Source organism: Cohnella sp. GCM10012308 (genome assembly GCF_042649185.1).
Taxonomy (GTDB): domain Bacteria; phylum Bacillota; class Bacilli; order Paenibacillales; family Paenibacillaceae; genus Cohnella.
On sequence record NZ_JBHRYU010000037.1, the window covers coordinates 1 to 90,890 of the forward strand.

Annotated in this window: 59 protein-coding genes, 1 pseudogene and 2 riboswitches; of the genes and pseudogenes, 55 read left to right on the forward strand and 5 right to left on the reverse strand. The window is 61.0% G+C overall.

The features are described 5' to 3' along the window. Positions 1-196 precede the first annotated feature (196 nt). The 12 genes from ACFOTD_RS28785 (at position 197) to ACFOTD_RS28840 (ending at position 20,488) form a co-directional block, all read left to right on the forward strand. The gene (locus ACFOTD_RS28785) at positions 197-1,507 is read left to right on the forward strand and encodes a sugar ABC transporter substrate-binding protein (RefSeq protein WP_378123406.1); all 1,311 of its coding nucleotides are present in this window, start codon (positions 197-199) and stop codon (positions 1,505-1,507) included. Next, positions 1,504-2,892, forward strand: coding sequence for a carbohydrate ABC transporter permease (locus ACFOTD_RS28790; protein ID WP_378123407.1), 1,389 nt, complete (start codon positions 1,504-1,506; stop codon positions 2,890-2,892). The genes ACFOTD_RS28785 and ACFOTD_RS28790 overlap by 4 nt, the downstream gene beginning before the upstream one ends. 6 nt (positions 2,893-2,898) lie before the next feature. Then, entirely contained in the window at positions 2,899-3,732 is an 834-nt protein-coding gene (locus ACFOTD_RS28795) for a sugar ABC transporter permease (protein ID WP_378123408.1), read from the forward strand. 37 nt (positions 3,733-3,769) lie between these two features. Then, on the forward strand, positions 3,770-5,143 hold the full coding sequence (locus ACFOTD_RS28800) for an alpha/beta hydrolase (protein WP_378123409.1): 1,374 nt from the start codon (positions 3,770-3,772) through the stop codon (positions 5,141-5,143). A 5-nt stretch (positions 5,144-5,148) separates the two neighbouring features. Continuing rightward, on the forward strand, positions 5,149-6,198 hold the full coding sequence (locus ACFOTD_RS28805; protein ID WP_378123457.1) for an alpha/beta hydrolase: 1,050 nt from the start codon (positions 5,149-5,151) through the stop codon (positions 6,196-6,198). 508 nt (positions 6,199-6,706) lie between these two features. Further along, positions 6,707-8,497: an alpha-glycosidase gene (locus ACFOTD_RS28810; RefSeq protein ID WP_378123410.1), complete on the forward strand. Its 1,791-nt coding sequence runs from the start codon at positions 6,707-6,709 to the stop codon at positions 8,495-8,497. Then, positions 8,494-9,558, forward strand: a complete 1,065-nt coding sequence (locus ACFOTD_RS28815; RefSeq protein WP_378123411.1) for a zinc-dependent alcohol dehydrogenase — start codon at positions 8,494-8,496, stop codon at positions 9,556-9,558. The genes ACFOTD_RS28810 and ACFOTD_RS28815 overlap by 4 nt, the downstream gene beginning before the upstream one ends. Positions 9,559-10,094: 536 nt before the next feature. Next, positions 10,095-11,273, forward strand: coding sequence for a sugar ABC transporter substrate-binding protein (locus ACFOTD_RS28820; protein ID WP_378123412.1), 1,179 nt, complete (start codon positions 10,095-10,097; stop codon positions 11,271-11,273). Further along, the gene (locus ACFOTD_RS28825; protein ID WP_378123413.1) at positions 11,270-11,959 is read left to right on the forward strand and encodes a RibD family protein; all 690 of its coding nucleotides are present in this window, start codon (positions 11,270-11,272) and stop codon (positions 11,957-11,959) included. Before ACFOTD_RS28820 ends, ACFOTD_RS28825 begins: the two co-directional genes overlap by 4 nt. Then, complete coding sequence (locus ACFOTD_RS28830) at positions 11,952-13,310, forward strand: MATE family efflux transporter (RefSeq protein ID WP_378123414.1); 1,359 nt, start codon at positions 11,952-11,954, stop codon at positions 13,308-13,310. Before ACFOTD_RS28825 ends, ACFOTD_RS28830 begins: the two co-directional genes overlap by 8 nt. A 13-nt stretch (positions 13,311-13,323) precedes the next feature. Next, entirely contained in the window at positions 13,324-18,480 is a 5,157-nt protein-coding gene (locus tag ACFOTD_RS28835; protein WP_378123415.1) for an amino acid adenylation domain-containing protein, read from the forward strand. Continuing rightward, positions 18,467-20,488, forward strand: coding sequence for an alpha-amylase family protein (locus tag ACFOTD_RS28840; RefSeq protein WP_378123416.1), 2,022 nt, complete (start codon positions 18,467-18,469; stop codon positions 20,486-20,488). The genes ACFOTD_RS28835 and ACFOTD_RS28840 overlap by 14 nt, the downstream gene beginning before the upstream one ends. A 1,253-nt stretch (positions 20,489-21,741) precedes the next feature. Here the strand turns inward: ACFOTD_RS28840 and ACFOTD_RS28845 are convergent. Next, the gene (locus ACFOTD_RS28845; protein WP_378123417.1) at positions 21,742-23,544 is read right to left on the reverse strand and encodes an alpha-glycosidase; all 1,803 of its coding nucleotides are present in this window, start codon (positions 23,542-23,544) and stop codon (positions 21,742-21,744) included. Positions 23,545-24,475: 931 nt separating this feature from the next. Between ACFOTD_RS28845 and ACFOTD_RS28850 the strand changes: the two genes are divergently transcribed. From ACFOTD_RS28850 to ACFOTD_RS29000, 31 genes are all read left to right on the forward strand, one after another. Continuing rightward, entirely contained in the window at positions 24,476-25,492 is a 1,017-nt protein-coding gene (locus ACFOTD_RS28850) for a LacI family DNA-binding transcriptional regulator (RefSeq protein ID WP_378123418.1), read from the forward strand. 20 nt (positions 25,493-25,512) lie between these two features. Next, positions 25,513-26,385, forward strand: a complete 873-nt coding sequence (locus ACFOTD_RS28855; RefSeq protein ID WP_378123419.1) for a carbohydrate ABC transporter permease — start codon at positions 25,513-25,515, stop codon at positions 26,383-26,385. Positions 26,386-26,399: 14 nt separating this feature from the next. Then, a complete protein-coding gene (locus tag ACFOTD_RS28860; protein WP_378123420.1) occupies positions 26,400-27,227 on the forward strand; it encodes a carbohydrate ABC transporter permease in 828 nt (275 codons plus the stop codon). A 165-nt stretch (positions 27,228-27,392) separates the two neighbouring features. Further along, entirely contained in the window at positions 27,393-28,754 is a 1,362-nt protein-coding gene (locus ACFOTD_RS28865; RefSeq protein ID WP_378123421.1) for an ABC transporter substrate-binding protein, read from the forward strand. A gap of 186 nt (positions 28,755-28,940) precedes the next feature. After that, positions 28,941-30,200, forward strand: coding sequence for an amidohydrolase family protein (locus ACFOTD_RS28870; RefSeq protein WP_378123422.1), 1,260 nt, complete (start codon positions 28,941-28,943; stop codon positions 30,198-30,200). A gap of 134 nt (positions 30,201-30,334) precedes the next feature. Further along, positions 30,335-31,846, forward strand: a complete 1,512-nt coding sequence (locus tag ACFOTD_RS28875) for a sedoheptulokinase (RefSeq protein ID WP_378123423.1) — start codon at positions 30,335-30,337, stop codon at positions 31,844-31,846. Then, entirely contained in the window at positions 31,847-34,282 is a 2,436-nt protein-coding gene (locus ACFOTD_RS28880; protein ID WP_378123424.1) for an alpha-mannosidase, read from the forward strand. A gap of 857 nt (positions 34,283-35,139) precedes the next feature. Further along, complete coding sequence (locus tag ACFOTD_RS28885) at positions 35,140-35,769, forward strand: D-sedoheptulose-7-phosphate isomerase (RefSeq protein WP_378123425.1); 630 nt, start codon at positions 35,140-35,142, stop codon at positions 35,767-35,769. Further along, entirely contained in the window at positions 35,766-36,812 is a 1,047-nt protein-coding gene (locus tag ACFOTD_RS28890) for an ROK family protein (protein WP_378123426.1), read from the forward strand. Before ACFOTD_RS28885 ends, ACFOTD_RS28890 begins: the two co-directional genes overlap by 4 nt. Positions 36,813-36,940: 128 nt before the next feature. After that, positions 36,941-39,106 carry a Sip1-related alpha-galactosidase gene (locus ACFOTD_RS28895; RefSeq protein WP_378123427.1) on the forward strand — a complete coding sequence of 722 codons (2,166 nt, stop codon included), beginning with the start codon at positions 36,941-36,943 and terminating at the stop codon, positions 39,104-39,106. Positions 39,107-39,283: 177 nt separating this feature from the next. Beyond that, entirely contained in the window at positions 39,284-39,757 is a 474-nt protein-coding gene (gene bcp / locus ACFOTD_RS28900) for a thioredoxin-dependent thiol peroxidase (RefSeq protein WP_378123428.1), read from the forward strand. A 325-nt stretch (positions 39,758-40,082) separates the two neighbouring features. After that, positions 40,083-41,603: a glutamine-hydrolyzing GMP synthase gene (gene guaA / locus ACFOTD_RS28905; protein WP_378123458.1), complete on the forward strand. Its 1,521-nt coding sequence runs from the start codon at positions 40,083-40,085 to the stop codon at positions 41,601-41,603. A 200-nt stretch (positions 41,604-41,803) separates the two neighbouring features. Next, complete coding sequence (locus ACFOTD_RS28910) at positions 41,804-46,204, forward strand: S-layer homology domain-containing protein (protein WP_378123429.1); 4,401 nt, start codon at positions 41,804-41,806, stop codon at positions 46,202-46,204. A 128-nt stretch (positions 46,205-46,332) separates the two neighbouring features. Continuing rightward, the gene (locus ACFOTD_RS28915; RefSeq protein ID WP_378123459.1) at positions 46,333-47,085 is read left to right on the forward strand and encodes a YdcF family protein; all 753 of its coding nucleotides are present in this window, start codon (positions 46,333-46,335) and stop codon (positions 47,083-47,085) included. Positions 47,086-47,275: 190 nt separating this feature from the next. Next, positions 47,276-47,376: riboswitch (purine riboswitch) on the forward strand. Positions 47,377-47,502: 126 nt separating this feature from the next. After that, positions 47,503-48,894: an NCS2 family permease gene (locus tag ACFOTD_RS28920; protein ID WP_378123430.1), complete on the forward strand. Its 1,392-nt coding sequence runs from the start codon at positions 47,503-47,505 to the stop codon at positions 48,892-48,894. A 526-nt stretch (positions 48,895-49,420) separates the two neighbouring features. Next, entirely contained in the window at positions 49,421-51,550 is a 2,130-nt protein-coding gene (locus ACFOTD_RS28925; RefSeq protein ID WP_378123431.1) for an ABC transporter transmembrane domain-containing protein, read from the forward strand. Positions 51,551-51,579: 29 nt separating this feature from the next. Continuing rightward, positions 51,580-52,095, forward strand: a complete 516-nt coding sequence (locus ACFOTD_RS28930) for a hypothetical protein (RefSeq protein WP_378123432.1) — start codon at positions 51,580-51,582, stop codon at positions 52,093-52,095. Between the two features lie 227 nt (positions 52,096-52,322). Further along, complete coding sequence (locus ACFOTD_RS28935; protein WP_378123433.1) at positions 52,323-52,892, forward strand: hypothetical protein; 570 nt, start codon at positions 52,323-52,325, stop codon at positions 52,890-52,892. Positions 52,893-53,133: 241 nt separating this feature from the next. Next, positions 53,134-53,235, forward strand: a riboswitch (purine riboswitch). Between the two features lie 264 nt (positions 53,236-53,499). Continuing rightward, entirely contained in the window at positions 53,500-53,985 is a 486-nt protein-coding gene (gene purE, locus ACFOTD_RS28940; RefSeq protein WP_090108935.1) for a 5-(carboxyamino)imidazole ribonucleotide mutase, read from the forward strand. 5 nt (positions 53,986-53,990) lie between these two features. Then, complete coding sequence (gene purK, locus ACFOTD_RS28945; protein WP_378123460.1) at positions 53,991-55,265, forward strand: 5-(carboxyamino)imidazole ribonucleotide synthase; 1,275 nt, start codon at positions 53,991-53,993, stop codon at positions 55,263-55,265. Positions 55,266-55,271: 6 nt separating this feature from the next. Beyond that, on the forward strand, positions 55,272-56,567 hold the full coding sequence (gene purB / locus ACFOTD_RS28950; protein ID WP_378123434.1) for an adenylosuccinate lyase: 1,296 nt from the start codon (positions 55,272-55,274) through the stop codon (positions 56,565-56,567). 32 nt (positions 56,568-56,599) lie between these two features. Next, positions 56,600-57,523, forward strand: a complete 924-nt coding sequence (locus ACFOTD_RS28955) for a phosphoribosylaminoimidazolesuccinocarboxamide synthase (RefSeq protein ID WP_378123435.1) — start codon at positions 56,600-56,602, stop codon at positions 57,521-57,523. Between the two features lie 431 nt (positions 57,524-57,954). Beyond that, positions 57,955-58,197: a phosphoribosylformylglycinamidine synthase subunit PurS gene (gene purS, locus ACFOTD_RS28960; RefSeq protein WP_277531880.1), complete on the forward strand. Its 243-nt coding sequence runs from the start codon at positions 57,955-57,957 to the stop codon at positions 58,195-58,197. Positions 58,198-58,203: 6 nt separating this feature from the next. Beyond that, complete coding sequence (gene purQ, locus ACFOTD_RS28965) at positions 58,204-58,896, forward strand: phosphoribosylformylglycinamidine synthase subunit PurQ (RefSeq protein ID WP_378123436.1); 693 nt, start codon at positions 58,204-58,206, stop codon at positions 58,894-58,896. Continuing rightward, a complete protein-coding gene (purL, locus tag ACFOTD_RS28970) occupies positions 58,874-61,117 on the forward strand; it encodes a phosphoribosylformylglycinamidine synthase subunit PurL (protein ID WP_378123437.1) in 2,244 nt (747 codons plus the stop codon). Before purQ ends, purL begins: the two co-directional genes overlap by 23 nt. Then, on the forward strand, positions 61,102-62,739 hold the full coding sequence (gene purF, locus ACFOTD_RS28975; protein WP_378123438.1) for an amidophosphoribosyltransferase: 1,638 nt from the start codon (positions 61,102-61,104) through the stop codon (positions 62,737-62,739). Before purL ends, purF begins: the two co-directional genes overlap by 16 nt. A 338-nt stretch (positions 62,740-63,077) precedes the next feature. Then, positions 63,078-64,124, forward strand: a complete 1,047-nt coding sequence (purM, locus tag ACFOTD_RS28980) for a phosphoribosylformylglycinamidine cyclo-ligase (RefSeq protein ID WP_378123439.1) — start codon at positions 63,078-63,080, stop codon at positions 64,122-64,124. Continuing rightward, positions 64,121-64,741 (forward strand): phosphoribosylglycinamide formyltransferase, encoded by a 621-nt coding sequence (purN, locus tag ACFOTD_RS28985; protein ID WP_378123440.1) that lies wholly within the window; start codon positions 64,121-64,123, stop codon positions 64,739-64,741. The genes purM and purN overlap by 4 nt, the downstream gene beginning before the upstream one ends. A 434-nt stretch (positions 64,742-65,175) precedes the next feature. Then, positions 65,176-66,735 (forward strand): bifunctional phosphoribosylaminoimidazolecarboxamide formyltransferase/IMP cyclohydrolase, encoded by a 1,560-nt coding sequence (gene purH / locus ACFOTD_RS28990; protein ID WP_378123441.1) that lies wholly within the window; start codon positions 65,176-65,178, stop codon positions 66,733-66,735. Positions 66,736-66,757: 22 nt separating this feature from the next. Then, complete coding sequence (purD, locus tag ACFOTD_RS28995) at positions 66,758-68,017, forward strand: phosphoribosylamine--glycine ligase (RefSeq protein ID WP_378123442.1); 1,260 nt, start codon at positions 66,758-66,760, stop codon at positions 68,015-68,017. A 343-nt stretch (positions 68,018-68,360) separates the two neighbouring features. Continuing rightward, positions 68,361-69,182, forward strand: coding sequence for an alpha/beta hydrolase family protein (locus ACFOTD_RS29000; RefSeq protein ID WP_378123443.1), 822 nt, complete (start codon positions 68,361-68,363; stop codon positions 69,180-69,182). Between the two features lie 235 nt (positions 69,183-69,417). On the opposite strand, the gene ACFOTD_RS29005 is transcribed toward ACFOTD_RS29000, so the two are convergent. Beyond that, the gene (locus ACFOTD_RS29005) at positions 69,418-70,131 is read right to left on the reverse strand and encodes a hypothetical protein (protein WP_378123444.1); all 714 of its coding nucleotides are present in this window, start codon (positions 70,129-70,131) and stop codon (positions 69,418-69,420) included. Between the two features lie 80 nt (positions 70,132-70,211). On the opposite strand from ACFOTD_RS29005, the gene ACFOTD_RS29010 reads away from it, so the two are divergent. From ACFOTD_RS29010 to ACFOTD_RS29040, 7 genes and pseudogenes are all read left to right on the forward strand, one after another. Then, entirely contained in the window at positions 70,212-71,231 is a 1,020-nt protein-coding gene (locus tag ACFOTD_RS29010) for an ABC transporter substrate-binding protein (RefSeq protein WP_378123445.1), read from the forward strand. A gap of 83 nt (positions 71,232-71,314) precedes the next feature. Continuing rightward, positions 71,315-72,970 (forward strand): helix-turn-helix domain-containing protein, encoded by a 1,656-nt coding sequence (locus ACFOTD_RS29015; protein WP_378123446.1) that lies wholly within the window; start codon positions 71,315-71,317, stop codon positions 72,968-72,970. Positions 72,971-72,981: 11 nt separating this feature from the next. Beyond that, positions 72,982-74,967: a helix-turn-helix domain-containing protein gene (locus tag ACFOTD_RS29020; RefSeq protein WP_378123447.1), complete on the forward strand. Its 1,986-nt coding sequence runs from the start codon at positions 72,982-72,984 to the stop codon at positions 74,965-74,967. 90 nt (positions 74,968-75,057) lie between these two features. Further along, complete coding sequence (locus ACFOTD_RS29025; RefSeq protein ID WP_378123461.1) at positions 75,058-76,104, forward strand: FecCD family ABC transporter permease; 1,047 nt, start codon at positions 75,058-75,060, stop codon at positions 76,102-76,104. A 63-nt stretch (positions 76,105-76,167) separates the two neighbouring features. Then, positions 76,168-77,142 (forward strand): FecCD family ABC transporter permease, encoded by a 975-nt coding sequence (locus ACFOTD_RS29030; RefSeq protein WP_378123462.1) that lies wholly within the window; start codon positions 76,168-76,170, stop codon positions 77,140-77,142. A gap of 56 nt (positions 77,143-77,198) precedes the next feature. Further along, positions 77,199-78,923, forward strand: coding sequence for an ABC transporter ATP-binding protein (locus tag ACFOTD_RS29035; protein ID WP_378123448.1), 1,725 nt, complete (start codon positions 77,199-77,201; stop codon positions 78,921-78,923). An 8-nt stretch (positions 78,924-78,931) separates the two neighbouring features. Next, positions 78,932-79,318 (forward strand): annotated as a pseudogene (locus ACFOTD_RS29040) (LD-carboxypeptidase); the annotation flags it as partial. On the opposite strand, the gene ACFOTD_RS29045 reads toward ACFOTD_RS29040, so the two are convergent. The 3 genes from ACFOTD_RS29045 to ACFOTD_RS29055 are packed head-to-tail and all read right to left on the reverse strand — an operon-like array spanning position 79,315 to position 82,638. Continuing rightward, on the reverse strand, positions 79,315-79,644 hold the full coding sequence (locus ACFOTD_RS29045; RefSeq protein ID WP_378123449.1) for a hypothetical protein: 330 nt from the start codon (positions 79,642-79,644) through the stop codon (positions 79,315-79,317). The pseudogene ACFOTD_RS29040 and the gene ACFOTD_RS29045 sit on opposite strands and share 4 nt — an antisense overlap. Further along, the gene (locus tag ACFOTD_RS29050; protein WP_378123450.1) at positions 79,634-81,604 is read right to left on the reverse strand and encodes a glycoside hydrolase family 15 protein; all 1,971 of its coding nucleotides are present in this window, start codon (positions 81,602-81,604) and stop codon (positions 79,634-79,636) included. The genes ACFOTD_RS29045 and ACFOTD_RS29050 overlap by 11 nt, the downstream gene beginning before the upstream one ends. 5 nt (positions 81,605-81,609) lie before the next feature. After that, positions 81,610-82,638 carry a LacI family DNA-binding transcriptional regulator gene (locus ACFOTD_RS29055; protein WP_378123451.1) on the reverse strand — a complete coding sequence of 343 codons (1,029 nt, stop codon included), beginning with the start codon at positions 82,636-82,638 and terminating at the stop codon, positions 81,610-81,612. 450 nt (positions 82,639-83,088) lie between these two features. Here ACFOTD_RS29055 and ACFOTD_RS29060 point away from each other — a divergent pair, with 450 nt between their 5' ends. From ACFOTD_RS29060 to ACFOTD_RS29080, 5 genes are all read left to right on the forward strand, one after another. After that, entirely contained in the window at positions 83,089-84,429 is a 1,341-nt protein-coding gene (locus tag ACFOTD_RS29060) for a sugar ABC transporter substrate-binding protein (protein ID WP_378123452.1), read from the forward strand. Positions 84,430-84,517: 88 nt separating this feature from the next. Next, positions 84,518-85,828, forward strand: coding sequence for a carbohydrate ABC transporter permease (locus ACFOTD_RS29065; RefSeq protein WP_378123453.1), 1,311 nt, complete (start codon positions 84,518-84,520; stop codon positions 85,826-85,828). Continuing rightward, positions 85,825-86,661 carry a sugar ABC transporter permease gene (locus tag ACFOTD_RS29070; RefSeq protein WP_378123454.1) on the forward strand — a complete coding sequence of 279 codons (837 nt, stop codon included), beginning with the start codon at positions 85,825-85,827 and terminating at the stop codon, positions 86,659-86,661. Before ACFOTD_RS29065 ends, ACFOTD_RS29070 begins: the two co-directional genes overlap by 4 nt. Beyond that, on the forward strand, positions 86,658-88,370 hold the full coding sequence (locus ACFOTD_RS29075) for an alpha-amylase family glycosyl hydrolase (protein WP_378123455.1): 1,713 nt from the start codon (positions 86,658-86,660) through the stop codon (positions 88,368-88,370). The genes ACFOTD_RS29070 and ACFOTD_RS29075 overlap by 4 nt, the downstream gene beginning before the upstream one ends. 73 nt (positions 88,371-88,443) lie before the next feature. Beyond that, on the forward strand, positions 88,444-90,471 hold the full coding sequence (locus ACFOTD_RS29080) for a methyl-accepting chemotaxis protein (protein WP_378123456.1): 2,028 nt from the start codon (positions 88,444-88,446) through the stop codon (positions 90,469-90,471). The last annotated feature ends 419 nt before the right edge of the window (positions 90,472-90,890 follow it).

Here is a 90,890-nt window from a genome sequence, read left to right on the forward strand (position 1 = left end):
AGGAGAGGAGAGGAGAGGAGAGGAGAGGAGAGGAGAGGAGAGGAGCGCCTAAAAACCACCAAAAAACAAAAATCGACGCAAAGCGACAAAACTTGAAGAAAGTTCAAGTTTTGAGTTGACATGGACAATCTGTTTGTGATAATTTGATAAGGCAGTCAACTTAAACGATTAAGTAAACGAGAAGGAGTGGGATCGCTTGTCCAAAAACAAAATAAAAAAATCGCTCGTGCTGGCGTTGGCCCTGGTTGCGGCAGCGGGATGCGCGAATGCGAAGACGGAGTCCGACCGTCAGGAAAATGGCGGGACGGCCGCGAGCAACGGCACTTCGCCTGCTCAAACTGAAAGCGCTGACATCGCGCCGGAAAAGGGAGCCTCCTTGCTCGTCTGGGAGTCCGACGGCAATGAGCGCGCCTTTCTGCAGGAGGTTGGGAAGCAATTTGAAAGCGCCTACGGCGTCAAGGTGAAGGTGGAGGTCGTCCCGTCCATCGACACGGTCGGCAAGCTGATGACGGACGGTCCAGCGGGCCTTGGCGCGGACGTCTTCTCGTCGCCGCACGACGCGATCGGCAAGGCGGTCAGCGCCGGCCTGCTCCTGCCGAACGACCGCACGCAAAAAGACATGGCGGACAATGTCATGCCCTCGGTCGCGCAGGCTATCACGTACAAGGATGTGCTCTACGGCTACCCGATGTCCGCAGATACTTACGCGCTCTACTACAACAGGAAGCTGATGCCCAAGGAGCCGACGACGTTCGACGAGCTGCTCGCATTCGGCCGCGAGTTCACCGACCCCGCCGCCAAGAAGTACGGTCTCGCATGGGATGTCGCCCAGATTTATCAGGCGCACGCGTTCATCGCCGGCTATGGCGGCTACATATTCGGCGACGGCGGCACGAATCCGGACGATATCGGCCTGAACGGCGAAGGTGCGGTCGAGGGAATAAAGTTTGCGCGGAGCTTGAAAGCACTGTTCCCGCTGAATACCGCGGACATCAATAACAACGTTATCTCCGGTCTGTTCCAGGAAGGACGCGCCGCGATGATGATCGACGGCACATGGCAGATGGCCAACCTGCGAAAAGCAGGCGTCGACTTCGGCGTCGTCCAGCTGCCGCTGCTGCCGAACGGCAAGCACCCGCAGAGCCTGATCAGCGTGCGGTCGCTGTTCGTCAATTCCTACACCAAGTATCCCAACGCCGCCAAGCTGTTCGCAGAGCTCGCGACCAGCCGAGACAACGCCAAGCTCCGCTATGAAATGACCGCGCAGCTGCCGACGCGGCGGGATCTGGTAAGCGATCCGTCGATCATGTCCGACCCGAACGTCTCTTCGTTCCTGGCCCAGCTGCAGAATGCGACGCCGCTGCCGGTCATCCCCGAGACCTCGACGCTGTGGGTGCCGTCGTTCGCGGCATTGTCCGTAATCTGGAACGACGACCGCGCCGACATCAAGAAGACGCTGGACAACATGGTGAGCCAGATGCGCACCGCCATGAAGACAAGCGGATGAGCCGGGGAGATCGCGCGATCGCATATCGTGCCGGTCCGGCGAGCCCCGCCACGGCGGGACTGCTGTCCGCGGTCTGTGCGGGAGGCGGGCAGCTGCTGAACCGTCAATATGCCAAAGGCGCGCTGTTCATGGGCACCTACGCGGCTGCGTTAATCGTTGTTGTACCGCGCATCGCCCGCGCGCTCGAGGGGCTGATCACGCTCGGCGAGACGCCGACGCGGATCGTGGACGGCGTGCTCGTGCGGGGAGATCACTCGATTTTTCTGCTGATCAACGGTCTGCTCGCGTTGTTCGCAGGCGCGGCGCTCCTGCTGCTCCATGCGCTGAACGTGTCCGACGCCTACCGGAACCGCGCCGCCGCGATCGCTGACGGAGGCAGCGTTCATCGGCCACGCCAATCCGCCGGCGGGGCGGCGGCGACCTCGGCCCAGACCAGGCTGAGGCATCCAGTCTTGACCGATCGCCGCTCCCGCGAAGGGCGGGTGGCGCTCCTGCTGCTCACGCCCGCGCTGCTCTTCGTCCTTTTCGTATCCGTCGTGCCCATGCTCTTCAACGTGCTGATCGCCTTTACGAACTATTCGTCGCCGAATCATATTCCCGACCGCTCCCTCGTGAGCTGGACCGGCCTGCAGACATTCTCGCGCCTGCTGTCCGACCGGGCTTGGACATCCACCTTCGGCGGCATCTTCGCCTGGAATATCGTCTGGGCAGTGCTGTCGACGCTTGTCGCCTACTTCGGCGGACTTGGGGTTGCGCTGCTGATCGAGCATCGCAGGGTCCGGTTCAAAAAGCTGTGGCGGACGGCGTTCGTGCTGCCCTGGGCGTTCCCGTCGTTCATTGCGATTCTCGTCTTCCGCGTGCTCTTCAACGGCGCGCTCGGTCCGGTCAACGGCCTGCTGGAGCGCATGGGACTGCCCGGCGTGCCCTGGCTCTCCGATCCGACGGTCGCCAAGCTGACGGTGCTGCTCGTGCATTTCTGGATGTCGATGCCGTTCCTTATGGCGCTATTGTCCGGCATCCTGACGACCATCCCGCGCGACCTGTACGAGGCGGCCGAAGTCGACGGCGCGGGCGGCGCGGCGAAGTTCAGGCGGATCACGATCCCGCACGTGCTGATGGCCACGTCGCCGATTCTGATCATGCAGTTCGCTTCGAACTTCAACAATTTCAACCTGATCTACCTGCTGACCGACGGCGGGCCGCCGAACCCCGACTACTACTTCGCGGGCTCGACCGACATTCTGCTGTCCTGGATCTACAAAATAACGCTCGAGCAAAACCAGTTCAACATGGCTTCGGCCGTTTCCATCGTCATGTTCGTCGTCATCGCGCTCGTCTCCGTGCTGAATTACAGCCGCACCCATTCGTTTCGAGAAAAGGACTGAGCGAATATGAACCGTATCCGAGACCATCTCGTCGCTGCGGGGCTCTACGCGCTGCTGGCCGCCATCTTCGCCGCGACGGTCTATCCGCTCGTCTGGGTCGCAGGGACGGCGCTGAATCCGGGCGATACGCTGCTCATCAGCAGCATGCTGCCCGAGCACCCGACGCTCCGCCACTTCGGACGACTGCTGCGGGAGACGGACTTCGCGCTATGGTACCGCAACACGATGTTCATCTCCGTTTCCAACATGCTGCTGTCTACGCTGCTCGTAACCGTGACGGCGTACGCCTTCTCCCGCCTGCGCTTCAAGGGCCGGCAAACCGGGCTCATGACGCTGCTGGTGCTGCAGATGTTCCCCGGCTTCCTGTCGATCATGGCGATCTTCGTGCTGCTGCTCCAGACGGGGCTACTCAACACGCATCTGGGGCTGATTCTGATCTATGCAGGCGGCTCCGTCTCGTTCGGGGTGTGGGTGATGAAGGGTTATTTCGACACGATACCCCGCAGCCTTGAAGAAGCGGCAATAATCGACGGCGCCGGGCGGGCGGATGTTTTCTTCCGCATCCTGCTGCCGCTGTCCGTGCCCGCGCTCACCTTCGTCATGCTGACGGCGTTCATCGGTCCGGTCATGGACTTCATCCTGCCGCAGATCGTGCTCCGCTCCTCCGACAAGATGACCTTGGCGCAGGGTCTGTACGGCATGGTGTCCGACAAAATGAACTCCAGCTTCAGCCTGTTCGCCGCCGGCTCCGTGCTGACCGCGCTGCCGATCACGGCACTGTATATGTTTTTTCAGAAATACCTGATTCACGGCCTGGCCGCGGGAGCGGACAAGGGCTGACCATGCTGCGCGTCATGAGCGCACAAAGGAGGACGTCATGCCGTCGAAGATCGTCACGCTGGCCGGATTCCGGTCCGCATTTCTGAACAATGAGAGAGAGCTGTACGTCTACCTGCCCGACGGTTACGGAGATGCGTCCAACGAGGACGCGCGATACCCCGTACTGTACATGCAGGACGGACAGCATGTATTTGCCGCGGACACCAGAGGGGGCTCCTGGGAAGCCCACAAGATCGCGGACCGCTTGATCGCCGAAGGGCGGATCCGCCCGATCATCATCGTCGGCGTGGCTCACGTGACCGGCGCGCGGGTGGCCGAATACATGCATCCTGTGCCTTGGCTCGAGGAAGTGTTCGGCGAAGGCGCGCAGGGCGACCTGTACGAGCGCTTTCTGGCGGAGGAGGTCAAGCCTTATATCGACCGCAAATACCGGACGCTGCCGGATGCCGCGCATACCGGCGTGCTCGGGTCGTCGGCCGGCGGGCTGCTGGCTTACAATCTGGGATTCCGCCGTCCGGAGACGTTTGGACTCGTCGGCGCGCTGTGCCCGTTTTTTGTGCGGCCGGACCAGAGCCAGGAGCAGGAATTGTGGCTTAGCCAAATTCATCGCTTCAAGCCGCCGATCCGCATCTGGATGGATGTCGGCGGCGCAGAAGGCTTCACCGTGATGGAAAAGCATGTGCGGACCGTGGTCCGCGCCATGATCGAAGCGGGTTTCCGTCCGGGAGTCGATCTGATGTACCACTTCATCGAGGAGTCCGGCCATTACCAGAAGGACTGGGCAGCCCGGCTTCACGAGCCGCTGATCTTCCTGTTCGGGCAGCCCGGACGCGTTATTCGTTCGCAGCTGCGAGGACCGGATGCGGTCGGACTGGCAGGGACGCCCGCATACTTTAATGCGGTCGACGAGTATGACAGCGGCTTCGCCGCAACCAATCTGGACGGGGCGTATGGCGTATCCGAACCGTCGGTGCTCTCGGTGCTGCCGGACGGGGCGATAGTGCCTCGGCAGGAAGGTGTCGCGGAGGTGACGTACATGAATGCGGAGCAACAGACGTTCACGAAGGCGGTGGCAGTCGTCGCCGATCTCCCGCAGACGGTGCAGGTCAGCTTCCGCGTCGAGGTTCCGGCGGATACGCCGGATGCCGACCGGATCTATGCGGGTATCGAGCTGCCGAAGATTGGTCCGCGGCTGTACGGCGGCACGTTCGCGCTGCCCCGCGGGTTCGCCGTCGAATTCCGCATCTCCCGCGGCATGGGCTGCGAAGAATCCGACGAGCGGGGACGGAAGGCGCCTTATCGGCTGCTCCGGGCGGATGAGGGGCTGCTCGTCGAATACAAGGTGAAGGGCTGGATCGACAGGCAGCCGCGCCGGACGGGCGAAGACGAAGAAGAGGGGGAGACCGCGTGACGCTGATGCGCATCGACAAGTTTCGTTCAGAGCTGTTGGACAACGAGCGGGACATCTACATTTATCTGCCGCCAAGCTATGGACAGAGCGGTGAACGCCGCTATCCCGTACTCTATCTGCACGACGGGCAAAACGTGTTCCACCCCGCCTACAACGGGCAATCGTGGAACCTGCACCGCGTTGCGGAACGATTGATCGCGGAGGGGCGAATCGAAGAGATCGTCATGGTCGGGGCGGCCAACATGGAGGCGGCCCGCGCCGACGAATATACGCATGCGCTCGATGGCGTCGATTACGCTCGCGACAAAATGGACATCACGCCGAAAGGCGAGCTGTACGAGCGCTTTCTTATCGAGGAGCTTAAACCGTATATCGACGCCGTGCTGCGGACGAAGAATGGTCCGGCGCATACGGGCCTGCTGGGATCTTCGCGCGGCGGCCAGGTCACCTACCATATCGGGATGCGGCGGCCCGACGTATACGGCATGATCGGCATCATGTCTCCGTATCTGTATTACGTGAATCCGGAGAATCTCGCGGAGACGCGCGTATACGCCAGGTTCGCAGGCAGGCCGCCGCTTAACAAGATCTGGATCGACACGGGCGGCCGCGAGGGAACGCTTATTCTGGAAAAGCATGTTCGCGGTCTCGTCGACGAGTTGCTCGCGGCCGGCTACGAGCCGAATCGGCAGCTGGCGTATTATTTCGATCCGGAGGCCGCGCACATGGAAGCGGATTGGGAGGCTCGCGCCGCGCTGCCGCTGCTGCACTTTTTCGGGCAGCCGGGCGAGTTGGCGGACGTCAGCCTCAAGCTTGCGCCTGCGACGGCATTGCACGGTGCGAACGCGATCGGCCGCTTCGTGCCGTCGGCTTCGTACGCCGGCGGATTGCGACTGACGCCGCTCGGCGGGGGCTTTGAAGCTTGCGGGCCGGCGGGAAGCGTCGCGAGCGTCGATGCCGGCGGCATCGTTCGCGGCGCTGAAGCGGATTCGGTACAGGCGGCCTATTCTTTTGAAGGCCTAGAGGCGCGGGCGGTATGGCCGCCGGTAGATTAAAGCTGTCGCATAGCGGCGGCGGTGGGGAGCGAAGCGCTTCCGCACCGCCGCCGTTTTTTTAACATTATAGAAATATTAAGGAAACCGGTTTTCCTGTAAGCGAATTATGGATCGTCGAATAGGCTTGATACTTGTTTAGATAGCAAACTTTAGATTCCAATAACTTTCAATTAATGGAATTGATTTTTAGCCGGCATAAAGGCCGTTGTTCGACAGCTGCGAGTTAGGTCTTGCGTCGAGGCATGCTTCAAAATCCGCATCGCTATGCGATTTGCAGCTTTTGTCGTATTTTTCCGAATGGCGAATGATGACAAAATAGGATATTGAAAAAGCAAAAATATAGTGCTACAATCTGGAAAAATTGAAGGCCATGTTACCGAAAGGTACAACCTCGAACGCTTGTCGGGGTTGTGCCTTTTTTTCGTTTTCGGCCAGGGAGGGATCTCGCTCGGCAGGATCGCATGCATAACTGGTATTCGATGCCCATGAATCAAGGAGGAGGACGGAGATGAACCGAGGAGCGCTCTATCATCGCCACAAGCAGAATTGGGCTTTTATGTACGACGACGCGCATGTGCGAGTGAGGCTGCGGACGGCCCGCGGCGATATCGACGAAGCCGCCGTCTGCTATGGAGACAAATACGACTGGCACGGCACCGAATGCCGTACGCCCATGAACATAAGAATTTCCGATGCGCTGTACGACTATTGGGAGGCCGATGTCGCGGTCGGTACGCGCAGGCTCAGCTATCGTTTTCTGCTGGCATCCGGTCGGGAACGAATCTACTTCGGCGAACGCTGGTTGGGAGAGCAGCCGCCGGAGGAGTCGTTCGGCAATTTCGAATACCCGTACATGAACCCGGACGACGCCATTCGCCCGCCTGAATGGGTGAGGGATGCCGTGTTCTATCAGATCTTCCCGGATCGCTTCGCCAAGGTCGGCGAGACGGCACAGGGCGGGACATTCGAGCCTTGGGGAGCGACGCCGACCAAACAGAACGCGTTCGGCGGCAATCTGCCCGGCGTGCTGGACAAGCTCGATCATCTGACGGCGCTCGGCGTGAACGCGATTTACTTTACGCCGTTGTTCCAGGCCCCGTCGAGCCACAAGTACGATACGGAAAACTTCTATGCGGTCGACCCGCAGTTCGGGACGGTCGAGACGCTCAAGACGCTGGTGGAAGCCTGCCATGCGCGAGGCATCCGCGTGCTGCTCGACTTCGTGTTCAACCATACAGGCAATCGGTTCCCGCCTTTCCTGGACGTGCTGGAGCATGGCGAGTCCTCGCAGTATGCCGGCTGGTTCCGCGTGCTGCGATGGCCGGATTTCGGGACGGGAGGCACCCTCGTCTACGAGACGTTCGGCTATGAGGCCGACCTGCCCAAGCTGAACGTATCCCATCCCGCGACGGCCGACTATCTGCTGCAAGTGGCGGCTTACTGGCTGCGCGAGGCCGATATCGACGGCTTCCGGCTCGACGTCGCCAACGAGGTCGATCACCGCTTTTGGCGCAGGCTGCGCGAGACGGTCAAGGCGGCGAAGCCCGACGCCTATCTGCTCGGCGAGATTTTCCACGACGCCATGGCTTGGCTCGGGGGCGACCAGCTCGACGCGGTGATGGATTATCCGGTGCGGGATCTGGCGATCAAGTTTTTCGCATCCCGCACGATCGACGCGGAGACGTTCGCGAACATCGTCTCGCAGCAGCTCGCCATGTATCCGCAGCAGGTGTGCGAGGCTTCTTTTCAACTGCTCGGCAGCCACGATACGGCGCGCCTGCTGACGCTGTGCGGAGGCGACGAGGCGCGGATGAAGCTTGCGGCGCTGTTCCAATTCACGTATATCGGCGCGCCCTGCATCTACTACGGGGACGAGATCGGGATGAGCGGGGAAAACGATCCCGACAACCGGCGCTGCATGGTCTGGGAGCCGGAGAGGCAAAATCGGGAGCTGTTCGCGTTCTACAGGGACATGATCGCGCTGCGCCGGACGCACGGTGCTCTGCGCGGTGGCGGCATCCGCTTCCTGCATGCGCCGGCCGGCGGAAGCACCTTGGCCTACGAGCGCTATGCCGAGGGCGAGCGGATCGTCGTGGCCTTTAACGTGGGCGACCGCCCGCAGACGATTCGTGTCGGGACCGGGCAGCCTGTCGCGGGGGATGAAGCCGGCTTCGAGGTCTGGGAGGAGCTGCGCACCGGCGAAGTCAGTCTGCCCCTCGATGGGGGACTTGAGCTGCCGCTCGGACCCTACGGCAGCGCGGTGCTGAGGCGCCATGTCCGGAAGGGGGCGCCGGCATGAACGCGCTCCAGTGGACGTCTGCAGGCAAGCTTGCGCTGACGGCGGTTGCAGAGCCTGCCGTCAACGCGCCGACGCAGGTCAAAGTCCGAATCGAACTGACGGGCATATGCGGCACGGACTTGGCCGTCATCGCCGGCAGGGAGGAAGGCGTGCCGAACGTGACACGCGGGCACGAGGCGGTCGGCACGATCGTCGAGGCCGGGGGATCGGTCAGCCGGCTGCGGATCGGCGACCGCGTCGTTATCGACCCGAACTGGAGCTGCGGGAGCTGCGAATACTGCAAGCGGGAGATGCCGCATCTCTGCGTCGGCCATGGCGGCGGCATGGCGATCGCCGGACTCAACGCCCCGGGCACGTTCGCCCGCTACTACGTGTCCGAGGAGCGGTTCGTACATCGCTTACCGCAAGCCATGTCCTGGGAGCGCGGCGTGCTCGTGGAGCCGCTGGCCTGCGTGCTCCACAATCTCCAGGAGGCGCAGGTCAAGCGCGACGACGCGGTGCTGGTCATCGGCTCGGGACCGATGGGGCTGCTCTGCCAGATGGCGAGCCGGGCGACCGCGCGCCTGACGGTCGCGACCGAGCTGAACCCGGCGCGGCTGCAGGCTGCGCGGCGGATCGCGGACGCGGCCTGCCGTCCGGACGAGCTCGAAGCCGTCGTGGAGCGGATCGCCGGAGGCCGGCGGTTCGACGTCGTCATCGACGCGGTCGGCAACCAGCTGGAGACCGCGGAGCGCTGGATCGGACGGGGCGGGCGGATCGTGCCCTTCGGCATCGACGCCACGTACCGTTATTCGATCTCGCCGGTCCGGCTTGTCCAGAACGGCATCAGCATCGTGGGCGCAGGCGAGTATCGCTGCACGTTTCCGCTTGCCTTGCAGCTCGCGGAGACGATGCCGGAGCTCGATATGCTGGTGACGGGCCGGTATGGCCTCGAGCAGCACGAACAGGCCGTGCGCGAGCTGCTCGGCTACGATCCGGCGACGGGAGAGCGGGTCGCCTCGGACGCGATCAAGACGGTGTTCGCGCCGTGGAGCGGAGGGGCTGCGGAAGAGGCGGGATGAGGCGCGGGCGGGCGATGAGAGGGTAGGGCAAGGGCAAGGGCAAGGGCAAGGGCAAGGGCAAGGGCGGGATCGAGATCGGGAGCAAGAGCAAGAGCAAGAGCAAGAGCAAGAGCAAGAGCAAGAGCAAGAGCAAGAGCAAGAGCAAGAGCAAGAGCAAGAGCAAGAGCAAGAGCAAGAGCAAGAGCAAGAGCAAGAGCAAGAGCAAGACCCGGGGCCAGGGCGATTACTGCAAAAGTGCATCTAATTGCGCACCAAAGCTTCATATAGGAGCAGATAGATGCAAAAGTGCAGTTAAATGGCTTGGTCGGGCGAAAATTCGTGCATGGAGCGGGAATTAACTGCGTTTTTGCACCTATCCGGCGCGAAGGACCGATTTGGACCGAAACAACTGCAGAAATGCACTTATTTTTCTCTGGTTAGCGGGCTCAGCAAGGCGAAAACGCAGATTTTTTCGCTTGGGAGAAACCGCGTGTATCAGAAATGCGAAGCATCGGGCGCATGGTCGGCAAAACGAACCAACAAGGGGGACGAGGCGCATGAGCGCAGGCAGAACGGTTGACGAGCTGGTGATGTGGCACGAATTCGACGGACCCGGAGACACTTCGGTCGAGGTGCTGGAGGAAATCGGGCGGATGTACGAGGAACGGTACGGGATTCGGGTGCGCGCCGAGGCCATGAGCATCGCGGACCTCGGCCGGCGGCTGACGCGGCTGCCGGAGGGCGGCACGGGACCGGACATGGCGATGGTCCCCTCGGATATGGCGAATTACTGGGAGGCGGCGCGCCTGTCCGAGGTGGACGGCGCCATGCTGCAAGGCGTCGTCGCGCCGTCCGCGCTCGACACGATGCGGATCGGCGGGCGACTGTACGGCGTCCCCGTGCTGACGGGCAATCATCTCGTCCTCTACGTCAACAAGGCGCATTATCCCGAAGCGCCGCGGACGTGGGAGGAGCTGGAGAATGGCGCGGTCCGACTGCGGGAAGCCGGGATCATTCCGCTGGGGATCGATCTCGGACAAGCGTACAGCTTCATCCCGTTCCTCACCGCCTTCGGCGGCTGGCCGATGGCGGACGGCCGGATCTCTCTGGATACGGATGCCGCAGAGCAGGCGCTGGCTTTTCTGAGGCGCGGATTGGCATCGGGCAAAATCGCCAGCCTGGACGGCGCGACGACGCTGCTCGAGCGGTTCGCCGAGGGCCGGATCGGAGCGATCGTGACGGGCGAGTGGATCTATAACTATTTGAGCCGCCGGCTTGGGGACGAGCTGGCGGTAGGCGCCATTCCGGCCATCGGGGGACGGCCTGCCGTATCGATGTGTTCTTCGATCGGGCTCATCTTTCCGAGCAGATCGCTGTCGTCTCCGCGCAGCGCGGCTCTGCGCGCCTATGCGGCCTTCATGCTGAGCGACGAATGCCAGCGGCTGTGGGCCGACCGCGTACAGCGGATTCCCGCCGCAAGCGCCGCGCTGACACGAATCGAATCGGGGGGCTCCGCCAACAAGCGGCAGCTGATCGCCCAGCTCAGGGGCAGCCGGCCGATGCCGGTCAGTCCTTATATGATCGCCGGCTGGGTCGGCATGGAGGAGGGGCTGCGGCGGCTGCCGGAGGATGGAGCGCATAAGGCGCGTACCGCCATGCACGACCGGGCGAGCGCCGTCATGGCTGAAGTGGACGATTATCTGGAACAACTTAAAAAAGGAGCGAGTATCGGATGAGAGTGACCGTGTTCAGCCAAATCTCGATCGACGGCAAGCTGACTTTTGGCGAAGGGCAGTCGAGCAAGGAGCTTTTCCAGCTGTTCGACGAGGACGACATGACCTACATCCACCGGTTCCGCGGACAAGTCGACGGGATTATGGTCGGCAAAAATACGATTTGCACGGACAATCCGTTTCTGACCAACCGCTACGAGAAAAACCGCAATCCCGTTCGGATCGTGCCCACCCGCACGCTCGACATTCCGCCCGCGAGCAACATCCTGTCGGACGGCGAACGCACGCTGATCGTCACGACCGAGCGCGGCATGAACGAGGACAAGCGGCGGCAGATCGAGGATAAGGGCAAGGAAGTTATCGTGTGCGGCGAGGAGCTGGTCGATTTCGCCGCGCTATTCGACCGGCTCGAGACCGAGTACGGCTTCAACCGGCTGATGGTCGAGGGGGGCGGGATGCTCAACTGGCACGTGTTCGACCGCAACCTGGTGGACGAAATTATCCTGATGCAGCTCCCGATCATCATCGGCGGCGGCACCAACATCACGCTGGTGGACGGGCAGGGCTACGACCGGATGTCGTTCACCAAACGGTTCAGCGTCGTCGACGTGCAGCCCCGCAAAAATTACACGCTGATGCGTTACGCCAAATACCGCGATGCCGGGGAGGATGCGCTGCTTCATGGATGACACCAAGGCGGGCTTCTACAAAAGCCTGTATAAAATCGCCGTGCCTATCGCGCTGCAGAGCCTGATCATGGCCGCCCTGTATATGACCGACCAGCTGATGGTGGGCCAGCTCGGCGACGTGGCGATCGCTTCGGTGGGCATGGCGAGCAAGATCTACAGCATTATCTCCGTCGTCCTCGCGGGCCTCGCGACCGGACTGTCGGTGTACGCCGCCCAGTACTGGGGCAGCAGAGACGTGCGCAGCATCACGGATTTGCTCGGTATGACGCTGCTTATCGGCCTGATCATGTCCGCGGCGTTCTCGGCGTTCGTCTTTTTCGAGCCGCAGTTTTGTCTGGGGCTGTTCACGACCGACGCGCGGGTGACGGGAGAAGGCTATGTGTTCCTGAAAATCGTGGCGCTCAGCTACGTGCCGACGATGCTGACGATGGTCTACTCCGCCATTATGCGCAGCACGGGTCACGTCAAGTATCCGATGTACGTCAGCCTGGCGGTCGTTATCGTCAACATTGCGCTGAATTATCTGCTCATCTTCGGCAACTGGGGATTTCCGGAGCTGGGATTGGCCGGCGCAGCGTACGCGACATTGACGGCGCGCATCATCGAGTGCCTGCTGATTATCGGCGCGGTGTACCGGTTCAAGCTGCCCGGTGCCGCCGGATTCCGGCATTTGCTGCGGTTTCGCGGAGATCTGGCGCGCAAGTTTTGGCTCACGACGTACCCGATCGTGCTGACCGAGCTCATATGGGTGCTCGGCGAGGCGGCCTATGCCGTCATTTACAGCCGGATGGGCACGACCGAGATGACGGCAATGACGGTCACGTTCCCGTTGCAGGGACTCAGCATCGGGCTGCTGTCGGGTCTTGCGGGCGCGGCGGGCGTGCTAGTGGGCAACAGGCTCGGCGCCGACGAGCACGTGCTCGCGCTCGACTATGCCCGCCGGCTGATCCGCGCGGGCATCGGCTTGTCGCTGGCGCTCGGCCTAGGCATCGCGGCGCTGGCGCCGCTGTATGCGTCGGCGTTCTCGATCACGGGGGAGGCGCGCGACTTGTCCGTCCACGTCCTGTGGGTGTTCGCGGCGTTCATGTGGGTCAAGGTCGCGAATATGATCATTGCGGGCGGCATCCTGCAGAGCGGCGGAGATAGCAAGTTCGTGTTCAAAATGGAATCGGCAGCCACCTGGCTGATCGGCGTCCCGCTCGGGCTGCTGCTCTCGTTCGTCTGGAAGCAGCCGCTGTTCTGGGTGTATTTTTTCCTGTCGCTCGAGGAACTCGTCCGCTTGGGGGCGGGGCTGCTCCGGTTCCGTTCGCGCAAATGGATCAAAAATCTGACCGGCCAAATCTCGGCTTGAGGAGGAGGAAAAGATGCGAGACACCGAGACTGGGCGTGCAGCCAATATGTATCGCACGGCGAATGTCCCCCTGTCGCACCCGCAAAAGCGGATCGGCTACGTCGAGCAGCGCTACCCTGACACGTCCCTTCACGTAGTCGGCTGCACCTCCGTCATTCGCGGTGATGTCGACTTCGACCGGCTCGCGCGCGCGATACGCCTGTTCGTAGACGAGCGCGATGCGTTCCGGCTCGCGTTCGTCGAGACGCCGGACGGCTTGATGCAAGGGCTGCGGACAGCCGTGCCGCCGTTCGAGATTCCGCTTGTCGACCTGTCGGGCGAAACGGATCCGGACGCCGAGCTGGAACGATTCGTTCGCCGGGGGGCCGCCGAGCCGATGCAGCTCGCGGACGAGGCGCTGTTTCGATTCACGATGTTCCGGCTGGACGGCGGGCGTACGGGGTATACCTACAGGTTCCATCACGCCATTGCGGACGGCTGGTCGGTGCAGCTGCTGTCGGAGCGGATTGGGGACCTGTACGAAGCGGACCGGACGGACAGGTCGGGAAGTGCGGGCGAATCGGGAAATTCCGGATATTTTGCGCTGCTGGAGCGCGAGCGGCAGTATGCCGCTTCGCCGCGCTTCGAGCGGGACCGGCGCTTCTGGCAGGCACGATTCGCCGCCCTGCCCGAGCCGCCGTACCCGCTCGCCGAAGGCAGTCTTGCCGGAGAGCGGCATTCGTTTCGCATCGATCCGGAACTGGGCGCTGCAGCCCGCCGTCACGTCGAAGCGCAGGGGCTGTCCGTCCACGCGATGTTTACGGCGCTGGTGCTGATCCTGCTGCACCGCGATACGGGCGCTCGCGATCTTATCGTAGGCATGCCCGTCTACAACCGGACGACACGGGAGGAGAAGCGGCTGTTCGGCATGTTCGCGAGCACGATGCCGCTGCGAATCCGAGTGGAGGGGGACGATAGAGCGAACGATTTCGTCATGCGGGTGCACGAGGGGCTTAGGACCTGCTTGCCGCATCAGAAATACCCCTACGACCTGCTGGCGCAAGATCTGGAGCTGCGCAGGCAAGGGATGGACGGGCTGTTCCAGGTGACGGTCAACGTTTACAACACAAGGCCTCGCGACACGCTTGACGGATATGCCGTGGAAACGCAGGAGCTGTACGCCGGCTGCCAGACGAACCCGCTGGACGTCGTCGTTCACGAATGGGCGCCGGACGGCGGGTTTACGGTGGATCTCAAGTACCGCAAATCCTGCTTTGACGCGCAGCGCATCGAGGCGATGGCGGAGTCGCTGCAGGCGCTGCTCGGCGGGATGATCGCGGACGGCGGGCGTTGGATAGCCGATATGCCGCTGGCTGCCGGGCGGACGCTTCGCCTGCTAGAGGCGTTTAACGATACGTATCGGCCTTACCCGGAGGAACGTACGCTGCATGGATCGTTCGAACGCCAGGCGGCGGCGACGCCCAAGCGGATTGCCGTCGAGTGCACCGGACGCACTGTGAGCTATGAGCAGTTGAACGAAGGCGCGAACCGAATCGCGTCGCGGCTGCGGGCGGCCGGAGCGGGGCCGGGCGCGATCGTCGGGCTCCTGTCGGAGCGGTCGCCGGCGCTGCTCGCCGGCCTATACGGCATCCTCAAGGCAGGCGCCGCCTACTTGCCGCTCGATCCCTCGCATCCGGAGGAGCGGATCGCATACAGCCTGGCGGACAGCGGGGCGCGATTGCTGCTGGTGTCGCCGGGCATGCGGGAACGGGCTGCCGGGTGGAAAAGCGCGACGGAAGGCGGGCTTGCGTTCGTCGAGTTGGATGCCTGGGCGATTGCCGGGCGGGCGGACGTTGAACGGGATGTTGGACCGGAGGCCGAACCGGGTGCAGCGGGACTAGCCCTATCTAGAGTTGAGGTCTCGGCCGGCGAAAGGGTAGCGACGTCCGACGATCTTGCTTATCTCATCTACACCTCGGGCTCCACCGGCAAGCCGAAAGGCGTCATGATCGAGCACGGCGCGGCTGTCAACTTTGTCGAAGCGATGGCTGAGGCGTTGCCTCTGCCAGACGCGCCGGTGGTGCTCGGCGTGACGACGGTGTCCTTCGACATCTTCGTCACCGAAACGCTGCTGCCGCTGTCCAAAGGGATGCGAGTCGTGCTCGCCACGGAGGCCGAGCTTCGGGACGGGGACGACCTGCGCTCGGTAATCGCGCGCAGCGGGGTGAACGTCGTGCAGATGACGCCTTCCCGCATGCAGCTGCTGCTTGAGGGCGACGATTCTGAAGCGCCGTTCCTTGGCGGCGTGCAGGTCGCGATGATGGGCGGGGAGCCGCTGCCGCCCTTGCTGCTGTCGCAGCTCCGCCAGCGGACGGAAGCCCGGATTTTTAATATGTACGGGCCAACGGAGACGACCGTATGGTCGACGCTGCAAGAAGTGACCGCCGGACGGCGCATCACGGTAGGCCGTCCGATCGCCAACACGCAGGTGCTTATTCTGGATCGGCGGGGCGAATTGCTTCCGGTCGGCATGGCGGGTGAGCTGTGCATCGCCGGCGCGGGGCTCGCGCGGGGCTATCATAACCGGGACGAGCTGACGGATCGCGCGTTCGCGGCCCATCCGCACGCAGGCGGCAAGCTCTACCGGACCGGCGACCTTGCCCGCTGGCTGCCGGATGGCGAGATCGAGCACCTGGGCAGGATCGACCGCCAGGTCAAGATCCGCGGCTACCGGATCGAGCCGGGCGAGATCGAGAGCTGCTTGCTGTCGCACGATGCGGTCCGGATGGCGGCGGTCGTCGACCGCGAGGACGCGCATGGCATCCGCGAGCTGCACGCGTACTATACGGCATCGCGGCCGGTGACGCCGGCGGAGCTGAGAGCCTTCGCGGCGCGCTGGCTGCCGGCGTACATGATTCCGGCGGCGTTCGCGGAGCTCGCCGGGCTGCCGCTCACGCCAAGCGGCAAGCTCGACCGGCGCGCGCTGGCTGATCTGCCGCCGAGCCCAGCGGACCCGGCTGCCGCCGCTATTTCTACCGCGGCCGCTCCCGCAGTCGCCCTCGCTGCTTCGTCTGCCATTTCAGCGGCAGCCTCCGCCCTCGCTTCCGCAGACCCTGGCGCCCGATCGCCCGGCTTCGTCCGCGCACCCGACGCCGCGTCCGAAGCCGCAGCCGCATCTGCGCGGCCAGCTTCGGACGCGACCGAACCGGACAACGCCGGCCCGCTCCTGTTCAGCGACGCCGAGGACGACCGCGCGCTGTCGCATACGATCGCGGCCTGCCTTTCGTCGCTGCTGCCCGGCGAACCGCTTGTGCCGGACGACGATTTTTTCGCTTGCGGCGGCCATTCGCTCCACGTGCTTCGCGCCGTCGCGCTGCTCAAGGCACGCAGCATTCCCGCCAAAGCATCGGACTTGTACGCCGAGCCGACGCCGGCAGGACTCGCATCGCTGCTTCGGCTGCGCGAGGGGCGATTTGCCTACCGTGCCGTCAACGAGACGAGCGCTACGCGGCTGCATGCGCCATCGCCGATCCGCGTGCTCGGCAGCGTCGTGCCGAACCGGGACGCTTTTACCTGGGAACAAATCAACTGCTTCACCAAGCCGATGGCCATCCTGTTCGATTCGCTCGCGCCCGGGAGCTTCGAGCCGTTTTTGTTCCATGTCCAATTCGGGCTTACCTTTTTTCCGGACGGCTGGAAGGCGGATCTGTTCGAACGCGGCAGCGAGCCGCATGCCGACTTCTTCGAATTGTACGAGAAGATGCTGAAACCAATTTTCGGCATCGACCTTGGCCGCCGCTCTTACGCTAGCGAAGCGGAAATGCGGGAGCTTCTGATCGAAGCGCTGGACCGGGGACAGCCGTCGCTCGTGCCGGGCGACCTGTACGGCCTGTATTTTTCGCATCATTATCGCAGCGAACCGCACACGCACTATTTTATCGTCAAAGGTTACGACGCCAAGCGCGACCTGCTGTTCGTGCTGGACAATATGCATATCGACGACGGCTCGCGCCCCGTCTACCGGGACTTCGTCGTTCCCTTTGCCGATCTGTTCGAGATGAACAGGCTTTACGCCGCCAATTGGTGCGAGGACGGAACCGCGCCTCACCTGTGGTCGCTCAGCCGCGCGACGGACGAGCCCGTCTCACCGGCGTCGTCGCTCGCCTATCATCGGGACCAACTGGCGCGTTGGCAGCGCGGGGAATCGGCGCTTCGCTTCCTGGAGCGCGAGATCGCGATCGAGGTGGAAACGCGGCAGGATGCGGGGAGGTTCGCCAAGGCGATCCCGCTCTCGAACTACAAATCCGTCTACTACGAGCTGCTCTTCAAGCTGCTCGAGGCTTCCGGGGGCGAGGTTGCCGCCGTCGGGTCGTTGCGGGCGCGCAGCGCGCAGATAGCCGCGGCTTGGGAGCCGCTCCGGCTCGCGCTGTTCGACCGGATCGGCGAGCGGACATACCGCTTTGGAGACCTGATGCCGGAGATAGAGCGGATCGTGGCAGAGGAGCATCTCTTTTTCGAAGGGGCGTTGCAGCTGTTGAACCAGGCGGTGTCCGTCACAGCCGAAGGGCGCGAATACGGGGATGCGATCGAGCTGCGAGAAGCCGGAAGACTGCACGTCTCTAATCCGAACGGAACCGCGATCGAGCGGACGGACGAACAGGTGCGCATCGTGCATACGTCAGACCGCATCGACGATACGTGGATCGTGAAGGACGAAGCGCCGCAGCTGCTGCTGGTGCCCGCGAAGTCCGACTTCGTCTTCGAGACGACAACGGTTAACGACGTGAAGTTCGGCGGGTGCTTCCATAACGGCATCGTCGTGAAATTTAAGAGCAAGGGCAAGATTATGTTCGGCTGCGCGCGGCGCAAGCTGCTCGGCGTGTTCTACCCGGAGCGCACGGACAATTACGAGCTGTATTCGAGACCGGAGGTGGATGCCGTTCATGGACTCCGAGTCGAGGCGGAGGAAGCGGGCAAATTGCGCTTTTTGGCCCGGCACGCGGCAGGGGAAGCATGGGAGCTGCTGCTTGAGCTCGACGCACCGGACGAGATCGCCCGGATCGGGCTGTTCTCGAAGACTTGGGAGCCGACCGACCATACGACGGTATTTTCAAACGTGAGGTATATGACAGGCGCGCGGGCCATGCGGCCTGCGGACGCGAGGAGAGGGGACGGCTATGACGCGAATTGAGGCGCCGCTGCGAAGGATTGCGGAATTTATGGCGGAACAAGGGGAAGGCAGGACAAAAATCTGGGTACCGGAAATATGGAATACGTGCGGATACGGCAGCATCGCGGAGCGCCGGGAGGGCGAGATTCTAGTCGATGCCTATCCGTTTTTGTCGGCGCATCTGAACAGGTTAACGGAGGTCAGTCGTCTCGGTGCCGCCGCCGAAGTCGCTTCTGCGCGCGAGCCGGCGGAAGACGGGGCGACTGCATTAGCAACCGCAGCCACGGCAGCGACAGCGCCCGAGGCCGATCTCGATAATAGCATCATCTACAGCACGCTTGTCCGTTACTCGACGGCTTGGGACTACGATCGCGACGGCAGGATCGAGTCGGGCACCTTTCTGCGATTCATGCTCCTGCTCCCGCTGCTGAAAAGGATGGGCGTCAACATCGTCTACATGCTGCCGGTGACGCGCTACAGCACGCTGCATTTGAAGGGTAATATCGGTTCTCCCTACGCGGTGCAGTCGCTCTTCGAGCTCGACCCGAATCTGCACGATCCGCTGCTGGACGGCATGCCGGAGCTGACTGTGCACGACGAACTGTCCGCCTTGGTCGAAGCTTGCCATACGCTGGGCATGCGAGTCGTCGTCGATTTCATTCCGCGGGTGACCGCGCGCAATAGCGACCTGCTGGCCGCGCATCCGGATTGGGTGTATTGGATCCGCAAGGAAGCGCTGGACGGGTTCCGGCTGCCGCATATTCCGGAGCTCGGCTTCTTCGAGGAGTGCACGCCGGACAAGCTGGAGACGGTATACCGCAGCGCGGAGACCGCGGAGTTCCTGGCCAAATTTTCCGAGCCGCCGAACGTACTGGACGAAGCGCTGTGGAAAAAGCTCAAGCGGCGTTCGGCGGAGACCGGCGAGGAGCTGCTGGCGCTTGTCGAGGAAGAGATGGGCATTACGACGTCTCCCGCCCACTCGGACTGGATCAACGACGTGCAGCCGATCTGGACGGACATCACGTTCTGGCGATTGTACAGAGATACGGCGCCTGCGGCTCGGCCTTACATTCGCGAGGATCAGCCGCCCTACGTGCTGTTCGACACGATCAAATGCAACTATTACCCTGGCGAGGAGCCGAATCGGGAGCTGTGGGACCTGTTGGTGGCCGCCGCGAGATTTAATCTCGAGCGTTACGGCATCGACGGTTTTCGCATCGACATCGGCCACGTGCTCCCGGTTCCGCTGCTGGAGGAGATCTTCGACGCCATCCGTTCGATCCGGCCGGACGCGCTGCTCATCAGCGAGGATCTATTCAACCGCAATCACCGCAAGGCGGCGGCCGTCGGCTACAATATTATGCTCGGCAGCGGCTGGAACGTGATGACCGACATCCGCAAGGACAATCTGCTCGCCTACATCCGGGAGCTGCCGGAGCTGGACATTCACGTGTTCGCCTGCGCCGAGACGGCCGACACGCCACGCATCACGAGCAGGGGCGGGACGGCGCTCGCGCGGATGATCGCGGTGTTCAACCACCTTTTGCCGCGGGCCATCCCGTTCCTCGCGACCGGCTTCGAGCTGAACGAGGAGCGGCCGATGAACTGCGGCCTCGGGGACAATACGGACGGCGCCGATATCCCGCGCGCTTTTTTCCACGAGATGACGATGGACTGGACGAATCCGCGGCCGATGATCGGACTGCTAGAGCGGCTGTCCGAGACTCGCCGGAGCTTGCTGCCGCTTATGCGGCCGGAGCGTTTTTTCACGGCGGAGACGCCGGACGACATTGTGGCTTATGGTTACCGCTCCGAGGCGGGGATGGTGCTCGCCGTGTTCAATCTGGGCACGGAAGCATCGGTCTCTCTTTCGGTAAGCGAGCTATTGGGGGACGAGGCTTCTGGAGCGGGAAAGCGCGGCGAACTCTTGGTGTGTGTCGACAGTGCGGAGGATTCGAAAATGGATGGACGCCGCGTGAGTCGCTTCGAGCTGAGGCCGCGCCAAGCGATCGTGCTGTCGACGGACTAGTCGGCGCAGGGATTCTCACATAGGAGAGGGGGGCGGATCGGGGTATTTAACTGTATTTTATGCAGTTATCACAACAGCTTTAACTCGTTTGAGGAAAATTAACTGCATAAACGTGCTTATCGTTTACGACGTTAAAAAGCGGTACGAGCCGGCAATGGCTGTACCGCTTTTTTAACACTAGCACATTCGCTCGACAGCACATCGCCCGCGCAGTCCCGCCGCCGCGTCAAAGTGCTTCCGCTCGGCAGCACATCGCCCGCGCAGTCCCGCCGCTGCGTCAAAGTACCTTCGCTCGAAAGCACATCCCCACGAAGTCCCGCCAACTCGTCAAAGTACTTTCGCTCGAAAGCACATCGCCCACGAAGTCCCGCGGACTCGTTAAAGTACTTTCGCTCGGCAGCACATCCCCACGAAGTCCCGCCAACTCGTCAAAGTACTTTCGCTCGAAAGCACATCGCCCGCGCAGTCCCGCCGCCGCGTCAAAGTGCTTCCGCTCGGCAGCACATCGCCCGCGCAGTCCCGCCGCTGCGTCAAAGTACTTTCGCTCGAAAGCACATCGCCCACGAAGTCCCGCGGACTCGTTAAAGTACTTTCGCTCGGCAGCACATCCCCACGAAGTCCCGCCAACTCGTCAAAGTACTTTCGCTCGAAAGCACATCGCCCGCGCAGTCCCGCGGACTCGTTAAAGTACTTTCGCTCGAAAGCACATCGCCCGCGAAGTCCCGCGGACTCGTTAAAGTACTTTCGCTCGAAAGCACATCGCCCGCGAAGTCTCGCGGACTCGTTAAAGTACTTCCGCTCGGCAGCACATCGCCCGCGCAGTCCCGCCGCTGCGTCAAAGTACTTTCGCTCGACAGCACATCGCCCGCGCAGTCCCGCCGATACATCAAAGTACCTTCGCTCGAAAGCACATCGCCCACGAAGTCCCGCCGATACATCAAAGTACTTTCGCTCGAAAGCACATCGCCCACGAAGTCCCGCCAACTCGTCAAAGTACTTTCGCTCGAAAGCACATCGCCCACGAAGTCCCGCCGCTGCGTCAAAGTGCTTCCGCTCGGCAGCACATCGCCCGGGCAGTCCCGCCGCTGCGTCAAAGTACTTTCGCTCGAAAGCACATCGCCCGCGAAGTCCCGCGGACTCGTCAAAGTACTTTCGCTCGGCAGCACATCGCCCGCGCAGTCCCGCCGCTGCGTCAAAGTACTTTCGCTTGGCAGCACCTCGCCCAGTCCGCTGCCCCGGCGGTGCAGACCGCTTTACTCGGCCGCGCTCGCTTCGACTGCCAAGGCTGCGCGCGCGCTCGCCGGCGCCAGCCATATCGCGTGGCCGTAGGCAGGCAGCTCCACGCGCAGCGTTCCCGCCGCGCCTGAGGTGCCCGTTACGCCCGTTACCGCGTCGCGCCACTCGCCATCCTGCTGCGAGACCGGCACATCGATCGCGACCGGCAGCTCCTGATTGTTCAAGACGATCAGGAAACGTTCATCCGCGTCCCAGCGCTCGTAAGCGAGCACCTGGGGCTGCGTCTCGATCGGCACGAACGCAAGCCCGCTGCCGCGCAGCGCGGGGTGCGCTTTACGAAGGGCGATAAGACTGCGGAAGAAGTCGAAAAGTTCGCGGTCCTGCTTGGCCGCATCCCATTCCATGCACCGGCGGTTAAGCGGATCGTGCGCGCCGTCCATGCCGATCTCGTCGCCGTAGTAGACGCACGGCGTGCCCTGGAAGGTCATCTGGAACAGCGTTGCCAGCTTCAAACGGCGTTTGTCGCCTTCGCACAGCGTCAGCAGGCGATCCGTATCGTGGCTGCCAAGCAGGTTGAACGCAGCTTCCATGATTTGCTGCGGGTAGCTTGCCAGCTGCGCGCCGATCGCCTGCGCGAACCGCGGCGCATCGGTCGTGCGGTGCGCGAAGAAGTTCAGCAATATGTTCGTGAACGGATAGTTCATGACGGCGTCGAACTGGTCGCCTTGCAGCCAAGGCATCGCATCGTGCATGATCTCGCCCAGGATGTAAGCGGACGGGTTAGCCTGCTTGACGACCCGGCGGAATTCCCGCCAGAACTCGTGATCGACTTCGTTGGCTACGTCGAGGCGCCAGCCGTCGAGACCGACCTCTTCGATCCAGTAGCGTCCGACGTTAAGCAGATAGTCCTTGACCTCGGGGTTCGCGGTGTTGAGCTTGGGCATGATCGGCTCGAAGCTGAAGGTCTCGTACGTCGGTACGCCGTCCACCACGCCGAGCGGCCATTGACGCACGCGGAACCAATCCACGTATCTCGAATTCGGGCCGTTCGCTAGCAAGTCCTGGAAGGGGGCAAAGTTGCGTCCGCAGTGATTGAACACGCCGTCCAGCAGCACGCGGATCCCTCTCGCATGGCAGGCGTCGACGAGCTCCTTCAGCTTCTCGTTGGTGCCGAACTGCGGATCGACGCGCATGTAATCGGACGTATCGTATTTGTGGTTGGTCGTCGCGGCGAACAGCGGGTTGAAGTAGACGGCGTTGACGCCGAGCTCGCTCAGGTGGTCCAGATGGTCGATGACGCCTTGCAGATCGCCGCCGAAAAAGTTGGCGGGCGTCGGTACGCCACCCCACGGAAGCGCGTTTTCCGGACTGATCGAAGGATCGCCGTTCGCGAACCGTTCCGGGAAAATCTGATAAAATACGGCTTCCTTGGCCCATGCCGGCGGCGTATGCACATCCAGCGGATTGAGATAGGGGAAGTCGAACAGGCCTTCGTACATCACGGTCGGGGGCTGCTCGAAAAAGCCCTTTTCCAGATAGTACACGGTCTCATCGCCGTCGTGAAGCGCAAAGTAGTAGACCAGCCTGCGGTACTTGGGCCGCACTGCTGCCTGCCAGTAGTCGAACAACGCGTCTGAACACCAACGCTCCATAACGACCGTACCGTTCGCCTTGCTCCAATCGTACTTGTCTCCGCAGACCAGGTCGACGGTGGCGACGTTGCCGCGCTTGGTCCGCAAGCGGATGTGAAGCGTGGCGTCGTCGTAGGCGTAAGACCAGTTCTGTCCCATGCGGTGGTACACGGCTTCGAGTTGAATCATGGATAAGGGCCTCCTTAATCGGCAAGTAAACGCAAAAAGGGCACAACCTCAGATGAAGACGAGGTTGAACCCGAAAGTTTCATTGCCTTTAAATTTCCTACATCATATCATAGCGCTTGCAAGAGTTCAATAACCATTCGTGGATATATCTGGATGTACCTGTCGCCGGTGGATTCTGTCGAAGTGAGTGCGGGAATTCGCCAAGCAAAGCCGTATGAATGCCGCAATAAAAAGGAGGATGGTACCCGAATGGCGCTGCTGCGGGCTGACGATCGCGTTTGGGCTCCGATTGGACGGGGATTTATCCATTCAGGTTCGATGGAACGAGTGGGGCGGAGGAGATCTTACTTTTAAAAAGTTTTTAAAGAGGAGTTGACAAAGAAGGTGCCGCTCTACTAAGATGAATACATAAATGATCGCTTCACTTTTTGGGAACGTTCCCATTAATGAATCATTTGCAAGAGACGACTGCCTTGGAGTCAGCGCTTTCCGATCGGAAGTCGGAGGAACGTTTTTAACGTTTACCGGTAGCATGCAACCAGAGGGATGTCGAATTCGAGCGAGTGATTGTTTTACAGAAATTTTGGGAACGTTCCCAAAATTGCCGATCAAAAAGTAAGCGCTTCAGCGTGCGCGCAAAACTCGATCTCGGTGAGTGCAAAATTGCGTGCTGTCGTGCAGAGATGTCTAACGGCGGTAAAGAGACGTCAAGCCAATCGTCTACAGCCTGTTCATTAAGGGATTCATGGTTGCGTTTACAACTGGTTGATGCGGTTGAAAGTTAGGCGGGTAAAGAAGATAGCCAACGCTTCGCGAATCTGATAATCTCATGTTATCGTTTCTTTTGGGAACGTTCCCGAAATTCGGGAGTCGGTATAATGACGCAGCTGCCGAACCTTGCGGGAATTACTTATAGAAAGCAGGACGAAACATGGGACCGACCATTCACGACGTAGCCAGACTAGCCAACACTTCCAAAAGCACGGTATCTCGTTATCTCAACGGACAAAAGGTCAAACGCGCCACCCAGGAGGCGCTGGACCGGGCGATTAACGAGCTTAATTTTCACCGCAATGCCAATGCCCGAAGGCTTGTCATGGATAAGACGAACACGATCGGCGTCGTCGTCGACAATATCTCGAACGTGTTCTACTCCGGCATTATCGGGGGAATCGAGAGCGTCGCCGGCCGCAGGGGCTTCAATTGCATCTTCTACAGCTGGACGTCCAACTATGGCAGCGAGCGGGAGTTTCTGTCGCTGCTGTACGAAGGACAGGTCGACGGGCTTATTCTCGTCAGCTTCCAGAAGCGGTCCGAGGAAGACTTGGCCGAGTTCAGAGACTCCGCGTATCCGATCGCGCTCGTCGGAGACCATGGCGAGATGGAGGGTCTCATGTCGGTCGACGTCGACAACGCTGCAGGACTTGAAGAGATCGTAAGTTACCTGCACGGGCTCGGCCACCGGGAGATCGCCTACATCGCGGGTCCGCCGCATGCCGGCGCAAGCAAGTACCGGCTCAAGGGCTTCCGTCAGTCGATGGAGTCGCTTGGCCTGGCCGCGAATCCGGCCTGGATCGCGGAGTCGGACTGGAGCAATCAGGGAGGCTACGAGGCGATGCGCCAGCTCCTCAAGGCAGGCGGCTTCACGGCCGTCGTCGCCTCGAACGACGAGACGGCGATCGGCGCGCTGCGGGCCATTCAGGAGCAGGGGCTCAGCGTGCCCTCGCGGCTGTCGCTCGTCGGATTTGACGACATCTCGATCTCGGAGTGGGTGTTCCCGTCGCTTACGACCGTAAGGCAGCCGTTCCAGGAGATCGGCATGCTGGCGGCCGAAGGATTATTCCGTCGCATCGAAGGGGAGTATGAGAAGGTTGACAGCCGTTCCTACAGCCTGCTCAAGCCCCGCTTGATCATCCGCGATTCCTGCGACAGACCGGCTTCTATTTAAATAAAAGAGGGTTGGTGCGCATGAACACGAAAATCAACAAATCCCACTACGGATACATTTTCATTGCGCCGTTTTTTATCGGATTTCTGCTGATCGGCCTGGCGCCGATCCTGTATACCTTCTACCTTAGCTTGACCAAGTGGGACGGCTTCAGCGATCCGGTATACGTCGGCGCCGCCAACTATACCCGCTTGCTTCACGACAGCTTCTTCTTCCAGACGATCGGCAGCACGCTGATCATCTGGATCATGTCGATCGTCCCGCAGATTATCCTGGCGCTTGGACTCGCGCTCATCCTGAACGAGCGCTTCATCCGAGGCAAGCACTTTTTCCGTGCCGTATTCTACTTCCCTCATATCGTCACGCCGGTCACGCTCGGCGTCCTGTTCAGTCTCATGTTCGACTGGCAGACGGGCAGCATCAACAAAGCGCTTATGAACGTCGGGCTGGTCAACGATCCGGTCAACTGGTTCAACAATCCTTGGTGGGCGCGGATCATCGTGGCGGGCGTCATTTGCTGGCAGTATTTCGGGTTCAATCTCATTATCTTTATCGCCGGCCTTCAAGGCATTTCGAAGGAAGTATACGAGGCCGCAGAGGTGGACGGCGCGACAAAGCCCGTCATTATCCGCCAGATCATTTTGCCGCTGCTGCGTCCGGTCATGCTGTTCACCTTTATTACCTCCGTTATCGGCGGCCTGCAGCTGTTCGACGCGCCGCTCATGCTGGGGGACGGTCCCGGCAACTCGACGCGGACGATGATTATGTACCTGTATGAGACCGCATTCAAAAACTTCGATTACAGCTACGGCTCGGCCGTCGCCTACGGCATCTTTATCGTCGTCATGTTCTTCACCGCGATCACGACGCTGGCGACGAGAACAAAGGAATAGGAGGCGCCTCGCTTATGAGATCCGGATATACCCACACCAAAGCCGTGCTGTATCTCTTGCTGGCGGCCGTCGCGTTCGTTTGTCTCATCCCCTTCTACAGCATGCTGATCACGTCAACCCATGCGAACTCCGATATCGCGAGCAAGCTGCTGCTCTGGCCCGGCACCGAGCTGGCCAATAACTACGAGCGACTCGTCGGCTCCGTCAACATATGGCGCGGCTTCGCGAACACGGTGTTCATCTCGGTTACGGCGACGGCGCTTAACGTCTACTTTGCGGCGCTGGCGGGCTTCGGCTTTTCCAAGTACAGCTTCCGCTATCGCGGCTTCCTGTTCCTGTTCGTGCTCGGCACGATGATGATTCCGGGTCAACTGGGTATTATCGGATTTTATAAAGTCATGAGCATGCTTCAGCTCACCGACACTTACTGGCCGCTGCTGCTCCAATCGCTGTACAACGCGTTCGGCATTTTCCTGATGCGCCAGTTCGCGGACGCCTCGATCCCGGACGAAATCATCGAGTCCTCGAGGATCGACGGCTGCGGAGAATTCCGCATCTTCCACCGTATCGTATTCCCCCTTATGGGGCCGGCCATCGCGACGCTCGCCATCTTCTCCTTCATCGGCAAGTGGAACGACTTCCTGACCCCGATGATCATCTTGTTCGACAACGACAAGCAGACGCTCCCCGTTATGATCGCCAGCGTCAAGTCGGCGTTCTCCTCCGACTTCGGCGCCCAGTACGTCGGCATCGCGATCTCCGTCATTCCGCTGCTCGTATTCTTCGCCCTCATGTCCAAGCAGATCATCAGCGGCGTAGCGGCTGGCGCGGTTAAGGGCTAATCCGCAATTGAACCGAATGGACGGCACCGACAGTCACGACACGCCATGAAAGAGGTGATGCGGGTCCCGACGGACTGAAGAGGTTATGAAAGCGCAGTCAACCGCAAGGAACCCGGAATACCACTAGCTTAGATTCTCACTAAACGATCTAAAGGGGCGATTGCTTTGAAAAGAAAATCATGGCTTCCCGTATCGCTGGCGCTCATCCTTATCCTCACGCTGCTGTCCGCTTGCGGCGGCAACAACAACGGAAACAACGCATCCCCGTCATCTTCCGCATCGGCATCCCCGTCGGCTTCCGAACCGGCGGCATCTCCGTCCGCTTCGGCGTCGTCTTCTGAACCGGCTGCGCCTAGCGCGTTGTCCGGCAAGCTCGTCATCTGGACGTTCTTCGACCAGGTGAACGACATGGCGGCGAAGTTCATGGAAAAGAACCCGGGCGTACAAGTCGAAGTCAAGATGTTCCCGGGCGACCAATATCAGACGAAGCTGCTGACGGCGCTGCAAAGCGGCAAGGACCTGCCGGACATCTTCGATCTGGAGCGCGGTTATATCGGCAAGTTCATCGATTCGAAGTTCCTGGCGGACCTGTCCGCGATGGGCGCCGAAGACCTCGTCAAGGACTACGTGCCTTACGTACAGGGCCTTGGACGTTCCTCCGACGGCAAGCTGAAGGCGATCTCCGACCATTCCTCTCCCGGCGGCTTCTGGTACCTGAAGGAAACGGCAAAGCAATACCTGGGCACGGACGATGCTGCAGAGATCGGCGCCATGGTAAGCGACTGGGATAAGCTGGTCGAGACCGGCAAAAAGGTCTATGAGCAAAGCGGCGGCAAGGTTCACCTGATCGAGAGCGCGAACGATCTGTTCGATATCATGGCGTATAACACGGATGCGTGGGTCAAGGACGGCGCGCTGAACATCGATCCGAAGTGGAAGGACACTTATGCGGTCCAACAAAAGATCCGCGAGAACAACGTCGACGCCAAGCTCGACTTTATGTCGGCCGGCTGGGGCACGGCGCTGAACAGCGGCACGGTCGTGCTGACCTCGATGCCCGCATGGGCCGGATTTATGATCGACAACAAGGACGACAAGGCTGTCGGCAAGTTCGGCGTCGCACCGGCGCCGCTCGGCTTCTACACCGGCGGCACGTACCGCGGCATCTACGACAAGTCGCCGAACAAGGAACTGGCTTACGAATTCGTCAAGTATATCGCAAGCTCCGAATGGCAGACGTACAATCTCGGCAAGACGGGCAATATGCCGGGCCTCGCTACGGTATATCAAGACAACATGGATTCGTTCAAGTCGACCTTCTTCGGCGACCAGAACATCCTGAAGCCTTACTACGACACCGTCACGAAGCTGCCGGCGCTGTCCGCCGACAAGTACGGCGAAGAGATCCTGAGCCTGTGGCGCAAGACGGCGGGCCAAGGCATCACGAACAAGACGGATTACGACAAGGTCGTCGCAAGCTTCAAGAAAGAAGTGAAAAACGCCTTCCCGGAGCTGAAAGTCGACTAAGACTGTAAACTGCAACTGTTATTTATAGAAGAAACGGCATGGGCAGGACCGGCAGCGGCCGCAGGCACGGATCTGCGGCTTGGCACCGGACCGGCGATGAACGGGAACGTTACCGCGCGTCGTCGGCTCCGCTGTCGGCCGGCCCTCCACATTCCGCACGGGCTAGCGGAAGGAGAGACATAAGAGATGCAAACCATACACGATCACATCCGGCAGCTCCGCATTATCGACGCGCACGAGCATCTGGCGACGCCCGAGATTCGCCGCAGGGAGAATCACGACCTGTTCTCGCTGCTTCACTACCTGGAATCAGACCTCATTACGGCCGGCATGAAGCGCGGCGCGCTCGACCGGGATCTCGGCTTGTCCGACGAAGAACGGGCATCTATTTTTCTGAAATATTGGCAGCGCACGTCCAACACGACCTACGCCCGCATGTTCAAGCAGGCGATGGAAGAACTGCACGGTCTTCGCGAATGGAACGCGGCGGGCATCCTGCAAGCCAATGCGAGCGTGCTCGCGGCCAGCGCCAATCCGGGCTGGTACGACGACGTGCTCGGCAAGCAGTCGGGCATCGACCTGGCCTTTACGCTCATCCAGACGACGGATCTCGGCTACGACCGGTTCCGGCCGATCATGTTCCTCGATTTTACTTTCCGATTGAATACGACGGAGGACCTCCTCGATGTCTGGCGGATGATGGACAAGGACGCAATCGTGCGTTCGTTCCGCGCCTACCTCGACGCGACGGACGGCCTGCTGCAACGATACAAGCAAGAAGGCATGGTCGCCACCAAGCTGGGCCACGCCTATTGGAGAACGCTGGCCTGCGGCAATCCGACGCTTGGCGACGCGGAGCGGATATACGATCGGCTGCTCGGCGGGACCGAGATGACGGAAAGCGAGCTTCGGCCGCTGCAAGATTACATTATCCGGCACATCATCGAACGATCGACCGCGATCGACTTGCCCGTACAGATTCATACCGGCCACCACGAGACAAGCGTCTCGGGCGACGGCAACATCATCGGACGCTCCAACGCCGAGCATCTCGTGCCGCTGCTGCTGGATTACCCGGATGCGCGCTTCGTGCTGCTGCACGTCGGCTTTCCTTATCACCAAGTCTACCTCAGCATGGTCAAAAATTTCCCGAACGCCTATATGGACTTCACCTGGGTCTACATCATCACGCCGACCGCCGCCAAGCAGACGCTGCATCAGGCGATCGAGATGGTGCCGGCGAACAAGATCCAGGGCTTCGGCGGGGACTACAATCATATCGAAGGCACTTATGCGCATTTGAAATTGGCGAGGCGGATCGTGGCCGAGACGCTCAGCGAGAAGGTGGAAGCCGGCGCGCTGGGCGAGGCGGAGGCAATCGACTTCGCGAATCGCATTTTCCGCGGCAATATCATCGAGCTTTACGGGCTGGAAGGCTTGGATTGAGGAATGAGGAATGCGGTGCCGGTTGGCGTTGGAGTCGCGGGGACGCTTCTGAATGGTGAAGGATGGCGAAAGGCGTTGTACACCATCTGTAGCGCGACCTGGATTTCTGCATGCGATTGGAAAGGAGGACGGTGATGTCTGATTTCATGGAGAATGCCATGCGGGGTGCGAACGGGGCGGACAAAAGGTATGCGATCGGCCTCGATATCGGCACGACCTCGCTCTGCGCGACGGCGGTCGATACGCGTGACGGCAGCGCGGTGCGCACGCTCGTCCGGATGAATGCGGCGACGCTGCCCGCCTTGGCGACGGACGAGCGGCTTCAGGACCCGGACCGGATCGCGGACGAGCTGCTCGCGATGCTCGAGGAATGGCGGGACCTGCTGCCCGAGACGGCGGCGATCGGCATCTCCGCGCAGATGCACGGCATCCTCTATGTCGACGATCGCGGCAGCGCCGTTAGCCCGCTTTATACATGGCAGGACGGACGGGGCGAACGGCAGCTGCCAAGCGGAGAGGCCGCGGCAGTCGAAAAAGGCGCGGCGGATGCCGAGCGGACGTCCTCCGGCGTGCCGACCTACCGGCAGCAGTTCGAGGCGTTGAGCGGGTATCCCGTTCCGTCAGGCTACGGCCTGCTGACGCACGACGTGCTGCGCAGGACCGGCGGCGTGCCTGCGGCGGCCGCTAAGCTATGCACGGTCGGCGACTATGTCGCGATGCGGCTGACGGGCAGGCCGGCACCGCTCATCGACGCCACGCAGGCTGCAGGTCTGGGCCTGTTCGACTTGCGGAGCCGGTCGTTCGATACGGGAGCGGCAGTGCGCGCCGGCATCGACGCGGCCATGCTGCCGGAGTTAGCGCGCGAAGCTGGCGCGCTAGTCGGCGCGACGCCGGCCGGCATCCCTGTCCCCGTCGCCATCGGCGATAACCAGGCGAGCTATCTTGGCACGGTGCCGTCGCTCGCGGGCAGCCTGCTCCTTAATGTAGGGACGGGCGCGCAGTTGTCGCTGTACGCGCCGGAGCCGGCCTTGCCTGCTGCGGGCCTGGAGCTGCGGCCGTTTCCGGGCGGCGGATGGCTGCTTGCCGGCGCCTCGCTCGGCGGCGGCAAGTCCTACGCGCTGCTCGCCGGCTTTTACCGCGAGATCGCAGAGTCGCTCGGCGGCGAAGGCAGTGTGCCAAGCGATCGCTTGTATGACGCGATGAACCGCTGGGCGCTGTCGGCGCTCGACGAGGGGCATCCGCTCCCGAGCGTCGACGCCGCGTTCTTCGGGACGCGGACCGACCCGGAACGCACGGCCCGGATCGCGGCGCTGACGCCGGCGACGCTGACGCCGCAGGCGCTGACAGCGGGCCTGCTGGCGGGCGTCGCGGACGAGCTGGCCGCGTTCGCCGCGCAATTGCCGGCAGAGCTGCTCGCCGGCGTGCGGCGCCGCGTCGGCGCGGGCAACGGCCTTCGCCGCAACCCGGCGCTGCGCCGGCTGTTGGAGGAACGGATCGGCGGACCGCTGGAGCTCGCCGGAGAACGCGAGGAAGCCGCTTTTGGCGCGGCCGTGCATGCGGCGGTATGCGCGGGCATTTTCACAGATTACGACGAGGCGCTGACCTGCATGGGCGGCGCCCGCCTGACGGAAGGGGATATCGTTTAAATGAAGCACAGAAAGCTCTATATGATCGGCAACGCGCATCTCGACCCGGTATGGCTCTGGCAATGGCAGGAGGGCTTCCAGGAAGCCAAGGCGACATTCCGCTCGGCGCTCGACCGTATGAAGGAGTACGAGGACTTCGTGTTCACGTCCAGCTCCGCGGCGATGTACGAATGGGTGGAAGTGAACGCGCCGGACATGTTCGAGGAGATCCGGCAGCGAATCGCCGAGGGGCGCTGGAATATCGTCGGCGGCTGGTGGATTCAACCGGACTGCAACATTCCGAACGGCGAGTCGTTCGTGCGGCAGGGACTTTACGGTCAGCGTTATTTTATGGAGAAGTTCGGCGTGACGGCGAAGATCGGCTACAACGTCGACAGCTTCGGCCACAATGCCATGCTTCCGCAGATTCTGAAGAAGAGCGGCATGGACTATTACGTCATGATGCGGCCGATGCCGAACGAGAAAGGCTTGCCGAGCCGGCTGTTCTGGTGGCAGTCGGACGACGGCTCGAAGGTGCTGACGTTCCGCATCATGTTCGAGTACCTGTCGTGGGGCAAGGAGCTCGGCGGCCATGTGCGCCGCGCGTTGGGCGAGTTCAAGGAACCGCTGAACGACCTGCTGTTCTTCTACGGCGTCGGCAACCACGGCGGCGGTCCGACCAAGGAGAACATCGAGAGCATCCACGCGCTGAACGACGATCCCGACCTGCCGAAGCTCGTATTCGCGACCCCTGACCAATACTTCGCGGATATGGAGGCGTCCGGACTGTCGTTTCCGGTCGTCCACGACGATCTTCAGCACCATGCGAGCGGCTGCTACAGCGCGCACTCGGGCATCAAGCAGTGGAACCGCCAGGCCGAGAACCGTCTCGCCGCGGCGGAGAAGTATTCGGCGTTCGCCTCCTGGATCACGGGGCAGCCGTATCCGCTTGAAGCGTTCGGGCGCGCCTGGAAAAACGTATTGTTTAACCAGTTCCACGACATTCAGGCGGGCACGAGTCTGGAGTCGGCCTACGAGGATGCGCGCTACCTGTTCGGCGAGGCGATGGCGATCGCGGACCGCGCGCTGAACGATGCGGTGCAATCGATCTCCTGGCGCGTGGCTATCCGCCAGGACGAGGGCATGAAGCCGATCGTCGTCTTCAATCCGCATGCCTGGGCGAGCACGGTTAACGTGGAACTGGAGGTCGGCGGCATCGGTCCGAAAACCGTGCTGACGGACGAAAACGACGCGCCGGTGCCGTTTCAAACGGTACAGTCGCATGCGACCTCGGGCGGACGCTATCGCCTGAGCTTCATGGCGGAGCTGCCGCCGCTCGGTTACCGGACCTACAAGCTGGTGGCGGCGTCCGAATCGCTGAGGCCCGTCGGCGCGCCGATCGCGGCTAGCGACCTGGTGCTGGAGAACGAGCGCTTCCGCCTCGAGTTCGATCGCGACAGCGGCACGATCAAGAGTCTGCGCGACAAGAAGGCGGAGCATGACGTGTTTGCCGGTCCTGCGGCCCGTGCGGTCGTGATCGACGACAAGTCGGATACGTGGAGCCACGACGTGCTTCATTTCAATAAAGTGGCAGGCGAATTTAAGGCGGTTAAAGTATCGCGCATCGAGCACGGACCGGTCAAGTCGGTCATCCGCGTCGTTAGCCGGTACGGCGATTCGAAGCTGGTGCAGGACTTTGCGTTGTACCCGGACCGCGAGCTGATCGATGTCAGCGTGACGGTGGACTGGCGAGAAAAGTTTAAGATGCTTAAGCTCGTTTTCCCGATCAACGTCATCTTCAGCAAGCATACGTACGAAACGCCTTACGGCACGATCCAGCGCGAGCACAACGGCGAAGAGGAGCCGGGCCAGAGTTGGGTCGACTATACGGGCTTGACGCGCCAGACGAACAAAATCTACGGCGTGAGCCTGCTGAACGACGCCAAGTACAGCTACAGCATCTCGGGCAAGGAACTGGCGCTGACTGTTTTGCGCAGCCCGATCTATGCGCATCACGATCCGCTCGTACCGGAGCCGGACGGGGAATATTCGTTTATCGATCAGGGCATCCAGCGGTTCAACTACTCGCTGCTGCCGCACGAAGGCGGCTGGGAGCAGGCCGGCACGGCACACCGCGCGGCCGAGCTGAACTGCCGGCCTACGGCGGTCATCGAGACGTACCATGAAGGCGACCTGCCGCTGAGCGATTCGTATGCGGCTTCGTCCGCGGACAATGTCGTCGTGAGCGCGGTGAAGATTGCGGAGGACGGCAGCGGGGACCTGATCGTCCGCGCATATGAGACCGAAGGGCGCCGCACGCTGGCGGAGATCGCGCTGCCGCGCTTCGAGCGGACGATCCGCGCCGAGTTCGGGCAGAGCGAGATCAAGACGTTCCGCGTGCCGCGGGCCGCGGCGCAGCCGGTGGTGGAGACGGATTTGTTGGAGCGGGGCGTTTAAGCGACGATTGTTCCGCTAAGGGCATGCTGGCGCGGCCGGCGGGATGCGATAGCGGCACGGAATGCCGCTAAGGGTGCGCTGGCGTGGCCGACGGGTGCGATAGCGGCACGGAATGCCGCTAAGGTGTGCGCTGGCGTGGCCGACGGGCGCGATAGCGGCACGGAATGCCGCTAAGGTGTGCGCTGGCTTGGCCGGAGGGTGCGATAGCGGCACAGAATGCCGCTAAGGGTGCGCTGGCTTGGCCGGAGGGTGCGATAGCGGCACGGAATGCCGCTAAGGTGTGCGCTGGCGTGGCCGACGGGCGCGATAGCGGCACGGAATGCCGCTAAGGTGTGCGCTGGCGTGGCCGGAGGGTGCGATAGCGGCACGGAATGCCGCTAAGGGTGCGCTGGCTTGGCCGACGGGCGCGATAGCGGCACGGAATGCCGCTAAGGGCATGCTGGCGTGGCCGACGGGCGATAGCGGCACGGAAAGCCGCTAAGGGTGCACTGGTGCGGGCCGATGGGTGAGATAGCGGCATGGAATGCCGCTAAGGGTGGGCTGGCGTGGCCGACGGGTGCGATAGCGGCACGGAAAGCCGCTAAGGTGTGCGTGGGCGAGATTGGCCGGCGCGGTAGCGGCAGGAAGTGCCGCTAAGGTGTGTGCGAGCGCGGTTGGCTGGTGCGATAACGGAAATAAGTTCCGCTAAGGTGTATGCGAGCGCGGTTGGCTGGTGCGATAGCGGAATTAAGTTCCGCTAAGGTGCGTGCGGTCGCGGTTGGCCGGTGCGATAACGGAATTAGGTTCCGCTAAGATGCAGCCCCCCTGCCCGCCGAAACCATTTAACGATATGAAGCAACGGAACGGAGGTGCCGCGCATGAGCCGGACATTGGATGAGCTGATCGCGAAGTACCCGGAGCTGGCGGTCTGCCGCGCGGATATCGAGGCGGCGTTTGAGGCATCGCGCGAATCGTTCGCGCGGGGCGGCAAGATGCTGCTGGCGGGCAACGGCGGCAGCGCCGCGGATTGCGAGCATGTGGTGGGCGAACTGATGAAGGGCTTCATGTCGCCGCGCCGGCTGGGCGAGACTTCGCGGGAGAAGTTCGCCGTTTGGGGCGAAGAAGGCGCGTATATGGCGGATAGGCTGCAAGGTGCGCTGCCGGCGATCTCGCTTGTCAGCCAGTCGGCGCTGGCGACGGCCTATATCAACGACGTGGCGGCCGACATGGTTTTCGCGCAGCAGGTGTACGGATACGGGAAGCCGGAGGACACGCTCGTCGTGTTCAGCACGTCCGGCAACTCGGTTAATGTTGTGCGCGCGGTCCAGGTCGCCAAGTCGCTTGGCCTCGCGACGATCGCTTTTACCGGCAGCGGAGGCGGGAAGCTCGTATCCTTGTGCGACGTCACCATCCGCGTGCCCTGCGAGCGGACGCCGGACATCCAGGAGCGGCATCTGCCGATTTATCACGCGTTGTGCATCATGCTCGAGGAGGCGTTTTTCCCATGAGACGGCTGCTCGGGGGGCTGGATATCGGCGGCACGAAGTGCGCGGCGGTCATCGGGGAGGCATCGGAGGACGGGATCGATATCGTTGGGAAAACGAGTTTTCCGACGCCAGGAACGCCCGAGGAGACGATGGAGGCACTGATGGCCGCCCTCGAAGCGCTGCTCGCGGAGCACGGCGGCAGCGTAAAAGCGACAGTTGGGGATGCGTCGGCTGTAGCGGCGGCAGCTGCGGCGAGCTCGTCGGATCAGACCCGAGGCGGTCTGGCCGCAATCGGCATCAGCTGCGGCGGCCCGCTGGACAGCGAGGCCGGGCTGGTGCTGTCGCCGCCCAATCTGCCGGGCTGGGACCGCATCGACGTGCTCGCGCCGCTTCGCGAGCGGTTTGGCGTGCCGGTCGCCCTGCAAAACGACGCCAACGCCTGCGCGCTGGCGGAATGGCGCTGGGGCGCGGGGAGAGGCACTCGCCATATGGCGTTCCTCACCTTCGGCACCGGCATGGGCGCGGGATTGATTTTAAACGGCAGGCTGTACACCGGAGCGAACGACATGGCGGGCGAAGTCGGCCATATGCGCATGCAAGACGAGGGGCCGGTCGGCTACGGCAAAGCAGGATCCTTCGAAGGCTTCTGCAGCGGCGGGGGCATGGCGAGGCTGGGGATCGGCATGATCGAGGAATGGATGCAAGCGGGCAAAAAAACGCTGCTTCCATCCGGCGCCGACGCCGAGCAATCGCTTACGGCCCGGCTGATCTTCGATGCGGCCCGGCAAGGCGACGAGCTCGCCGCGCTGATCGTGCGCGTCACCGGCATCGAACTGGGGCGCGGTCTCGCGATATTGGTCGACCTGCTTAACCCGGAAGCGATCGTCATCGGCAGCATTTACGCGCGGCAGGAGCCGTTGCTCGCGCCGGTCGTGCTCGAGACGCTGCGCCGGGAGGCGCTGCCGCGCTCGCTCGAGGCTTGCCGGATCTTGCCGTCGCAGCTGCGGGAGAATGTCGGCGACGCGGCGAGCCTGTCGGTCGCGCTTCACGCGCTTGAAGCGTGAGCGATCGGGGCTTAAGGCGTGAGCGATCGGGGCTTAAGGCGTGAGCGATCGGGGCTTAAGGCGTGAGCGATCGGCGCTTAAGGCTTGAGCGGACTGGGTGGAGAATTATGGCGAAGGAGGGACGAACGATGTTCGATTGGCTGCTCGCTTCGGGAGATAAAGAAGGGCATGGCGGTGAAGCGCCCTGGGCGCGCTGTACGGTCCGACTGACCGAGTCCGGCGGCATGTCGGCGGAGCTGCGCTTGCCGTCGGTCCCCGAAGCGTCGACGAATAGCGACCAAAATACATTAAACGAAACCCGATACGAATTCGCGGACGAGACGGGTGGCATACGCGTCACGTTGATCGTCAGGCGGAAGGGCGATTGCGTGACGGGACATGTGCAGGCGGAGCTTGCGAACGAAAATGTGTTCGGGAGCCAGCGAACGTTCGCCCCGGCGAATGCGATCGAGCTTCGGCTGGCTGCGGGTGCTGCGCCGGGACGCTGGATGGCTGTCTACCAGCACAAGGACTGGTGGACGCGTCCTGCGTTCGGCGCAGATTGGAAGACCGTCCCCGAGCGGACCCAGTCTCTTCTTTGCGGGGGCGTCGGCGGACGCTATCTGCAGGTGCTGCCGGTTAGCGGCGGTGCGACACGTGCAGATATATCAGGCGGCGAAGAGGGAATCGTTGCGCGGGTGACGCCGGGAGGAACCGGTCTGGCCCAAATCGACACGCTCGCTTTTGTGATGGGATCCGGCGTGGATCCGTACGCGATGATCGAACGGCATGCGGCCGTTGCCGCGGAGGCGCTCGGCAGAACCGGCCTGCTTCGCTTGAACAAAACGTATCCGCCGCTGCTCGATCGTCTGGGCTGGTGCAGTTGGGACGCCTTTTACCATAAGGTGAGCGAGGATGGTCTGCTGCAAAAAGCAGAGGAGCTGCAGCGCCTTGGCGTGCCTGCCGGGTGGTTCATGATCGACGACGGCTGGTCGGACGTTCGCGATGGCAAACTGGCGCGGTTCGAGGCGGCTCGGGCGAAGTTCCCGCTCGGGCTCGGTCATACGGTCGGCCAGCTTAAAAACCGATTCGACATTCGCCATGTCGGCGTATGGCACACGATCGCGGGCTACTGGGGCGGCATTGATCCGCAGAGCGAGGAAGCACGCGGATACGGCCGGTTTTTGCGCTCCAATGCGCGCGGGCAGCTGCTGCCGTCGCCCGAGCCTGGCGAAGCGTTCGGCTTCTGGCACGGCTGGCATGATTGGCTTTCTCGACAAGGCGTCGACTTCGTCAAGGTCGACAGCCAGAGCGCCGTGTCGAATTTCTGGGCGGGCACTCACGCGGTCGGCGACGCCGTGTCGGCATCGCATGCGTCGCTGGAAGCGTCGGTGGCGCTTCACTTTGACTCGACTGTAATCAACTGCATGGGGATGGCCGCCGAAAATGTCTGGCACCGCCCGAAATCGGCGGTCTCGCGCAGCAGCGACGACTTCGTGCCGCAGGATTTGCGGGGGTTCGCGGAGCATGCGCTGCAGAACGCCTATAATTCGTATTGGCACGGCGCTTTCTACTGGGGCGACTGGGACATGTTCTGGACCCGGCACCAGGATGCGCGGGCCGGGGCGCTGCTCCGCGCGATCAGCGGCGGACCGGTCTACGTGAGCGATCCGCCCGAGCAGACCGATCCGGCGCTGCTGCAGCCGCTAGTTTACCGCGACGGCTCGCTGCTTCGCTGCGACAGGGTCGCCAATCCCGCGCCGGACTGCCTGCTGCGGGATCCGATGCGGGAGGCTCTGCCGCTGAAGCTGTGGAATACGGCGGGCGGCGCGGGAGTTGTCGCGGTCTTTCGGATCGACGGGGAGCGGGGCCGGATTGAGGCCTCCATCGGGCCAAGCGACGTGCCGGGCTTCGGCGGCGAACGCTTCGCCCTGCACGAGCACGGTTCGGACAAAGCGGAGATCGTGGGACGCGGGGAGGCGATTGCGCTGGACCTCGCCCCAAGCGACAGCGCGATCTGGACAATAGCGCCGCTCGCGGACGGCTTCGCGCCTCTAGGCAGGCTCGACAAGTTTGCCGGCTCGCACGCGGTGATCTCCTGCGCGGCGGACAGCCGCGGCGGGATGCGCATTCGCGTCCGGGAAGGCGGCGGACCGTTCGGCTTCGTTTCCGACAGACTGCCGAGATCCGCGCGGGTAAACGGCGAGGATGTCGAAGTCAGAAGCACCTGCGCGCGCTTTTACACCGTCGAATTGCCGGATAGCAGGGGAGAATGCTGCCTCGAGCTAGAGTACGCTAAAGCCGAGAACCCATGAGCCGAGCGGGCTGCCGCTCCATGACCGGATTCGCCAGACCCCGCGAGGGGTAGCGAATCCGGTTGTTCTTTTCCCGGGAAATAACGTCAATTGCCGCGACGCCGCCGACACGCTTTTACTCCGTCCCCGACATCTGCTACGCTATGGGGAGACCTGTAGATTAAAGGAGAGAAGCAAGTGGAAGCAGCGCTTCAAATCGGCTCGCCTGCGCCGGAATTCGAGCTGCAGAGCGCGGATGGGCCGGTCAGTCTCAGCCAATATCGCGGCCGCAAGGTCGTGATTTACTTTTATCCGAAGGACAACACGCCGACGTGCACGCAGGAGACATGCGATTTCCGCGACGCGCATCCGGCGTTCGACGATTCGGGCGCCGTCGTGCTAGGCGTGAGCCCGGACGATCTTAAGGCGCACCGCAAGTTTGCCGACAAGTTCGGCCTGCCATTTCTGCTGCTGTCGGACCCCGATCACCAGGTTGCGGAGCAGTACGGCGTTTGGCAGCTTAAGAAGCTGTATGGCAGAGAATACATGGGCATCGTCCGCTCGACGTTCCTGATCGACGAGGACGGCATATTGCGCCAGGAATGGCGAAACGTGCGGGTAAAAGGCCACGCCGAAGCGGTGCTCGCCGCAGCACGCGGAGAAAGCGTGTAGAAGCGGCTTATTTCCCGCCAGATCGCGCCGCACCGGACAAATAAGACTGCGCCATCGTCTTATTCCCGCCGAATCGTGCCGCGCAGACGAATAACACTCCGTCATCGTCTTATTTCCCGGCCAATTCTCTTCTCGCTCCGGCTTGCCTTCGACCGCTGCCGCAAGGCCGAATCGCCTTGACGCTGTCGAAGCGGCGAAGCTATAATTACAACAATCGATTTGTGTGTATCCGGCACAGGCGCGCCCGGCGATTCGTTCGTCCGAGGCGGCGCTTGAAGACCTATTAGGAGGCTCTGTTCATCCAGTGACTAAACATGAGCATGAAATGATCGTGGTTCTCGACTTCGGCGGCCAGTACAACCAGCTTATCGCCAGGCGGATCCGCGATCTCGGCGTATACAGCGAGCTGCTTCCTCACAACACCCCGGCGGACAAGCTCCGCGCGCTTAATCCCAAAGGCATCGTTTTCTCGGGCGGTCCGGCCAGCGTCTACGCGGAAGGCGCGCCTTCCGTCGACCCGGGCGTTTACGAGCTCGGCGTTCCGATTCTCGGCATCTGCTACGGCATGCAGTTGATCACCCATCAGCAAGGCGGCAAGGTCGAACCGGCCGCCAAGCGCGAATACGGCAAGTCCGACGTCGACTTCGTGGCCGACGCGCATCTGGTCCGCGATCTCGAGACGCGCCAGACCGTCTGGATGAGCCACGGCGACCATGTTACCGAGCTGCCTGCAGGCTTCCGCGTCGACGCAAGCACGCCGCATGCGCCTGTCGCTGCCATGAGCCATGCGGAGCGCCGCCTGTACGCGGTGCAGTTCCACCCGGAGGTGCGCCATTCCGTTTACGGTAACGAGATGATTCGCAACTTCCTTTATAATATCTGCGATTGCAAAGGCGACTGGAGCATGGAGTCGTTCATCGAGGATATGATCGAGGAGATCAAGCGCGAAGTCGGCGATCAAAAAGTGCTCTGCGCGCTGTCCGGCGGCGTAGACTCGTCCGTCGTAGCCGCTTTGATTCACCGCGCGATCGGCGATCAACTGACGTGCATGTTCATCGACCACGGTCTGCTGCGCAAGGGCGAAGCCGAGAGCGTCATGGACACGTTCGTCGGCAAGTTCGAGATGAACGTCGTTAAGATCGACGCGAGCGAGCGCTTCCTGGGCAACCTGAAGGGCGTCAGCGATCCCGAAAAGAAGCGGAAGATCATCGGCGGCGACTTCATTCGCGTATTTGAGGAAGAGTCGGCGAAATTCGACGATTTCGCGTTCCTGGCGCAAGGCACGCTGTACACGGATATCGTCGAGAGCGGCACCGCGACGGCGCAGACGATCAAGTCGCACCACAACGTCGGCGGCCTGCCGGAAGACATGAAGTTCAAGCTCGTCGAGCCGCTGAAGGCGCTGTTCAAGGACGAGGTGCGCAAGGTCGGCGCCGAGCTCGGCTTGCCGGACGCGATCGTCATGCGCCAGCCGTTCCCGGGTCCGGGCCTCGCGATCCGCGTACTGGGCGAAGTGACCGAGGACAAGCTCGAGATCGTCCGCGAGTCCGATGCGATCCTGCGCGACGAGATTGCCAAGGCAGGCCTCGACCGCGAGATCTGGCAGTACTTCACGGCGCTGCCGGGCATGAAGAGCGTCGGCGTCATGGGCGACGGACGCACTTACTCGTACACCGTCGGCATCCGTGCCGTCACCTCGATCGACGGCATGACCGCCGACTGGGCGCGCATTCCGTGGGACGTGCTGGAGAAAATCTCAGTGCGTATCGTTAACGAAGTAAAGGACGTCAACCGCATCGTTTACGACATTACGTCGAAGCCGCCGGCGACGATCGAGTGGGAATAGTGCAACTATAAAGCGTTAAAAAAGTGTTTAAAATGACTCTCTTTTATTTGCGTCGTTCAGCAAATAGAAGGGGGTTTTTTTATTGAATAGTTCCCGGCTTCTGCGGCCCGCCTGCTCTCATGACGATTCTTTCATTATTCTTTCAGAGCTATGGTATATAGTTCGAAGAACTACGCTGGGTTATAGAGAGGGAGATCGTATTGAGAAAGTCATTGGTCGCACTATTAGTACTTCTTTTGTTAGTTGGTCCGCTATTCGTGCCTCCTAAGGCTCACGCTGCAACGGGATTGACGTTCAAGAGCGTGTCTTCGGGAACTTTTGCGACGCTCGCGCTCGACGATACCGGGCATATTTGGGCTTGGGGCAGCAACGCTGGTACGTTTGGCGACGGAACGACCCAAGGCTCCGACACGCCCAAGCGCATCGATGTGATGGACGGTTCAACGCCCGTAACGTTCCGGGATGTTCAGACGCAGCGGTTGACCTCGATGGCGCTCGATACTACCGGTCACTTGTGGATGACAGGGGAAGACGCTAACGGCGCCCAAGGTAACGGGACTGGACGAGTCGATGCGACGGCTTGGACCAAGCTTCCCGTATCGGACGGGGGAGGGGATGTCACATTTACAGTGATCGCCAAGGGGTTCTGGAACGGGTTCGCCATTGACAGTCACGGTTCGATCTGGAGCTGGGGGGCCTATATCAGCGAGACGCCGGTGAAACAGATTATTACGGACGGAGGTAGCTCCGTCTCCTTCAAGGGGCTAGCGGCCGGTAACCAGGCCGCGATCGCGCTTGACACATCCAACCGGATCTGGAATCTCCTAGCTATCTTGATGAATGTGGCGAAGTTCGATCTGGCGGACGGCAGCTCGGTGCCGTATCAGTTCCAGGCTATCTCTACCGGCAACGGTGGAGAAGCCGGCAACACCTCCACCAATTACATTCTACATACCGCACTGGATACGGATGGCCATATCTGGACATGGGGCAATAACAACTCCGGTCAATTGGGAGATGGGGGTGACTCGGGAGCGGCGGGCACGGCCACACCAACGCTTCGCGATCTGAAGGAAGGTGGCGTGTCCGCAAAATTCAAATCGCTGTCCGCCGGCAACCAGCATGTGCTAACTGTGGATATGGCAGGCGATATCTGGAGTTGGGGAGATAATGCCAATGGGCAATTGGGAGACGGCACGACCAATAACGGATCGCCGCAGAAGCTGACCGTAAAGGACGACAACGACAATCCGGTCGACTTCATGTCTGTCTTCGCCGGCTACGGCAGGTCGTTCGCGATCGATACTGACGGCCGAGTCTGGGGATGGGGCAACAACGCATCAAATGTGCCGACCCGATTAAAGTTCGCGCCTGCGGCAACGCTTAGCGTATCGCCGGCGTCTTCTACGACCAAGCTGCAGTCGGTCACGCTGACGGCGACGGTAACCGGCGATTTAGAGACGCCGACCGGTACGGTTCAATTCATGAACGGCACTACCGTGCTGGGGAGCGCTTCGCTTACCGGAGGGACCGCGACTTACACGACAGCTTCCTTGGCTTTAGGAGCCCATACATTGTCGGTTAGCTACCCGGGAGATAGTCACTATGCGGCGGCAAATTCCTCCGGCGTCTCCCACCAAGTCAACATGCCGGCAGCGCCCGGGCTGACATTAACCCCTTCGCCGACGAGCGATACGTTCGAGCCGGTGACCGTTACCGTGACACCTTCAATCAATGGCAGCGGCAACTCGCTCAGTCTCTTGAAGTGGCTGGCCGGTAGCAATACCGTGTTCAACTTCGCAAGCGCGGGGACTGATATTACGGCAACCAAGAAGTTTGATGCGGCAAGCAACGGAACTTATACGGTCTATGCGAAGGATGCGGCAGGCAGCGAGGTTGTTAAGACGATTAATATAACCAACATTCTGATAGCCGGCAACCCGGCGACGCTCGCTGCTGCGATCTTGACGGCAGGGCAGGCGTTGACGGTTCATTCGGAGGGAACGAATGTCGGACAAGCGTCTGCGAGCGCGCGGAACGCGCTGCAATCGGCGATCGACGCGGCGCAACTGGATAAAGATGATGCGGGGCATCGAACGCAGGCGCAACTGAACGCGGCAACGTCAACGCTGAACGGAGCGATCGCGACGTTTAACGAAGCGGTGATCGTAGCGGGCGATCCGGCGGCGTTGGACACTGCGATCGCGGCAGCGGAGCAGGCGCTGACGAATCATCCGGAGGGGACGAGCGTCGGACAAGCTTCCGAGAGCGCGCGGGACGCGCTGCAGACGGCGATTGACGCTGCGCAGGACGTCTCGGATGACGCAACGAATCAAACGCAGGCGCAGTTGTACGCGGCAACGACAACGCTGAACGGAGCGATTGCGACGTTTAACGAAGCGGTGATCGCAGCGGGCGATGCCGCGGGGCTGGGCGCTGCGATCGTGACGGCAGGGCAGGCGCTGACGGATCATCCGGAAGGGACGGGATTCGGGCAAGCTTCCGAGAGCGCGCGGGACGCGCTGCAAGTTGCGATCGATGCGGCGCAGGGCGTCTTCGGTGACGCCGCAAATCAAACGCAGGCGCAATTGAATGAAGCAGCGGCGACGCTGAACGACGCGATCTCAGCGTTCGGGCTAACGGTCGTCGGCGTCGTCCTGAACGTGCCGGACGCAGCCTTGTATGGCATAGGAGACACGCTCGCCTTCACGCTGACGTATCGCGACGAGGTGATCGTCACCGGCCTACCGCGGCTGGCGCTTGCGCTCGGAGCCGATTCCGTCGCTGACACCGTATATGCCGAGTATACGGGGGCACCGGGCGTAACGACGACAAGCTTGACGTTCGAGTACACAGTGCCTGAAGGCATGGTGGATGAAGACGGCATCGCGATCGAAGGCCGGCTTGATCTTCCGGCTGGTGCGGCCGTTACACTCGTCTCGGGCGGCGTGGATGCCCTGGCGAGCTTCGCCGTCCCCGAGACGAGCGGCATTCGGATGATCGGGCAGGCGCCGGCGCTTGAGCTGAGCGCGACTGACACGCCGCGCACGTCGGCCGATGTGACGGTGACGGCGGCGGTATACGGCGAAGCGACAGCGGGGAATTCGCTCGTGCGGCTGAACTGGCTGACGGGTGCGCATGACGTCTCCGACTTCGAGGGAGGAGCAGCCGGCGCGTCGATTGTCGTGCCGAAGGCGTTCACGGTGCAGACGAACGGAGACTATACCGTATATGCTCAGGATGCCGGGGGCAACGAGTCCGTAGCGGTCATTACGATCTCTTCCATCACGTATCCAGTCAGCGCGCCGTCAAAAGGCACGACGGTTGAATTGTCGCCGGACGGCGGTGTAGTGGTCCGTGTCGCCGATTCTGATATCGTAAAGGAGACCCAGCCGGACGGAACCGTGATGGAGAGGGTCGAGATGACAGACGCGTTGATGGACCAGATCTTTGGGCAGTTGAAAAACGCCGGCATACCGACCGTGACGTTGGTGATCGACGACTCGGAACGGGCGGTGAATGTACGCTTCCCGGCCGAACGACTCGGGGCGCAGCTTGCCGCTTATCCGAACTTGCAGTACGAGGTGCGGCTGAACGACTCCAGCTTCCTGCTGCAGGTTAACGTACTGGATCTGGCCGACCTGGCATCCCGGCTAGGCGTCGATTTGAAGGATTTAAAGGTGAGCATGCAGACATCGCAAGTTGTCGGATCCGCCAAGGCCGAACTGGAGCGGCTGGCCGGCACGAAGGGAATGAAGCTTGTCGGCCAAGCGGTCGATTTTCGCATCGTGGTGACGGGTGGCGGCCGCTCGATCGAAGTGACGGATTTTGGCGGCACATACATGGCCCGGGCTATCGTCATGGAATCGATCGGGCCTGGCAAGAGCTATACCGCCGTCGTATATGACCCAAGCGTTCAGTCGTTTTCCTTCGTTCCTGCCGTATTGGGGACGAGAAGCGACGATAAGCGGCAAATGTCCATGAGGACCCCGCATAACAGCATCTATGTCATCATGGAAACGACAAAGCGTTCGTTTGACGACCTGAACGGTCACTGGGCGAAGGAAGATGTGGAGCTGCTGGCGTCGAAGCTGATTGTGCAGGGCGTATCCGATACGAGGTTCTCGCCTGGGGGCACCGTCACGCGCGCAGAATTCCTCACGCTGCTCGTGCGGGCGCTGGGCATCAGAACGGATGCGGATGCGACAGCTTTGAGCTTCGCAGATGTGCCGTCGTCCGCCTGGTACGCGTCGGAGGTAGCTGCTGGCGTGAAGGCCGGATTGGTGAAGGGGCTGGATTCAGACCGCTTCGACCCGAACGGCACGGTGACACGGGAACAGATGGCCGTCATGTTGGATAATGCGCTGACACTGGCAGGGGAGCAGAATAGCGAGTCTGCCGCCGTGTCCGGGATTGTCGGCTTCGCTGATGAGAACCGCATCTCGCCATGGGCGCGCGCAGCGACCCGGCGGGTCGCAGAAGCCGGCATCGTGCAAGGTACGGCGGACGGACGCTTCGAGCCGCAAGCGAACGCGACCCGGGCCGAAGCGGCTGCGATGCTTAAGCGCTTCTTATTGACGGTACAGTTTATCGATGGGTGATCATGAATTTACAAATCCTTTTTATTTGCGCATTGCGCGGATAAAGAGGATTTTTTTATGCCTCGGTTAGTTGATATGATATAGACAACCGATTTAAACGCGCAGACTTGGGCAAAGGGGGCATTAAGCTGATTTATCTCATTAAATTCGTCTACAGCTTCGTGCTGCCGCCGGGGATCTTCGTCCTGCTGCTGCTGGCCGCCTCCGTCTGGCTGTGGAGGAAATCTCGCAAACAAGCATGGCTGATCGCCGGCATCGCGCTGCTTTTCTATATCTCCGTCATACCGCTCACGAGCCAGACGCTGATCCGGTCGCTCGAGAGGCAATACGATCAGCCTGGCACTATCCAAGGAGACGTCATCGTCGTGCTTGGAGGCGGGGCGACACGCGCGACGCCCGATCTCGGCGGCGAGGGCAATCTGGGCGGCGGCGCGGCCAACAGGCTTTTAACGGCGGTGCGGCTTCACCGGACGACCGGACTGCCGATTTTGTTTTCGGGCGGACAAGTGTTCTCCGACAGCGGCAACGAAGCGGATATCGCGAAGCGGCAGCTGATCGGTCTGGGCGTGCCGGAGAGCGACATCCTTGTGGAAAACCGTTCGCTGAATACGGAACAGAATGCGGTGTATACGGCGGCGCTGCTTAAGTCGTCCGGATTGACGCATCCCATTCTCGTAACGTCCGCTTTCCATCTGCCGCGGGCGGTACGGGAGTTTCGTCTGGCCGGCGTCGATTCCGAGCCTTTCCCGACGGACTATCTCTCGAGCGGCGGACGCTTTTCCTTTTATCCCGGCCTGCTCGCGCCCAATAGCTCGTCTGCCGGCACGACGGGAACGGCCCTCAAGGAGTATCTCGGCTTGCTGGCGCTTAAGCTCCGATAAGGCGAAGACAGCGAAGATATCGTTCAACCGTCCAATGTTCACTTTGATTCCGCTTTCAACATACATTTACAGACGATTCTTTGATAATATTGCTAATTCATTAACGTAGACAATCGTTTCGTGCATTAATATTCATGTTTTTGTTGACATCCGACAAATTTCGGCCCTAGAATATGCATGGGACCATAATTAAAACAATTGCATATCGATTCGTATATTTCCGGGGATTGGCCCGGATGTCTCTACAAGGTCACCGCAAAGGACCTGGCTACGAAAAACGCGCTAGGCGGAGTCTCGATCTACGGATCGGCTCCGCGCATGAGAACGCGTTTTTATGCGGAACCTAGGAGAAGCATCTTCTGGGTTTTTTGGTTGTGGCGCCAACTTTTAAGGGGCGAAAGGGGAGCTTTGGAGACGATGGAACGTTTCTTTAAGCTGAAGGAATTCGGTTCAAACGTACGCACGGAGATCATGGCGGGCATTACGACGTTCATGACGATGGCGTACATCCTGGCGGTCAATCCGCTGGTGCTCGGAGGATCGGGGCTCGACACGTACGGCATCTTCCTCGCAACGGCGCTCGGCGCCGGTATTTTCACGCTTGCGATGGGCTTGTTCGTCAACTTCCCGGTCGCGCTGGCGCCTGGCATGGGGCTCAACGCCTACTTCGCGACGACAGTCGTAGCGTCCAAAGCGACAGGCCACGCAATAACGCCTTCGATGGCGCTGGCCGCGGTATTCATTTCGGGGATTATCTTTATTATCCTGACCGTCACCAAGATCCGTCAGATGCTGATCGTTGCGATCCCGGACAGCATCAAGTACGCGATCACGGTCGGCATCGGCCTGTTCATCACGATCATCGGCCTCAAAGGCAGCGGCCTGCTGACGATCTCGCTGAGCCCGTTCGCGGACTATGCGGCCGGCTCCTACAGCAACCTGAACAGCAACGAGACGATTTTTCACCTCGGCGACATCACGGAGCCGTCCGTATGGCTGACCGTGCTCGGACTGCTGATCATCAGCGCGCTGATGGTGCTCCGCGTTCGCGGCGCCATTCTGTACGGGATCCTGCTCACGACGCTCATCGGCGCCATCCCGGGCGTGGACGTCGTCAGCTTCGACTCGCTGAAGTCCGCGGACTGGGTGCCGAATTTCAGCAAACTGAACTTCTGGGACTTCAACTTCGGCGACCTCCTGACCACCGGTCTTCTCTCGGCGATCGCGACGTTCACGTTCGTCGAGCTGTTCGATACGTTCGGCACCATGGTCGGTACGGCCAACCGGGCCGGTTTCTTCAAGGATAAGGAGAAGGGGCGCAAGCTCGTCGGCAAAGCGATGCTGGTCGATGCCGTAGCCGTAAGCGGCGGCGCCATGCTCGGCACGAGCACGATGACCGCGTTCGTCGAGAGCTCCGCCGGCATCGCCGAAGGCGGCCGTACGGGTCTGACCTCGTCGACGACGGGCGTACTGTTCCTCCTGTCGCTGTTCCTCGCGCCGATCGCGCTGCTCGTGCCGTCTCCGGCGACGAGCGCGGCGCTGATCATCGTAGGCGTGCTCATGATGCAGTCCGTCAAGGAGATCGACTTCGAGGATCTCGTCGTCGGCATTCCGGCGTTCCTGACGATCGCAATGATGCCGTTTACCTACAACATCGCCAACGGCATTTCATTCGGCATCATCTCGTATGTGGTGCTGGCCGTCATCGCCAACCTGGCAGGCAAGAAGAAATACCAGGTTCACTGGCTGATGTGGGTGCTGTTCGTGCTCGTCATCGCGCGTTACGTGTTCATCGGCGCGGAAGGCTGATCTGTATACTCCCGCACGCGATCTCCGCTTCCTTCTATAAAGAAGGAGCGGAGATTTTTTTGTGGAAGATCAGACTTACATGCCGCGTAAGCAGGTAAGCGCACAATCGGCATATCGGAGCTGGTTTTATGGCTTGCGACCCCCTAAACCTGCATTTGTACAGGTATTTTTCGCCGACGTACGATACTTGATGAAATACCTGCGAATGTGCAGGTAAATTCAAAGCGCGAGCCGGAAATTCGGCTGATGGCGTAAAATAACTGCACTTTTGCAGCTATCCTCTTTAAACAGACCGACATCGGCGGAAATACATGTATTTTTGCAGGCGATTAAGCCGTTAACAGATTCTCCGCGCGACGCCAGTTTTGGATATCCGTCAAATTTTAAATGATCGTTAGGGCGAGCATCCCTGAGGGGATTCTTGTTTTACCGTCGCATTGTCCGACAAGGATTGACACTTTTTGAAAAGGTAAGCTATGGTTGATCTATCAAGCTGCCAATCGCTCGCGTCGGCAAGGGAGACCATATGCTGAAATATTTCACCGTCTACAGAGGGCTGCTCGTCCTGCTCTTGCTCTGCCTGCTGATCGAAGCCGCGTACGCGGTCGCCGCGCCGCTCAGCCTAAAGTATTTGGTCGACGAAGCATTCGTCCCCAAGGACGGCGGCATGTTCGCGCTCATTCTGGGACTGTTGATCGGGGCGGGCGTGCTGTCGATCGCGGCCTCTTTATCAGGCGACTACGCGCTGGGAAAATTAGTCGGCCAAGGCATCGCGAAGCTTCGTCTCGACCTGTTCGAGCGCCTTCAGCGTCAATCGATCTCCTTTTATGGGGAGTATGGCACGGGCGATCTGGTCGCGCGCTTCACGACGGACACCGCTTCGGTCGAGCGCTCCATCGGGGCGACGGCGCCTTTGCTGTTCGCGCAGACGCTCAGCGCATGCCTAGGGATCGTCATGCTGTTCGCGCTCGACTGGAGACTGACGCTGATCATGCTCGCGGGCTCGGCGCTCATGATCGCGGGACCCAAGCTGCTGCAGCGCAGAGCCGAAGCCGGCCAGCAGCAGCTCAAGTCGTCGCAGGAACGCTTTATGAACGCGATCGACGAGACGGTGAAGGGACACAAGACGATCCGCAGCCTACACCAGCAGGAGCGAGTGCGCCAGCTGTCCGCTCGTCTTATCGGAGAGATGCTGAAAAATGGGTTGCGGCTCCGCCTCGTCACTTCTTGGATGGAGCGTCTGCCGCTGGTGTCGCTCATGGTCCTGAACGGCGCGATGATCGGCTTCGGCGGCTACCTAATATTCCATGACCAGCTGACGATCGGCGGTTTCATGGCATTCTTTACGCTGTTCATGACCGTCGGGCAGTCCGCTACCAATCTGACCTACCTCATTCCCGGCATCATCGAGGCGCGGGTCAGCTTCGCCAGAATCGGCGAGCTGATGGGGCGCGAGCCGGAAGTGCCGGAGCCTGCGGAACCTCGTTCGCCCGCTGCCCCGATCAAGGAGATCGCAATGGCCGGCGTTACCTTCGGCTACGAAAAGGGAACGGATCAGCTTCGCGGCGTATCGCTCGGCATCGCGGGCGGCAGCTACACGGCGTTCGTCGGCGCCAGCGGTTCGGGCAAGAGCACGGCATTGCAGCTGCTCGCGCGGCTTTACGATCCGAGGCAGGGGAATATCGCGATGGACGGCATCGACCTGCGCGAGATCGGAGAGCGGCGGCTTCGCGAACTGGCGCTGCTTGTGGGGCAGGACACGTTTTTGTTCAATGCGTCGGTCCGGGACAATCTGCTGCTGGACAAGCAAGGCTTGAGCGAGGCCGATATAAATGAATCGGTGCGCAAAAGCGGGCTGCAAGAGGCGGTCGCGCGCTGGTCGAATGGACTCGATACGCTCGTCCGGCAGGAGGGCGGCAGCTTCTCCGGCGGGGAGCGTCAGCGCATCGCTTTGGCCCGGGCGCTGCTTCGCGATCCCGACGTGCTGCTGCTCGACGAAGTGACTTCGGCGCTCGATCCGGCGTCGGAGACTGCGGTGAACGAGCTGGTGCTGTCGCTGCGCGGCCGCAAGACGGTCGTATCGGTGACGCACCGGCTGTCCGCGGTCGTGGAAGCCGATCGTATCTATGTGTTCGACAAGGGCGAAGTCGTCGAAAGCGGCACGCATGAGCAGCTCCTGGTCAGAGGCGGCGCTTACGCGCGATTGTGGGAAAAGCAGCAAGGCTTCCGGCTGTCCGAGGACGGCCTGCATGCGGACGTGAACACGGATTGGCTGGCGCGGCTGCCGTTTCTGGCTGGAATCGACGCCGCTCTGCTGGGCAGTCTGTCCGCCGCATTCTCGACGCAGACTTGCCGGGAAGGCGAGGTTATTGTCCGGGAAGGCGAGGAAGGACATACCTTCTATATTATCGTGCGCGGTAAATTTGAAGTGACCAAGCAGACGGAGGATGCGGGCGAATGCCGCGTCGCGACGCTCCAGGACGGCGATTATTTCGGAGAGATCGCGCTTATGAAGGAGGTGCCGCGGACCGCCACCGTTCGCGCGCTGGGTCCTTCCGTGCTGCTGTCGATGCGCAGAGAGACGTTTCAACGGCTGCTCAGCGGTTCGATGCAGATCCGCGACGAATTAAACCGCGCGCTGGAACGGAGAGCCTGAGCGGCAAGCTGCGGAGAGGAGAGGTTAAAATGACGGCGCTTCAATGCGCGGTATGCGAGACGGACGACGATTTTGCGCAAGCGAGCTTGTTTCTGCTCGAACATATGCGCGACGTGCATCCTTCGTTTTCCGTGCTCGATACGGTTACGCTCATTTACCATTACCTTACGGAAGGGTCCGTCGTACTGGTAAGAGAAGGCGGAGAAGCGGTGGGACTGGGCGCTTACTACCAGGGGACGAGGGAAGAGGCGTTTGCCGACAAAGAAATCGCATTGATCGACCTGGCGCTCGCCGCCCGCCCGCATCGGGGGACCCGCGTATTTCTGGACGGCTTCGGCTTCATGGTTCGAACGATCTCTGAGCGGCATCCCGAGGTGCGGGAGGTGCGGCTGACCGCGCAGTCCGACAACAAATACCTGAACAGGCTGTACGCAAAGTTCGTGCGGCCCTACGGCGTAAGGGACGGCGCTTTGGGCGAAGAGACGCTTTACGCAGGCCCGATCGAACACATTCTGTCTATGCTCGGCAAATGGAATCGTGTATAGTTGAAATGGATGCTTATCCAATTTTTGTCGAAGGAGGTCGAGAACATGTTCCCGGTTCCCCCAACGGTCGACAAGGGTTCGAATAAGGGCAGCGGTTTCGGAAAAATTGTCATTGCGAATGACAATCTTCGCGTAAAGCCGCAGCAGTAAGATGCTCGGCCGCTCTGCGCAGGCGATGCCGGAGCGGCTCCGCTGCACGATACAAAGGAATCCGGGAGGTAGAGACCGTGACTGGCGGAACGTTCATCCATGCGAACTGCATATTCAGGCACTGCGAGCTTGAAATGGACCACGCCTCCTACCTCCGTTATTTAATATCGCGTCATGGCAGTCTTGAGCTCCCTTATTCATTCGCAACCAAGCTCAGCTTCCTCGCGAGCCCGCTCGTGCTCGGCAAGGCGATGCTGATTCATTGCGAGGATACGTACGAAAACGTTGGCGCCTTCGGCTTCGCATACGGTACCGGACCGGGCGGATACGAGGACAGGGAGAATTGTCAGCTTGAAGTGTTTTATATTGAAGAGAAGCGACGGACGCCGGATCTGATGCTGGCCGCGGCAAGCGAGCTTATGGACGACATTCGCGAAGGTCATGCTGATGTCCGGTACGTCCAGTTTTGGGTGCCGTCGTCGCCCGAAGCGGACAGAGGGCGGCTGCTTCGAAGGATCTCGTCTCTCCCCGGGGCATCGATTACCGACAACGGGGCGCTTGCGTTGTACAAGCTGCCGCTCGACGAGCTTGAGCGATGGATCCGAGGACTGGCGTCGAAACGTGCGGAAAGACGGAAGGTTCGATAATCGCGAGATTCGGGATGCCGAAGGCCCTATGGCCGGAGGTATCCTTTTTTCATGATGGCCCATGTGAGCGGTTTCCGTTTTTGTTTAACCTCCATAATATTAAATTTACTGAAAATTTCTTAATCTAACCTCCGACCTCGGAATTGTATGACCCAAATCCGAACATTCGTTTTTTCTGCAATCGCTAGCGTTCGCCTTTTCGTTTGACAGAGATGTAAGGTTTGGGTTAAACTAAAAACCGGCAAACAGAATCGGAATCGCTCGTATATTATCGGGAATAAGGCCCGATCGTCTCTACCCGGAGACCTTAAATTTCCGGACTACGAGCTCTCGGACGGACGATAGGCGGAATGCGGGACGATCCCTCGCGGGAAGGAACGCGTTGCGCCTTTGCGGCGCCTGGGAGCGAAGCCGGGAATATAGGGAGAGAGACGGGGTTAGACGGAGGGCCGACAACGGCCGGAAGTCGCCCTTTTTTGCGCTTTTAACCGGACCCGTGCCTGGGGATCGCCGCAGCGCGCGGACGGATTCGCGGGCCGGACAAGTTCCGACGGAATTTGTGCAATAATGACAATGAGGAAAAGCTAACGGGGGAAAGGGTGGAACCATGTCGGCAATCGTCGGGGTCATCATGGGCAGCACGTCCGATTGGGAGACGATGAAGAAGGCGTGCGAGGTGCTGGACGAACTGAACGTCCCCTATGAGAAAAAAGTCGTATCGGCGCATCGTACGCCGGATCTGATGTTCGAATATGCGGAATCCGCGGCGCAGCGCGGGCTCAAGGTCATCGTGGCCGGAGCCGGCGGCGCGGCGCATCTGCCCGGCATGGTCGCCGCGAAGACCGTCCTGCCCGTCATCGGCGTGCCCGTGAAGTCCGCCGCCCTGAACGGGCTGGACTCGTTGCTGTCGATCGTCCAGATGCCGGGGGGCATCCCGGTGGCGACGGTCGCGATCGGCGCGGCCGGCGCCACGAACGCGGGCCTGCTGGCGGCGCAGATCGTCGGCGCGTTCGACGCGGACGTGCAGGCGCGCGTCGCCGCGCGGCGCGAGCGGATCACGCAGGACGTGCTGGACAATGCGGTGCTGCCATGAGCGGCCTGAATCGCGAGCTTGAGGGACTGCTGAGCGGCGAAGGCGAGGCTTGCGGCGCAGACGGCTGCGGGCCGGTCGGCGGCGATCAGGGCGCGGCGGCAGACGCTGCGGGCGCAGAGGCGGCGAAGCCGGCGCGTCCGATCCTGCCCGGCGCCACGATCGGCGTTCTGGGTGGCGGGCAACTGGGCCGGATGCTGGCGCACGCGGGCAGCCGGATGGGCTACCGCTTCGTGGCGCTCGATCCGACGCCCGACGCGCCTTGCGGCCAGACGGCCGAGCAGATCGTGGCCGGCTACGCCGACCGCGACGCGGCGCGCGAGCTGGCGCGCCGCAGCGACGTCATCACGTACGAGTTCGAGAACGTGGACGCGGACGTCGCGGCGATGCTGGAAGCGGAATCGTACGTGCCGCAGGGCAGCGCCCTGCTGCATACGACGCAGCATCGGCTGCGCGAGAAGCGCGCCATCGAGGCGGCGGGCGCGCGGGTCGCACCTTATGCCGAGATCGCGAGCCTCGCCGACCTGCAGGAGGCGGCCGAGCGTCTCGGGCTTCCCGCCGTGCTGAAGACGGCGACCGGCGGCTACGACGGCAAGGGCCAATGGGTGCTTCGCGGCACGGACGAGCTGGCTCCCGCCTGGGACGAGGCGAGCCGCGCCGGCACCGAGCTCGTGCTCGAGAAGTTTATCGACTTCGAGAGGGAGATCTCGGTTATCGCCGCACGCAGGCCGTCGGGAGAGATCCGAACGTTCCCCCCTGCCGAGAATATACACGTTCGCAATATATTGCATTTATCCATCGTGCCAGCGCGGGTGCCGGACACCGTGATCGCCGAGGCGGAGCGCCTCGCGGTATCGATCGCGGAGACGCTCGGCGCCGTCGGCCTGATCGCGGTCGAGATGTTCGTCGCGAAGGACGGCACGCTGTTCGTCAACGAGCTGGCGCCGCGGCCGCACAATTCCGGGCACTATACGATGGAGGCATGCCGCACGTCCCAGTTCGAGCAGCATATCCGGGCGATCTGCGACCTGCCGCTCGGCGACACCTCGCTATTGTCGCCCGTCGTGATGGGCAATATCCTTGGCGAGCACGTCGAGCCGCTGCTGGATTGGATGCAGGCGCGCGACCCGGAGGCCGACAGGCTTGGCGTCGCGCCGAAGATTCACCTGTACGGCAAGGCCGAGGCCAAGACCGGACGCAAGATGGGCCACGTCAACGTGCTGGCCGCGGATACCGCAGCCGCGCTCGCTTGGATCAACGAATCAACCATTTGGAGGGTCTAATCCATCATGATCGAACGCTACAGCCGCCCCGAGATGCGGGCTATCTGGACTGAAGAAAACAAATTCAAAGCATGGCTCGAGGTCGAGCTGTGCGCATGCGAGGCTTGGGCGGAGCTCGGCCATATCCCGAAGGCGGACACCGTGCTGCTGCGCCAGAACGCCAAGTTCGACATCGACCGCATCAACGAGATCGAGCTGGAGACCCGCCACGACGTCATCGCGTTCACGCGCGCCGTCTCCGAGAGCCTTGGCGAGGAGCGCAAGTGGGTGCATTACGGCATGACGTCGACGGACGTCGTCGACACCGCCCTTGGCTACGTGCTGAAGCAAGCCAACGAGATTCTCGAGCGCGACCTCGTGAACTTCATCGCCATCCTTCGCGACCAGGCGATCCAATACAAGTCGACCCCGATGATGGGCCGCACGCACGGCGTGCACGCCGAGCCGACGACGTTCGGCCTGAAGCTCGCCCTATGGCACGAAGAGATGAAGCGCAACCTGGAGCGTTTCCGCAGAGCGGCGGACGAAGTCCAGTACGGCAAAATGTCCGGCGCGGTCGGCACCTACGCCAACCTCGACCCGTTCGTCGAGCAGTACGTGTGCGACAAGCTGGGCATCAGCGCGGCGCCGATCTCCACCCAGACGCTGCAGCGCGACCGTCACGCCGAATATATGGCGACGCTGGCGCTTATCGGCTCGTCGCTAGACAAGTTCGCGACCGAGATCCGCGCGCTGCAGAAGAGCGAGTTCCGCGAAGTCGAGGAGCCGTTCGCCAAAGGCCAGAAGGGCTCGTCGGCGATGCCGCACAAGCGCAATCCGATCGGCTGCGAGAACATCAGCGGTCTCTCCCGCGTCATCCGCGGCCACATGATCACCGCCTACGAGAACGTGGCGCTGTGGCACGAACGCGATATTTCCCACTCCTCCGCCGAGCGCATCATCCTGCCGGACGCGACGATGCTGCTGAATTACATGCTGAACCGCTTCGGCAACATCGTGAAAAACCTGCAGGTTTTCCCCGAGAACATGAAGCGCAACATGCGCAGCACCTACAACGTGCCGTTCTCCGGCCGCATCATGACGAAGCTGATCGACAAAGGCTTCTCCCGCGAGCAGGCGTACGATACCGTGCAGCCGCGCGCGATGCAGGCCTGGGAGGAACAGCGCGACTTCAAGTCCATCGTCTCCGAGACGAAGGAGATCACCGACGCGCTGAGCGCCGATGAGATCGAGGACGCGTTCAACCCTTCGTGGCACCTGAAGCACGTCGATACGATTTTCAAACGGCTCGGTCTGGAATAATCTCTTCCATATAAAGAATGCAGGAGGCTGACATGTCTACAGAAGCGTTATCTACCGCGGAGGGGCTCGTCAAGGCGCCGCTCATCCACAAGGGCAAGGTCAGGGAGCTGTACGACCTCGGCGAGCATCTGCTCATCGTCGTCACCGACCGGATCTCGGCGTTCGACTACGTGCTCGACCCCGCCGTTCCCGAGAAGGGCAAGGTGCTGAATGGCCTTAGCGCCTTCTGGTTCGAGAAGACCAAGGATCTGGTCCCGAACCACGTCGTCCATACGGACGTTCGCAAGCTGGGCGATCTCGTCTCCGAACCGGACAAGCTGGCCGGGCGGATCATGGTTACGAAAAAAGCGCAGCGGATCGACATCGAATGCGTCGTGCGCGGCTACATCACGGGCGGCGGTTGGCGGCAGTATCAGAAGAACGGCGAAGTCAACGGCATTCCGCTTCCTGCCGGCCTGCGCAAGAACGCCAAGCTGGAGGAGCCGATCTTCACCCCCGCTGGCAAAAACGACGTCGGCCACGACGAGGACATCTCCTTCGAGGAGATGGAGCGCCGCATCGGCGCGGAGCTGGCCGCCGGCCTTCGCAAGCGCAGCCTCCTGCTGTACGATTACGCGCTCGCGGTGTGCGAGCACAAGAGTATCATTCTGGCGGACTGCAAGTTCGAATTCGGTCTGCTGGGCGACGAGATCATCCTGATCGACGAGCTGTTCACGCCGGATTCCTCGCGCTTCTGGGCCGAAGAGAAGTACGAGCTCGACATCGAGATCGACAGCATGGACAAGGAGCCGGTTCGCACGTACCTGCTCAGCACCGACTGGGATCGCGACAGCACGCCGCCGCGCCTGCCGGACGATGTAGTGGACGCTACTACGGCGCGCTACCAGGAGATCTACCGCCGGCTGACGGAGCCGACGAGCTACGGCTTCACCGCTTTCCAGCCGATCAAGTATTAGCGGATCGCAATTGCGGCGGGCGCCATCGCAGCAACATTGCGGCGGCCGCCATCGTCAGCAAAACGTCGGAGCTTTAACGCCGCCATCGCCATTAACTGCAAAAATACATCTATTTTCCGATAAATGAGATGGCGCCGCCGGAATAGCTGCAAAAATACATTAATTTTCGAGTGATTGCGGCATTACGCGGCGCCAAAGCTGAGATAACTGTATATATGCAGTTATATCGCCCGGAGGTAGTGAGCGGGAGGTAAATAGCTGCACTTTTGCAGCTATTCCGCTCCGCGAAGCCGGTTGAGAGGAAGGTTGGCGCTATCGTCGCCCTTTCATCCGCAGTCCCTTCCGCAGCTCGCCGTAACTATGCCGCCGTCGCTCTACTTTCGACCATACAGCCCCTAACCCATGTCCCTATCCAGGAGGAGACCCGTCCCATGAAAGCAACGGTATACGTGACGATCAAGGAAAACGTGCTCGACCCGCAAGGCAATGCCGTTCAAGGCTCGCTGCAAACGCTCGGCTTCGACGAAGTCGCGAAGGTCCGCATCGGCAAGTATCTGGAGCTCACGCTCGACACGACCGACCGCGCCGTTGCCGAAGAGCGCGTGAAGGCCATGTGCGAAAAGCTGCTCGCCAACACCGTCATCGAAGACTATCGATTCGAACTGGAGGGCTGAGACCTCATGAAATTCGCGGTCATCGTATTCCCGGGCTCCAACTGCGACCTGGACATGTACAACGCGGTCGTCGACGTCCTGGGCGAGGATGTCGATTACGTCTGGCACACGGCCACCGACCTGTCCGCCTATGACGGCATTCTCGTGCCGGGCGGCTTCTCCTATGGCGATTACCTGCGCTGCGGCGCGATCGCCCAGCTCGCTCCGGTCATGAACGAAGTGCGCAAGGCCGCTGCCGAAGGCAAGTTCGTGCTCGGCGTATGCAACGGCTTCCAGGTGCTTACCGAGGCGGGTCTCCTGCCCGGCGCGCTCATCCGCAACAACAGCCTCAAGTTCCGCTGCCACCCTGTCGGTCTTCGCGTCGAGAACGCGAACACGGCGTTCACCCGCGACTACGCGCAGGGCGAGGTCGTCACGATTCCGATCGCGCACGGCGAAGGCAATTACTACTGCGACGAAGAGATGCTGGCGAGCCTCAAGGCGAACGGCCAGATCGTCTTTACCTACGATGGACTTAATCCGAACGGCTCTGTCGGCAACATCGCCGGCATCTCGAACGAAGCGGGCAACGTCGTCGGCATGATGCCGCACCCGGAGCGCGCGGTCAGCGAGCTGCTCGGCTCGGCGGACGGCGCGAAGATGTTTACGTCAGTACTGAACGCTTGGAGGGAACGCAATGGCGCAGCAAGCACCCGCTAAAGAACCGACGGTCCAGCAGATCGCCGAACAGAAAATCTACAAGCAATTCGGCGTCTCCGATTCCGAATTCGAACTCATCTGCGGTTTCCTCGGACGCCAGCCGAACTACACCGAGATCGGCGTATTCAGCGTCATGTGGTCCGAGCACTGCGCATACAAGAACTCCAAGCCGCTGCTCCGCCGCTTCCCGACGACCGGCCCGCGCGTCCTGATGGGACCGGGCGAAGGCGCCGGCATCGTCGACATCGGCGACAAGCAAGCCGTCGTCTTCAAGATCGAGTCGCACAACCATCCGTCCGCGGTCGAGCCGTATCAAGGCGCCGCGACCGGCGTCGGCGGCATCATCCGCGACATCTTCTCCATGGGCTCCCGCCCGATCGCGCTGCTCAACTCGCTGCGCTTCGGCAAGCTCGAGAGCGACCGCGTCAAGTACCTGTTCGAGCACGTCGTCAGCGGCATCGCCGGCTACGGCAACTGCATCGGCATCCCGACGGTCGCGGGCGAGGTCATGTTCGACGAAGCCTATGAGGGCAACCCGCTCGTCAACGCGATGTGTGTCGGCCTCATCGATCACGACAAGATCCAACGCGGCGTCGCCAAGGGCGTCGGCAACCCGGTATTTTACGTCGGTCCGGCCACCGGCCGCGACGGTATCCACGGCGCGACGTTCGCATCCGAGGATCTGACCGCCGAGTCCGAAGCCAAGCGCTCGGCCGTCCAGGTCGGCGACCCGTTTATGGAGAAGCTCGTCATGGAAGCGACGCTCGAGCTGATCGACTCCGGCATCGTGCTCGGCATCCAGGACATGGGCGCAGCAGGCCTTACCTGCTCGAGCGCCGAGATGGCGTCCAAGGCCGGCAACGGCATGGAGCTGTACCTCGACGAGGTGCCGCAGCGCGAAGAAGGCATGACCGCGTATGAAATGATGCTGTCCGAGTCGCAGGAGCGCATGCTCTTCGTCACCGAGCCGCATCACGAAGCGCAGGCCAAGGCGATCTTTGAGCGTTGGGGATTGCACTGCGCCAAGGTCGGCAAGGTGACGGACGACGGCCGCCTGCGTTTGTTCCACAAGGGCGAAGAGGTTGCCGACATGCCCGTTAAGGCGCTCGTCGACGACTGCCCGGTGTATAACAAGCCTTCCAAGGTGCCGGACTATTATTTGAAAAACGGCTCCATCGATACGAACCGCTACGAGCAGATGCTCGATCTGACGGACTCGCTCAAAAAGGTGCTCGGCTCTCCTTCGCTCGCGAGCAAGGAATGGGTTTACAGCCAGTACGACTACCAGGTCCGCACATCGACCGCGGTCGTTCCCGGCTCGGATGCCGCGGTCGTCGCGATTCGCGGCACGCGCAAGGCGCTCGCCATGACGACGGATTGCAACGGCCGCTACGTATACCTCGATCCCGAGGTTGGCGGACGCATCGCCGTCGCCGAAGCGGCGCGCAACATCGTCTGCTCGGGCGGCGAGCCGCTCGCGATCACGGACAACCTCAACTTTGGCTCGCCGGAGAAGCCGGAAGTATTCTGGCAGATGGAAAAGTCGGTCGACGGCATGGCCGAAGCCTGCCGCTTCCTCGAGACGCCGGTCATCGGCGGCAACGTGTCGCTGTACAACGAGAACGCGAAGGGCGCGATCTACCCGACGCCGGTGGTGGGCATGGTCGGATTGATCACGGACATCGACCATATCACGACGCAAGAGTTCAAGGCCGAAGGCGACGTCATCTACCTGCTCGGCGACACGAAGGCGGAGATCGGCGGCAGCGAGTTCCAATACGCGGTGCACGGCCTGACCGAAGGCCGCCCGCCGGTCATCGACCTGGCTGTGGAAAAAGCGCTGCACGGCGCCGTGCTCGGCGCGATCCGCCAAGGCCTCGTCGCTTCGGCGCATGACCTGTCCGAAGGCGGAATGGCTGCGGCGGTAGCGGAGGCGACGTTCGGACGCGGTCTCGGCGCGAAGGTAGACTTCACGACCAACCTGCGTCCGGATCTGGCGCTGTTCAGCGAATCGCAGTCGCGCATCCTGTTGTCGGCCAAGCCGGAATCCGCTGCGGCGCTCGAAGCTTGGCTCGCCGAGCAAGGCGTGCCGGCGCAGAAGCTCGGCGTCGTAGGCGGAGAAGAGCTGGTCATCGCGGTTAACGGACATACGGCAATTCAGGCACCTGTGAACGAATTCCGCACAGAATGGAAGGAAGCGATCCCATGCCGGATGAAATAATCGCCGGAGCGGGCCGTGCGCTGCCTGTCGTCGAGGGAGCAAGAGCCTCGGCCGACATGCAGCCGCACGGTCCGACCGCGAGCATCCTGCCTTACGACATGAGCGGACGGACCGGCGATCTGCCGTCTTCGCAGACGGAAGGGCTGCCGGCCGCCGAGGCGCGTTTCTGGACCGGGGATTATTATAATCAGGGCAACGACCAGGCTTCGGGCATGATGGACAAGCTGAAGGAAGAATGCGGCGTGTTCGGCGTGTTCGGCCACAAGGACGCGGCGGAGCTGTCTTACTACGGACTGCACGCGCTGCAGCACCGCGGCGAGGAGAGCTGCGGCATCTGCACGTCGGATCTCGGCGGGGACTTCCACTATCACCGCGGTATGGGCCTGGTGAAGGAAGTATTCGACCGCGACCGGCTGGATTCGCTCGTCGGCGCCAACGCGATCGGCCACGTCCGCTACTCGACGGCCGGCGCGAGCCGGCTGGCGAATGCGCAGCCGCTCGTCTTCAAGTATCGAGGCGGCGACCTGGCCGTCTGTACCAACGGCAACCTCGTCAACGAGCCGATCATCCGGCGCGAGCTTGAGGATTCGGGCTCGATCTTCCAGACGACGAGCGACACCGAAGTTATCGCGCATATGATCGCGCGCTCGTCCAAGGATCTGGTCGAGGCGGTCAAGGACGCGTTCTCGCGTCTGATCGGGGGCTTCGCGTTCCTGATCATGACCAAGGACGTGCTGATCGCGGCCTGCGATCCGAACGGCTTGCGTCCGATGGTCATGGGCCGGCTCGGCGACGCCTACATTTTCGCGTCCGAGTCCTGCTCGTTCGAGGTGATCGGCGCCGAGTACGTTCGCGACGTCGAGCCGGGCGAGATCATCGTATTGGACCGGAACGGCATCCGCGAGGAACGTTATGCGGTACTGCAGCGGCGCTCTGTGTGCGCAATGGAGTACATTTACTTTGCGCGCCCCGACAGCGACATCGGCACGATTAACCTGCACAGCGCCCGCAAGCGCATGGGCCAGCAGCTCGCGCTGGAGTCGTTCGTCGACGCCGACATCGTGACGGGCGTGCCGGATTCGAGCATCTCTGCCGCGATCGGCTACGCCGAGCAGACGGGCATTCCTTACGAGCTCGGACTCATCAAAAACAAATATACCGGACGCACCTTCATCCAGCCCTCCCAAGAGCTGCGCGAGAAGGGCGTCAAGATGAAGCTGTCCGCCGTCCGCAAGGTCGTGCAAGGCAAGCGCGTCGTCATGATCGACGATTCGATCGTGCGGGGCACCACCTCGCTGCGCATCGTCAACCTGCTTCGCGAGGCGGGCGCACTTGAAGTGCATGTGCGCATCACATCGCCGCCTTTCGCGAATCCTTGCTACTATGGCATCGACACGCCGGACCGCCGCGATCTCATCGCGTCGAGCAAGACGGTCGAAGAGATCCGCAAGGCGATTAACGCGGACTCGCTGTATTTCCTCAGCAAGCCGGGTCTGCTCGAGGCAGTCGGCGGGGCGGAGGACGAGTACGACCGGGGCCTATGCCTCGGCTGCTTCACCAACGACTACCCGACGCCGGTGGAGTTCGAGGACGCCAAGGCGACGAGCTGCAGCTGCGACTGAGGTATGAGGCGCGTGCTGCTGGCGAGGCATAGCGGCAGATGATGCCGCTAGGCGCCTGTGGCCGAGGTGGTTGTGGGGCGGATATCGGAACTTTATGCCGTTATGTGCCCTTGCCGAGGTGATAGTGGTGTATATAGCGGAACTTATTTCCGCTAAATGCCCGTGCCGAGGTGGTAGTGGAGCGAATAACGGAACATATTTCCTCTATATGCCCGTGCCGAGGTGGTAGCGGAGCGAATAGCGGAACTTAATTCCGCTAAGTGTCCGCGCCGAGGTGGCTATGCGATAATGGCAGAACGATTTGGTTTTACAATCATACCCAAGGGGGCTTAACCCAAGTGTCCGAAGCTTACAAACAAGCTGGCGTCGATATTGCTGCCGGCAACGAAGCGGTCGAACGAATGAAAAAGCACGTGAAGCGCACGATGCGTCCGGAGGTGCTGACGGGACTCGGCGGGTTCGGCGGTCTGTTCGGTCTGAACAAGGACAAGTACGAGGAGCCGGTGCTCGTCTCCGGCACGGACGGCGTCGGCACGAAGCTGAAGCTGGCGTTCGAGATGGACAAACACGACACGATCGGTATCGACGCGGTGGCGATGTGCGTGAACGACGTGGTCGTGACCGGGGCGGAGCCTCTGTTTTTCCTTGACTACCTGGCTTGCGGAAAGCTGGTGCCCGAGAAAATCGAAGCGATCGTCAAAGGCGTCGCGGACGGCTGCGAGCAAGCGGGCTGCGCGTTGATCGGCGGCGAGACTGCGGAGATGCCGGGCATGTACCAGGACGGCGAGTACGATATCGCAGGCTTCACCGTCGGCATCGTGGACAAGCCCAAGGCGATCGACGGCAGCGGCATCGCAGCAGGCGACGCGGTAATCGGTCTCGGCTCGAGCGGCGTTCACTCGAACGGCTTTTCGCTGGTACGCCGGTTGCTGCTGGAAACCAAGGGCTACAAGTTCGAGGAAAAGCTGCCCGAGCTCGAAGGCAAGACGTTGGGAGAAGTACTCATCGAACCGACGCGTATCTACGTCAAGTCGGTGCTGAAGCTGATCGAAAACGTGCAGGTAAAAGGGATGGCTCATATTACCGGCGGCGGTTTTATCGAGAATATCCCGCGCGTGCTGCCTGAGGGCGTCAACGTCGATATCGATCTCGGCGCATGGCCGGTGCAGCCGGTGTTCGGACTTATGCAGCGCGACGGCGCGATCAGCGACCGCGATATGTATACGACGTTTAACATGGGTATCGGCATGGTGCTGGTCGTGCCGGCGGACCAGGCGGAGCAAGCTGTCGCGCTGGCGAGCGAGCTCGGCGAGCAAGCTTATGTCGTCGGTCGCGTGACCGAAGGCTCGCGCGTCGTGACGTTCGGGGGCGCCGAATTCGAATGAGCCGCGACAAGCTCCGCATCGCCGTATTCGCGTCCGGCAGCGGGAGCAACTTCCAGGCGTTGGCCGAAGCGGCGAAAGCCGGCGATCTCGGTCCCGCCGAGATCACGCTGCTCGTCTGCGACAAACCGGAAGCCAAGGTTACGTCTCGTGCACGCGAACTTGGCATCGAGACGTATGCCTTTCGGCCAAAGGAATATGCGTCTCGCGAAGCTTATGAGACCGTGATCGCGGCCGAGCTGGCCGCTCGCGGGATCGGCTTGATCGTGCTGGCCGGTTATATGCGTATATTGACGGACGTGCTGGTCGGCGCATACGAGGGCCGCATGATTAATGTGCATCCGTCGCTGCTGCCGGCGTTTCCAGGCATACGGGCGATCGAGCAGGCGCTTGACTACGGCGTCAAAGTCACCGGCGTTACCGTGCACTTCGTGGACGGCGGTCTCGACAGCGGCCCGATTATCGCGCAGCGAGTCATCGCGCTCGAGACGGGCGACACGGCGGAGACGCTCGCATCGCGTATCCACGCGATCGAGCACGAGATCCTGCCGCGCACGGTGCGACTTATCGCAGAGGGACGCGTCTCGCTGGAGGGGCGCATCGTCACGGTGGAAGCTTAGGTGGGAGCCGGGAACAATTTGCCCTGGATGCACGACATCGCTATTTGCCCGGAAACGTGCCGCCACCGACGAGTAACGATGTCCGACATCGTTATTTGCCCGAAAACGTGCCCGCCACTGACGAATAACGATGTACCACATCGTTATTTGTCCGGAAACGCGCCACACTCGACGAATAACGCTCTGACATACCGCTAGCCGCACCGGAAACGCGCCTCATTCTCCATATAACGCTGCGCGGTATTGCTATTTTTTATCCGACAAACGAACTAACCGATTGCCGGCCTCAAGCGTCACCCCGAATTTATCGCAACATCGCCCCGGGGTGGGCTTATCCCGTTCGCTCAGGAACCAGCGCGCAGCCGCGGCTGAGTGAAGGGGATAACCCCACCCCGGCGGCAATAATCAACCCTATTAGGAGTGGATGAACAGTCATGGCTATCAAAAGAGCGCTGGTCAGCGTATCCGACAAGACGGGCATCACCGAATTTTGCCGCGCGCTCGCCGCGCAAGGCGTGGAGATCATCTCGACGGGCGGAACGCATGCGCTGCTCGAGCGCGAAGGCGTGCCGGTCATCGGCATCTCCGACGTGACGGGCTTCCCGGAAATTCTCGACGGCCGCGTCAAGACGCTGCACCCCGCCGTGCACAGCGGACTGCTCGCGATCCGCGACAGCGCCGAGCATGTTGAGGCGATGGAGAAGCTGGGCCTCGACTACATCGACCTCGTCGTCGTGAACCTGTATCCGTTCAAGGAAACGGTGTCCAAGCCCGACGTCAGCTATGAGGACGCCATCGAGAACATCGATATCGGCGGTCCGACGATGCTGCGCTCCGCGGCAAAGAACCATGCCTTCGTCTCGGTCGTCGTCGACGCAGGCGACTACGCAGATGTCCTCGCGCAAATCCAAGCCGGCGGCGACACGACGCTCGAGACGCGCAAGCGCCTCGCGGCCAAAGTGTTCCGTCATACGGCAGCTTACGATGCGCTGATCTCCGAGTACTTCGCCGAACAACTCGGCGATCCGCTGCCCGAGAGCCTGACGTTCACCTACGAAAAAGTGCAGGAGCTCCGCTACGGCGAGAACCCGCACCAGCAAGCCGCCTTCTACCGCAAGCCGCTTTCCAAGAAAGGCCCGAGTATCACGACGGCGAAGCAGCTGCACGGCAAAGAGCTGTCCTACAACAATATTAACGACGCTAACGCGGCGCTCGCGATCGTCTCCGAGTTCGACGAGCCGGCCGTCGTGGCGATCAAGCATATGAACCCTTGCGGCGTCGGCATCGGCGCGGATATCGACGAAGCGTACGTCAAAGCGTACGAGTCCGACCCGACTTCGATCTTCGGCGGCATCGTCGCGGCGAACCGCACGATCGACGTCCAGACGGCCGACCGCCTCGCGCAAATTTTCCTCGAGATCATCATCGCGCCGGACTTCACGCCGGAAGCGCTTGAGATTTTGAGCCGCAAAAAGAACATCCGCCTGCTCGCTACAGGCACCGACAGCCAGGTACAGAGCGCGGCCGAGCGCAAGCCGGAATGGCTCGTGACGAGCGTCGACGGCGGCATGCTCGTCCAACAAAGCGACGTTCATTCGCTGGACGAAGCCGATATCCAGGTTGTCACGGAGCGTGCGCCGACGGCCGAAGAGCTCAAGCAGCTGCTTTTCGCCTGGAAGGTCGTCAAGCACGTGAAGTCCAACGCCATCCTGCTCGCTTCCGACAGCATGACGGTCGGCGTGGGCGCCGGTCAGATGAACCGCGTCGGCGCGGCCCGCATCGCCATCGAGCAAGCCGGCGACAAGTCCAAGGGCGCGGTGCTCGCATCGGATGCGTTTTTCCCGATGGGAGACACGGTTGAACTGGCGGCGCAAGCAGGCATCACGGCGATCATCCAGCCGGGCGGCTCGGTGAAGGACGCGGAGTCCGTCGCTGCAGCTAACGCTGCCGGCATCGCGATGGTTGTCACGGGCGTTCGTCACTTCAAGCATTGATCGGCAGGGGGAGAACGAGAATATGCGTATACTAGTCATAGGCCGCGGCGGCCGGGAGCATACGATTATCTGGGCGCTGCGCAAAAATCCGAAGGCCGAGCACATCTTCTGCGCGCCGGGCAACGCGGGGATCGCGCAGCTCGCCGAGTTGGTGCCGATCGGTGAGCTGGAGTTCGACAAGCTGGTGCAGTTCGCCAAAGACCAGGCGATCGATCTTGTCGTCGTCGGACCGGACGATCCGCTGGCGGCGGGCATCGTCGACGCGTTCGAAGCGGCATCCATCCCGGTGTACGGGCCGAACAAGGCTGCGGCGGAGATCGAAGGCAGCAAGATTTTTATGAAAAACCTGCTCAAAAAGTATGATATTCCGACCGCGAAGTACGAAACGTTCACCGACTACGCAGCCGCGCGCGACTACCTGGCCGCTCAGCCGGTGCCGATCGTCATCAAGGCGGACGGTCTTGCTGCGGGCAAGGGCGTGACCGTCTGCTTCACCCGCGAGGAAGCGGAGCAGGCGCTCAAAGACACGATGGTCGACAAGTCGTTCGGCGCGGCCGGCGACAAGATCGTCATCGAGGAATTCATGACTGGGCAGGAGATGTCGATCCTGGCGTTCGTTGACGGCGAGACTGTTCGGGCGATGCCGGCGGCGCAGGACCACAAGCCTGCGTACGACGGCGACAAAGGCCCGAACACGGGCGGCATGGGCACCTATTCGCCGCTGCCGCACATCCCGCAGTCGATCATCGACGACGCGATCGAGAACATCGTGAAGCCGACCGCGCGCGCAATGGTATCCGAAGGACGCCCGTTCCGCGGCGTGCTGTTCGGCGGTCTCATGCTTACGCCGGAAGGGCCCAAGACGGTCGAGTTCAATGCGCGCTTCGGCGATCCGGAGACGCAGGTCGTGCTGCCGCGCCTTAAGAGCGACTTGCTTGAGATTATTCTGGCGTCTCTCGAAGGACGTCTCGGCGACGTGGAGATCGAATGGAGCGACGAGGCGGCGGTATGCGTCGTGCTCGCTTCCGGCGGTTACCCAGGCTCTTATCCGAAAGGTCTGCCGATCGACGGGCTCGAAGCGGCCGGCGAAGGACTCGTTTTCCATGCTGGTACGGCGGAGCAGGATGGCCGGATCGTAACGGCCGGCGGCCGGGTGCTGGGCATCGTAGGACTGGGCGCCGGCATCGCCCAAGCGCGTAATGCGGCTTACCGGACTGCGTCCGGCATCACGTTCGAAGGCAAGCAGAACCGCACGGACATCGCCGCGAAGGCACTGGTTTAATCGTCTGAAATACAGGAGCCGCTTCCGCGCTATAGCAGCGCCTAAGCGGCTCTTTTCTTTACTGTTTATAAAACAGCGCTTTGCGGTTGGCGACGACAAAAACGACGGCGATAATCGATCCGACGATCAACATCGACGTGAGCACGTGCGCAGATACCCAGTCGGTGAAGGCTTCCATCCGATAACCTCCTCATTCTCGCTACAATTTGCGATTCGGGATGGTTAGTGTTCCCCAGTAACGCCTTTATTTCTCTCCGCTCTGTATTGACAGAAGGTGTGCCTGGCGTTATATTTAATACATAGTAATTTAATCGGAATTAATGGAAAAAGGGAGGACGTTCTCATGGAGCGCTCTTTAACGATACGATACGGCGATTTGTCGCTGGCGGCTACGATTCATTATCCTTCTCAGGAAGGGAAGACCGAATGCAATAAGCTGCCGCTTGTCATTATTAATCATGGCTTCGTGGGCAGCCGCATCGGCGTGGATCGGCTCTTCGTGCTCGCGGCACGCGAGTTTGCCGGACGGGGCAACCTGGTGATCCGATTCGACTTCGCCGGATGCGGAGAGAGCGAGGGCGCTTATGGGGAGCATGGGCTCGATTCGATGATCGAGCAGACGCGGGCGGTGCTCGACTACGGGCTCGGCCTCGATATCGTCGACCCGACGCGCGTGACGCTCCTCGGCCACAGCCTGGGCGGATCGGTCGCCCTGCTGACGGGCGTGCGCGATCGCCGCGTCAAGTCGCTTGCGCTCTGGTCGCCGGTCGCTTATCCGTTTAACGACATTCTCCGGATCGTAGGACGCAAGGCTTACGACGAAGCCGTAACCAAAGGCCAGGCGGATTATCTGGGCTATTCGATCAAGCCGGCGTTCTTCGATTCGCTGATGAAGCATCAGCCGTTCCAGGAGACGCAGAAGTTCCCCGGCGACGTATTCCTCGTGCACGGGACGGGAGACGAGACGATCCCGGTAGACTACACGTTCCTGCTGGAGAAGACGTTCTGGCTTCGCGGCGAAGGCCGCTGCGAGAAGTCGATTATTTTCCAGGCCGATCATACCTATTCGAAGGGCGAACATAAAGAGCAGCTGTTCAAGGCAACGGGCGATTGGCTCGGCGGCTACGAGCAGCGGCAGCGGGATTGGCAGCACTGGAGTATTTAATCCCTATTGCGCGCAGCCTAAACTTCTACCTCTTTTTTAAGAGGGCCGACATTGGCAAAGGAGCGGGACGACGACAATAAGCCGACCTCTTCCAACGGCTGTCGGATGAGCCTCCGCAAGCTGTTTCGCGCCACTCTGCTTTCGGATATCCGTCAAACCTAAGGACCGTCAGGGCGTTCTGCCCCCGACGGTTTTTTTAATTTGGCGACGATTCTTGGGCAGGGGAAGCGCGTATTCAGCATGCCGGAGCTATTCTGTCGTTTTGCGGGATGAAAAACCTGCATTTATACAGGTATTTTCTCCGGACCGACGACACGCCACGCAAAGGATGCAAATATGCAGGTAAATTTAAAGCACAAGCCGGAAATCGGTTTGGTGGAGGAAAATAACTGCAGATTTGCAGGTATCCAGTCCAAAAGTGCCGACCTCGGCAAAAAAAGCTGCATATTTGCAGGCATTCTCTCGAGAGAACGTCGCGGAGGACATTGGCTGAGCCGCCGGCACGGCTGTCGATCGAGTCATCGGCACGGCTGTCGACCGAGTCATCGGCACGGCTGTCGACCGAGTCATCGGCACGGCTGTCGACCGAGTCATCGGCACGGCTGTCGATCGAGTCATCGGCACGGCTGTCGATCGAGTCATCGGCACGACTGTCGACCAAGCCGCCGGCACGGCTGTCGACCGAGTCATCGGCACGGCTGTCGACCGAGTCATCGGCACGGCTGTCGATCGAGTCATCGGCACGACTGTCGACCAAGCCGCCGGCACGGCTGTCGACCGAGTCATCGGCACGGCTGTCGATCGAGTCATCGGCACGACTGTCGATCGAGTCATCGGCACGACTGTCGACCAAGCCGCCGGCACGGCTGTCGACCGAGTCATCGGCACGGCTGTCGATCGAGTCAACGCTTTGTACAAAATCAAAATGACAAAATTCGATTTTCTCCATTGCGGGGCGGGAGGAGAATGCTTAGTCTTGTAAGAGAATGAGAATCATTCTCTATAAAAAAGCTTGGGGGACAGCAAATCATGAAAAAGTCAAAAAAGCTCTGGATCGCGCCGGTTATCGTCGGCTTGCTGGGAGGCATGCTGCTCGGCTGCTCAGCGAACGGAGGCAATAACGCCGCGCCCGCGAACACGGCAAGCGCGAGCGTCGCCGCAACGCAAACGGCATCTTCGACGGCAGCGGCAACAGCGTCCGCATCCGATAACACTGCCACAGAACGTTCCTATACCGATTATAAAGGCCACACCGTACAGATCCCCGTCAATCCCCAGCGTGTCGTATTCGCCGGCGAGACGACCGGCGACCTGATCGAACTCGATTTGCCGCTCGTCGGCATTTTCGGCCAAGAGCTTGAAGGCCGCGTATACAAGGAAAAAGCGGAGAAAATCGAAGATGTCGGGTTCCCGATCAATCTAGAGAAGGTCACCTCGCTCACGCCCGACCTGATCATGGTTGCCGATACGGACGAGGAAGCTTACGAGCAATTGTCCAAGATCGCGCCGACGATTATGTTCGACACCTTCGCCACCCTTGAAGTGCGGATGAACGAGCTGGGCGTCATTTTCGGAATTCAAGATCGTACGACTGCATGGCTCGCGGATTACGAGACCAAAGCCGCAGCGATGTGGGACAAGCTGTACGCGACGGTGTTGAAGCCTGGAGAGACCGCTTCCGTCCTCACCTACTATCCCGGCGATCGACTGTTCGCCATGGCCAGAGCGGGATTGCCGCAGCTGCTATACGGCAAAGGCGGGCTGAAGCCGACGGCTCCGATCCAAGAGATTCTGGATGCAGGCGAAGGCTTCCGGCAGTTCTCGGCCGAAGCGATCGGCCAATACGCAGGCGATCTTATCTTTATTCTCGATCCGGTCGCCGACGAAGCCAAGCAATCGACCGAGGCGCTGCTGAATAGCGCGGTCTGGAAGGCGCTCCCTGCCGTGAAAAACGGACGCGTGTACCGGCTTTATATCCAAAGCTCGGATTCGGATGCGGCGACGCGCCTATGGCTGTTGGAGGAATTGCCTCGCATGCTTCAAAAATAAGAATCGTGCAGCGGGGTTGAGAGATAGCTGATTTTTCGATATCATAATAATGATAATCATTATCATCGGAAAAGAGGCATCTCATGAAGACCCCACCGCAAGATCAAGTCCGTCCCGCTGCCTCGGTCGCGGACGGACGACTTCATTTTCACTTATTGTCTACGGACAGGCGGGAACTGGCACCCGGCGGAAAAGCGATAACTGCCGTCGGGCCCGCGCACCGTTTAATCGTTGTCGAAGAGGGCGTAGTATCGCTCATATACGGCGACAGTCGTCGATTACTCGCGAGAGGCGCCGCAGCGCTGATAACGCCGGGCAGCGGGTTTGAGCTGCTGGCCGATCCGGAAGCTGCGGCTGCTTGGGCGTGTCTGACTTTCGCCGCAATAGGGACGGACGGCTCAAATGCGTCTTATTCCCATTCTGCCGATCTGCTGATCCAGCCAAAGGCGGAGACGGCCGCTTCGGCCGACAGAACGCTCAGGCTGCTCAAGCGCCTCGCCCGGGAGACCGATCCTGCATGGCGGCAGCTCAGATTCCATGAGCTGATGCTGACGCTATTTGCGGCCGACGGCCGATCGGATACGGAGGCGTCCGCGCGCGTCGAAGCAGTTATCGCCGCGATGCAAGAAAGCTATGCCGAGCCGACCGCCGTGCGCGATCTGGCTTCCGCCGCGGACTTGCCGCCTCACCGGTTCACCGCGATTTTTCGTCAGTTGACGGGCAGCCGCCCGTTGGATTATTTGAACGAGCTTCGCATCGAGCGTGCCAAGGACAGGCTTATCTGCTCCGCGGAGCCGCTGCGCGAGATTGCCAGGCTGACGGGGTTTAAGGACGAGTACTATTTCAGCAGGCGTTTCCGGCAGCAGACCGGCTTGACGCCGCGGCAATACGCCAGATCCGGTCTCATCCGAGTGACCGACGCGCTCGGCAGACTCGTTGACATCCCTGTGCGTCCCCGGCGGATCGTTTACCACGGGGAAACCTTCGGCGATCTGATCGCGCTCGGCGCAGAAGCCGTCGGAGGCGCGGTATTCTGGGAACAGCGCACCGTGTTGGGCGAGCATATCGACCGCGTAGCGGACGTCGGCTGGCCGATCGATCCGGTAGCCGTGGCGCGGCTCGGTCCGGATCTCGTTATCCTGGCCTGCGATCAGGAAAACACTTGCGAGAAAACGGCCCATGTCGCTCCGACGGTAGCGTTCAATTCATTTGCGCCGCTAGATAGCCGGCTGCTGAAGCTGGGCGAGCTGCTCGGCAAGCGGACCGAGGCCGAGAGCTGGCTCAAGTCCCACCGCGTGCGTACGGATGCGATGTGGCGTGGGCTATCCGGCGAGCTGCAGGCGGGCGAGACCGCCACGGTATTCACGATTGTCCGCGGCGGACGCCTGTTCGTGATGGGGACGATCGGACTGCCTGTCACGTTGTACCACAAGTCGGGCTTCACGCCGCCTGCAGCTGTTGGAAGGCTTCTATCGGGACGCCGGGAGTTCGCGGAGATTGCGTGGAGCGAATTGTCCGTCTACGCAGGGGACCGGATCTTCCTCGCCGTCGACGAAAAAGAACAAGAGTCGCTCGATGCCGCCCGGGAGCTGGCTCGTTCCGAAGCTTGGCGCAGTCTCGCTGCCGTTCAGGCAGGACGAGCATACCGCGTGGGCGTTGTAGGCTGGAACTATGGAGATGCGCTGACGAGCAGTATGCTGCTGGACAAGCTGCCTGCGCTGCTGCGCCAATCGTCATGAGCGAGAGGACGATGGCGGACAATGAGCGCGAGGAGCTTGCCGCGATCTGGAGTCTGGCGGCAGCCAAGCTTCTGGACGTTCGGCGAAATGAGATGAAGGCAGGAGACCAGCTCTACGGTTACCGCCTGCCTGCAGCGGGATTTCTGTTCGGAAGCCGCGGCAAGGCCAAGCTGCTGCTGGACGGCCGCTTGCATGCCGATGGCAGCGGATGGCTTCTTCATGGAGCCAAAGGAATGACGCTGGATGTCGAAGCGGAGGAAGACTTTCAATACTTTTTTGTGTTTTACCGGGCGATGCTCGCCTTTCCAGGTTGGCGCCGTCTGCGGCAGCGCCTGGAGAGCGGCAGTCCCTTCAACGAGGCTTACGGCTTCAAGTCGGCCGATCCCCTGCCGCTGCTGCGGCGGTTCTCCGAAATGACGGCTGCTTGGGAGCGTGCGGGAGGACTCGGACGGCTCGAAGCAAAGGGGCTGTTTTACCAGCTTGTTCACGAAGTTCTGCGCCAGTCGGATACGCTGCAGGAGACGCCGTCGCACGGAGATCCGATCGGGCGGGCGATTTTGTTCCTCCAGGAGCGCTATGCGGACAGTCTGAGTCTCGAGGATGTCGCCGCGCGTTTTGGCTACAGCCCGCGCCACTTGACGCTGCGGTTCAGGGAAAGAACGGGAACCAGCCCGATCGATTATCTCATTCGCATCCGGCTGGAGCGGGCGCGGGAACTTCTGACGCAGACGTCCGCTTCGCTGCCTGATATCGCTGCGGCGGTCGGCTATGCGGACGTCTATTATTTCGGGCGGCTGTTCCGCAAGCACGCGGGTCTGTCGCCGATCCGTTACCGCACGCTGCATGCCCGGGGCGTACAGCCGGATCGTCCATCGACGATAACCGGATTGTCCATTGGCGGGCGGACGCCTTCAAGCTATAGTGTTAATGATAGTGAGAATCATTATCATAAAAAGCGCGAAGGCGGAGGGTTTATACAGATGAGAAAAAGTACGGGTACAGGTTGGGCGATGGTGCTGCTATTAGGATTGACCTTGCTGTTAAGCGCATGCGGACAGGGCAATTCGAACGGAGGCGCAGCCCGGGAGAGCGCGGACGCCAGGCCGACGCAGACGGCGGTCGCATCTACGGCTGCGGCAAGCAAGGACGCCGCCAGCGAGGCGAAGACGCGTACGGTACATACGAGCAAAGGCGACATCGAAGTGCCGGCCCAACCGGAACGCGTCGTCGTGCTATACATGCAAGGCGACCTGCTGGCGCTCGGCGTCAAGCCGGTCGGCACGTCCGACGTGGAAGGCGGCGCGGCATTCGCGAGCGAGATCGGCGATGCCAAGACGCTGGGCAACTGGTTCGAGCCCAATATGGAGGCCGTGCTGGCGCTGGATCCCGATCTGATCGTCGTACCGTCCGAGGAGACGTACGAACTGCTGCACAAGGTGGCGCCGACCGTGCTCGTACCGGCGTTCGAGATGACGACCCCGGAACGCTTGAAGTTCATAGGCGGAATTTTCGGCAAGGAAAAGGATGCGGAAGCTTTGCTCGCCGATTTTGACAGCAAAGTCGCGGCTGGCAAAGAGAAGCTGAAGGCCGCAGGGCTGGCGGACAAGACGGTCACGATCGTGGAAGGCGGACTTAAGCAAATGTCTGTCGTGGAGAGTAAGCAATTCGGTCGCGGCTCGCAAATTATTTATGATTATCTGGGGCTGAAGGCGCCGGAAGTCGTGCAAAAGAAGATCGACGTCGCTGTGGAAGCCGCCGGCGAATCGGTCTCCATGGAGGCGCTGCCCGCGTATGTCGGCGATTTTCTGTTCCGTTCGGTATGGGACGGCGCGGACGATATGTCCGGCTCGAAGGTCTGGACCAGCCTGCCGGCCGTCCAGGAAGGCAGATTGATCGAGATCGGCTTCGGCTTCTCCTATTACGGCGACATTTATTCGCTCGACAAGCAGCTGGACTTCGTGGTCGAGAAGATGCTGGAAGCGGGGGCGGACAAGTAAGCTTGTCCGCCGAGAGCCCGCGTCCGCGCGAACCGAGACTGCGCTCCGGCACCTATCAAGTAAACGCAGGGAGCTGCCATGACTAGCACAATGGAAACGAACGGCCCGCCGCCGGAGGGCGCATCCGCGGTTCGCATGCGGACGCGCCCGCGGCTGGCGACTTTCATACTGACTGCGGGCATGGCCGCGCTCGTCTTGAGCATCGGCCTGTCCGTCTCGTTCGGCGCGGCCGATATTCGGATCGCGACCGTATGGCAAGCGATCTTCAACTTTAACCCGGATATCACCGAGCATCAGATCATATGGGATCTCCGACTGCCCCGTATCTTAGGCGCCGCTATGGTCGGCGCCTGCTTTGCGGTGGCCGGCGCTCTGATGCAGGGAATGACGCGCAATCCGCTGGCCGACTCGGGCTTGCTCGGCTTAAATGCCGGCTCGGGGTTCGCGCTCGCGCTTTGCTTCGCCTTTTTTCCGGGACTTCCGTTTATGTATCTGATTTTATTTTCGTTTTTGGGCGCGGGCTTCGGCGCCGGACTTGTCTACGGTCTCGGCTCGTTGTCGCGCGGCGGACTCACGCCGGCCAGAATGGTGCTCGCCGGCGCGGGTCTCAGCGCGCTGCTGGCTGCGCTTAGCGAAGGCGTCGCCCTGTACTACCGTATCGGGCAGCATCTCGCTTTTTGGTACGCCGGAGGCGTAGCAGGCATGACTTGGCTGCAGCTGAAAATTATGCTGCCCTGGCTGGCGGTTGCCATCGCCGTAGCGATCGCGCTCTCGCGTCAGATCACGATGCTGAGCTTGGGCGAGGACATCGCGCGCGGTCTCGGCCAGCAATCGCAGCGCGTGAAGCTCTTTGCGACGCTTGCCGTGCTCGTGCTGGCCGGCACGGCCGTCTCGGTCGCCGGCGCGGTCGGCTTCGTCGGCTTGCTCGTGCCCCACGTCACGCGCAAGCTCGTCGGCGTCGACTACAAATGGATCATTCCCTGCTCGGCGGTGCTGGGCAGCTTGCTCGTCGTGTTGGCCGACCTCGCCGGAAGGATGATCAATCAGCCGCAGGAAGTACCGATCGGCGCGCTGATCGCGCTCATCGGGGTTCCTTTCTTTCTCTACTTGGCCAACCGAGAGAGGAGGGAGCTGTAGCTCATGCCAAATACGGCGCGTTCAACGGAATCCCGCTTCAAGAGCGGACGCAACGCAATCGCTATGTTTGTTTTAGGTACGCTGATCGTGCTTGTTTTTCTGGTGAGCATGAACGCCGGTTATATCCGCCTCCCGCCGTCGGACGTTTTCCGGACGCTGTTCGGCTTCGGTACGGCCAAGCAAAATCTCATTCTATTCGATTTTCGTCTGCCGCGTATCGTGATCTCCGTACTCATCGGCGCCGGTCTTGCCGTATCCGGCTGCGTCATGCAAGGCATCTCGCGCAACGCGCTGGCCGATCCCGGCATCCTTGGCATTAACGCCGGCGCGGGGCTGATGGTGATGCTGTTCGTGTCCTTCTTCCCGGCCACCGCCGCCGCGCCGATCTACTTGCTGCCTTTGCTTGCCTTTGCAGGCGCCTCGCTGACGGCCGCGCTAATCTATGCGCTCGCGCGCAGGCGGCATTCGGCGTTGTCCCAGACGCGACTCTTGATGACCGGCATCGCCGTGGCTGCCGGCATCAGCGCGGCTTCGATCGTGCTGACGCTGAAGCTGAGTCCGGAGCAATATCAATTTCTGGCGACGTGGCTGGCCGGAAGCATCTGGGGGACGACCTGGAAGTTCGTGCTGTCGCTGCTGCCCTGGATCGTAGTGCTGCTGCCTTATGTGTTCTACAAGGCGCGCGTGATGAACGTGCTTAATCTGGGAGAAACGACGGCTACCGGCCTTGGCGCGCATGTCGGCCGCGAACAGCTCAAGCTGCTGGCCGCCTCGATTGGGCTCGCGGCATCCTGCGTCGCCGTCAGCGGCGGCATCGGCTTCGTCGGCCTGATCGGGCCGCATCTCGCCCGCCGCCTGGTCGGCCCGCGTCATCAGGCGCTGCTGCCGGCATCGGCGCTCGTGGGGGCGCTGCTAGTGATTGTGGCCGACACGATCGGCCGCACCATCCTTCAGCCTTCGGAGGTGCCGACCGGCATCGTCGTGGCGGTCGTGGGGGCGCCGTACTTTTTATACTTGCTCGCAAAGTCCAAATCCTGACGAGGCAAGTGGCGGGACGAAGCTTTCATTCGGCCCGCAAGACGAGGAGGAAGACGATGCTGAGAGCGTTTTTGGCTTATTACCGCCCCTATCGGCGGCTGTTCATACTGGACTTTTCCTGCGCGGTGCTGGCTGCGTTGCTCGAGCTCATTTTTCCGCTGGCCGTCAACAAGGTCGTCGACGTCCTGCTGCCGGACGGAAATTGGTCCGTTATCGCATGGGCCTGCGTCGGATTGCTGGGCATTTACGTCGTCAGCGCGTTCCTTCATTTCGTCGTGACCTATTGGGGGCACAAGCTGGGCATCAGCATTGAATCCGATATGCGCAAAAAGCTGTTCGACCGCGTGCAGAAGCTCTCGTTCCGTTTTTTCGACGACAACAAGACCGGCCATCTCGTCTCGCGCATGACGAGCGATCTGATGGATATCGGCGAGATCGCGCATCACGGACCGGAGGACCTGTTCATCGCCGTCATGACGCTGGCCGGCGCGTTCGGCATCATGCTGTCCATTAACTGGCAGCTGGCCGTACTGACCTTCATTATCGTGCCGCTTATGGTGTGCCTGTCCATGTACTTCGGCAGGAAGATGTCCCGCGCGTTCAGCACGATGTTCGCCGACATCGCGGACTACAACGCCCGCGTGGAGAACAACGTCAGCGGCATCCGCGTCGTGCAGGCGTTCGGCGGCGAGGATCAGGAGATTCAAAAATTCGCGGAAAACAACGAACGGTTCAAGCGGACGAAGCTGATTACGTACCGGATCATGGCCTGGAATTCCTCGATCAGCTTCATTTTAAAAAAGGTCGTGTCGCTGTTCGTGCTCGCCTGCGGGGCCTGGTTCGTGCTGCGCCAGCATATGACGTACGGCGAATTCATCGCCTTCGTGCTGCTGTCGAACGTATTCCTCGGACCGATCGAGCAGATCAACGGGGTCATCGAGACATATCCCAAGGGCATGGCGGGCTTCAAGCGTTATCAGGAGCTGCTGGATACCGAGCCGGACGTGAAGGACGCGCCGGACGCACGGCCTCTCGCCGGTGCGCGCTGGAACATTTCGTTTAAAGACGTGACGTTCGGCTACGGCGACAAGGAGAAGGTGCTGCGAAACGTAAATCTAGACATCGCCGCGGGAGAAACGGTAGCGCTCGTGGGACCTTCGGGCGGCGGCAAGTCGACGCTGTGCAGCCTGCTGCCCCGCTTCTACGACGCGGACGGGGGTGCCGTGCTCATCGGGGGACAGGACATCCGGGAGACGACGCTCGCATCTCTTCGTGCGAACATCGGCATCGTCCAGCAGGAGGTGTTCCTGTTCGACGGCACGATCCGGGAAAACATCGCTTACGGAAGGCTCGGAGCGTCCGAGGCTGAGATCATGGAAGCGGCGCGGCGCGCGCAGCTGGAGTCGCTCATCCGGGAGCTGCCGAAGGGGCTGGATACGCCGATCGGCGAGCGGGGCATCAAGCTGTCCGGCGGCCAGAAGCAGCGGCTGTCGATCGCGCGGATGTTCCTCAAAAATCCGCCTATTCTGATTCTGGACGAAGCGACGTCCGCGCTGGACACGGAGACGGAGGCGGCGATTCAAAGCGCGCTCGCGGAGCTGGCCAAGGGCCGGACGACGCTGATCGTCGCCCACCGTCTCGCCACGATCCGGGATGCGGACCGCATCGTCGTCGTGGCGGGGCAGGGCATCGCCGAGCAGGGGCGTCACGAGGCGCTGCTGGGCGCGGGCGGCATGTACAGCAGGTTGCACCGCGCCCAGTTCGGCGAGGCTGCGATTTAGGAAGTCGCGTCATCCGTCATCTGATCGGTACGCCCTATGGCGACGTGCGGGCTTTCCGCGAGCGTCATATCCCAGGTGAACCGATCCTGTGGTATCTGGAGAATTGCGAGCTGGTCACGGTGGATATGCGGCGTTCGCTCGTGCAGATGAAGCTGGCGGGATGGTTCGAAAATTGCGCGGGCATCCTGTTCGGGCGCAGCGGCGCGCATATTCCGAGGGAAGGCTATACCGAGCTCGACATGTTCGAGGAGATCGCCGACGAGCTAGTCGTGCCGGTCGCGTACGACATCGACTGCGGACACAAGCCGCCGCAGCTGACGCTCATTAACGGAGCGTATGCCGAGGTCACCGTCGAAGCGGGACGCGGGACGTTGCTGCAGACGTTCCGGCCTTAAGGACGGCAGCGCAGCGAGTTAGCCGGAAAAACCGGGTAACTCAGGCGGTTGAAGCGGCGGGGCAGCGAGTTAGCCGGAAAAACCGTGTAACTCGGATGGTTGAAGCGGCGGGGCTGCGAGTTAGCCGGAAAAACCGTGTAACTCGGGTGGTTGAAGCGGCATCGCAGCGAGTTAGCCGGAAAAACCGGGTAACTCGGGCGGTTGAAGCGGCGGGGCAGCGAGTTAGCCGGAAAAACCGTGTAACTTGCCGCACGCCGGCATACGCACACAAAATAAAAGGAAGAAGAACCGCCTCGCAGCGGTTCTTCTTCCTTTTCAGTTTTCATCCCAATAACCGGCCTCCGCGAGCATCGACACCGTAAGCACGAACATCGCGTGCGACCAGGTGAGCGGCACGATCCAGGCCGGCTCGCCGGTGCTGCGGTCGACCTGCTCGGGGAGCAGGCCGGTCTCCGTGCGGTGCTCGCATGCCCATCGCAGCAGCTCGGCAGCTTCGGCCAGCTGGCCGTTTTGCACGCGGTACTGCGCGAGCCACAACGTCGTCAGAATCCACGGATTGCCGCCGATGTAGCCGTCGTTCTCGTAGCGCTTGATGCCGCCGACGCCTTCGACGTACAGCTTGCTCGCGATCGTATCGGCCGTGCGCCGCATGTACGGATGATCCGCCGCAAGCACGCCGAACGGCACGGATACGCCGAGCAGGCTGATATCGACGACCGGGTCGTGCCGCAGCTCGTAATGCTCGTAGCCCTTGGCCGTCTGGCTAGCGCTGCCCTCCAAGCCCTGGGCGGCCGCGTGCGCGTATATGCCGCCGTCTACTTTAAGCTTGAGCCCGCGGTAGAAGCTGCCGCCGGACTCGTTCCAGCAGAGCGACTCGATAGACGAGGCGATCCGATCCGCCACCACACGCCAACTGCCGGCCAGCTCGGACTCGTTCATCAGCCCGGCGAACGCTGCTGCGGCTCGCAGCCCGCTGCAGACGGCGGCTGCCGAGTAGGTATGCTCGGCCTTGCGCTCCTCCCACAGATCCATGCTGGGCAGCGGCAGTCCCGTTTCCTCGTCGATGTAGCCCGCGAGGAATGCCGCGCCCTTGGCGACGGCCGGCCACATCCGCTCGGCGAACGCAGCATCGCGATTCTGCTCGTACAGCTGCCACATGCCCCAGATGAGCGAGGCGCCTTCGTCGATCTGCAGCCCCCAGGAAGGCGCCAGGCTGCCGTCGTGATAATGCCGCTGCTGCCAGGAACCGTCCGGCTCCTGGGCGCTTAATGCCCATTCGTAAAATTTCTCAGAGACGCCGGTCAGGCCCGACTTATTGAGCGCGGTCGTGATAAATGCGGCGTCCCGTCCCCAGCAATAGGCATAGCCGCCGCAGCGGGAGAATTGCTCGTCGGGCTCCGGCGCCGCGAGCAGGCTGCCGGTCCGCTCGTCCGCCATGAGCCTGAAGGTCAGCAGCGAGCGCTCATAGGCCTCGGCGATCTCCGGATCGACGCCTGCCGGAGCGGGATTGGCGTTCTGAAGATACGCATGCCAATAGTGTGTCGTCCGTTCGCGCCATTCGGAGACGGAGCGGCTCTTGGCATGCGCCAGCGCGCCGAGCGCTTCCGGCCGGTTGTGGCCGGCTGCGACGTAGACAGGGAGAGTGAACGATTCGCCGGGCTGAAGATCCTCGATGCGCCAGACGAGCGCGCCGTCGGGCTGCATGTCGATGTCATTGCCGTCCAGCCAGGCATGCTCGGCCTGCGCTCTGGACGATCCGCACTGGAAGCCCGCGCACTCGCGATCGCTGCTCACGGCGAAATAGTAGCGATGGCGGTAGTGGACCAGCGCATCGCCGGTCTCGTCGAACAAGGTCGTATTATACAGCGCGCTCTCGGCGATGCGAAACGATGAATACCAGACGAAAGTAAAGGAAAGCGGCTCTGCGGAGCGGTTGGAAATCTTGTACTCCCGAACTAGAAAATCCGCTTCCGGTACCGCGTAATCCAGCTGTTCGACGGCAAGCGGAAAGTCCGGGCGCTCTGCCTGTACCCGGACGATGTTCGTGCGCGGCGCGTATTCGATACGGTGCTGCCAGCCGCCTTCTTCGTCGTCGAACCATGCGGTCCCCGACGAGGCATGATCGAGCTTAAGGCCGGTGCGGATCTCGTCGACATGCTGGGGGAAGTCCACGTGCGGCCACCAGAGCCGATAGAGGCGGCCGGTACGTCCCAGCGAGCCGAGCATGCGGCCGTTGCCGACGACGGCGTCGATCAAGTGTGGTTTGTTAAGCGTAAAATCGTTCATTCGGTTCAACTCCAATTGCGTCTGAGATTAACGGAAGATTCGCGGACAATCAGCTTGTGCGGCACGATCGTGCGCAGCTGCTGGGGCTTGTCTTCGTCGATATGGCGGATGAGCAGCTGCGAGGCCATATAGCCGAGCTGATAAATGCCGATGTCGACGCTGGAGAGCGGAGGCGACGACAGCTCGGAAAGCGCGATATTGTTGAAACTGACCAGGCTCAGGTCGTCCGGAACCTTGTAGCCGAGCTCGGTAAGTCCCCGCAGGACGCCAAAGGTGACGATATCGTCGATGACGACCAAGGCTGTGGGCCGTTCAGGGAGATTCATGAAGAAGGCCATCGCCCGGTAGCCGCTCTCCTGGAGGAATTCGCCTTCCACGATCCAATCGGGCTCCATCCGCAGGCCATGCTCGGACAGCGCCTTTTTGTAGCCCTTGAGACGGTCCTCGGATACGGTCAGATTGGTCGGTCCGCTGACGAAGCCGATCCGCTCATGACCTTGCGAGATGAGATGGAGAGTAGCGTCGTAGGAAGCCTGCTCATTGTCGTTGTCCACGCACAGGATATCCTCATTCCCGTAGTGACCGATCAGAATGAAAGGGAACGCTTCCTTTTGCAAAAAAGAAATAATAGGGTCGTTCTTGCGGGATTGCAGCAAAATGATGCCGTCGACGCGCCGCCCCTTGACCAGACGCGTGACGGCTTCCACCTCGTCTTGCTCCGAGCTGCCTGCGGTCATCAGCACGTCGTAGCCTTGGCGGGAAGCCTGCGTCGTGATGCCGCGGATGCTCTCCGAAAAAAAGTGATTCTGGAACAGCTCCTCTGCCGGACGCGGCAGCACCATGCCTAGCGTGTACGTCTTATTGCTGATGAGCCCGCGGGCCATAATATTCGAATGATAGCCGAGCTCCTCGACGATCTCCTTCACCTTCTGCGATGTTTCCTTGCTGATGCGCGGATGATTGGAGAGCACGCGGGAGACGGTTGACGGGGATACGCCCGCCTTTCTGGCGACGTCCTTAATCGTGACTGTCATGGCGACCTCCACTTATGCAAGCGTTTGAACTAATGAATAATTCTATGTTACATGAACGCTCCGCTGTTGTAAACGGTACCTTGGACTGGAAAAAAGACAAATAGGGAAACCGGTACTATTTCTGCGCTTCTGCTTTTATAAATGTAATTAAAAAGAAATAAGATTTTAGAATAAGTGAGAAATAAAGAGATTTAATGAGAAAACGGAAGTATGCATTGAACCGCAATCTATTTTTGGCATGCGCAATCGTTTTTACATACAGGGAAAATGTTGTATATTATTTGTGCGGCACATAAAGCGCTTCCAAACGAACGACAAGGAAATGCGGGACAACTTAAACGGTTAGAGAATCGTTGAAAGTGAATGTTCCGCCATTTTTTTGCCCAGATGTACAAACGTTTGCGCAATTTGTCCGGGCTTGCACTCGATCTGAAGAGAGGGGAAAAAGCAGTGAAATTAAACAAAGTATTGGTTACGGTCTCCGCCCTGTCCCTGATGGCCATGTCGCTTGCGGCATGCAGCGGCAACAAAAATAACGGGGAGAACGCCTCGCCGACGGCATCTTCCGCATCTCCGTCCGCATCTGCCTCGGCGCCGGCCTCCGAGTCCGCATCGCCCGAAGCGACGGACATCGAGCCTGAAGCCGGCGCCAAGCTCATCGTATGGGCCGCGCAGGAGCAGAAGGATTTCCTGGAGACGATGGGCAAAGAATTCGAAGCGAAATACGGCATTAAAGTCGAGTTTCAAAAAGTGGGTTCCGGCGACGCGCTCAACAAGATTGTAAAAGACGGTCCCGCGGGCGTCGGCGCCGACGTGTTCATGCTCGCGCACGATCAATTGAACCGCGCGGTTCAGGCAGGCGTCATTCTCCCGAACGATTTTTACGGCGAAGATACCGTGGCCAATTTTGCCAAGACCGCGGTCGACGCGGTTACGACGACCGACGGCATCCTCTACGGATACCCGCGCAATATTGAAACCTATCTGCTCTTCTACAATAAAAGCCTGGCCAAACCGGAAGATCTCGCCTCTTGGGATGCGATCAAGGCGTTCTCCAAGTCCTACAACGTCCCGGCCGAGAAAAAATTCGGGATCATGTGGAAGCTGGACGACACGTACTTCAACTATGGGTTCATTGGCGGAAACGGCGGATACGTATTCGGCAGCAACGGTACGGATCCGAGCGATATCGGGCTCAATAACGAGGGTGCCGTCGAAGGCATGACGTTCATGAAAAGCATGAAGGAAGTCATGCCGTTCAAGGTAGCCGACGCGACGCCGGACGTCAAGACGGATCTGTTCCAAAAAGGCAAGCTCGCCATCGACATGGACGGCATCTGGCAGCTCGGATCGTTCACGAAGGAGAAGCTCGGCTTTGACGTAGGCGCGGTGCCGCTGCCTCCGATGCCGAACGGCAAATCGCCCAAGCCGTTTGCCGGCGTGCAGGCGTACTTCGTCAGCCAATTCTCGCAATACCCGAACGCGGCCAAGCTGTTCGCGCACTACGTCTCCTCGCAGGAGGCCGCCATCAAGATGTACCAGATGTCCGGCGTCGTATCCGCCCGCAACGGATTGGATCAAGATCCGGCGCTTGCGGACAATGAGCTGATCGCCGCTTTCGTCGAGCAGTTCAAGAACGTGGAGGCGATGCCTTCGATCGCGGAGACCGCTTCGTTCTGGACCGCGATGGGCACCGTTTATCCGCAAATCTGGGATAATAACGCCGATGTAAAGACGACGCTCGACAAAGCCGTCGCCGACATGAAAACGCTCATCGAGCAGTCGAAATAATCCGTAGATTCGCGTGCAAGAGGATCGATTAACCGACAATCACCCGTATACGTTGCGGGTGATTGTCTAATGAGAGGAGAGTCCGACTTTGCGCCAGCATCGGATTACGGCAGCAGCGCTCTCGGCTGTTTTCATGGGCTTGGGCCAATTTTACAACCGACAATTCGTAAAAGGATCGGCTTTTGCCGTTTTTTACGCGTTCGCGATCTACTTTACGGTAACCAATTGGAGTCATGCGATTTGGGGAATCACCACGCTCGGAGAGAAGCAGCAGAAGCTTGTGCTGGTAGGCAAAATCTACACCCCCGTCAAGGGCGACCATTCGATCTTTTTGATGATTGAAGGGCTGATCATGCTCTTCATTTTCGCGCTGTTCGCCTATTTGCTGGTGTTCAACGTAATCGACGCTTTTCGCGGAGGCAAACTGCGCGAAGAAGGCAAGACGCTGAATACCTTCAAGCAGACGCTCCGCTTTATTCCCGACAAAAAGTTCGCGCATTTGATCATTACGATCCCGCTGATCTTCGTGTTTTTTTTCAGTGTGCTGCCGATTATTTTTTCTGTCATGATCGCATTCACGAACTATAACAACACCCATGAGCCGCCGGGCAAGCTCGTCGATTGGCAGGGCTTCCGCGCCTTCAAGGAACTGTTCAGCCTAAGCCAGTGGGCGCACACGTTTTTCGGCGTGTTCACCTGGACGATGACCTGGGCGGTGCTGTCTACGTTCACGACTTTTTTCGGCGGTTTCGCCGTCGCGCTGCTCGTGCAGCAGAAGGGCATCCGCTTCAAATCCCTTTTCCGAGCCATCTACATGATTCCGTTTGCGATTCCCGCCTTTCTGTCGCTGCTGATCATGCGCAACTTGTTCAACGCCCAATTCGGGCCGATCAACTCGACGCTGCTCAAGTTCGGCATCGTCGGTCCGGAGTGGCTGTCCGATCCGTTCTGGGCGAAGGCAACGATCGTGATCGTCAACCTGTGGCTGGGCTTCCCGCTGTCCATGCTCCTTATTATCGGCATCCTGACGACGATTCCCCGCGATCTGTACGAAGCCTCCGAAGTCGATGGAGCCTCCGCGTTTTATAAATTTCGGAAAATAACGTTCCCGAGCGTCATGTTCTCGCTGTCGCCGATCCTTATCGGACAATTCGCGGGCAATATCAACAACTTCAACGTGATCTTCCTCTTGTCCGGAGGCGGCCCGACGAACAGCGAGTACCAGTTCGCGGGACATACCGATATATTGATCACTTGGCTGTACAGCCTTTCGATTACGAACGGAAGATACAACTTCGCGGCGGTCGTCAGCATTTTCTTGTTTATCATCATCGCGATTTTCGCGCTGTTCAGCTTCAGGCGCACACGGTCGTTCAGAGAGGATGATTTGTTGCGATGAGCGGATATCGTCTCAGAAAAAATGCTTGGCTGGCGGTCAGCTACGTGTTGTTGATTCTAATCGCCGTCTTTACGATCTACCCGGCGCTATGGATCGTTCTGTCCTCGTTCCGGGCGGGCACTTCGCTGTTCAGCGAGACGCTCATTCCCGAGAAATGGACGGTCTTGCATTACAAAGAGCTGTTCGAGCAATTTCAGTTCGGCCGATGGTATATGAACTCGCTCAAGATTTCGATCATTACGATGGTGCTGAGCGTGTTCTTCCAGCTTTTGACCGGCTACGCTTTCTCGCGGTTCCGGTTCAAGTCGCGCAAGTCGATCATGAGCGGCTTGTTCATCATCGGCCTGTTCCCGTCGTTTCTCAGCTTAACGGCGGTATACGTGCTGCTCCTGAACATGAAGCTGCTCAATACGCACACGGCGCTTATCATGGTGTCTTCGGCCGGCGCGGCCGTCGGCTACCTGCTGGTGAAGGGCTACTTCGATACGATTCCGAAAAGTCTCGAAGAGGCCGCCATTATCGACGGCGCAAGCAACTGGGGCGTATTCGTCCGTATTCTGCTGCCGTTGTCCCGTCCGCTTGTCGTGTATATGGCGGTCACGTCGTTCGCGGGCACGTTCAGCGAGTTCATCTTCGCGCAAACGGTGCTTCGGACGGAGGCCAAGCAGACGCTCGCCGTAGGTCTGTTCAACATGGTCAACACGCAGACGTCGACGCAGTTCACCGTGTTCGCGGCCGGTTCCGTGCTCGTATCCATCCCGGTCGTCGTCATCTTCATTATATTCCAGCGGCTGCTGGTCGAGGGGCTGACGGCCGGCGCGGACAAGGGATGAGGCATTCGCGGAATCGGGCGCGTCGTCCGCTGGCATTGGCCGTGTCGCTGTGCGTGGCGGGAACGCTATGGCTCGCGGGCTGCGAAGGGGCTGATGCGCCGGGCCGCGCTGCTAGCGACGCGGGTTCTTCGGCTTCCGCTTCGGAGACCGCGTCTGCCGCGTTGCCCGGCTCGTCCGATTCCTCGGCTCCGGGCGCGGGGGCACTCCGGCTCGGAGCCGAGGCGAATATGCCGGCGATGGGCCGGAGCAGCGGCGTATTCTACGAGATCTTCGTGCGCTCATTCAGCGATTCCGACGGCGACGGCATCGGTGACCTGCAAGGCGTCACGGACAAGCTGGATTACCTGCAGCAGCTCGGTATCAAAGGAATCTGGCTCATGCCGATCAATCCGTCCCCCTCGTACCACGGTTATGATGTCACCGATTATTATGCCATCAACCCCGACTATGGGACGCTTGACGATCTGAGGACGCTGCTCGCAGAGGCGCACAATCGAGGCATTCAGGTCATCATGGATCTGGTCTTGAACCATACGAGCAGCCTGCATCCCTGGTTCGCCGATTCCGCCGGTGGCGAGCGGGGCGCCAAGCGAGATTGGTACAAGTGGGCCTCGGACGGGGCGGACGTATCCGCGCTCGGTCCGTGGGGACAGGCCGTGTGGCACCGCGGGCCGTCCGGCGGCTCTTATCTCGGCATATTCTCGGACGGGATGCCGGACCTGAACCTGGACAACCCGGACGTGCGCGCCGGGCTGATCCGCGTCGGACAATACTGGCTTGGGCTGGGCCTCGACGGCTACCGTCTGGATGCCGCCAAGCATGTATATGAAGACTTCCAATCGTCGTCCGCCGATCCCGCGACCTCGCGGAACAATGTTGCCTGGTGGCAGCAATTCCGTCAAGGCGTCTCGGAGAGCGGGCGCGAACCGTATCTCGTCGGTGAGGTATGGGACACGACCGCGGTCGTCGGCCCCTTCCTCGACAAGGCATTGGATTCGGCGCTGAACTTCGAGGCGGCGAAGCTTGTGCTGGACGCGGTCAAGACGGGAGACGCCTCCTCGTTGGTCTCCGTGCTGGCGCGTCAGCTTGCCTACTATAGTAAAGTGTCCGGAGGCCGGTTCGTGGACGCGCCGTTTCTCGGCAATCACGACCAAAACCGAGTCATGAGCGAGCTGGGCGGCGATGTCGAGCGTGCCAAGCTGGCTGCGGCTCTCTTGTTGACGCTGCCGGGCAACCCTTTCCTTTATTACGGCGAAGAAATCGGGATGAAGGGCGCCAAGCCGGACGAACGCATACGGGAGCCGATGATCTGGGCGAAAGACCGCAGCTCCGGCGGCCAGACGTCGTGGGAGCTCGCGACTCAAAATGATGATACGCCGTCCGCGGAGGAGCAGTTCGCCGACCCGGACTCGCTGCTAAGCCGCTACAAGCTGCTGATCGGCTGGCGCAACGAGGAGCCGGCGCTCGGAGACGGAGGCTTCGCGCCGTTCGAGGCCGAGGAGGAGGGCATACTCGCCTTCGCAAGGGCGAGCGCGTCATCGGCGCTGCTCGTTGTGCACAATCTGTCGGGCGAGGCGCGGACCGTCGATCTGAATGCCGGCGGCGCGAACGCTATCAGCGGCATACGCTTCGCCACGGACAGCGACTCGACCGCGCTCGCTGGCGGCAAGCTGCGGCTGCCGCCGTACGGCACCGCGATTTTGCAGTGAACGCCAAAGGCCGCATTCCGCAAGGAAGCGGCTCTTTTTTTATCCCTATTCCATTAAAAAAGGAGACCTGGGCATGTCTGCCGTCACCCGTTCGCTCGGACAAGCATGGAGAGTTAAGCGAAAGTCGCTGGGCGTCCAGATGCTTGGCATCGTGTTTGCGAGCATCGTCGTCATCGTAACGGCGCTGGGGCTCAGCTCCTATCAGCTGGCCAAAAGCATCATCCGGGACAAGATGTCGCTCTCGTCGCAGCAGACGCTGCAGCAGGCGAGGGACAAGCTGGACTTCCTGCTGTCGATGTACGGGGGACTCAGCCGGCAATTCATGGTCGACACCTCGCTGCGTCAGGATCTTGTCGCCTTTTCGAGGACGGATGCGCCTCTGGGAGAGAAGCAGGCGGCGCAGGATCGCATCGTCGATCGCTTCAACAGCATGCTGTCCGCCGAGCCTAATATGATGTCGATCCGCATCGTGCCTAAGACGCTGGACAATACGGGGGCGCTGTCTTCGACAGGCGCGAGCGCGCTCCAGATCTCCGACGCCAGCAAGGCATGGCTGCACAAAATGGCGGAAGCCAAGGGAGAGATCGTGTACGTGCCGACGATGGGCAGAGGCTTGTTCGACTATTCTCCCGAACCCTCGGTTACGTTGGGCCGTCTGATGAAAAACCTGCAGCATCCGGATGCCGAATTCATTCTCCTGATCGAGCTGAAAAGCAAGCTGTTGGACGATGCCTTCGCCAACTTCAAGATTGGCGAGACCGGCGAGATGCGGGTCATGGCGGACGATGGCAAGGTCGTCTATGCCGCCGACGCCTCGCTGATCGAGCAAGCGCCTCCCGCGTGGGACGGAGACCGCCTGGTACTCCAAGAGCCGTCCAGGCTGGCATCCTGGGAGCTGGTTGGCTCGGTGCCGCTTGGCGAGCTGGAGCGCGATTCCAAGACGATCCTCAGCCTGACCGTATGGATGATCGCCGTCGCCGCTGTCGCCGCAATCGCTATCGGCTACCTCCTTATACGGCTGGTGGGCAACCCGCTGGAGCGGTTGTGCGCGCTGATGGAGCGCGGAGAAAAAGGCGATCTGTCGGTCCGCATGGACTATAGGCGCGGCAACGAAATCGGACGGCTGTCGGGCAACTTTAACCGGATGATGGAGCAGATCGGCGCGCTCGTCGGCCGGACGAACGAGTCGGCGCTGCGTCTCGTGAGATCCGCCAGGGAGCTGAAGGCGGTCTCGCAGGAGACGGCATCGACGGCCGGAGATATCGCCTCGGTGACCGAGCAGATCGCGCATGGCGCGTCCAGTCTGGCGACGGAGGCCGAGCGCGGCATCCGTCAGACCGAGACGATCGGCGCCAAGCTTCGGAACGCGACCGATACGAACGCGCGCCTGGAATCGTCGGCCGGGCGCGTGCAACGGATCAGCGGACGCGGCACCGCGTATATGGCGGAGCTCATCGGCAGGACCGAGGAGACCGAGCGGCTGTCCGGCTCGCTGGCTGCGCGCGTCGGCAAGCTCAAGGAGCGCGCGGGTTCGATTCAGACCGTGCTTAAGGTCATTAACGAGATGTCGCAGCAGACGAATATCCTGTCGTTGAACGCCTCGATCGAAGCTTCGCGCGCAGGCGCTTACGGCAGAAGCTTCGCCGTCGTCGCTGACGAGATCCGCCGCCTGGCGGCCGAATCCAAGGATTCGATCGCGGTCGTCTCCCGCATTATCGGCGATATCCGGCAGGAGATCGACGCGACGGTCGCCGAGCTTGGCGCGGTGTCCCCGGTGCTGCAGGAGCAGGGAACGGCCGTCAAGGAAGCGGCCGATATTTTCGGCGGCGTCAAACGCGAGATGGGCGAATTTGCGGAGGAGCTGGCCCGATCCTCGGCGTCCATTGTCGAGCTGGACGGCTCGCAGAGGGCGCTCGTTGAGGCGATCGGCACGGTGAGCGCCGTCTCGGAGCAATCCGCGGCCTCGTCGGAGGCGGTCGCAAGGATGACCTCCGGCCAGCTGGGCGTCAGCGCCAGCCTCGTATCGCTCTCGGACGAGCTGGAGTCGTTGTCCGAACAGCTGATTGCGCAGTTGGAGGTGTTCGGTCAAAAAAAGGCTTAATCGATTAAGTTTTTTATATACATAATAATACTAATATGGTAATTTATTAATGAGACCGCTACCAAAGCTGCTTGCGGGCAGCATGGACCCGCGGTCCGCCATATTCCGGAAGGAGGAGTCGTAATGTCTTATTTGTACAGCTGGTGCGATTACACGAAGAAGTGCAGCAACGGAACTAAGGTGCTCTGGTACCATTATTCCGACGGAAGCGACGTATACGCCGGCTGCTGCTCGTCCTAGCAACGCGAAGGGGCTGTCCCAAAAGCCCTTTGAAGTTGAAGCAACAAGCTGGAATGAAGCCGAAATAGCCAAACGGGACGAAGCAGGGGAGTTTCCTGCTTCGTCCCGTTTGCGTTTTTGGTCGATGGCGACTTTTTTGAGCAGATTATGGGCAAGGCAAAGCCATCCGACTTCGAGGC

Excerpts from the sequence above, each read along its gene's own strand:
- ACFOTD_RS28790 (WP_378123407.1), top strand. The coding sequence starts at position 1,504 with ATGAGCCGGGGAGATCGCGCGATCGCATATCGTGCCGGTCCGGCGAGC.
- ACFOTD_RS28795 (WP_378123408.1), top strand. The coding sequence starts at position 2,899 with ATGAACCGTATCCGAGACCATCTCGTCGCTGCGGGGCTCTACGCGCTG.
- ACFOTD_RS28800 (WP_378123409.1), top strand. The coding sequence starts at position 3,770 with ATGCCGTCGAAGATCGTCACGCTGGCCGGATTCCGGTCCGCATTTCTG.
- ACFOTD_RS28805 (WP_378123457.1), top strand. The coding sequence starts at position 5,149 with ATGCGCATCGACAAGTTTCGTTCAGAGCTGTTGGACAACGAGCGGGAC.
- ACFOTD_RS28810 (WP_378123410.1), top strand. The coding sequence starts at position 6,707 with ATGAACCGAGGAGCGCTCTATCATCGCCACAAGCAGAATTGGGCTTTT.
- ACFOTD_RS28815 (WP_378123411.1), top strand. The coding sequence starts at position 8,494 with ATGAACGCGCTCCAGTGGACGTCTGCAGGCAAGCTTGCGCTGACGGCG.
- ACFOTD_RS28820 (WP_378123412.1), top strand. The coding sequence starts at position 10,095 with ATGAGCGCAGGCAGAACGGTTGACGAGCTGGTGATGTGGCACGAATTC.
- ACFOTD_RS28825 (WP_378123413.1), top strand. The coding sequence starts at position 11,270 with ATGAGAGTGACCGTGTTCAGCCAAATCTCGATCGACGGCAAGCTGACT.
- ACFOTD_RS28830 (WP_378123414.1), top strand. The coding sequence starts at position 11,952 with ATGGATGACACCAAGGCGGGCTTCTACAAAAGCCTGTATAAAATCGCC.
- ACFOTD_RS28835 (WP_378123415.1), top strand. The coding sequence starts at position 13,324 with ATGCGAGACACCGAGACTGGGCGTGCAGCCAATATGTATCGCACGGCG.
- ACFOTD_RS28840 (WP_378123416.1), top strand. The coding sequence starts at position 18,467 with ATGACGCGAATTGAGGCGCCGCTGCGAAGGATTGCGGAATTTATGGCG.
- ACFOTD_RS28845 (WP_378123417.1), bottom strand. The coding sequence starts at position 23,544 with ATGATTCAACTCGAAGCCGTGTACCACCGCATGGGACAGAACTGGTCT.
- ACFOTD_RS28850 (WP_378123418.1), top strand. The coding sequence starts at position 24,476 with ATGGGACCGACCATTCACGACGTAGCCAGACTAGCCAACACTTCCAAA.
- ACFOTD_RS28855 (WP_378123419.1), top strand. The coding sequence starts at position 25,513 with ATGAACACGAAAATCAACAAATCCCACTACGGATACATTTTCATTGCG.
- ACFOTD_RS28860 (WP_378123420.1), top strand. The coding sequence starts at position 26,400 with ATGAGATCCGGATATACCCACACCAAAGCCGTGCTGTATCTCTTGCTG.
- ACFOTD_RS28870 (WP_378123422.1), top strand. The coding sequence starts at position 28,941 with ATGCAAACCATACACGATCACATCCGGCAGCTCCGCATTATCGACGCG.
- ACFOTD_RS28875 (WP_378123423.1), top strand. The coding sequence starts at position 30,335 with ATGTCTGATTTCATGGAGAATGCCATGCGGGGTGCGAACGGGGCGGAC.
- ACFOTD_RS28880 (WP_378123424.1), top strand. The coding sequence starts at position 31,847 with ATGAAGCACAGAAAGCTCTATATGATCGGCAACGCGCATCTCGACCCG.
- ACFOTD_RS28885 (WP_378123425.1), top strand. The coding sequence starts at position 35,140 with ATGAGCCGGACATTGGATGAGCTGATCGCGAAGTACCCGGAGCTGGCG.
- ACFOTD_RS28890 (WP_378123426.1), top strand. The coding sequence starts at position 35,766 with ATGAGACGGCTGCTCGGGGGGCTGGATATCGGCGGCACGAAGTGCGCG.
- ACFOTD_RS28895 (WP_378123427.1), top strand. The coding sequence starts at position 36,941 with ATGTTCGATTGGCTGCTCGCTTCGGGAGATAAAGAAGGGCATGGCGGT.
- guaA (WP_378123458.1), top strand. The coding sequence starts at position 40,083 with ATGATCGTGGTTCTCGACTTCGGCGGCCAGTACAACCAGCTTATCGCC.
- ACFOTD_RS28920 (WP_378123430.1), top strand. The coding sequence starts at position 47,503 with ATGGAACGTTTCTTTAAGCTGAAGGAATTCGGTTCAAACGTACGCACG.
- ACFOTD_RS28925 (WP_378123431.1), top strand. The coding sequence starts at position 49,421 with ATGCTGAAATATTTCACCGTCTACAGAGGGCTGCTCGTCCTGCTCTTG.
- ACFOTD_RS28930 (WP_378123432.1), top strand. The coding sequence starts at position 51,580 with ATGACGGCGCTTCAATGCGCGGTATGCGAGACGGACGACGATTTTGCG.
- purE (WP_090108935.1), top strand. The coding sequence starts at position 53,500 with ATGTCGGCAATCGTCGGGGTCATCATGGGCAGCACGTCCGATTGGGAG.
- purB (WP_378123434.1), top strand. The coding sequence starts at position 55,272 with ATGATCGAACGCTACAGCCGCCCCGAGATGCGGGCTATCTGGACTGAA.
- ACFOTD_RS28955 (WP_378123435.1), top strand. The coding sequence starts at position 56,600 with ATGTCTACAGAAGCGTTATCTACCGCGGAGGGGCTCGTCAAGGCGCCG.
- purS (WP_277531880.1), top strand. The coding sequence starts at position 57,955 with ATGAAAGCAACGGTATACGTGACGATCAAGGAAAACGTGCTCGACCCG.
- purQ (WP_378123436.1), top strand. The coding sequence starts at position 58,204 with ATGAAATTCGCGGTCATCGTATTCCCGGGCTCCAACTGCGACCTGGAC.
- purL (WP_378123437.1), top strand. The coding sequence starts at position 58,874 with ATGGCGCAGCAAGCACCCGCTAAAGAACCGACGGTCCAGCAGATCGCC.
- purF (WP_378123438.1), top strand. The coding sequence starts at position 61,102 with ATGCCGGATGAAATAATCGCCGGAGCGGGCCGTGCGCTGCCTGTCGTC.
- purN (WP_378123440.1), top strand. The coding sequence starts at position 64,121 with ATGAGCCGCGACAAGCTCCGCATCGCCGTATTCGCGTCCGGCAGCGGG.
- purH (WP_378123441.1), top strand. The coding sequence starts at position 65,176 with ATGGCTATCAAAAGAGCGCTGGTCAGCGTATCCGACAAGACGGGCATC.
- purD (WP_378123442.1), top strand. The coding sequence starts at position 66,758 with ATGCGTATACTAGTCATAGGCCGCGGCGGCCGGGAGCATACGATTATC.
- ACFOTD_RS29000 (WP_378123443.1), top strand. The coding sequence starts at position 68,361 with ATGGAGCGCTCTTTAACGATACGATACGGCGATTTGTCGCTGGCGGCT.
- ACFOTD_RS29005 (WP_378123444.1), bottom strand. The coding sequence starts at position 70,131 with ATGGAGAAAATCGAATTTTGTCATTTTGATTTTGTACAAAGCGTTGAC.
- ACFOTD_RS29010 (WP_378123445.1), top strand. The coding sequence starts at position 70,212 with ATGAAAAAGTCAAAAAAGCTCTGGATCGCGCCGGTTATCGTCGGCTTG.
- ACFOTD_RS29015 (WP_378123446.1), top strand. The coding sequence starts at position 71,315 with ATGAAGACCCCACCGCAAGATCAAGTCCGTCCCGCTGCCTCGGTCGCG.
- ACFOTD_RS29020 (WP_378123447.1), top strand. The coding sequence starts at position 72,982 with ATGGCGGACAATGAGCGCGAGGAGCTTGCCGCGATCTGGAGTCTGGCG.
- ACFOTD_RS29025 (WP_378123461.1), top strand. The coding sequence starts at position 75,058 with ATGGAAACGAACGGCCCGCCGCCGGAGGGCGCATCCGCGGTTCGCATG.
- ACFOTD_RS29030 (WP_378123462.1), top strand. The coding sequence starts at position 76,168 with ATGTTTGTTTTAGGTACGCTGATCGTGCTTGTTTTTCTGGTGAGCATG.
- ACFOTD_RS29035 (WP_378123448.1), top strand. The coding sequence starts at position 77,199 with ATGCTGAGAGCGTTTTTGGCTTATTACCGCCCCTATCGGCGGCTGTTC.
- ACFOTD_RS29045 (WP_378123449.1), bottom strand. The coding sequence starts at position 79,644 with ATGAAAACTGAAAAGGAAGAAGAACCGCTGCGAGGCGGTTCTTCTTCC.
- ACFOTD_RS29050 (WP_378123450.1), bottom strand. The coding sequence starts at position 81,604 with ATGAACGATTTTACGCTTAACAAACCACACTTGATCGACGCCGTCGTC.
- ACFOTD_RS29055 (WP_378123451.1), bottom strand. The coding sequence starts at position 82,638 with ATGACAGTCACGATTAAGGACGTCGCCAGAAAGGCGGGCGTATCCCCG.
- ACFOTD_RS29070 (WP_378123454.1), top strand. The coding sequence starts at position 85,825 with ATGAGCGGATATCGTCTCAGAAAAAATGCTTGGCTGGCGGTCAGCTAC.
- ACFOTD_RS29075 (WP_378123455.1), top strand. The coding sequence starts at position 86,658 with ATGAGGCATTCGCGGAATCGGGCGCGTCGTCCGCTGGCATTGGCCGTG.
- ACFOTD_RS29080 (WP_378123456.1), top strand. The coding sequence starts at position 88,444 with ATGTCTGCCGTCACCCGTTCGCTCGGACAAGCATGGAGAGTTAAGCGA.